The 113,281-nt window shown below is 67.0% G+C and carries 112 protein-coding genes, 1 tRNA gene and 1 pseudogene (2 of these 114 cut by a window edge); 42 read left to right on the top strand and 72 right to left on the bottom strand.

From position 1 onward, the window contains the following. Window positions 1-1,561 carry the 5' portion of an amidohydrolase family protein gene (locus ACFWUP_RS17280; RefSeq protein ID WP_379235312.1) on the bottom strand. The gene continues 53 nt to the left of window position 1, outside the view, so only the first 1,561 of its 1,614 coding nucleotides appear in the window; its start codon is at window positions 1,559-1,561; its stop codon lies off the left edge, out of view. Between the two features lie 9 nt (window positions 1,562-1,570). Beyond that, window positions 1,571-2,854: an amino acid deaminase gene (locus ACFWUP_RS17275; RefSeq protein ID WP_379235310.1), complete on the bottom strand. Its 1,284-nt coding sequence runs from the start codon at window positions 2,852-2,854 to the stop codon at window positions 1,571-1,573. 150 nt (window positions 2,855-3,004) lie between these two features. Here ACFWUP_RS17275 and ACFWUP_RS17270 point away from each other — a divergent pair, with 150 nt between their 5' ends. The 4 genes from ACFWUP_RS17270 to ACFWUP_RS17255 all read left to right on the top strand — a co-directional run bounded on the left by ACFWUP_RS17270 (window position 3,005) and on the right by ACFWUP_RS17255 (window position 5,494). Then, on the top strand, window positions 3,005-4,039 hold the full coding sequence (locus tag ACFWUP_RS17270; RefSeq protein ID WP_379235308.1) for a sugar kinase: 1,035 nt from the start codon (window positions 3,005-3,007) through the stop codon (window positions 4,037-4,039). Continuing rightward, a complete protein-coding gene (locus ACFWUP_RS17265; RefSeq protein ID WP_379235306.1) occupies window positions 4,036-4,806 on the top strand; it encodes an IclR family transcriptional regulator in 771 nt (256 codons plus the stop codon). Before ACFWUP_RS17270 ends, ACFWUP_RS17265 begins: the two co-directional genes overlap by 4 nt. A gap of 5 nt (window positions 4,807-4,811) precedes the next feature. Continuing rightward, window positions 4,812-5,219, top strand: coding sequence for a RidA family protein (locus ACFWUP_RS17260; RefSeq protein ID WP_379235304.1), 408 nt, complete (start codon window positions 4,812-4,814; stop codon window positions 5,217-5,219). A 107-nt stretch (window positions 5,220-5,326) separates the two neighbouring features. Beyond that, window positions 5,327-5,494 carry a hypothetical protein gene (locus ACFWUP_RS17255; protein WP_379235302.1) on the top strand — a complete coding sequence of 56 codons (168 nt, stop codon included), beginning with the start codon at window positions 5,327-5,329 and terminating at the stop codon, window positions 5,492-5,494. Between the two features lie 22 nt (window positions 5,495-5,516). Here ACFWUP_RS17255 and ppc read toward each other — a convergent pair whose 3' ends face one another. Beyond that, window positions 5,517-8,279: a phosphoenolpyruvate carboxylase gene (gene ppc, locus ACFWUP_RS17250; protein WP_379235300.1), complete on the bottom strand. Its 2,763-nt coding sequence runs from the start codon at window positions 8,277-8,279 to the stop codon at window positions 5,517-5,519. A gap of 122 nt (window positions 8,280-8,401) precedes the next feature. On the opposite strand from ppc, the gene ACFWUP_RS17245 reads away from it, so the two are divergent. Next, a complete protein-coding gene (locus tag ACFWUP_RS17245) occupies window positions 8,402-8,902 on the top strand; it encodes a nitroreductase/quinone reductase family protein (protein WP_379235298.1) in 501 nt (166 codons plus the stop codon). On the opposite strand, the gene ACFWUP_RS17240 is transcribed toward ACFWUP_RS17245, so the two are convergent. The 4 genes from ACFWUP_RS17240 to ACFWUP_RS17225 form a co-directional block, all read right to left on the bottom strand. Further along, window positions 8,880-9,302, bottom strand: coding sequence for a VOC family protein (locus tag ACFWUP_RS17240; protein ID WP_379235296.1), 423 nt, complete (start codon window positions 9,300-9,302; stop codon window positions 8,880-8,882). The two genes, ACFWUP_RS17245 and ACFWUP_RS17240, sit on opposite strands and share 23 nt — an antisense overlap. 60 nt (window positions 9,303-9,362) lie before the next feature. Continuing rightward, the gene (locus ACFWUP_RS17235) at window positions 9,363-9,920 is read right to left on the bottom strand and encodes a sugar O-acetyltransferase (protein WP_379235294.1); all 558 of its coding nucleotides are present in this window, start codon (window positions 9,918-9,920) and stop codon (window positions 9,363-9,365) included. Window positions 9,921-9,943: 23 nt separating this feature from the next. After that, window positions 9,944-10,537 (bottom strand): hypothetical protein, encoded by a 594-nt coding sequence (locus tag ACFWUP_RS17230; protein WP_379235292.1) that lies wholly within the window; start codon window positions 10,535-10,537, stop codon window positions 9,944-9,946. An 88-nt stretch (window positions 10,538-10,625) separates the two neighbouring features. Further along, window positions 10,626-11,693 (bottom strand): ABC transporter substrate-binding protein, encoded by a 1,068-nt coding sequence (locus ACFWUP_RS17225; RefSeq protein WP_379235290.1) that lies wholly within the window; start codon window positions 11,691-11,693, stop codon window positions 10,626-10,628. A 108-nt stretch (window positions 11,694-11,801) separates the two neighbouring features. Between ACFWUP_RS17225 and ACFWUP_RS17220 the strand changes: the two genes are divergently transcribed. The 5 genes from ACFWUP_RS17220 to ACFWUP_RS17200 all read left to right on the top strand — a co-directional run bounded on the left by ACFWUP_RS17220 (window position 11,802) and on the right by ACFWUP_RS17200 (window position 16,434). Continuing rightward, a complete protein-coding gene (locus tag ACFWUP_RS17220; RefSeq protein WP_379235288.1) occupies window positions 11,802-12,809 on the top strand; it encodes a FecCD family ABC transporter permease in 1,008 nt (335 codons plus the stop codon). Further along, window positions 12,806-13,888 (top strand): FecCD family ABC transporter permease, encoded by a 1,083-nt coding sequence (locus ACFWUP_RS17215; RefSeq protein ID WP_379235286.1) that lies wholly within the window; start codon window positions 12,806-12,808, stop codon window positions 13,886-13,888. Before ACFWUP_RS17220 ends, ACFWUP_RS17215 begins: the two co-directional genes overlap by 4 nt. Continuing rightward, window positions 13,888-14,685, top strand: a complete 798-nt coding sequence (locus tag ACFWUP_RS17210; protein ID WP_379235285.1) for an ABC transporter ATP-binding protein — start codon at window positions 13,888-13,890, stop codon at window positions 14,683-14,685. The genes ACFWUP_RS17215 and ACFWUP_RS17210 overlap by 1 nt, the downstream gene beginning before the upstream one ends. Before the next feature lie 9 nt (window positions 14,686-14,694). Further along, on the top strand, window positions 14,695-15,336 hold the full coding sequence (locus ACFWUP_RS17205; RefSeq protein WP_379235283.1) for a TetR/AcrR family transcriptional regulator: 642 nt from the start codon (window positions 14,695-14,697) through the stop codon (window positions 15,334-15,336). A 696-nt stretch (window positions 15,337-16,032) separates the two neighbouring features. After that, window positions 16,033-16,434: a hypothetical protein gene (locus ACFWUP_RS17200; RefSeq protein ID WP_379235281.1), complete on the top strand. Its 402-nt coding sequence runs from the start codon at window positions 16,033-16,035 to the stop codon at window positions 16,432-16,434. Between the two features lie 6 nt (window positions 16,435-16,440). Here the strand turns inward: ACFWUP_RS17200 and ACFWUP_RS17195 are convergent, their stop codons facing one another. The 13 genes from ACFWUP_RS17195 to ACFWUP_RS17135 form a co-directional block, all read right to left on the bottom strand. Then, a complete protein-coding gene (locus tag ACFWUP_RS17195) occupies window positions 16,441-16,986 on the bottom strand; it encodes an ATP/GTP-binding protein (RefSeq protein ID WP_379235429.1) in 546 nt (181 codons plus the stop codon). A 31-nt stretch (window positions 16,987-17,017) separates the two neighbouring features. Then, window positions 17,018-17,458 carry a DUF742 domain-containing protein gene (locus ACFWUP_RS17190; RefSeq protein WP_379235279.1) on the bottom strand — a complete coding sequence of 147 codons (441 nt, stop codon included), beginning with the start codon at window positions 17,456-17,458 and terminating at the stop codon, window positions 17,018-17,020. Continuing rightward, window positions 17,455-17,883 (bottom strand): roadblock/LC7 domain-containing protein, encoded by a 429-nt coding sequence (locus ACFWUP_RS17185; protein WP_379235277.1) that lies wholly within the window; start codon window positions 17,881-17,883, stop codon window positions 17,455-17,457. Before ACFWUP_RS17185 ends, ACFWUP_RS17190 begins: the two co-directional genes overlap by 4 nt. Further along, window positions 17,880-20,678 carry a nitrate- and nitrite sensing domain-containing protein gene (locus ACFWUP_RS17180; protein ID WP_379235275.1) on the bottom strand — a complete coding sequence of 933 codons (2,799 nt, stop codon included), beginning with the start codon at window positions 20,676-20,678 and terminating at the stop codon, window positions 17,880-17,882. The genes ACFWUP_RS17185 and ACFWUP_RS17180 overlap by 4 nt, the downstream gene beginning before the upstream one ends. 370 nt (window positions 20,679-21,048) lie before the next feature. Then, the gene (locus ACFWUP_RS17175; protein ID WP_379235274.1) at window positions 21,049-22,074 is read right to left on the bottom strand and encodes a hypothetical protein; all 1,026 of its coding nucleotides are present in this window, start codon (window positions 22,072-22,074) and stop codon (window positions 21,049-21,051) included. 48 nt (window positions 22,075-22,122) lie between these two features. Next, on the bottom strand, window positions 22,123-22,623 hold the full coding sequence (locus ACFWUP_RS17170) for a PspA/IM30 family protein (protein ID WP_379235272.1): 501 nt from the start codon (window positions 22,621-22,623) through the stop codon (window positions 22,123-22,125). Between the two features lie 23 nt (window positions 22,624-22,646). Further along, the gene (locus ACFWUP_RS17165; protein WP_379235270.1) at window positions 22,647-23,405 is read right to left on the bottom strand and encodes an alpha/beta hydrolase; all 759 of its coding nucleotides are present in this window, start codon (window positions 23,403-23,405) and stop codon (window positions 22,647-22,649) included. Further along, complete coding sequence (locus tag ACFWUP_RS17160) at window positions 23,402-24,772, bottom strand: TerD family protein (RefSeq protein WP_379235427.1); 1,371 nt, start codon at window positions 24,770-24,772, stop codon at window positions 23,402-23,404. The genes ACFWUP_RS17165 and ACFWUP_RS17160 overlap by 4 nt, the downstream gene beginning before the upstream one ends. Window positions 24,773-24,857: 85 nt before the next feature. Continuing rightward, complete coding sequence (locus tag ACFWUP_RS17155) at window positions 24,858-25,202, bottom strand: hypothetical protein (protein WP_379235268.1); 345 nt, start codon at window positions 25,200-25,202, stop codon at window positions 24,858-24,860. A gap of 269 nt (window positions 25,203-25,471) precedes the next feature. Further along, a complete protein-coding gene (gene pheT / locus ACFWUP_RS17150; protein WP_379235266.1) occupies window positions 25,472-27,973 on the bottom strand; it encodes a phenylalanine--tRNA ligase subunit beta in 2,502 nt (833 codons plus the stop codon). A gap of 18 nt (window positions 27,974-27,991) precedes the next feature. Continuing rightward, window positions 27,992-29,074 (bottom strand): phenylalanine--tRNA ligase subunit alpha, encoded by a 1,083-nt coding sequence (gene pheS, locus ACFWUP_RS17145; protein WP_379235264.1) that lies wholly within the window; start codon window positions 29,072-29,074, stop codon window positions 27,992-27,994. A gap of 209 nt (window positions 29,075-29,283) precedes the next feature. Further along, window positions 29,284-29,856: a Uma2 family endonuclease gene (locus tag ACFWUP_RS17140; protein WP_379235262.1), complete on the bottom strand. Its 573-nt coding sequence runs from the start codon at window positions 29,854-29,856 to the stop codon at window positions 29,284-29,286. Window positions 29,857-30,785: 929 nt separating this feature from the next. Continuing rightward, window positions 30,786-32,204, bottom strand: a complete 1,419-nt coding sequence (locus ACFWUP_RS17135; RefSeq protein ID WP_379235260.1) for a DHA2 family efflux MFS transporter permease subunit — start codon at window positions 32,202-32,204, stop codon at window positions 30,786-30,788. A gap of 117 nt (window positions 32,205-32,321) precedes the next feature. On the opposite strand from ACFWUP_RS17135, the gene ACFWUP_RS17130 reads away from it, so the two are divergent. Continuing rightward, window positions 32,322-32,879 (top strand): TetR/AcrR family transcriptional regulator, encoded by a 558-nt coding sequence (locus ACFWUP_RS17130; RefSeq protein ID WP_379235258.1) that lies wholly within the window; start codon window positions 32,322-32,324, stop codon window positions 32,877-32,879. Window positions 32,880-32,889: 10 nt separating this feature from the next. On the opposite strand, the gene ACFWUP_RS17125 is transcribed toward ACFWUP_RS17130, so the two are convergent. The 4 genes from ACFWUP_RS17125 to infC form a co-directional block, all read right to left on the bottom strand. Continuing rightward, the gene (locus ACFWUP_RS17125) at window positions 32,890-33,687 is read right to left on the bottom strand and encodes a TrmH family RNA methyltransferase (RefSeq protein WP_379235256.1); all 798 of its coding nucleotides are present in this window, start codon (window positions 33,685-33,687) and stop codon (window positions 32,890-32,892) included. A 35-nt stretch (window positions 33,688-33,722) separates the two neighbouring features. After that, entirely contained in the window at window positions 33,723-34,109 is a 387-nt protein-coding gene (gene rplT / locus ACFWUP_RS17120; protein WP_019046423.1) for a 50S ribosomal protein L20, read from the bottom strand. A 113-nt stretch (window positions 34,110-34,222) separates the two neighbouring features. Continuing rightward, a complete protein-coding gene (gene rpmI, locus ACFWUP_RS17115) occupies window positions 34,223-34,420 on the bottom strand; it encodes a 50S ribosomal protein L35 (protein WP_056824456.1) in 198 nt (65 codons plus the stop codon). Between the two features lie 30 nt (window positions 34,421-34,450). Further along, entirely contained in the window at window positions 34,451-35,182 is a 732-nt protein-coding gene (infC, locus tag ACFWUP_RS17110; protein ID WP_379235425.1) for a translation initiation factor IF-3, read from the bottom strand. Window positions 35,183-35,516: 334 nt separating this feature from the next. Here infC and ACFWUP_RS17105 point away from each other — a divergent pair, with 334 nt between their 5' ends. Next, entirely contained in the window at window positions 35,517-35,858 is a 342-nt protein-coding gene (locus ACFWUP_RS17105) for a DUF1844 domain-containing protein (protein ID WP_379235254.1), read from the top strand. Between the two features lie 468 nt (window positions 35,859-36,326). Here ACFWUP_RS17105 and uvrA read toward each other — a convergent pair whose 3' ends face one another. Further along, window positions 36,327-39,302 carry an excinuclease ABC subunit UvrA gene (gene uvrA, locus ACFWUP_RS17100; RefSeq protein WP_379235252.1) on the bottom strand — a complete coding sequence of 992 codons (2,976 nt, stop codon included), beginning with the start codon at window positions 39,300-39,302 and terminating at the stop codon, window positions 36,327-36,329. Between the two features lie 329 nt (window positions 39,303-39,631). Here uvrA and ACFWUP_RS17095 point away from each other — a divergent pair, with 329 nt between their 5' ends. Beyond that, on the top strand, window positions 39,632-40,264 hold the full coding sequence (locus ACFWUP_RS17095; RefSeq protein WP_056824462.1) for a response regulator transcription factor: 633 nt from the start codon (window positions 39,632-39,634) through the stop codon (window positions 40,262-40,264). Window positions 40,265-40,268: 4 nt separating this feature from the next. Here ACFWUP_RS17095 and ACFWUP_RS17090 read toward each other — a convergent pair whose 3' ends face one another. Next, window positions 40,269-41,051 (bottom strand): hypothetical protein, encoded by a 783-nt coding sequence (locus ACFWUP_RS17090; RefSeq protein ID WP_379235250.1) that lies wholly within the window; start codon window positions 41,049-41,051, stop codon window positions 40,269-40,271. 139 nt (window positions 41,052-41,190) lie between these two features. Between ACFWUP_RS17090 and ACFWUP_RS17085 the strand changes: the two genes are divergently transcribed. After that, entirely contained in the window at window positions 41,191-43,014 is a 1,824-nt protein-coding gene (locus ACFWUP_RS17085) for a GAF domain-containing sensor histidine kinase (protein ID WP_379235248.1), read from the top strand. 74 nt (window positions 43,015-43,088) lie between these two features. On the opposite strand, the gene ACFWUP_RS17080 is transcribed toward ACFWUP_RS17085, so the two are convergent. Continuing rightward, complete coding sequence (locus ACFWUP_RS17080) at window positions 43,089-44,234, bottom strand: beta-ketoacyl synthase N-terminal-like domain-containing protein (RefSeq protein WP_379235423.1); 1,146 nt, start codon at window positions 44,232-44,234, stop codon at window positions 43,089-43,091. A gap of 134 nt (window positions 44,235-44,368) precedes the next feature. Here ACFWUP_RS17080 and ACFWUP_RS17075 point away from each other — a divergent pair, with 134 nt between their 5' ends. The 3 genes from ACFWUP_RS17075 to ACFWUP_RS17065 are packed head-to-tail and all read left to right on the top strand — an operon-like array spanning window position 44,369 to window position 48,385. Then, complete coding sequence (locus ACFWUP_RS17075) at window positions 44,369-45,706, top strand: diguanylate cyclase domain-containing protein (RefSeq protein WP_379235246.1); 1,338 nt, start codon at window positions 44,369-44,371, stop codon at window positions 45,704-45,706. 13 nt (window positions 45,707-45,719) lie between these two features. Continuing rightward, entirely contained in the window at window positions 45,720-46,055 is a 336-nt protein-coding gene (locus ACFWUP_RS17070; RefSeq protein ID WP_379235244.1) for an antibiotic biosynthesis monooxygenase family protein, read from the top strand. Window positions 46,056-46,099: 44 nt separating this feature from the next. After that, a complete protein-coding gene (locus ACFWUP_RS17065; protein ID WP_379235242.1) occupies window positions 46,100-48,385 on the top strand; it encodes a HelD family protein in 2,286 nt (761 codons plus the stop codon). Window positions 48,386-48,439: 54 nt separating this feature from the next. Here ACFWUP_RS17065 and ACFWUP_RS17060 read toward each other — a convergent pair whose 3' ends face one another. Further along, the gene (locus ACFWUP_RS17060) at window positions 48,440-48,892 is read right to left on the bottom strand and encodes a universal stress protein (protein WP_379235240.1); all 453 of its coding nucleotides are present in this window, start codon (window positions 48,890-48,892) and stop codon (window positions 48,440-48,442) included. A gap of 312 nt (window positions 48,893-49,204) precedes the next feature. Continuing rightward, window positions 49,205-50,035 (bottom strand): helix-turn-helix domain-containing protein, encoded by an 831-nt coding sequence (locus tag ACFWUP_RS17055; protein WP_379235238.1) that lies wholly within the window; start codon window positions 50,033-50,035, stop codon window positions 49,205-49,207. 62 nt (window positions 50,036-50,097) lie between these two features. Between ACFWUP_RS17055 and ACFWUP_RS17050 the strand changes: the two genes are divergently transcribed. Continuing rightward, on the top strand, window positions 50,098-50,565 hold the full coding sequence (locus ACFWUP_RS17050; protein WP_379235236.1) for a VOC family protein: 468 nt from the start codon (window positions 50,098-50,100) through the stop codon (window positions 50,563-50,565). 113 nt (window positions 50,566-50,678) lie between these two features. Here the strand turns inward: ACFWUP_RS17050 and uvrB are convergent, their stop codons facing one another. After that, window positions 50,679-52,856, bottom strand: a complete 2,178-nt coding sequence (gene uvrB, locus ACFWUP_RS17045; protein ID WP_379235234.1) for an excinuclease ABC subunit UvrB — start codon at window positions 52,854-52,856, stop codon at window positions 50,679-50,681. 91 nt (window positions 52,857-52,947) lie between these two features. Here uvrB and ACFWUP_RS17040 point away from each other — a divergent pair, with 91 nt between their 5' ends. Next, the gene (locus tag ACFWUP_RS17040; protein WP_379235232.1) at window positions 52,948-53,472 is read left to right on the top strand and encodes a DUF402 domain-containing protein; all 525 of its coding nucleotides are present in this window, start codon (window positions 52,948-52,950) and stop codon (window positions 53,470-53,472) included. 52 nt (window positions 53,473-53,524) lie between these two features. On the opposite strand, the gene ACFWUP_RS17035 is transcribed toward ACFWUP_RS17040, so the two are convergent. Both ACFWUP_RS17035 and coaE read right to left on the bottom strand, forming a co-directional pair. After that, window positions 53,525-53,956: a hypothetical protein gene (locus tag ACFWUP_RS17035; protein ID WP_379235230.1), complete on the bottom strand. Its 432-nt coding sequence runs from the start codon at window positions 53,954-53,956 to the stop codon at window positions 53,525-53,527. Window positions 53,957-54,076: 120 nt separating this feature from the next. Further along, complete coding sequence (gene coaE, locus ACFWUP_RS17030; RefSeq protein WP_379235228.1) at window positions 54,077-55,279, bottom strand: dephospho-CoA kinase; 1,203 nt, start codon at window positions 55,277-55,279, stop codon at window positions 54,077-54,079. A 148-nt stretch (window positions 55,280-55,427) separates the two neighbouring features. Between coaE and ACFWUP_RS17025 the strand changes: the two genes are divergently transcribed. Beyond that, a complete protein-coding gene (locus tag ACFWUP_RS17025) occupies window positions 55,428-55,646 on the top strand; it encodes a hypothetical protein (RefSeq protein ID WP_379235226.1) in 219 nt (72 codons plus the stop codon). Between the two features lie 332 nt (window positions 55,647-55,978). Here the strand turns inward: ACFWUP_RS17025 and rpsA are convergent, their stop codons facing one another. After that, entirely contained in the window at window positions 55,979-57,457 is a 1,479-nt protein-coding gene (gene rpsA / locus ACFWUP_RS17020) for a 30S ribosomal protein S1 (RefSeq protein WP_379235224.1), read from the bottom strand. Between the two features lie 227 nt (window positions 57,458-57,684). On the opposite strand from rpsA, the gene ACFWUP_RS17015 reads away from it, so the two are divergent. Continuing rightward, the gene (locus ACFWUP_RS17015; RefSeq protein ID WP_379235222.1) at window positions 57,685-58,533 is read left to right on the top strand and encodes a class I SAM-dependent methyltransferase; all 849 of its coding nucleotides are present in this window, start codon (window positions 57,685-57,687) and stop codon (window positions 58,531-58,533) included. Window positions 58,534-58,545: 12 nt separating this feature from the next. Here ACFWUP_RS17015 and ACFWUP_RS17010 read toward each other — a convergent pair whose 3' ends face one another. After that, window positions 58,546-59,127 carry a hypothetical protein gene (locus tag ACFWUP_RS17010; protein ID WP_379235220.1) on the bottom strand — a complete coding sequence of 194 codons (582 nt, stop codon included), beginning with the start codon at window positions 59,125-59,127 and terminating at the stop codon, window positions 58,546-58,548. A 60-nt stretch (window positions 59,128-59,187) separates the two neighbouring features. Beyond that, on the bottom strand, window positions 59,188-59,481 hold the full coding sequence (locus ACFWUP_RS17005) for a hypothetical protein (protein WP_379235218.1): 294 nt from the start codon (window positions 59,479-59,481) through the stop codon (window positions 59,188-59,190). Between the two features lie 102 nt (window positions 59,482-59,583). On the opposite strand from ACFWUP_RS17005, the gene ACFWUP_RS17000 reads away from it, so the two are divergent. After that, complete coding sequence (locus ACFWUP_RS17000; protein ID WP_379235216.1) at window positions 59,584-60,615, top strand: response regulator transcription factor; 1,032 nt, start codon at window positions 59,584-59,586, stop codon at window positions 60,613-60,615. Here ACFWUP_RS17000 and ACFWUP_RS16995 read toward each other — a convergent pair. The 3 genes from ACFWUP_RS16995 to ACFWUP_RS16985 all read right to left on the bottom strand — a co-directional run bounded on the left by ACFWUP_RS16995 (window position 60,612) and on the right by ACFWUP_RS16985 (window position 63,074). After that, complete coding sequence (locus ACFWUP_RS16995) at window positions 60,612-60,782, bottom strand: toxin-antitoxin system HicB family antitoxin (protein ID WP_379235214.1); 171 nt, start codon at window positions 60,780-60,782, stop codon at window positions 60,612-60,614. The genes ACFWUP_RS17000 and ACFWUP_RS16995 overlap by 4 nt on opposite strands. A gap of 6 nt (window positions 60,783-60,788) precedes the next feature. Beyond that, window positions 60,789-61,676: an SPFH domain-containing protein gene (locus tag ACFWUP_RS16990; protein WP_379235212.1), complete on the bottom strand. Its 888-nt coding sequence runs from the start codon at window positions 61,674-61,676 to the stop codon at window positions 60,789-60,791. A 66-nt stretch (window positions 61,677-61,742) separates the two neighbouring features. Next, entirely contained in the window at window positions 61,743-63,074 is a 1,332-nt protein-coding gene (locus ACFWUP_RS16985) for an FAD-binding oxidoreductase (protein WP_379235210.1), read from the bottom strand. A 70-nt stretch (window positions 63,075-63,144) separates the two neighbouring features. Here ACFWUP_RS16985 and ACFWUP_RS16980 point away from each other — a divergent pair, with 70 nt between their 5' ends. Beyond that, window positions 63,145-64,053, top strand: a complete 909-nt coding sequence (locus tag ACFWUP_RS16980; protein ID WP_379235208.1) for a LysR family transcriptional regulator — start codon at window positions 63,145-63,147, stop codon at window positions 64,051-64,053. A 116-nt stretch (window positions 64,054-64,169) separates the two neighbouring features. Next, a complete protein-coding gene (locus ACFWUP_RS16975) occupies window positions 64,170-65,717 on the top strand; it encodes an acyl-CoA carboxylase subunit beta (protein ID WP_379235421.1) in 1,548 nt (515 codons plus the stop codon). Here ACFWUP_RS16975 and ACFWUP_RS16970 read toward each other — a convergent pair. Then, window positions 65,704-66,609, bottom strand: a complete 906-nt coding sequence (locus tag ACFWUP_RS16970; protein WP_379235206.1) for a LysR family transcriptional regulator — start codon at window positions 66,607-66,609, stop codon at window positions 65,704-65,706. The genes ACFWUP_RS16975 and ACFWUP_RS16970 overlap by 14 nt on opposite strands. A 91-nt stretch (window positions 66,610-66,700) precedes the next feature. Between ACFWUP_RS16970 and ACFWUP_RS16965 the strand changes: the two genes are divergently transcribed. After that, window positions 66,701-67,543, top strand: a complete 843-nt coding sequence (locus ACFWUP_RS16965) for an oxidoreductase (protein ID WP_379235204.1) — start codon at window positions 66,701-66,703, stop codon at window positions 67,541-67,543. A 35-nt stretch (window positions 67,544-67,578) separates the two neighbouring features. Here ACFWUP_RS16965 and ACFWUP_RS16960 read toward each other — a convergent pair whose 3' ends face one another. Both ACFWUP_RS16960 and ACFWUP_RS16955 read right to left on the bottom strand, forming a co-directional pair. Then, on the bottom strand, window positions 67,579-68,040 hold the full coding sequence (locus tag ACFWUP_RS16960; protein WP_379235202.1) for an ABA4-like family protein: 462 nt from the start codon (window positions 68,038-68,040) through the stop codon (window positions 67,579-67,581). Further along, window positions 68,037-68,984, bottom strand: coding sequence for a hypothetical protein (locus ACFWUP_RS16955; protein WP_379235201.1), 948 nt, complete (start codon window positions 68,982-68,984; stop codon window positions 68,037-68,039). Before ACFWUP_RS16955 ends, ACFWUP_RS16960 begins: the two co-directional genes overlap by 4 nt. 103 nt (window positions 68,985-69,087) lie before the next feature. Here ACFWUP_RS16955 and ACFWUP_RS16950 point away from each other — a divergent pair, with 103 nt between their 5' ends. Beyond that, window positions 69,088-69,723, top strand: a complete 636-nt coding sequence (locus tag ACFWUP_RS16950) for a MerR family transcriptional regulator (RefSeq protein ID WP_379235199.1) — start codon at window positions 69,088-69,090, stop codon at window positions 69,721-69,723. Window positions 69,724-69,774: 51 nt separating this feature from the next. Here the strand turns inward: ACFWUP_RS16950 and ACFWUP_RS16945 are convergent, their stop codons facing one another. The 4 genes from ACFWUP_RS16945 to ACFWUP_RS16930 form a co-directional block, all read right to left on the bottom strand. Next, window positions 69,775-70,527, bottom strand: a complete 753-nt coding sequence (locus ACFWUP_RS16945) for an amino acid ABC transporter ATP-binding protein (RefSeq protein WP_379235419.1) — start codon at window positions 70,525-70,527, stop codon at window positions 69,775-69,777. 26 nt (window positions 70,528-70,553) lie between these two features. Continuing rightward, window positions 70,554-71,492, bottom strand: a complete 939-nt coding sequence (locus tag ACFWUP_RS16940; RefSeq protein ID WP_379235197.1) for an ABC transporter permease subunit — start codon at window positions 71,490-71,492, stop codon at window positions 70,554-70,556. A 1-nt stretch (window position 71,493) separates the two neighbouring features. Continuing rightward, on the bottom strand, window positions 71,494-72,339 hold the full coding sequence (locus ACFWUP_RS16935) for an ABC transporter substrate-binding protein (RefSeq protein WP_379235417.1): 846 nt from the start codon (window positions 72,337-72,339) through the stop codon (window positions 71,494-71,496). A 192-nt stretch (window positions 72,340-72,531) separates the two neighbouring features. Beyond that, window positions 72,532-73,611 carry an isocitrate/isopropylmalate dehydrogenase family protein gene (locus ACFWUP_RS16930; RefSeq protein WP_379235195.1) on the bottom strand — a complete coding sequence of 360 codons (1,080 nt, stop codon included), beginning with the start codon at window positions 73,609-73,611 and terminating at the stop codon, window positions 72,532-72,534. A gap of 197 nt (window positions 73,612-73,808) precedes the next feature. Between ACFWUP_RS16930 and trxA the strand changes: the two genes are divergently transcribed. Continuing rightward, window positions 73,809-74,183, top strand: a complete 375-nt coding sequence (gene trxA, locus ACFWUP_RS16925; RefSeq protein WP_379235193.1) for a thioredoxin — start codon at window positions 73,809-73,811, stop codon at window positions 74,181-74,183. A 73-nt stretch (window positions 74,184-74,256) separates the two neighbouring features. On the opposite strand, the gene ACFWUP_RS16920 is transcribed toward trxA, so the two are convergent. Then, a complete protein-coding gene (locus tag ACFWUP_RS16920; RefSeq protein ID WP_379235191.1) occupies window positions 74,257-74,676 on the bottom strand; it encodes a 2-keto-3-deoxygluconate kinase in 420 nt (139 codons plus the stop codon). 364 nt (window positions 74,677-75,040) lie between these two features. Then, complete coding sequence (locus ACFWUP_RS16915) at window positions 75,041-75,805, bottom strand: acyl-[acyl-carrier-protein] thioesterase (RefSeq protein ID WP_379235189.1); 765 nt, start codon at window positions 75,803-75,805, stop codon at window positions 75,041-75,043. Window positions 75,806-76,086: 281 nt separating this feature from the next. Between ACFWUP_RS16915 and ACFWUP_RS16910 the strand changes: the two genes are divergently transcribed. Then, on the top strand, window positions 76,087-76,452 hold the full coding sequence (locus tag ACFWUP_RS16910) for a group 1 truncated hemoglobin (protein ID WP_379235187.1): 366 nt from the start codon (window positions 76,087-76,089) through the stop codon (window positions 76,450-76,452). Window positions 76,453-76,643: 191 nt separating this feature from the next. After that, window positions 76,644-76,988, top strand: a complete 345-nt coding sequence (locus ACFWUP_RS16905) for an LGFP repeat-containing protein (RefSeq protein WP_379235185.1) — start codon at window positions 76,644-76,646, stop codon at window positions 76,986-76,988. A 102-nt stretch (window positions 76,989-77,090) separates the two neighbouring features. Here ACFWUP_RS16905 and polA read toward each other — a convergent pair whose 3' ends face one another. From polA to ACFWUP_RS16865, 8 genes and pseudogenes are all read right to left on the bottom strand, one after another. Continuing rightward, window positions 77,091-79,823 carry a DNA polymerase I gene (polA, locus tag ACFWUP_RS16900; RefSeq protein WP_379235183.1) on the bottom strand — a complete coding sequence of 911 codons (2,733 nt, stop codon included), beginning with the start codon at window positions 79,821-79,823 and terminating at the stop codon, window positions 77,091-77,093. 353 nt (window positions 79,824-80,176) lie between these two features. Continuing rightward, a complete protein-coding gene (locus ACFWUP_RS16895) occupies window positions 80,177-80,872 on the bottom strand; it encodes an ABC transporter ATP-binding protein (protein ID WP_379235415.1) in 696 nt (231 codons plus the stop codon). Between the two features lie 162 nt (window positions 80,873-81,034). Next, a pseudogene (locus ACFWUP_RS16890) lies at window positions 81,035-81,751 on the bottom strand (ABC transporter ATP-binding protein); the annotation flags it as partial. Between the two features lie 212 nt (window positions 81,752-81,963). Then, entirely contained in the window at window positions 81,964-83,391 is a 1,428-nt protein-coding gene (locus ACFWUP_RS16885; protein WP_379235182.1) for a branched-chain amino acid ABC transporter permease, read from the bottom strand. Continuing rightward, a complete protein-coding gene (locus ACFWUP_RS16880) occupies window positions 83,388-84,425 on the bottom strand; it encodes a branched-chain amino acid ABC transporter permease (RefSeq protein ID WP_379235180.1) in 1,038 nt (345 codons plus the stop codon). Before ACFWUP_RS16880 ends, ACFWUP_RS16885 begins: the two co-directional genes overlap by 4 nt. Window positions 84,426-84,495: 70 nt before the next feature. Continuing rightward, complete coding sequence (locus tag ACFWUP_RS16875) at window positions 84,496-85,653, bottom strand: branched-chain amino acid ABC transporter substrate-binding protein (protein WP_379235413.1); 1,158 nt, start codon at window positions 85,651-85,653, stop codon at window positions 84,496-84,498. A 272-nt stretch (window positions 85,654-85,925) separates the two neighbouring features. After that, entirely contained in the window at window positions 85,926-86,534 is a 609-nt protein-coding gene (locus ACFWUP_RS16870) for an ANTAR domain-containing response regulator (protein WP_379235178.1), read from the bottom strand. A 168-nt stretch (window positions 86,535-86,702) separates the two neighbouring features. Further along, window positions 86,703-86,786: transfer RNA gene (locus ACFWUP_RS16865), tRNA-Leu, on the bottom strand. Between the two features lie 408 nt (window positions 86,787-87,194). Here ACFWUP_RS16865 and ACFWUP_RS16860 point away from each other — a divergent pair. Then, entirely contained in the window at window positions 87,195-87,818 is a 624-nt protein-coding gene (locus ACFWUP_RS16860; RefSeq protein ID WP_379235176.1) for a low molecular weight phosphatase family protein, read from the top strand. Between the two features lie 192 nt (window positions 87,819-88,010). Then, entirely contained in the window at window positions 88,011-88,394 is a 384-nt protein-coding gene (locus ACFWUP_RS16855; protein WP_379235174.1) for a hypothetical protein, read from the top strand. Window positions 88,395-88,403: 9 nt separating this feature from the next. Here the strand turns inward: ACFWUP_RS16855 and ACFWUP_RS16850 are convergent, their stop codons facing one another. The 15 genes from ACFWUP_RS16850 to ACFWUP_RS16780 form a co-directional block, all read right to left on the bottom strand. Next, window positions 88,404-89,300: an acyl-CoA thioesterase gene (locus ACFWUP_RS16850; protein WP_379235172.1), complete on the bottom strand. Its 897-nt coding sequence runs from the start codon at window positions 89,298-89,300 to the stop codon at window positions 88,404-88,406. A 2-nt stretch (window positions 89,301-89,302) separates the two neighbouring features. Then, on the bottom strand, window positions 89,303-90,721 hold the full coding sequence (gene pyk / locus ACFWUP_RS16845; protein WP_379235170.1) for a pyruvate kinase: 1,419 nt from the start codon (window positions 90,719-90,721) through the stop codon (window positions 89,303-89,305). Between the two features lie 144 nt (window positions 90,722-90,865). Then, on the bottom strand, window positions 90,866-91,537 hold the full coding sequence (locus tag ACFWUP_RS16840; RefSeq protein WP_379235169.1) for an amino acid ABC transporter permease: 672 nt from the start codon (window positions 91,535-91,537) through the stop codon (window positions 90,866-90,868). A gap of 3 nt (window positions 91,538-91,540) precedes the next feature. Continuing rightward, window positions 91,541-92,293, bottom strand: a complete 753-nt coding sequence (locus tag ACFWUP_RS16835) for an amino acid ABC transporter substrate-binding protein (protein ID WP_379235411.1) — start codon at window positions 92,291-92,293, stop codon at window positions 91,541-91,543. 172 nt (window positions 92,294-92,465) lie between these two features. Beyond that, window positions 92,466-92,993: an NINE protein gene (locus ACFWUP_RS16830; protein WP_379235167.1), complete on the bottom strand. Its 528-nt coding sequence runs from the start codon at window positions 92,991-92,993 to the stop codon at window positions 92,466-92,468. Window positions 92,994-93,207: 214 nt separating this feature from the next. Beyond that, entirely contained in the window at window positions 93,208-94,308 is a 1,101-nt protein-coding gene (gene lgt / locus ACFWUP_RS16825) for a prolipoprotein diacylglyceryl transferase (protein WP_379235409.1), read from the bottom strand. Window positions 94,309-94,452: 144 nt separating this feature from the next. Continuing rightward, on the bottom strand, window positions 94,453-94,803 hold the full coding sequence (locus ACFWUP_RS16820) for a hypothetical protein (protein ID WP_379235165.1): 351 nt from the start codon (window positions 94,801-94,803) through the stop codon (window positions 94,453-94,455). Between the two features lie 10 nt (window positions 94,804-94,813). Next, window positions 94,814-96,232, bottom strand: a complete 1,419-nt coding sequence (locus ACFWUP_RS16815; protein WP_379235163.1) for a hypothetical protein — start codon at window positions 96,230-96,232, stop codon at window positions 94,814-94,816. 4 nt (window positions 96,233-96,236) lie between these two features. Beyond that, the gene (locus tag ACFWUP_RS16810) at window positions 96,237-96,539 is read right to left on the bottom strand and encodes a WXG100 family type VII secretion target (protein WP_379235161.1); all 303 of its coding nucleotides are present in this window, start codon (window positions 96,537-96,539) and stop codon (window positions 96,237-96,239) included. Beyond that, the gene (locus ACFWUP_RS16805) at window positions 96,539-96,877 is read right to left on the bottom strand and encodes a WXG100 family type VII secretion target (RefSeq protein ID WP_379235159.1); all 339 of its coding nucleotides are present in this window, start codon (window positions 96,875-96,877) and stop codon (window positions 96,539-96,541) included. Before ACFWUP_RS16805 ends, ACFWUP_RS16810 begins: the two co-directional genes overlap by 1 nt. A 519-nt stretch (window positions 96,878-97,396) precedes the next feature. Beyond that, a complete protein-coding gene (trpA, locus tag ACFWUP_RS16800; RefSeq protein WP_379235157.1) occupies window positions 97,397-98,197 on the bottom strand; it encodes a tryptophan synthase subunit alpha in 801 nt (266 codons plus the stop codon). Then, window positions 98,194-99,459 carry a tryptophan synthase subunit beta gene (gene trpB, locus ACFWUP_RS16795; RefSeq protein ID WP_379235155.1) on the bottom strand — a complete coding sequence of 422 codons (1,266 nt, stop codon included), beginning with the start codon at window positions 99,457-99,459 and terminating at the stop codon, window positions 98,194-98,196. The genes trpA and trpB overlap by 4 nt, the downstream gene beginning before the upstream one ends. Continuing rightward, window positions 99,456-100,277, bottom strand: a complete 822-nt coding sequence (gene trpC / locus ACFWUP_RS16790; protein WP_379235154.1) for an indole-3-glycerol phosphate synthase TrpC — start codon at window positions 100,275-100,277, stop codon at window positions 99,456-99,458. Before trpC ends, trpB begins: the two co-directional genes overlap by 4 nt. 124 nt (window positions 100,278-100,401) lie before the next feature. Continuing rightward, window positions 100,402-101,223 (bottom strand): TIGR02234 family membrane protein, encoded by an 822-nt coding sequence (locus ACFWUP_RS16785; protein WP_379235152.1) that lies wholly within the window; start codon window positions 101,221-101,223, stop codon window positions 100,402-100,404. Further along, window positions 101,220-102,758, bottom strand: coding sequence for an anthranilate synthase component I (locus ACFWUP_RS16780; RefSeq protein ID WP_379235150.1), 1,539 nt, complete (start codon window positions 102,756-102,758; stop codon window positions 101,220-101,222). Before ACFWUP_RS16780 ends, ACFWUP_RS16785 begins: the two co-directional genes overlap by 4 nt. A gap of 133 nt (window positions 102,759-102,891) precedes the next feature. Between ACFWUP_RS16780 and ACFWUP_RS16775 the strand changes: the two genes are divergently transcribed. The 4 genes from ACFWUP_RS16775 to ACFWUP_RS16760 all read left to right on the top strand — a co-directional run bounded on the left by ACFWUP_RS16775 (window position 102,892) and on the right by ACFWUP_RS16760 (window position 104,963). Further along, on the top strand, window positions 102,892-103,167 hold the full coding sequence (locus tag ACFWUP_RS16775) for a hypothetical protein (protein ID WP_379235148.1): 276 nt from the start codon (window positions 102,892-102,894) through the stop codon (window positions 103,165-103,167). Window positions 103,168-103,240: 73 nt separating this feature from the next. Beyond that, complete coding sequence (locus ACFWUP_RS16770) at window positions 103,241-103,711, top strand: peroxiredoxin (protein WP_379235146.1); 471 nt, start codon at window positions 103,241-103,243, stop codon at window positions 103,709-103,711. 67 nt (window positions 103,712-103,778) lie between these two features. Then, complete coding sequence (locus ACFWUP_RS16765; RefSeq protein ID WP_379235144.1) at window positions 103,779-104,351, top strand: permease; 573 nt, start codon at window positions 103,779-103,781, stop codon at window positions 104,349-104,351. 144 nt (window positions 104,352-104,495) lie between these two features. Next, the gene (locus ACFWUP_RS16760; RefSeq protein ID WP_379235142.1) at window positions 104,496-104,963 is read left to right on the top strand and encodes a MarR family winged helix-turn-helix transcriptional regulator; all 468 of its coding nucleotides are present in this window, start codon (window positions 104,496-104,498) and stop codon (window positions 104,961-104,963) included. On the opposite strand, the gene hisI is transcribed toward ACFWUP_RS16760, so the two are convergent. Beyond that, window positions 104,960-105,304, bottom strand: coding sequence for a phosphoribosyl-AMP cyclohydrolase (gene hisI / locus ACFWUP_RS16755; protein WP_379235140.1), 345 nt, complete (start codon window positions 105,302-105,304; stop codon window positions 104,960-104,962). The two genes, ACFWUP_RS16760 and hisI, sit on opposite strands and share 4 nt — an antisense overlap. Further along, complete coding sequence (locus tag ACFWUP_RS16750; RefSeq protein ID WP_379235138.1) at window positions 105,301-106,545, bottom strand: PucR family transcriptional regulator; 1,245 nt, start codon at window positions 106,543-106,545, stop codon at window positions 105,301-105,303. The genes hisI and ACFWUP_RS16750 overlap by 4 nt, the downstream gene beginning before the upstream one ends. 177 nt (window positions 106,546-106,722) lie before the next feature. Between ACFWUP_RS16750 and ACFWUP_RS16745 the strand changes: the two genes are divergently transcribed. The 7 genes from ACFWUP_RS16745 to ACFWUP_RS16715 form a co-directional block, all read left to right on the top strand. Then, window positions 106,723-107,481 carry an ABC transporter ATP-binding protein gene (locus ACFWUP_RS16745; protein WP_379235136.1) on the top strand — a complete coding sequence of 253 codons (759 nt, stop codon included), beginning with the start codon at window positions 106,723-106,725 and terminating at the stop codon, window positions 107,479-107,481. Next, window positions 107,478-108,203 (top strand): ABC transporter ATP-binding protein, encoded by a 726-nt coding sequence (locus ACFWUP_RS16740; RefSeq protein WP_379235134.1) that lies wholly within the window; start codon window positions 107,478-107,480, stop codon window positions 108,201-108,203. Before ACFWUP_RS16745 ends, ACFWUP_RS16740 begins: the two co-directional genes overlap by 4 nt. Next, entirely contained in the window at window positions 108,200-109,078 is an 879-nt protein-coding gene (locus tag ACFWUP_RS16735) for a branched-chain amino acid ABC transporter permease (RefSeq protein WP_379235132.1), read from the top strand. Before ACFWUP_RS16740 ends, ACFWUP_RS16735 begins: the two co-directional genes overlap by 4 nt. Continuing rightward, a complete protein-coding gene (locus tag ACFWUP_RS16730) occupies window positions 109,075-110,121 on the top strand; it encodes a branched-chain amino acid ABC transporter permease (RefSeq protein ID WP_379235130.1) in 1,047 nt (348 codons plus the stop codon). Before ACFWUP_RS16735 ends, ACFWUP_RS16730 begins: the two co-directional genes overlap by 4 nt. Continuing rightward, a complete protein-coding gene (locus tag ACFWUP_RS16725) occupies window positions 110,111-111,367 on the top strand; it encodes an ABC transporter substrate-binding protein (protein ID WP_379235128.1) in 1,257 nt (418 codons plus the stop codon). Before ACFWUP_RS16730 ends, ACFWUP_RS16725 begins: the two co-directional genes overlap by 11 nt. Before the next feature lie 44 nt (window positions 111,368-111,411). Next, window positions 111,412-112,161 carry a hypothetical protein gene (locus tag ACFWUP_RS16720; protein ID WP_379235127.1) on the top strand — a complete coding sequence of 250 codons (750 nt, stop codon included), beginning with the start codon at window positions 111,412-111,414 and terminating at the stop codon, window positions 112,159-112,161. A gap of 87 nt (window positions 112,162-112,248) precedes the next feature. Beyond that, window positions 112,249-113,281, top strand: partial view of an acyl-CoA dehydrogenase family protein gene (locus ACFWUP_RS16715; protein WP_379235125.1) — the 5' portion only. It continues 119 nt past the right edge of the window; only the first 1,033 of its 1,152 coding nucleotides appear in the window; the start codon lies at window positions 112,249-112,251; its stop codon lies beyond the right edge, outside the window.

Here is a 113,281-nt window from a genome sequence, read left to right as displayed (position 1 = left end):
CTCCGGTCGCGGTGCCGTTCTCCAGCGCGAACTCGCCGTTGACCAGCACGTGCTGGATACCACGGGCCTGCTGTTGCGGGTGCTCGAATGTTGCCGTGTCGTGGATCGTTGCCGGATCGAACACGACGAGGTCTGCGGCGAAACCGGGCCGGATCAGCCCGCGTTCAGCCAGCCGCAGCCGGGCCGCCGGTCGCCCGGTGAGGTGGTGCACGCAGTCCTCGAGGCCGAGGACGCCCAGTTCACGGACATAGCGCGACAGGTAGCGCGGGAAGGTGCCCCACGCACGCGGGTGCGGTCGGGCGCCGACGAGCAAGCCGTCGCTGCCGCCCATGTGGCCGGGGTCGACCATGATGGCGCGCACGTTCTCCTCGTGGCCGACGTGCTGCAGGATCGTGGTGGCGAGCTGGTCGCGGCACAGCAGGTCGAAGAACACTTCGACGGGAGCGACACCGTGCTCGGCCGCGATCTCGGCGACTGTCCGGCCAACTACCTCCGACAGTGCGTCGTCGCCGACGCCGCTGATCTGGATGGTTTCCCATTCGACGGTGACGCCGTGGCAGCCGTCGGACCCGTTGACGTCGACATCTTCGGTGATCCTGGCGCGCTCGGCCGGATCGTCCAGGCGGGCGAGCGCGGCGTCGGGCCCACCCGACATCGCCCAGCTGGGCAGCAGCGCGGACAGGGTGGTCGAGCCGGGCAGATACGGGTAGGTGTCGAGGGTGATGTCGCAGCCGTCGGTGCGGGCTTGCGCGATCATCGCGAGGAATTCCGGTGCGCGGCCACGGTTCACCCCGAAGTTCATCGTGGCGTGGGTCAGGTGCAGCGCGCAGCCGGTGGCCTTCGCCAGGCCGATCATCTCCGCGTAGGCCTCGAGCGCGCCCGCGCCGTAAGAGCGTGTGTGCGGTGCGTAGAAGCCACCGTAGGAAGCGACCACCGCGCACAGTGCGGCGAGTTCGCTTGTGTCGGCATACATTCCGGGCGTATACGTGAGCCCGCTGGACATGCCGACCGCACCCTGTTCGAAGCCCTCGGCCAGCAGCGCGCACATCCGGTCGATCTCTGCGGCGGTGGCCACGCGCTGGTCGTTGCCGACGACGAGCATGCGCAGCGTGCCCTGCGGAACGAGGTAGGCGGCATTGGGCGTGATGCCTTCGTCGAGTCGGTCAAGGTACTGCGCGACGGTGCGCCAGGAGAAGTCGAAGTCGGCCGGATTGCCGTTCCAGCCCGCGATCTGCCTGCGCACCACCGCGAGGGCGGCCTCGTCGATGGGCGCGTAGGACAGCCCGTCCTGGCCGATCACCTCGGTGGTGACGCCCTGGGTGATCTTCGGGAAGTGGTCGGGGTGGGTGAGCAGGTACAGGTCGGAGTGCGCGTGCATGTCGATGAACCCGGGCGTGAGAACCGAACCCGGCTGTACCGGAACGACTCTCGCGTCGGAGTCGATGGTGCCGGGTGGCGCGATCTCGGTGATGCGGCCGTCGCGAACCACGACGTCGCCGCGGGTGCGTGGGGCGCCGGTGCCGTCGATGATATCGATGTCACGAAAGAGCAGGTGCGTCATGGTCATCCGTCAGAAGTAGGTGCGGATCAGGTCGACCACGCGCGGGTCGGTCGTGTCGGCGTCGTCGATCACCGGGATGCGGCGCCACTTGTCGAAGGCGGTGCACGGGTGCGAGAGGCCCAGGCGCACAACGGAACCGACCGGAAGGTCGGCAGCGTCGGCACCGGGCATCCGCAGGAAGGTGTGCTGATCGTTCAGTGCGGTGACCACGGCATTCGAGGGGAGGGTGCCGCCGATGACCAACTGGGGCACCGGCAGGCCCTCGTCGAAGGGGAAGTCGCGTTTGCCGCCGTCGAGCAGAGCCAGTTCCGGTTCGGGTCGCGAGACCACCCGAGCCCAACCGTGCATGGCCGAGCGAAGGCCGGGTTCCCTCGCGGGCGCGGCGAGCGGGGAAATTCCCGCGTAGAAGCCGTCGTCATGGACGAGGTAGGCGCCGCTGCGCAGGATCACGGTGGTAGACGCGTCGGCGAGCCCGGCGAGTTCGTCGACGACGAGTTCGGGATAGGCACTGCCGCCTGCGGTGACAACCGCCGGACCCGAATAGGCGCCCGCCGCAACGAGTTCGGTGTGCAGTGCGCCGAGCTCGCGCAGATAGCCGCGCACTGCCGCGACACCCTCGGTGCTGCGATCGTGAGCCAACGCGCCCTCGTACCCCGCGACACCGGCCAGACTCAACCGCTCACTCGCGCCGACGGCGGCGGCCACCGCATGCGCTTCGGCACGAGTGCGCGCCCCGGTGCGACCGTGTGGCCCACCCAGCTCGACCAGCACCCGCACGCGCGGCCCCGCGGCGGTCTCGCGCAGGATCTTGTCCATCAGTTCGACGGTGGCCACACCATCGGCCCAGCAGTACAACTCGAAGTCGGGGTGGCGCGCGGATTCCGCTGCGGCCCAGGCCAATCCGACCGGGTCGATCAGCGTATTGGCGAGCATGATCCGGCCGACACCGAACGACCGCGCGAGTTGCGCCTGCCACGCGGTGGCCAGGGTGATCCCCCACGACCCGGCCACGAGCTGTTCGCGCCACAGCTGCGGCGCCATCGTCGTCTTGCCGTGCGGGGCGAGCGCGACGCCCGCCGCATCAGTCCAGTCGGCCATGAGGTCGCGGTTCGCGTCGAGCCTGCCGCGATCGAGGGTGAGCAACGGCGTCTGCCACTGATCCAGACCCGGTGCGCCGGCGAGATATTCGCGCACGGTGTGCCCCCACGCCGCGGGCGGCGCGCTCTTGTCGTGGGGTCCGAGCAACTCGTCGGCGAGGGCATCTACGACGTCGTTGTCGATGATCACAGCCATCCCTTCCTTCTCGACCGAACCCGGGGTAACGGTCCGATCAGCCATATCCGATAAACATTGCACAGGCTGCAACGGTGGTTGCACTGAATGTTTCTGCTCGTTATTGTGCATGCAGAGGGCAGTGACCGCAAGCACGAAAGGGCAAATGAGGTGATCTACGTAACAAACGACCAGCCCAGGGCGGTCACTGTCGGCGAGGGTCTGGCCGTGCTGATCGCGGGCGCGGGGCCCCTGGAACAGTCCGCGCAGTTCGATCGCGGGGCGGGCGGCGCGGAGGCCAATGTGGCCGTGGTGCTGGCCCAGCTCGACGTGTCGGCGGCGTGGCTGTCGCGGGTCGGCGACGACGGATTCGGTCGGTACCTGACGACCGAGCTCGGTGCGCAGGGGGTCGATGTCTCGGCGGTCGCGGTCGATCCGACGCGGCCTACGGGCCTCTACGTCAAGGAGCGGGGCGCGGGTTCCGGTGCCGCCAACGATCTCGGCGCCGATGCCAGCCGCATGCACTACTACCGCACGGGTTCGGCGGCCAGTGCGCTGTCCCCCGCCGACCTCACGGAGCGAGCCGCCCTGCTCGACGGCGCCGATCTCGTGCACTTCACCGGCATCACCCCGGCGCTCTCGGAGTCGGCGACCGAACTCACCCGCGCACTGCTGGCGCGACCCCGACAGTGCCTCGTCAGCTTCGACCTGAATTACCGTCCGGCAGTGTGGGGTTCACGCATCGACGAAGCCTCCGAAGAACTCGACGCGCACATTCGCGGCGCCGACGTGGTGTTCCTCGGTGCCGACGAGGCCGAGGAGATCTTCGGCACCGGCGACCCGGCCGCCCTGCGCGCACTGTTCCCCGAACCCGCCCAGCTGATCGTCAAGAACGACAAGCACAGCGTCACCGGCTTCGACGGTGCGTCCTGGATCGAGGTACCCGCGCTGACCCTCGAGATCACCGAACGCATCGGCGCCGGTGACGCTTTCGCCGGTGGCTACCTCGCCGCGCTGCTACACGGCGCCGACCTGCGCACGCGCCTGCGATACGGCCACCTGTGCGCCGCGGCGGCCCTCACCGCCGCCGGTGATTCGGCGAAACTGCCACCGTCACAAGATCTTCGGCGCCTGGCCGGGCTTCCCGACGACAGCTGGGCCGGGCTGCACTACCCCGCCGCGCTCAATGAAACGATCAGCACATGAGTCAAAGCGTGTCGCGAGCCCTGTCCATTCTCATTGCCCTCGGCGAGAATTCGCAGTCGCTCGACGAGTTGGCGGTCCGGCTCGGCGTGCACAAGTCGACAGTGTTGCGATTGCTACAGACCATGCAGGCCGATCGGTTCGTCGTGCACGACAGCGCGCACCGCTATTCGCTCGGCACCAGGATGTTCGAATTGGCAAGTCGCGCACTGGAGAACCGTGATGTGCGCACCGTCGCCCGCCCGTATCTGAGGAAACTGGGCGCGGCTACCGGGCAAACCGTGCACCTGGCCGCCTACGAATCCGGCGACGCCGTCTACATCGACAAGGTCGACGCCGAACAGGCGGTGCGGATGTATTCGCGCATCGGCAGGCCGGCGCCCCTTCACTGCACCGCGGTCGGCAAGGTGCTCGTCGCCGCACTGCCTCGCAGCGAATGGCCCGCTGTGGCAGCACGATTGGACTACCACCCCTTCACCACCCGCACCCTGCGCACCCCCGAGCAGTATCTGGCCGAATTGGATCTCGTCGCCGCGCAGGGGTTCGCCGAGGATCACGAGGAACACGAGAGCTTCGTCAACTGCATCGGTGTCGGCGTGCGCGACGGGATCGGTTCCGTGGTCGCCGCCGTGTCGGTCTCGGTACCCGACGTGCTGCTCGACCATGATCAGGTGCTGGCATTGTTGCCGCAGGTCAGGGCGACTGCCGACGCCATCTCCACCGAGCTCGGCTGGGACCCCCGCCGAGACGTCACCGCGAGGAAAGGCTGAACCACATGTCCGACAAGACCGCCGTGCGCACCTCCGACGCCCCGGCACCCGCCCACACCTTCTCCCAGGGCGTGCGCAAGGGCCCGTTCGTGCAGGTGTCCGGTCAGGGCCCGGTGGATCCCGAGACCAACGAGTACCTGCACCCCGGCGATGTGGCCGCCCAGACCACCCGCACCCTGATGAACGTCAAGGCGATCATCGACGCCTCCGGTGCCACCTTCGACGATGTGATGATGCTGCGCGTCTACCTCACCAAGCGCGAGGATTTCGCGATCATGAACGAGGCCTACGGTGAGTTCGTGACCGAGCACACCAGCAACGGCGTGCTCCCCTCGCGCACCACCGTTTTCACCGGTCTGCCGCGCGCGGAGATGCTGGTCGAGATCGACGCGATCGCGGTCGTAACCGACTGAGCCACCGCGATTCCCACGATGTCGTGGACGTCGTCGGCGCGTGCGTGTTGAGATGGGGACGCCCCCGCACGGGGGTGTTCGCCCCGCTCTACCCGAGGATTGCGCCTATGTTCGCCAAGTTCGCCCGCCCGCTCGCTGTCGCCGCCCTGGCGCTGTCCGTCACCGCGATCGGTGCGGGAACCGCGTCGGCCGCCCCCGCGCAGCCGGTCGTCGGCTCGGTGTCGATCTGCACCGGCATCCCGGTCGGACCGATCACCATCAGCGTCTGCCTGTAGGTGGTTAACCCGAGTCGCGCTGCTAGCCCGAGTTGCGGAGCGCGGTGGCGAGGCCGTTCATGGTGAGCAGGATGCCTCGCTTCACCAGTTCGGAATCGTCGCCGCCGCGCAGCCGGGCCAGCAGGTCGACCTGGAGCTGGTTCAGTGGCTCCAGGTAGGGGAAGCGGTTGTGGATCGATTCGGCCAGTGACGGGTTGTCACTGAGGAGTTCAGTGTGGCCGGTGACCGCCTTGTACATGCGGATGGTGCGGGCGTGCTCGTCGGTGATCATGGCGAAGATCTTCGCTCGCAGGGTTTCGTCGGTGACGAGTTCGGCGTAGTTGGCGGCGATGTCGAGGTCGCTCTTGGCCATCACCTGGGCCAGGTTCGACAGGACGGTGTTGAAGAACGGCCAGCGCTGGTAGAGATCGGTGAGGCGGGCGAGGCGGGCCGGATCGTCGCCGACCCAGTCCTCGAGGGCGGTGCCGGTGCCGTACCAGCCGGGCAGCATGACCCTGGCCTGGCTCCACGCCATCACCCAGGGGATGGCGCGCAGGTCCGACACCGAATTGGTGGGTTTGCGGGAGGCGGGGCGGCTGCCGATATTGAGGTCGCCGACCTCGGCGACCGGAGTGGATTCGCGGAAGTATTCGACGAAGCCGGGGGTGTCGTGCACGAGGTTCGCGTAGGCGGCGCGGGCGCGGGCGGCGAGGTCGTCGAGCAGTTCATAGGCGGGTTCGGCGTCGTCGCCGAGGCCCTCCACATCCAAGAGTGTCGACTCCAGGGTGCCCGCGATCAGTGATTCCAGATTACGGTGTGCCGCACCGGATTCGGAGTACTTCGCGGCGATCACCTCGCCCTGTTCGGTGAGGCGCAGCGAGCCCTGCACCGCACCGGCGGGCTGGGCCAGAATGGCGTCGTAGCTGCGACCACCACCGCGACCGACGGTGCCGCCGCGACCGTGGAACAGCCGCAACCGGATGCCCGACTTCCTGGCCACCTCCACCAGGTCGAGTTCGGCGCGGTAGAGCGCCCAGTTCGCGGCGAGGTAGCCGCCGTCCTTGTTGGAATCGGAGTAGCCGAGCATCACTTCCTGGCGCATGCCCGCCGCCTCGACCAGCTCGCGATACACCGGAACCTCCAGTACCGCAGCGAGAGTCGACGCACCGGCGCTCAGGTCCTCGATGGTCTCGAACAGCGGGACGATACCGACGGGGCAGCTCGGCGCGACGTCGGCGGTGCCGGGATCGAGGATGCCCGCTTCCTTCAGCAGCAGGGCCGCTTCGAGCATGTCGCTGACCGAGGTGCACATGCTGATGATGTAGTTGGGGATGGCGGCCGCGCCGAAGGTGTCGATGACCTCCTTGGCAGCGCCGAGCACGCCGAGCTCTTTGGTGGCGAGCTCGCTCAACTGCGCGGTGGGGCCCAGCAGTGGTCGGCGCGTGCGCAATTCGGTAGCCAGCAGCTCGACACGCTCGTCTTCGGACAGGCTCGGGTAATCGGCGTGCACGCCCGACCACGCCAGCAGTTCGGTGACGACCTGTTCGTGCACCTCGGAGTTCTGGCGCATGTCCAGGCCCTGCAGGTGGAAGCCGAAGGTTTCGATGGCGTGGCGCAGGGCGGCGAGGCGGTCGTCGGCGAGCAGGCCGTCGCCGCTGGCGCGCATGGATTCGTCGATCGCGTCGAGGTCGTCGAGGACGGCCTGCGGGGTCGGGTACGGGGCGGCATCGGAAGCGAATCCGTGTTCGGGCAGTTCGCCGAGTGCCAGCTCCGCGGTGGCGCTGAGGCGGGCCCGAATCGCGTGCAGCGCACGACGATACGGTTCGTCGGCGAACAGGCCGGGGTCGGGATAGCCCGCGGCCGCGAGCTCGGCGACCGGGGGTGTCACCTGCACCAGGCGGGCCGATTGCGACAGGGTCTTCTCGAGTTCGACCAGCTCGTCGAGGTACCGGCCGAAGGCATAGGCGGCGGCCTGTTCGGCGGCGGTGTGCACGACTTCGGCTGTGACGAAGGGATTTCCGTCGCGGTCGCCGCCGATCCAGGAGCCGGGGCGCAGGATCGGGCGCGGCAGCAGGTCTTCCGCGGGCCAGCGTTCCCGCAGCGCGGCTCGCACCTGGGCGTTGATCGCGGGGATTACGTCGTAGAGGGTCAGGTCGTAGTAGCGCAGACCGACCGAGATCTCGTCCTGAATCCGCAAGCGCGCCAACCGGATCAGCGCCGTGCGCCACAGGGTCAGTACCTCGCGACGAATCCGCAGTTCCGAGTCCGCCAGCCCGGGATCGCCGGGTTCGAGCCGACGACGCAGTCGCATGAGTTCGGTGATCTTGGACTGCACGTCGAAGACTGTGCGCCTGCGGGTTTCGGTCGGGTGCGCGGTGATCACCGGGGAGACGAGCGCGTCGGTGAGCAGGTCGGCCACCGTCGAGCCGTCGAGTCCGGCCGCGTCGAGCTTGTCGTAGGTCGCGGCCAGGGAGGAATCCTGCGGCGGCTCCCCCGCGGCCACGTGCACGGCGCGGCGGCGATCACGCTGGATGTCCTCGGCCAGATTGGCCAGCAGCACGAAATAGCTGAACGCGCGGATCAGCGGGATGGCGACCTCGGTGGGGGTGCCGTCGAGCATATCGGCGACAGCGCTGCGCTCGACCTCCTCGCGGCGCACCCGGAATGCCTCGGTGCGCACGCGCTCGATCAGGTCGAACACCTCGGGACCTTCGTGGTCGCGGATGGTGTCGCCCAGGATGCCGCCGAGGAAACGGATGTCCTCGCGCAGCGGCCGGGTTGCTTCCTGCTCCATCGGTTCACCCATGGAAATACAGTATTGCGGTAATCGCCGCTCCGCGACCCGGCGACGCGCTCCTACCGTGGGCGGATGTGGTTGTCGGCACACACCGATACGGTCGATTCACCATCGTTGAAGGGGGATTACCGATGTCAGGTACACGACCAGCGCTCAGCACGACCGGATGCGCCGCCAACCTGATCAGCGCCCGATTACCGGCCATGGCACGCGGTGCCGGACGACTGCACGAACGGATGTACCGGCGTTTCGGCGGCGGTCCCGCGGGAAAATGGCTGGGCAGGCCGATTTTCCGGCTCACGGTCGTCGGGCGCACATCAGGACAGCCACGATCGGTTGTCCTGATGCTTGTCCGCGACGGCGATGACCTGGTGGTGTGCGGATCCAACGGCGGCAATCCGAGCGCGCCGAACTGGTGGCGGAACCTGGTCGCCGCCGAATCCGGTGAGGTGCAACTCGGGCGCGACACCTGGCCGGTGGCCGTGCGCGAGATCACCGACGACGCCGAATACGAGCGGCTGTGGGCGGTGCTCGTCGCGGGCTATCCCGACTTCGCCACCTACCGTGAGCTGACCGAGCGCCGCCTGCCGATCGCGGTGTTGCGCCGGGTCAGCCCTTCTGGCGGGCGTTGAAGCGGATCTGATTGCCCCAGGGGTCGCGGAACGCGCAGTCGCGGCCGTATTGCTGGTTCACGATCTCTTGGGCGACGGTGGCGCCCGCGTCGCGGATGCGGGTGAAGGTGCCGTCCAGGTCGTCGGTCGCGAAGATGATCGTGGACTGGGCGCCGCTGTCGATGCGGGCCTGCGCCGCTGCCCGGTACGCGGGGTCGGGGGACATTTCCGGGGTTTCCAGCACGAATTCCAGGTGCTTCTGGTCGACCGGGCCGACGGTGAGCCAGCGCAGATTGCCTTCGAACGGGATATCGGTGCGGACTTGCAGACCGATCAGGTCGCGATAGAAGGTCAGAGCCTCGTCCTGGTCGCCCACGAGCAGCATGACGTGGGTGAGGGACAGATCTTCGCCGTGGCGCATGCGGTCTCCTCTGGTCGTGGTGCGCCGGTCGGCGCCTGCCGACCAGCGTAACCAGCAAACCTAGAGTTGCCTGATCACCCGCGCCGGGTTGCCCGCCGCGAACACCCGGTCGGGCAGATCACGCGTCACCACACTGCCCGCCCCGACCACCACATCGTCACCGATCGTCACGCCGGGGCACACGATCACCCCGCCACCGAACCAGGCATTGTTCCCGATCCGGATCGGCGCCGCGGATTCCCAACGCTGCCTGCGCTTTTCGTGATCCTCCATCGGATGCAGCGCGGTGAGCAACTGCACGCGGGGCCCGATCGAACAGTCGTCGCCGATGGTGATCGGCGCGCAATCCAGCAGAATCGCGTCGTAATTGAGGAAGCTGTTCGCCCCGATCTCGATCAGATACCCGTAATCACACTGGAACCGCGGCATGATCCACGACCCCTCCCCCACCTTGCCCAGCAGATCCCCCAGCAACTCGGTCCGCCGCCCGGTCTCATCCGGCCCGGTCCGATTGAACTCATCACACAACCGTTGCGCCCGTTGCCGTTCGGCCACGAGTTCCGGATCGTTGTCCTTGTACAGTTCCCCCGCCAACATCCGCTGCTTCTGCTCACCCACCCCGCCGAGTGTAGGGCGTTCGCCTACCGAGTGGCCGCGAGCGTCGCCGCGGCCACTTCGCGCACTGTGCGCCGGGTGTCCGAGGCCGACGCGGGGTGCCGATAGTGGTCGACCCAGATCAGGTCAGCGCCTCGGCGCACCACGACGGAGCTCGCGGCGGTCTCGCCGTCGTCACCGTCGGCGTTACAGGACTCGTCTCCCAAGCCGGCACCGGGAACGAATCTGCCCATCATCGCCGAACCGTCGCACCATGAGGCGAGTGCCTTCGATGCTTGGTCCGCTCCCGAGATCCACCAGATCCGTCCGTAGCGCAACAGCCGCACCTTCAGGTTCCCGTATTCGTCGACGCCGATCGGATGGTTGTCCGCGGTGTGAAATTCACACGCCGCGTCGCTGTCACCCGAATAGCTCGCTGCGGGCATCCGCTCCCCGAACGGGACCGCACGTTCGAAGAGTGCCGGCCCGATCACCGCGCACAGGTCCGGCGGGACCGCGGCCGCCGGTTCCGACCTCTCCCACCGCTCCAAGAGATGCAAGCCCACACCGAAGACCACGAAGATGAGAACCACCGAACCCAGTCCGACCAGACATCCGCGCGGCCCCACCTGCTTGCTCATTCAGTCATGATCGACGCCCGCTGCGCTCGAAGCAAACAGCGTTCTCGCTTCTCGCGCAGGCGAATCCGGGCGCGGTGTCCGTCGGCGGCTACTTCGCCGGGTCGACCTGGAAGGTCTCGGCGATGTCGTCGAGGACGGAGTGTGCACCGGTGAGGCCGACCGAGGTGAGCCAGACCAGGTCGTCGACCGGGGTGATCTTGCCGTGCAGCTGGTTCCACAGTGGGTTGGCCTCCGCGGCTGCCTTGCGCTGGGTGGCGGCGTCTTCGCCGTTGCTGGTGAGGAAGATGTAGTCGGCGTCGGCGTCGAGGAGGCGCTCGGGGCTCAGGGTGATCGAGAAGTCGTTTTTCGGGTCGGTGGACTTGTCGGGCTGGTTCAGGCCGGTGTCGGCGAAGATGTCGCCGACGAAGCTGACCCGCTGCATCAGCCGGTCCTCCTTGGGCATGAAGCGCAGCAGCGACACGGTCGGGGCGTTGCCGCCGTTCTTTTCCTTGATCGCGGCGCCGATCTTGGCGGCGCGGTCCTGGTACGCCGCGAGTTTCGCCTTGGCCAGGTTCTCCTTGTCGACCGCTTTGGCGAGCAGCAGGAGGTTTTCCTTCCAGGTGGCGCCGGTGGTCTGGCTGAACACGACCGGGACCGTGCCCGAACCGAGTTTGATGCCCTTGAACTGCTCGTACTGCTTCTCGTGGCGGACCTTTGCCGACACGATCAGGTCGGGTCGGGCACCGGCCAGTTTCTCGATATCGGGGGTCTGCAGGTTGCCGATGTTGACCGCGCGCCCGCCACAGGTCTGGGCGGCCGAGCCGAGGAAGGCGGGTAGTTTCTCGCCCATGGACTGGTAGGTCGTGTACGCGACCAGTTCGGTGTTCAGCACGAGGGCGGCGTCGACGAAGGTCTGATCGAGGGCCGCGACGCGGACCGGCCGGGTGGTGATGGTCGCCGGGTCGACCGTGGTGCCGACGTCGACGCCCGCCTTGTCCTTGACCGCGCCCTTGTCGATGGTGCGCGGGTAGGCACCGCCGTCGAGATTGCTCGCGGTGTCGCAAGCGCTGCTCGCGGCACTGCCGGGAGTCCGATCCTGGCCACACGCGGACAGACTCGAGACGGCGGCGGCGACTACCGCGGCAGCGGCGAGTCGGCGGATCAGTGGGGTGTTCATCGAATGCTCCCGGGTGGTTCGGATGATCTCAGGGTTGATAACGTAGCGAAGCCTTACCTAATTACCAACTATGAAGTAGGAACAGTGCCCGCATCACCGCCCGGAGTCGTGTTCGCCAACACACGTGCTCGCCGGTTGCTTCTCGTCGCCGGACTCGCGGTCGCGGTGCTCGCCGCCGTCGTGCTCAGTCTTGCCGTCGGCTCCAAATTCATTGCTCCCCTTGATGTTCTGCATGCCCTCGGTGGCACGACCGATACCGAGACCGGTGCGATCGTCAACGGTCTCCGCCTGCCGCGCACGCTGCTGGGGGTCCTCGCCGGCCTCGCGCTCGGCGTCGCGGGCGCCGTGATCCAGGGCCACACCAGGAACCCACTGGCCGACCCCGCGCTGCTCGGCATCACCCAGGGTGCGGCGCTCGGGATCGTGCTGGCGGTGATGGTCGGCGGCATCCCGAGCCTGTTCGGTTACGTGTGGTTCGGTTTCGCCGGGGCACTGATCGCCACCGTCACCGTGTTCGTCATCGGCGCAACGGGCCGCGGCGGACCCACCCCGGTGACGCTCGCCCTGGCGGGCGCCGCCGTCAGCTACCTGTTGCAAGGGTTGATCTCGGCGGTGGTGCTGTTCGACACCGATGTCACTGACATCTACCGCTTCTGGAAGGCCGGCTCGCTCGTCGGGTCCAACCTCGACTTACTCGGCAAGGCAACACCTTTCGTCATCGTCGGGATCGTGCTCGCCCTGGCGAATACCTCCGCGCTCAACGCGCTCGGCCTCGGCGAGGACACCGCGAAAGCACTGGGCCATCGCGTTTTCCTCGCTCGCACCGTCGGCATCGGGTCGATCGTGCTGCTCACCGGTGCGGTCGTGGCGATTGCCGGACCCCTCGGCTTCGTCGGTCTCGTCGTTCCGCATCTGGCACGTGGCATCACCGGCCCCGACTATCGCTGGCTCGTCCCTGTGGCCGGGCTACTCGGCGTCGTCATGGTGTTGGCCGCCGATATCGCGGGACGGCTGGTGCTGGACAAGGGCGAACTGCCGGCGGGCATCATGCTCGCCTTCGTCGGTGTTCCGTTCTTCATCGTGCTGGTCCGGCGCCGCAAGCTGGTGACCATATGAGTACTGTCCGCGCGGTCCGGCTTGGCCCGGTGTCCTGGCAACTGCGACTGCGCACGACCGGTGTGCTGCTGGTCGGCCTCGCGATCCTCGTCGCCGCGAGCTGCGTCGCCCTCGCGATCGGCACCTACACGATGCCCGATGGCGGTCCAGTCACCCCGTGGGACGTGGTGGCGGTGCTCACCGGTGGTGGCGACGACGGCCTCGCCTACGTGGTGTGGGATCTGCGGCTGCCCCGGATTCTCACCGGTGCGCTGGTCGGCGCGGCGTTGGCGTTGTCGGGTGCGATCACCCAGGGGATCGCGCGAAACCCGTTGTCCAGCCCCGATATTCTCGGCGTCACCGCGGGCTCGAGCGTCGCCGCTGTCGCGGTGATCGCGCTGACCGGAAGCCGCGGTCAGCTCAGCGGTGTCGCTGCCGAGATCGGGGTGCCCGTCGCGTCCATGTTCGGCGGATTGCTCGCCGCTTTCGGTGTTTTCCTGCTGGCCTGGCGCGGCGGCATCGAAGGGTATCGACTCGTCCTCGTCGGTCTCGGCGCCGGTTCGCTGCTGTCCAGCGTGACGTTCTGGCTGCTCAGTGTCGGCGAAGTCGATGTCGCGGCGCGGGCGGTGACCTGGCTGACCGGCAGCCTCAACGGCAGCAGCTGGATTCAGGTGACCCCGGTGGCGATCGCCCTGGTGATCCTGGTGCCGGTGGTTCTGGCGAGCACCCACCTGCTCGGTGCCCTGCACTTCGGCGACGACACCGCCCGCTCACTCGGCGTGCGGCTCAACGTCGCCCGCCTGTTCCTGCTGGTCCTGGCCGTGCTGCTCGCCGGGGTCGCCACGGCGTCGGCGGGCGCCATCATCTTCATCGCGCTCGCGGTGCCGCAGGTGGCGCTGCGACTCACCGGCTCGGCACAGCCGCCGCTGCTCACCTCGGCACTGCTCGGCGCGGCCTTCACCGTCACCGCAGACCTCGTCGCCCGGACCCTCCTGCCCGCCGGTGAGCTCCCCGTCGGCGTGATCACCGCGGTACTCGGCGCGCCCTATCTGATCTATCTGTTGATGCGGCGCAATCGCGCCGGGAAAGCGGGCGTGTGATGACCGTTCGGTTGCGAGCCAGCGAACTGACCCTCGGCTACGGGCCGACCACCGTCGTCGACAACCTGAACCTGGACATCATCGGCGGCACCATCACCGCGGTGATCGGCCCCAACGGGTGCGGCAAATCCACGCTCCTGCGCGCGATGGCCCGGTTGCTGCGCCCCGCCGGTGGGCACGTGCACTTGGACGGCAAACGCATCGACCGCATGTCGACCAAGGAAGTAGCGCGGGTACTCGGCATCCTGCCCCAATCACCGCTCGCCCCTGAGGGTCTCACCGTCGCCGACCTGGTCGCTCGCGGCAGACACCCACACCAGCGCTGGTACCGCCAGTGGTCCCAGGACGACGAGTCCGCTATCACCGCGGCCCTGATGTGGACCGACATGGTCGAATTCGCCGACCGCTCGCTCGACGAACTGTCCGGCGGACAACGCCAGCGCGCCTGGATCTCGATGGCACTGGCCCAGAACACCGACCTGCTCCTACTCGACGAACCCACCACCTTCCTCGACCTCGCCCACCAGATCGAAGTGCTCGACCTGGTCCGGCGCCTGCACACCGAAGCGGGCCGCACGGTGGTGATGGTGTTGCACGACCTGAATCTCGCCGCGCGCTATGCCCACCGCCTGGTCGCGATGCGGGCGGGCCGCGTGGTCGCCGCCGGAACGCCCGCCGAAGTCCTCACCGAGGAGACGGTGGCGGAAGTGTTCGGGCTGCGCGCGAAGGTGATCGAGGACCCGGTGACCGCGACACCGCTGGTGGTCCCGATCGGGCCGGTCGCGGCGACCTCGTAGGGTTGCGGGGTGGCACCTGGGCGGACTCGACACAACTACACCGGCACCTCGGTCGCCGAACGGCAGGTCGAGCGCCGGGCGCTGTTCATCGACGCGGGGCTGACCGTTTTCGCGGAGAAGTCGTACGCCAACAGTTCGTTGAGCGATGTGTGCGCGGTCGCGGGGTTGTCGCGTCGGCAGTTCTACGAGCAGTTCGCCGGGCGCGAGGAGTTGCTCGTCGCGGTGTACGACTTCGTGCAGGACAAGGCAGGGGCGGCGGTCGCCGAGGCGCTGGCGGCGGTGGAATCCGACGATCTGCGCGCGCTCGTCGACGCGACGGTGCGCTCGTACACGACCGCGATCACCGACGACATCCGGTGTGCCAAAGTCGCTTTCGTCGATATAGTCGGCGTGAGCCCCGAGATCGAGGCGTACCGGGCGCAGGTCAGGGCCCGGTGGGGCGAGGTGGTCTCGGCGATCGCGGAGGGACGCGACGGGGCGCGGATACCGCCCGGCGGGTGGCGGGTGCCGATGGCGGCGTTCATCGGGGCCGTGAACGGCGCGGTGCACCAGTGGAGCCTGGACGACCCGCGACCGCCCGTCGACGAGCTGATCGATGTCTTCACCACCATCCTGAACAGCCTGATGTCGGCGGCATCTCCCGGCATTTGAGTGCGACTCGCACCGTGTCATGGTTGCCGCGCTGCAGCCGCCGATAACCATTGGAGGACAGGCGATGTCCCACGTAAGCTGACCGCATGGGGGCAGTCTGTTCGAATCATCACGTGTGCTTACCGTGCCGAGTTTCGTTCAAACTCCCGCGGAGTGAGCAGGACCGACCGTGCCCACTGTGCCGCGCACCGATGATCGATGCCGGTCGCTATCTCGAGGTGCCCGCGCGGCGGAACAAGAGTGCGTGGACAGCGTTGGCCGCAGTCCTGGAATCCGGCCTGCTTTTCCATCCCAGTTGCTGCCAGGGCTGCGGCCCCGGTTTCCGCCCACGGACCGCGGCCCAGATCAGGGAACGGCGACGCCTGGCCCGTCGCCTCGGAGTGCCCGTCAGCACACTACTGAGCACCGCCGACCCCTTCAGCATCGTTGCGGCGCGGGCGGGTTCCGGGTTGCCTTGCCCCGCAACCTGATCGGGCGGCGCGACAGGCGGCCCGTTACGGTGAGCGCGTGAGTTATCCAGTGGGACCGTCTCATCCGCACGCACCTCGGCCACAATACGGGCCCGTCGGGTACCAAGGCAACGGTGCGCCCGGCTATCCGATGAACAGGCCGTTTCCGCCCCAGGCGCCCAGACCGCCTCGACGGAACAAGGGGCTCATCGTCGCCGCGGTGCTGGTCGGCGTTCCCTTGGCGGTAATGGCGATCGGCGCGTTCGTCTATCGCGGGATCACCGATCCCCATGGCAGGAGCGACATCGAGGACCTGACTGCCGGTCGCTGCGTCGATCGCCCGTCCTCGACATCGAGCACGGTGATCAGCTTGCCGACACGATCCTGCAGCCAACCACACGATGGCGAAGTGGTTTATGTCGGCGTGCTCGCCGAGTGGGAGAACGAGACCGCGGCCCGTGAAGCCGCAAGCACGCTGTGCATCACCAACGCCACGCCGGTGATCGAGGCCAGTAGCGCGTCCGCGACCGTCGACCTCGCGTTCTACGCACCGGCGGACGCCGCGTCGTGGCGCAAGTCGCGCACCGTGCAGTGCGTGGCCTGGGCGACGGGTGGCGCGAAGCTGACCGAACAGATCACCGGGCGCTGAGGGCGCTCAGCTCACCTCCCGGTGGCGGGGTTGAACGCGGTGTAGCAGGACCTGTTCGAGCAGGGCTACGAGGACGTCGCGGACGGAGTCTCGGGAGCGGGCGTCGCAGTCGAGGACGGGGATCCAGTCGTCGATGCCGAGGGCTTCGCGGACTTCGTTGAGGTCGAACTGCTGGGTGTCGTCGAAGCGGTTGACCACGACGACGAAGGGGGTGTTGTGCTCCTCGAAGTAGTCCAGGACGGGGTAGCAATCTTCGACGCGGCCGGTGTCGACGACGATCACCGCGCCCAGCGCGCCGTCGACCAGGTCGTCCCAGAGGAACACGAAGCGGTCCTGGCCGGGGGTGCCGAAGAGGTAGAGGATCAGGGACTGGTCGAGGGTGATCCGGCCGAAGTCCAAAGCCACTGTGGTGGCGGTCTTCTCGGCGCGGCGGCCGGGGTCGTCGATGCCGATGGAGACCTCGGTCATGGAGGCCTCGGTGACCAGCGGTTCGATTTCGGAGATGGCCCCGATGAAGGTGGTCTTCCCGACGCCGAAGCCGCCGCTGACCACGATCTTCACCGAGGACGGCATAGCTGGTGCGTTAAAGAGCGCGGACAAGGTCGCGGATCCTCTCGATGGCGGCGGTCGACAGTTCCGGCGCGTCACGGACGGTCACATGCCCCGCCGCCGCCAGATCGCTGACGATCACCTTGGCGATGCCGACCGGAACCCGCAGCGCGGCACCGATTTCGGCGATGGAATGCGGTGTCAGGCACAGCTGGACCACGGTGCGCTCCTCGAACCGCAGCGGCGCCGACAACGCGGACGGCGGGGCTTGGACGAGGGTTTCGATGCGCAGCCCGTCCAGCACTGGGACGGTACGGCCCCCGGTGACCACGAACGGGCGGACGAAACGGTCGTCGACGTCGTCGTGATCGGTGGGGGTGACCGGCACCGACGGGACCGGACCACGCCAGCCCGCGGGCTGGTTCATCGGGATCATGCGCGGGTCGGGCAACCGCGGGAGATCTGGATCTCTCATCTGCGCAACGATTCTCGCAGTTCGCTGATCAGCAGCGGGTCGAGCAGTGCACCGGCGCGTTCGGCGAGAATCGCCATCTCGTAGCCGACCAGGCCGACATCGCAGCCGCCGTCGGCGATCACCCCGAGGCAGCTACCGTCGCCCAGTGCCGACACCAGCAGGAAGCCGCGCTTCATCTCGATCATGATCAGTTTCAGACCGTCGAAATCGTAACTGCGCGACGCACTTCGGGCGAGGCTGGACAGGCCCGACACCATCGCGCCGAGCCGGTCGGCGCCGGTGCGGTCGAGGCCGTCCGACATGGCTATCAGTAGGCCGTCGGAGGACACGGCGACTGTGTCGCGCACGCCGTCGGTATTGCGGACGAAGTTGCCGAGCAGCCAGTTGAAGGTGTGCGGATCGGCGGTCGGTAGGTGGGTGGTCACCGGGGCTCCTGTGGTCGGGTCCGATCGGAGGATTCGTTGTCGCCACCGCGTTCGTGGCCGGTGCGGAACGAGGACAGCATGCTGCGGGTCTGGTCGGGGGTGCGTTCGACGACCGGTGGTCGGTCCTGGTGGGGATCACGGCGTGGGCGTTCCGGTGCGCCGGTGATCTTGGCGCGTTTACTGCGTTTGACCAGACCGTTGCGGGTGCGTTCGACGGCGGGGATGCCGATGGATTCGACGGTGGGTAGGTCGCGGGGGTGCGGTGCTGATGCGCCGTTGCGGACGCCGGTCAGCTCTGTGGGGCTCGGGATGACGTAGCGATCGCCTGTCGGTGCGCCGTTGTGAGACACGGCGGGCGGCAACTTCGCGGAATCTGCTGTGCTACTGAGGAACTGGGCATAGGCGGAATCGCCGGATCGAAGGTTGTCCGGCGCGTGGGCGTTGACGTCGGCGCTACCACCGCCGTGGCCATTGGCGCTGCCGTTCCCGTGGCCATTGGCACCGCCGCTGCCGTTCACATTGCCGCCATCGCTACCGTTCGCGTGGCCATTGGCATTGGCGAACCTGCCCGCATCGGATTCCGTGGGTCGGCTGTGCCGGGATCGACCGTTGGTGTCGGTCGGCCAGGGCGTTCCCGCGCCGGGGAGGGAATGGGACAGACCCCCGGCAGCTCGACCGCCCCGCTCCGAATTCGCCGCGACGTTGTTGCCGGGCATCGCGTTGCCGTTCGGACTGAGCACTGCCGAGTGGGTGTCGGCAGCGTTCGACCCCGTCGCGTCCACCTCGGCACCAGCGCCATTTCCGGATCGAACAGCTCCACCGCCCCTGGAATCAGCTGTCTGCGAGGACTTCTCATCGGCAAGCAGAGCAGGCGGCAGCAGCAGACGAGCGACGATCCCGCTGACCGGCGATGTGTTGAGCTCCACGTCGATCCCGAGCCGACCGGCCAGCCGACCGACCACATAGTGCCCCAGGTACCGGGTGGAAGCGACGATGAAGTCCTGCTCACCACGCAGCCGAGCATTGGCTTCGGCGAGCTGCTCGGCGGGCATCCCGACCCCGTGGTCGACAACGGCGAGCAGATACCCGCTCGCGACCTTGCGCCCGTAGACCTCCACTTCGAGATCGGGCGGCGAGAAGGCCAACCCGTTCTCGATGAGTTCGGCCAGGATGTGCGCCAGTTCGCTGACAACAGCACCGGTCACCGCGATGTCGTCGACCCGGCGCAGCACGACCCGCCGGTAGTCGTCGACCTCGGACAACCCGGCCCTGATCACGTCGGTGAGTGCGATCGGTTCGGCCCATCGGCGCGGACTGGCCTCGCCGACCAGCACCAGCAGGCTCTCGGCATTACGCCGCATGCGGGTGGCCAGATGGTCGAGTTCGAACAGGTTCGACAGCGCCTTCGGGTCGAGTTCCTCGCGTTCGAACTCGCTGATCAAGCCCAGCTGGCGCCGCACCAGGTTCTGATTGCGCCGCGCGAGATTCGCCATCGACTCCGTGGTGTTGCGCCGCACCAGCGCCTGCTCGGACGCGAGGTCGAACGCGGTGGTCTGCACCCGGTCCAAAGCGCCTGCGACAGCGGCGATCTCGATGCTCGCGCCAGGTGGCGTGCGAACCGGAGCGGGCGGATCGGGCTTGGCGTCGGCGGCGCTGTGCCAGGCCGCGATCACCTCGGGCAGTCGCGTGGAGGCGACGTCGTCGGCCTCGGTGGCGAGCCGGGCCAGCGGCCGCACGATGGCCCTGATGCTGGCGAAGACGAGCGCGACCTCGGCGGCGATCGCCAGCAGCGCGGCCAGCGCGAAGCCGGCCAGGATCAGCGCGGCATCGCGACGCAGTTTCTCGGCACGCGCACCGACGTCATCGCCGATCACCTGCTGGACGGTGCGTTGTTCGTCGATCACCGCGGTCATCTGCGCCCACCACACGGCCGGGTCGACCGGCTCCACCAGCGGTCCCAGCGTCGAGGCGATCGCGATGTTCTCCGATTCGGTTGCCCGCGTGGCGTTCTCACTCGCGAGCACCGCGTCGAGACGGGCCTGCTGGGCGGGGGTCGCGTCGTGGCCGAACGCGGTGAGCGCGGCATTGCGGGCGGCGCGGATGTCGAGGAACTGCACGTACTCCCCCGGCGCGAACTCCCCGGACGCGAAGACACCATTGAGGAAGCCGCGCTCGCGGGCGGCGAACTCCTTGGCGTCACCGAGGGCGTAGAGGGCTTGCAGGCCGTGCCGGACGGCCGGGTCGCGCGCCTGGTCGAGGCCGAGCGAGAGGCGGTTCAGTGCGTCGATGCCGTCGGTGTAGAACTGGAACGCCGCCTGCCGGGTGACATTGCGATTGTCGACCTGCGAGCGGATCGCGGGCAGCCCCGACAGGTGACCGAGCGCCGAGCGCACCTCCCCCGCGCCGGGCGGATCTTCCGCGACGGTGTCGACCAGGGCGCGCAACGCCGAGTCGGTGCCCGCATGCTGGTCGGTGACGGGTTGACGCAGACGCTGATCACCGCCGAGCAGCCCGTTGCTCAGACCGCGCTCACGCTGCACCTGCTGCACGAGGTCCTGCGCCGCCAGCGCGACCGCCACGGCGTCCACCGTCTCACCACTGCGCCGGTAGGCACTGACCTGGGTCGACATGGTCAGCCCGAGCAGCGCGAGCACCAGCACCAGTGAGACCGCCAAGATCCGGGCGAGCTGACCGGAAATGGTGCGCGGCCGGATCAGCCCGGCGCCGGCCAGCTGCCCTCGAGCGCCCTCGTCCGATCGGGTTCCGGTCGGGTTCGGCCGGGAACGTGCACGCACACCTGCTCCTTTGCAATGCCACCGCAACAACGTCGACGGTGGCTCACGGAAAGTCAGGTGCAAACTTGCACTCCGCGCAGTGCGCGGTCAATTCGGAACGGCGTAAAACAGCAATTCGTACACTGATGTAAACATGCCGGAAATGCAGCGGGCTGTGTGTAGCCGAATGCTCACAGCCGCATCAGTGACGAGTTATGTACCCGGTTCACTGCCGGATACATTCACGCCACCAGAAGGCGTGACGCGCAACACATTTGACGCAGATGATCTGCGTGAATGGTTGACATCACTACCGGCGTGGATTCCGCCGCGCAAATTGAGAAACAAAGGTATGTCAATCAATTCGCGCCACCGAATGTTATTTACCCGTTTACTCGCCGCCGAGAATTCCCAGCACCTGATCCGAGTAGAAGAACGGCTCGAGACGTTCCCGGATCAGCCCGGCCAGCACACCGTTGCGTTTGGCCGACTCGATCACGGCCGGGCCGTAGCGCAGGATCTCGGTGCTGATGTCGTCGGCGTCGAGACCGAGTTCGGGCAGCATCGCCGAGAGCGTGTGGTTGCTGTATCGGGCGTAGAACACCTCGACGCACTCGCGCACGAGCAGGCCGAAGTACTCCTTCTCCCTGGTGGTCACGGCGATCTCGTAGCAGATCTGGACCAGTTCGTTGAGGTCCTTCTGGGTGAGGTATTCGCGCAGGCCCGCGACGGGTTCGTCGGCGTGCAGGTCCCAGAATTCCATCGCCGCGGAGTGCACGGGGGCGTCGCGCAGCATGTCGCGGATCGCGTTGTTGGTGCGCTTGAGCGCGAACAGCGCGCCCTTGCCCGCGAGGTCACCGACGAAGGTGCTGTCGGCGGCGACCTTCTTGGCCTTGTTCGCGGCGGACTGGCCCAGCGACATCAGCGAGGAAACACCCGGAATCTTTTCCGCGCGTTCACGATTGGCCTGAACGAAGTCACCGATCAGCTTGTCGACGAACCGCGAGGCGACCGTGGCGACCAGCGGGCTCTCGGTGAGCCGGTCCAGGATTCGCTCCTGCGCCTGGTGCATGCCGAAGATCTTCTCCAGCAGCGCTTCCACCGGTTCGCGGTCGACGACGTCACCGAGGGTGTACTCGGTGTTGGACGCGATGTGGTCGTAGATGGCGTCGGAGAAGACGCCGACGGTGTCGGCGATCACGGGGCTGCCGCCGATGCGGTCGAGCACCGTCGCCACCGTCTGCTCGCCCTGCTCGAGCGACACCACGTCACCGAATCGGATCGTTTCGCCGACGGCAAGGACGGCGGCCACGTCGCGGGCGATCACCTCGGCGAACCGTTCACCGGTCACCTCGGCGAGCAGGAATTCCACCTGCGCGTCGAGCAGTCGGTCGGCGATCTGGCGCGCCTGCGTCATTTGTGTGTCCACCCATCACGGTCGTTGCTCGTAAGGGAGGACGCGTGGCTAGGAGTCGCCGGAATCGTTGCCCTGCATCGATTTCCGGATCCGATCCAGACGCTCGCGCGCGGCCGTTTCCCGCGCCTCCCATTGTTCGTCGACGCTGCGACCCGCGGGAGTCTGCCGGTCTAGCTCGTCCATACCCCGCGCGGTGCCGAAACGCTGCTCGACCTTATCCCGAACCGCGTCGAATGTCGGCACTCCAGATGTGGAATACCCGCCGGTCGGAGTGGGTGCGGCGGTCCCCGGTAGCCCCGACGGTACCGGCGGTACCGGGATCGAGCCTCCGACCTGCTCGGATGCGACGGGCACCACATCGGCCTCGATGACGTTCGTGTCCAGAGTCACAGGGCCGCCCGTCTCGGCATGACCGAATTCGGCCTGGGCCAGTGCGGCGGCGACCGCGCCGAGCCCGGGGCGCGCGGCGACGGCGGCACGCAGCACCGCGACCAGCTCGTCGTCGGGCAGCGCGGCCAGGCGGCCGAGGAGTTCGCTCGTTTCGCTCATACCGCCAGGCTACGCAAGAATCGTTACCGGCCTGCCCAGTCGGCGATCGTCTTCCCCCACTCCGCACCGAGGGTGTCGATCACGTCGTTATGGCCCGCGCCGGGGACCACGATGAGCCGCTTCGGCTCCTGCGCAGCCGCGTAGAGGCGCTCGGCGTGGCGCAGTGGGAGGAGTTCGTCGCGGTCACCGTGCATCATCAGGACCGGGACGTGCAGGTTCTTGATGTGGCGCAGGCTCGGATAGGCGTTCGGGATCAGCGGGGCGGGCAGGAACGGGTAGACCGAGCGGGCGGCGGCGCGCATGCCGCTGAACGTCGACATGAGGATCATGCCTTGGGGCGGATACTGCGCGGCCAGTTCGAGCAGCACCCCACCGCCGAGGGATTTGCCCAGGTAGTAGACCCGATCGGGGTCGACTTCGGGTTGCTCGAGGAGGGCTTGGCGGGCGGCTCTGGCGTCGAGGTAGGTGCCCTGTTCGCTCGGGGTGCCCGCGCTGTGGCCGAAGCCGCGATAGTCGAAGGCGAGCACGTCGAAACCGGCGTCGACCAGCAGGGCGATGATCGCGACGCGGTCGCCGATGGTGCCCGCGTTGCCGTGCGCGTAGAGGATGTGGCCGATCGGGCGCTCGGCGCGCACGAACCAGCCGTGCACGTCGACGCCGTCGGCGGTGCGCATCGTCAGATCGCGGTAGTCCAGACCCAGCGCCGCCGGGGTTTGCGCGAGGTGCTTTTCGGGGTGGTAGACCAGCGCGTTGAGCACGCGCGTGGCGGGGTGGCGGATCACTTGCCGCGGCCCGCCTGGAAACCGAAGTCCCAGTTGTAGAGGCGGGCGATCTCGACCACGCCACCACCCGGTTGTCCGGCGGGCGGACGGACGAAGGTGCCCTCGCGACGCACCACCAACTCCCCGTTGACGTTCTCCAGCGCGAACAGCACCGCGTCACGGGAGTTGTCGGTGCAGCCGTCGAGGGTCATCTCGATCGGCGCGGCGTTGGCCGTTTGCAGAGTGACGGTGGCGTGGACATTGCGGAAATCACTGGCACCGTCGTAGATCGAGGCGAAAACCAGGATGCGGCGGAAGAACTGGGTGCAGTCGAGATTGACCGACAGGTTCTCGCCGGTGATGCTGGCGCCGGTGCGGTCGTCCTGGTCGAGATGAATGAACGGCGGTTCGTAGAGGGCGCCGAAACGGCGATCCAGGGCCCGCACGGAACCGATTGCGCCATTGACCAATTCGAAGAAGCAGCACAGGTCGAGGTCGATGTTCTTGCCGCGGAGTTTGCCGAAGAGGCGGCCGGTGGCGGCCATCGAGGTCCAGTTGAGGTTCACCCGCATGACGCCACCGGTAGCGCCGTGTTTCGTCAGGGAGACGGACGGGGATTCCTTGGTGAGCGACACCTTGGCGAGATTGACCGGCGGGGCCTGGTTCGCGTGGGGTTGGTTCGGCTGCGCGTACGGCTGGGGCTGCTGGGCCGCGGGGTTGAACGGTTGGGGTGGTTGAGGTGTGGGCTGCTGCGGACGATTCGGCGGGGGCGCGGGGATGAACGGCTGGGTCGGCGGAGTCGGGAACGACTGCTGCTGATTCGGCTGGGCGAGCGGCTGGCCCGGCGGCGGCGGGGCAGGCTGCTGCGGGGCCGCATCGTCAACGGAAATACCGAAATCGGTAGCGAGCCCGGCCAACCCGCTGTCATACCCCTGTCCGACCGCACGGAACTTCCACGCCCCCTGACGGCGATACAGCTCACCGAGCACGAACGCGGTCTCGGTCGTCGCCCCACTGCTGTCGAACCGCGCGACCTCGGCACCGTTCGCCGCATCGATCACCCGAATATAGAGCCCACGAAACTGCCCGAACGTCCCACCGTCCGCCGACGCCGCCAGCACAATCGTCTCGATCTGCGCCTCGACCTGCCCGAGATTCACCGACAGCGCGTCGACAACGACCTGCCCCTGCTGCTTACCCTCGTACCGAACCGCCCCCGACGGATGCACGGCCTGGTTGTAGAACACGAAGTCGTCATCAGACCGCACCTTCGCCCCCGCTAGCAACAATGCGGAAGCATCAGCATCAGGCACCCCGGGCCCAGCCTGCCAACCCAATTCGACCCGGACAGCGGCAGCAGGCACGGCAACATTGGCGCCTTTACTCATCGACACGTCGTCCAACCTATCCCGAGCCCCCGCCGAGCCCAACCTCTCGCCCCCACTCCCCTCGCATCACGGCCGAATTCGGGAACTAATAGTTCATCGCCTGGCGTACGAACCTGCGCGCGGTTCGGTCATAGACCAGCACGCCGAGCAGGAAGCCGCCGAATGCGATGCCGCCGACCGGTGCCCAGCCATCGAGGTAGACGTGCGCGGTGTATCCGAACAACGCGGCGTATCCAGCAGCGCAGGCCAGCGCGGCACCCGGGCTGGGATACCCGTCGGGCGGCCCGGATATGAAGTGTTCGGCAACGAAGAAGGAGATGAACCTATTTCGGAGAAACCTCAGGACCAGGTAGACACCGAGCCCGATCAGGATGGTGACCCAACCATCGCCGCGCCAAGCGAACGCCAGTAAGAACACACAAAAGAACACGCGCGCCTACCTCCGCGTCAGCGATCCGAGCATCGTCATGGTCGCACATCGCCCACGCTTGCGTCGGACAACGATCCCGGCCATCTCGTGCTCATCGAACGCCCATCGGGCGGGTGATGAATTCCCCTGTCCGCATGGCGAACTCACGTCACGAATGTTCGATTGGGCAAGGAACAGGCTCGGCCGACGCGAAATCGACTGCGGGCCTGCCGCTCACGACAAAGGCCGCCCGGTGGGAACCGGGCGGCCTTCGGGTGTCGCGGTGCCGATCAGCCGCGCAGTTCGGCGCCGACCGCGGTGGTGGCCGAGGCTACAGCGGCGTCGCGGGCGGCGCTGGCTTCGTCTTCGGTGAGGGTGCGGTCGGGGGCGCGGAAGCGCAGGGCGTAGGTGAGGGATTTGCGGCCCTCGCCTGCTTGGGCGCCTTCGTAGACGTCGAACAGGGTGATGCTTTCGAGGAGGTCGCCGCCGCCGGTGCGCAGGGCGGTTTCGACCTGGGCGGCGGGAACGGTCTTCTCGACACTGATCGACACGTCCTGCAGGACTGCCGGGAACGCCGAAATCGTTGGCGCGGGCAGGGATTCGTTCAGCGGGAGGGCGTCGAGGTCGACTTCGAGTGCGCAGGTGCGCGGGGGCAGGCCCGCGCGCTCGAGGACTGCGGGGTGCAGTTCGCCCGCGTGGCCGACGACCACACCGTCGACGAGCAGTTCCGCGCAACGGCCGGGGTGCCACGGGAGGTAGGCGGCGGCACGGCGTTCGATGGTGACACCGGCCGCGTCGGCGATGTCGTCGACCAGCGCGAAGGCGTCGGCGGCCTCGGCCGGACGGCCGGGACCCCACGGCCCGCGCGGGTCGTGCTTGCCGCTGAGCACCGCGGCCACATTCACCGGCTGGGCGGGCAGCGACGCGTTCAGTTCGGCGATCTGCTCGTCGGTGGGACGACGATCCACCGGCAGCGCCTCGACCGCGTGGGTCTCGGTGCCGGGCTGCACCACCTGGGCGATGCCGTAGATGGTGAGGTCGCGCGCGCCGCGAGAGATGTTGCGGGCGGCCACTTCCAGCAGACCCGGCAGCAGGGTGGTCGCCAGTTCGGGGCGGTCGCTGTCGAGGGGGTTCAGCACACGGGTGGTGTTGCGACGCGGGTCGTCCGCGTCCAGACCCCACACCTCGAACACACCGCCGGGCAGGAACGCGGGCGGCGGCACCTCGACGGCACCGGCGAAGGCCAGCGCCCGGCTCACCGCACGACGACGCAGCTGCTGCGCGGTCAGGCCACGGCCACCCGGCGCGGTCGGCAGGATGGACGGGATCTGCTCGAGACCTTCCAGCCGCAGCACCTCTTCGACCAGGTCAGCGGGCTGCGCGAGGTCGGGACGCCAGCTCGGCGGGGTGACGAGCAGCTGGGTCTTGCCCGCGTCGTTGACCTCGATCTCGACACCGGCACCGATCTGGGCGAGCCTGCGCACCGAGGTCCCGGCGGGGTAGGTGACGCCGGCGACGCGGTCGGGCAGGTCGATGTCCATCGCGATCGGCGCGACCGGCGCCAGTGGCACCCGGATGTCGGTGAGCGCGGATTCGATGGTGCCGCCGGTGATATCGGCGAGCAGGGTGGCGGCGCGGTCGAGCGCGGCGATGTTGATCTCGGGATCGACGACGCGTTCGTAGCGCTTGCCCGCCTCCGAGGAGAGCTTGTGGCGGCGCGAGGTCCGGTAGACCCGCAGCGGGTTCCAGACGGCGGCTTCCAGGACCACATCGGTGGTCTCGGCGCCGACCTCGGTGCTCGCCCCACCCATCACACCGGCGAGGGAGATGACGCCGGAGTTGTCGGCGATCACCACGTCCTCGGCGTCGAGGGTGCGCTCGGTGTCGTCGAGGGTGCGCAGGGTCTCGCCCTTGTGCGCCGAGCGAACCACCAAGCCGCCGTTGAGCTTTGCCGCGTCGAAGGCGTGCAGCGGCTGACCGAGTTCGAGCATCACGTAGTTGGTGACGTCGACGGCCGGGGAGATCGGGCGCATGCCCGACAGCATCAGCCTGCGCTGCAACCACAGCGGGCTCACCGCGTTCGGGTTCATCCCGGTGACGCGGCGCGCGCCGAAGCGGGTGCAGTCCGAATCCTCTTCCAGGCGAACAGACCACGCCTCGGCTTCGGCCTCGGGCAGGGTGCGCACGGCCGGATCGGCGTATTCGAGGTCGAACCCGCAGGCCAGTTCGCGGGCCAGGCCACGCACCGAGAAGCAGTAGCCGCGATCGGGAGTGATGTTGAGTTCGATGATCGTGTCATCGGTGCCCAGCAGCACATTCGCGTCGTCGCCGGGCTGCGCGGAACCGGGCTCGAGCACCAGGATGCCGTCGTGATCCTTGCCGATGCCGAGTTCGGCGACCGAGCAGATCATGCCGTTGGAGGTGTGGCCGTAGGTCTTACGCGACGAGATCTTGAAACCGCCGGGCAATTCACCGCCGGGCAGCACGACAACCACGAGGTCACCGACCGCGAAATTGCGTGCGCCGCAGACGATTTCCTGCAACTCGGGGTTGCCGACGTCGACCTTGCAGAAGCGGATCGGCTTCTTGAACTCGGTCAGTTCGGTGATCTCGGCGACGCGGCCGACGACCAGCGGCTTGTCGATATCGCCGCCGATCGGCTCGAGCTTGTCGACCTCTTCGACTTCCAGACCCACCCGGACGAAGCCCGCGTCGAGCTCTTCGGCCGACACCGACCACTCGGGAGTGGTGCGCTGCAGGATCTCGGTCAGCCAGGACTGCGCTACTCGCACTTGACGTTTCGCTCTCTCTTAAGACCGGATACCGAAGGGCAGGGTGAACCGCACGTCACCCTCGACGATGTCGCGCATGTCGGCGATGGTGGTCTGGAACTGCAGGGTGCGCTCCATGCCCATGCCGAACGCGAACCCGGAATACACCTCGGGGTCGATGCCGCTGGCGATGAGGACCTTCGGGTTGACCATGCCGCAGCCACCCCACTCGATCCAGCCCGCGCCGCCCTTCTTGTTCGGGAACCACACGTCGACCTCGGCCGACGGTTCGGTGAAGGGGAAGTAGTTGGGGCGCATACGAGTTCGGGTCTCGGGTCCGAACATGGCGCGCGCGAACGCGTCCAGGGTGCCGCGCAGGTGCGCCATGGTGAGACCCTTGTCGATCGCCAGACCCTCGACCTGGGAGAACACCGGGGTGTGGGTGGCATCGAGCTCGTCGGTGCGGAAGGTGCGCCCGGGGCACGCGATGTAGATCGGCACCTCGCGCGAGAGCATGGAGCGCACCTGCACCGGGGAGGTGTGGGTGCGCAGCACCTGGCGCGAACCCTCCGGGGCGATGTGGAAGGTGTCCTGCATGGTGCGTGCGGGGTGGTCGGGCAGGAAGTTCAGCGCGTCGAAGTTGAAGTGCTCGGTCTCCACCTCGGGACCCTCGGCGACCTCCCAGCCCATGCCGACGAAGAAGTCGGCGATCTGCTCGGAGATGACGGTGATGGGGTGGCGAGCGCCGACGGGCTGACGACGCGCGGGCAGCGTGACGTCGATCTTCTCGGAGATCAGCACTGCCTGGTCGCGCTCTTCCAGCAGCGCGGCACGGCGTGCCTCGAACGCGTCGGAGACCCGCTTGCGCGCGAGGTTGACCCGCTTACCGGCCTCGGCCTTCTCTTCCTTGGGCACACTGCCCAGCCCACGCTGCGCGAGCGCGATCGGCGACTTGCCGCCGATGTAGTCGGTCTTGGCAACCGCCAGCGCATCCAAGTCGCCCGCCGCCGCGAACGCCTTCTCGGCCTCGGCCGCCGCTGCTGCCAGCGCCTCCTCGGTCAACGAGGCGCTCGGTTCGACTCGGCTGGCGCCCTGCTCGACTCCACTGTTGTCGTCGGCCACGATTGTTCGACTCTCCCCTGGGGATCGGTTCGCGGGCGCGTCATTGCCATCCCGCATCGGTGCTGCGTAAATCCTATGGGATGGGGTTGGCGCGATTCATCCGGATTACTCGCGAGGGGATCAGCGCTGGTGGGCGAGGTCTTGATATGGACTGACCGGTCCAGGTCAGCGTGGTGATCGAAGGAGATCGGCGATCACGCCAGGAGCGACTATTGGTCGTACAGGGGCAGGCAGGCCGTGTCCAGCGACACCATCAGGGGCGCGAGCAGGCCGATCCGGTCGCCGTAGAGACCTTCGACCAGCTCGGCGTAACCACCAGCGACGGGACCGGCGAACAACGCCCACCGTCCGACCCGCGGATCTATGACGAGAAGAGCGCGCACGCCCGCTGCGGCGTACCAGCCGTTCTTGCCATTGATCTGGGCCGCCCGCTCAGACTTCGAGATCACTTCGACGGCGAGCTCGACGTCGCGCGGGTCGGCGAGCCAATCGTCGTCGGTGTCCCAAGTGTCCGGGAGGATGACCAGGTCGGGGGTGCAGTAGTCATCGGGATCATCGGGCATCGCGATCGAGGTGACCTCGTACGCGGCCAGCCCGTCGGGCATCGACGCCTCCAACTGCTGACGCAGTCGACGAATGGAACCCGCGTGCTTCCCACGCGGGGTCGGTGACATCACGAGCGCCCCTCCCAGAATCTCGACCCGCAGACCGGTCGCGCGCTCGATCTCCTCGGCGACCTCACGGAGGTTGCCGGGTCGAGGATGCATCGCGGGAAGGGTCATGCGGTCGCTCCATTCGTGCGGACTGCCGTGGTCAACGATACCGCGACCTGGCCGAGCCAGAGATCGACTGACTCAGCCCATCGACCTGGCGCCGCGACGTCACTCCGACAACGAACTCCCCCATCGGCCCCACGGACTGCACCCTACCGCGACGCTCCCGGCCGGGTGTTGTGTCCGAAATCGCCTGGTTCTCAGGGGAATCGGAAAAGTTTTTGGAATCGAGGGAACCGAATGGGGTCGGTGCGCGTCCAAATGAGCAAATACACCGGCGTGTTCGACTCGGGAACAGGATGACTCGATGGCTGAACAGACTTGCGATCCGGCGTCGCCGCAGGGGCGGCGTGGTCGGGTTACCGCTGCGGGGAGCGGACTTGCGTTGTGTGGGTTCGGGATTCGGCCGGTGGGTCGACGGCCGTTCGGGCGGGCGGTGGGGTTGTGCGCGCAGCGGCCTGAGCAGCAGGCGACTCCCGAGCCGGGGCAGCATCCGGACAGTGTCGGATGACGGGGGTCGGCGGTACCGACCGGATGTTTGTTCGGTTCCAGGCGGGGCTGCCCAATCGGAACGGTCGATTTCCCGGTGTGTTCGGATTGGTGAACGGGTTGTGGGCGGCGGGGTGTTTGAGTGCCGAGGAGGTGCGGTTTCGGCGGATCGGAAATGATTGGTTCAGTGAGCATTTGACGAATCCGAGCGATGTGGATCCGCGGGTGTACGACCGCGATCTACATCCGTACGCCGCGTCGTGGTTCAAGGAAAGCGCCGTGACGATGATCGAGCGGGTTGCGGGATATCTCGCGATTCTCGATGCGCACGGGGTCGCGTGGGAGCGGTTGGAATCGGCGGCGCCGGGGGAAATCATTTATGACGATGCCGAGCAGGTGGTTGTCGTGCCGTTCAGCGACAACCACCTGCTCCGAGAACCGGGCAGTGACTATTCCGCGGGCCGGGTGTGCCGGGGAAGGAATGCTGCCACCACTGCGGCGCAGGCGACCAACGCGGCGCCCACCCACACTGCGGGAACCAGTCCGTCCACGTAAGCCTGGGGATCGGTGTAGGAACCGTGCGAGGCGAAGACCGAGGCCAGGACGGCGATGCCCATGGCGACGCCCACCTCGCGGACGGTGCTGCTGATGCCCGAGGCCATGCCCTGGTCGGCGGGGGAAGCGCTGGCCATGACGATCGTGGATGACGGAGCGAAGGTGAGGCCCATGCCGATGCCGCCGAGGATGAACGGGGCGACGAACGCGAGGTAGGGAACGTCGGCGGTGGTGATCATCGCCATCCAAGCCAGGGAGATCGCCAGGCAGAGCTGGCCGAGGGCGATCAGGGTTCGGGCGCCGACGCGGTCGACGATCAGACCGGCCAGAGGGGCGGCGATCATCGGGACCAGTGTCCACGGCAAGGTGCGGATGCCGGATTCCAGCGGCGTGTATCCCTGGACGACCTGGAAGAACTGGGCGAGCAGGAAGATCGAGCCGAAGACGCCGGACGAGAAGCCGAAGGACACGATGAAGCTCAGGCTCAGCCCGCGAGAGCGGAACAGGCGCAGCGGGAGCATCGGGTCGACGACGCGGTTTTCCCAGGCGACGAACGCGACGAGCAGCGCCGCGCCACCGATCAGCGCAGTGAGCACCTGCGGGGCGGTCCATCCGTCTTCGGCGCCGTGAATGACACCCCACACCAAGGCGAGCACCCCGCCGGCCGAGAGCAGCACCCCGAGGTAGTCGAGTTTCCTTGCGACGCCGCGTGATTCGGTCAGCATGCGGGCGGCGAAGGGCAGCGCAAGCAGGCCGATGGGGACATTGAGCCAGAAGATCCACTGCCAGTTCAGACCGTCGACGACCGCGCCGCCCACCACCGGACCGAGCGCGACACCCAGGCCGGCGATGCCACCCCAGATGCCGATCGCGGCGCTGCGCATCTTCGCGGGAACCGCGGCGGCGAGCAGGGTGAGCGACAGCGGCATCACCGCCGCACCACCGGCGCCCTGCACAGCACGGGCCGCGATCAGCTGCCACGGTTCGGTAGCCAGCGCGCAGGCCGCGGAGGCGATGACGAACAGGCCGATCCCGGCCAGGAACACGCGGCGACGCCCGATCCGGTCACCCAGCGCTGATGCCGACAGCAGCAGCGCGGCGAAGGACAGCGTGTAAGCGTTGATGAACCATTGCAGGTCCGAAAGTGACGCTCCCAGTTCAGCTTTGATCACCGGCAGCGCGTTGGTGACCACGAGATTGTCCAGCGTCACCATGAACATCGGAATGCCGACGGCGGCGATCACAGCACCCAGCGGCTTGCTCTTCACGCCGTGGATCGGCGGTGTTTCGGCGGATTCGAGTGTTTGCGTCATGCCCAGCCCTAAGTTGTTATTGACTGATAACTACACCGCCCATCGTTATGCATCGACTGATAACATGTCAAGAGGAAAACGGAGCGAAAGGCAGCGACGCCCATGACGAGAACCCGGATGACCGCGTCAGAGCGCAGCGCACAGGTACTCGAAGCCGCGATCAGCGCATTCGCCGAAACCGGTTATGCCGCAACGAAAACCGACGAAATCGCCAGGCGTGCGGGGGTTTCGCAGCCCTATGTGATCCGGCTGTTCGGCACCAAACAGCAACTGTTCCTTGCCTGCCTGCTCGAGGTGTGCGCGCGCATCGAGCAGGTGTTCCGAGACGCGGAGATCGCCCCCGGCGCCGACCCCGCGGAAGCATTACGCGCTCTCGGCCGGGGCTACGACGTCTTCCTGGCCGAGCGTGAACTCCCCCTCGTCCTGTTGCACGGTGCCGCCGCCAGCGCGGATCCGGTCATCGGCGACCACATGCGGGAGCGGTTCGGGCGGATGTACCGTCTGATCGGCGAGCTCACCGGCGCCGACACCCTCGAATCACGCCGCTTCGTCGCCACCGGCATGCTGCTCACCATCATGACCGCGATGCAGGTCGCGGGCAGCGATGCGATCGAACTCCCCTGGGCCACCGAAATCCTCACCGATCTGCGCAGCGCCACCACAGGTGCGTGCTGAGCCCGCTGACCTACTTCGCGTGCTGGACGCGGGCGCTCGCGTAGAGGCAGATCGCCGCTGCAGCAGCGAGATTCAAGCTTTCGGCGCGGCCGTGGATGGGGATGCGGATGCGGTGATCGGCGCGGGCGGCGACGGCGGGGTCGAGGCCGTGAGCCTCGTTGCCGAAGAGCCAGGCGACGGGACCGCGCAGGATGTCGTCGGCCTCGTCGAGGTCGACTTCGCCGGTGGCGGCGGTCGCGAGGATCGTCACACCGGCGGCGGAGATCGCGTCGAGGGTCGCGGAGATGTCTCGACTGCGCGCGACCGGGACGTGGAACAGCGAGCCCGCACTGGCGCGCACGCATTTGCCGTTGTGCGGGTCGACGGTGTCGCCGGCAAGGACCACGCCGTCGGCGCCGACCGCGTCGGCCACCCGGATCAGTGTGCCCGCGTTGCCCGGTTCGGCGATTTCGACGGGGACGGCGAGCATGCGCGGACCGCGGTCGAGGATTTCGCCGAGGGGGACGTCGAGGGTCTCGCACACGGCGACCAGACCCGGTGCCGTCACGGTTTCGCCGAGGTGTTCGGCGGCGCGATCGGTGACCAGGGTGGTGCGGATGCCGTCGGCGGTCGCGCCGGCGATCAGCGCGTTATCCCGGCCCGCGGCGGCGAGCGAATAGAAGATCTCGCGCACGCGGCCGGTCTCCAGCGCGGCGGACACGGCGTTGGCGCCCTCGGCGAGGAAAAGGCCGGACTTGCGGCGCTGGGCCGCGCGCTGGAGCTTGACAGCGGAAACGACCCGCGGATTGCGCTCGGAGAGCGCGTCCACGGGTCGTTCCGACAGATCGCTGTGTGTTGTCAAGCTCAGGCAGCGGTGGCCGGGGCGTTGACGTCGGCAGGCAGCGCGGCCTTGGCGACAGCCACCAGGCCGGCGAAGGCCTCGGCGTCGGAGACTGCGAGCTCGGCGAGGATCTTGCGGTCCACCTCGACACCAGCGGCCTTGAGGCCCTGGATGAAGCGGTTGTAGGTGATGTCGTTCAGACGCGCGGCGGCGTTGATACGAGCAATCCACAGCTTGCGGAAGTCACCCTTGCGCGCCTTGCGGTCACGGTAGGCGTAGGTCAGCGAGTGGAGCTGCTGTTCCTTGGCCTTGCGGTACAGGCGCGAACGCTGGCCCCGGTAGCCCTTGGAGGCCTCGAGGATGGAACGGCGCTTCTTCTGAGCGTTGACGGCTCTTTTGACGCGTGCCACTTTGGTAGTCCTTGATCATCTGGGGGCGCGGCGGCGCCCGAATTCGGTAGTTGTCGGCGTCCGGTTATCCCGGCCGCGTAGTCGTCGGGTTGCGACGGTCTACATGCCTGAGATCAGGCGAGACCGAGCAGCCGCTTCACGCGGGGGACGTCGACGGAAGCGACGGACTCCGTGCCTTCCAGACGACGAGTCCGGCGAGAGGACTTGTGCTCCAGGAGGTGGCGACGGTTCGCCTGCTCGCGAAGCAGCTTGCCCCGGCCGGTCACCTTGAATCGCTTCTTGGCGCCGCTGTGGGTCTTGTTCTTCGGCATGGATTCCTCTATCTAGTCGTTGAAATCGTTTTACTGCGGGTCGGCCGGCGCAGCCTGCTCGGCAGGCGCGGCCTGCTCGACCGGTGCTGCCGTCTCGACCAGCGCGGCCGGTTCGGCACTCGCGGGACCGGTCGGCAGCGGCGCACGTGTCGCCGCGGGAGCCGAGGAGTCCTGCTGGGCCTTCACCCGCGTCTTCGCACCCTTGTGGGGAGCGAGGACCATGGTCATGTTGCGGCCGTCCTGCTTGGCCGAGGTCTCGACGAAGCCGAGTTCGGCCACGTCGGAGCCCAGACGCTGGAGCAACCGGAAGCCGAGTTCGGGACGCGACTGCTCACGACCGCGGAACATGATCGTGACCTTGACCTTGGACCCGGCTTCGAGGAAGCGAACAACGTTGCGCTTCTTGGTCTCGTAGTCGTGGTCGTCGATCTTCGGACGGAGCTTCTGCTCCTTGATCACGGTCTGGACCTGGTTCTTGCGGGACTCGCGCGCCTTCTGCGCGGTCTCGTACTTGAACTTGCCGTAGTCCATGATCTTGCAGACCGGCGGACGGGCATCGGGTGCTACCTCGACGAGGTCGAGGTCGGCTTCGAGCGCGACGCGTAGTGCATCTTCAACACGCACGATCCCAACCTGTTCGCCGCCGGGTCCGATGAGTCGAACCTCGGGAACACGGATGCGATCGTTGATGCGGGTCTCAGTGCTGATGGGGCCTCCTAGGTCAAGCGGTGTCGTCTTAACGACCGCACGCAATAACTGCAACCCCTGTTTCAACACGAAAGCCCCGCCGCGGATTTCTCCACTACGGGGCCCGATGTCGACCGATCGCCTACAACCGATGCCCTCACGAGCACGGTTGTCGACCCCCGCATGCCGAGGCGCACGGGAAACCCATCACAATGAACGGGTGACCGGGACCGTTTATCCGAACGATTGCTCGCCGGTAACGGTGGGAGTCGGGCTCCACTTATCTGCCCCACGGATGCATGACACATCCAGGGGCGGTCGTCAGCGAAAAGTCTAGCATGGCGTTGGGCTATCACCGAATCGGCCGGGTGCGAGCATCCGGAATCCGGCTCGCTATAGCCTGATCAGCATGACTGACGAGCTCGATCCTCCTGTGCGCGACCTGGCCGACATCCCCGCTGTCGAGGTGATCAGCCGGGCCGCGGTGATGCTGATGAGTTCGGCCGCGGAGAAGCTGGGCCTGGCCGAGGAGACCCCGAATTCGGGTGCGGGCGTCGATCTCGACGAGGCGCGCCGGGTGATCACCGCGCTGGCCGGACTGGTCACCGCATCGGTGGAGTACCTCGGGCCGCACGCCGGACCGATTCGCGAGGGACTGCAGGCGCTGCAGCGCGCGTTCCGCGAGGCGTCCTCGACCCCCGATGCGCCGGGCATGGGTCCGGGCGAGAAGTACACCGGCCCCGTGCACTGACCCCGTTCAGCGAAAAGATCCGCCGGCGCGTGTGCGTCGGCGGATCTTTTTGTGTGCTGCGAATGAACGTCGCGACTACCGACTACGGGGTCGGAGTCGGTCCGCCGGGGGTGACCGAGACGGCCGAGCCGGAGGAGATCATGTTGGCGAGTGCGGTGAACAGAGCCGCGCTTCCGGTATCCATTACAGGCGTTCCTTTCGAAGTTTCCGAGTCAGACGGTCGGCTTGGTCGGCTCGTAAGCCAACGACGACCCACCTGCGAGGAAACCGAGAATCTGGGCGATGAGCGCCGTGGTGGCTTCATCCATGAGGACGTTCCTTTCGAACTACACGACGATCGAGCCGTCGACAAACCGCTACTACCCGGTGGTCCGGGGACGGTGAGGCGAATGTTACCTACGGCTGTTTCACTTCGTGGAGGATTCGGGAAGTCCCTACCGCGATATCTGGAACGAAAGGTAGCCGGATTCAGCGCAGCGCGGCCGCCTTTCGGGACAACCGCTTGGCCGCCGCGGTGTCGGCCGGTGCCTTCTTCGTCGCGGGGGCGGCTTTCTTGGCTGCTTTCTTCGCGGCGGGCTTCTTCGGCGCGGGCGCGGCCAGGACTTCTTTGAGGAACTGGCCGGTGTAGCTGTCCGACACCGCGGCGATGTCCTCGGGGGTACCGGTGGCGACCACGGTGCCGCCGCCGGAGCCGCCCTCGGGGCCCATGTCGATGACCCAGTCGGCGGTCTTGATGACATCGAGGTTGTGCTCGATGACGATCACCGTGTTGCCCTTGTCGACCAGGCCGTTGATCACCTTGAGCAGCTTGCGAATGTCCTCGAAATGCAGGCCCGTGGTCGGCTCGTCGAGGATGTAGACCGTACGGCCCATGGAGCGTTTCTGCAGCTCGGCGGCCAGTTTCACACGCTGGGCCTCACCGCCGGACAGCGTCGGGGCGCTCTGCCCGAGCCGCACATAGCCGAGACCGACCTCGACGAGGGTCTTGAGGTAGCGGTGGATCGAGGTGACCGGCTCGAAGAAATCGGCGGCCTCGTCGATCGGCATGTCGAGGACTTCGGCGATGGTCTTGCCCTTGTAGTGCACCTCGAGGGTTTCCCGGTTGTAGCGGGCGCCGTGGCAGACCTCGCAGGGGACGTAGACGTCAGGGAGGAAGTTCATCTCGATCTTGAGCGTGCCGTCACCCGAGCAGGCCTCGCAGCGGCCGCCCTTGACGTTGAACGAGAACCGGCCCGGCTGATAGCCACGCACCTTGGCCTCGGTGGTCGAGGCGAACAGGGTGCGGATCTTGTCGAAGACGCCGGTGTAGGTGGCCGGGTTCGAGCGCGGGGTGCGACCGATCGGCGACTGGTCGACCTGGACCAGCTTGTCGAGGTTGTCGAGGCCGTTGATCCTGGTGTGCCGACCGGGCACCTGGCGGGCGCCGTTGAGCTTGTTCGCCAGGACGGTGGCCAGGATGTCGTTGACCAGGGTCGACTTGCCCGAACCCGAGACACCGGTGACCGCGGTGAGCACACCCAGCGGGAACGCCACGTCGACGTTCTGCAGATTGTGTTCGGTGGCACCGACGACGGTGAGCTTGCGCTTCTTGTCGATCGCGCGGCGCACCAGCGGCAGTTCGATCTGCTCGCGGCCGGAAAGGTAAGCGCCGGTGAGGGATTCGGGTTCTTTCAGCAGGTCGGCGTAGGTACCGCTGTGCACAACGCGACCACCGTGCTCGCCGGCGAGGGGGCCGATGTCGACCACCCAGTCCGAGGCGCGGATGGTGTCCTCGTCGTGTTCGACGACGATCAGGGTGTTGCCCAGCTTCTTCAAGCGCAGCAGCGTCTCGATGAGCCTGCGGTTGTCGCGCTGGTGCAGGCCGATCGACGGCTCGTCGAGAACATAGAGGACACCGACCAGACCCGAACCGATCTGGGTGGCCAGCCGGATGCGCTGGGCCTCACCACCGGACAGGGTCGCGGCAGCGCGCGAGAGCGTCAGGTATTCCAGGCCGACGTCGAGCAGGAAGCCGAGGCGTGCCTGGATCTCCTTGAGTACCTGCCCGGCGATCGCGGTCTCGCGCTCCCCCAGCGTGAGCGAGTTCAGGAAGTGCGCGCAGTCGCCGATGGACAGCTCGCTGACCTCGGCGATCGACTTGTCGGTGCCGTCCGAGGCCAGGGTGACGGCCAGGATTTCCGGGCGCAGGCGGGAGCCGTTGCAGACCGGGCACGCCACATCGCGCATGTACCCGTCGTAGTGCTCTTTCATCTGCTCGGACTCGGTGTTGTCCATGCGCCGCTGCAGGAACGGCATCACGCCTTCGAAATCGGCGTAATAGGAGCGCTTGCGGCCGTAGCGGTTGGTGTAGGACACGTGGACCTGGTCGGAGCTGCCTTCCAGCACCGCCTTGCGGGCCTTCGCGGGCAGCTCGCGCCACGGGGTGTCCATGGAGAAGCCGACCGCCGCGGCCAAGCCGGACAGCAACCGGTTGAAGTATTCCGCGGTCTGCCCGCGCGACCACGGGGCGATGGCGCCGTCGGCCAGGCTCAGGTCCGGGTCGGGTACCACCAGTTCCGGGTCGACTTCCTTGCGGATGCCGAGGCCCGTGCAGTCGGGGCAGGCGCCGTAGGGCGAGTTGAAGGAGAACGAGCGGGGCTCGAGGTCCTCGATGTCCAGGGGGTGGCCGTTGGGGCAGGCCAGGCGCTCGGAGAAGCGGCGCTCGCGGTCGTGGGCGTGTTCGTCGCGGTCGACGAAATCGAGCACGACGATGCCGTCGGCCAGGCGCAGCGCCGTTTCGATCGAGTCGGTGAGGCGCTGTTTGGAGGCAGCCTTGACCGAGAGCCGGTCTACGACCACCTCGACGTCGTGCTTCTCCTGCTTCTTCAGCTTCGGCGGATCGGTGAGCGGATACACCACGCCGTCGACCCGCACGCGCGAGTAACCCTGGGTCTTGAGCTGGTCGAACAGGTCGACGAACTCGCCCTTGCGGGTGCGCACCACCGGCGCGAGCACCTGGAACTTGAGACCGTCGTCCATGGCGAGCACCTGGTCGACGATCTGCTGCGGGCTCTGCTTCTCGATCAGCTCGTGACACACCGGGCAGTGCGGCGTACCCGCGCGGGCGTAGAGCAGGCGCAGGTAGTCGTAGACCTCGGTGATGGTGCCGACCGTGGACCGCGGGTTGCGGTTGGTCGACTTCTGGTCGATCGACACCGCGGGCGAAAGGCCCTCGATGAAGTCGACATCGGGCTTGTCCATCTGTCCGAGGAACTGTCGCGCGTAGGCCGACAGCGATTCGACGTAGCGGCGCTGCCCCTCGGCGAAGATCGTGTCGAACGCCAAGCTCGACTTCCCGGAACCGGACAGACCGGTGAACACGATCAGGCTGTCGCGCGGCAAATCCAGGTCTACACCTTTCAGGTTGTGTTCCCGAGCTCCGCGCACAGTGAGGCGTTCCGCCACCTGGTGAATCCCTTCTCCATCGTCATCCGCCGACCGGACATATTCCCCCGCTGACAATGCTAGGCGTGGGGTCCGACAGAAATCTTGGAGCGCTGGCGCGCTCGAGTTCGCGGCCCCTTGTGTCCCGCTGTTGCGGCACCGTTGCTTGCTCCTTCGTCGCCTCGCAACGGCGCCGCAACAGCGGGACGGCCGCGAACCGCCGCTGCGCGGCGGACCCTCCTCGAGGTCGGGTCGTTGTAGTCGAGTTTTCGTTCTACGCCCGCGATTTCACGTATGCGGATTATGTTTGACGGCAGGTGGGAATCGTTCGACATGATGAAGGAGCCGACGTGCTCGAGGTGTTCCTGGTCGATGACCACGAAATCGTCCGGCGCGGGCTGATCGACCTCCTGGAAGGTGATCCAGAACTCACTGTGATCGGTCAGGCAGGCGGTGTCGCCGAGGCGATGGTGCGCATTCGCGAGGCCCGCCCGGACGTCGCGGTCCTGGACGTGCGGTTACCCGACGGCAACGGCATCGAACTGTGCCGCAACCTCCTGGCCGAGTTCGACGACCTGCACTGCCTGATCCTGACCTCGTTCTCCGACGAGCACGCCATGCTCGACGCCATCCTGGCCGGTGCCAGCGGATATGTCGTGAAGAACATCGACGGAATGAAACTGGCCGACGCGATCAAACAGGTCGGCGCGGGCCATTCGCTGCTCGACACCCGCGCCGCCGACGCCCTGCGCGCCCGGCTGCGCCGCAGCGCCGAACCCTCCGGGCCGCTGGCCGGGCTCACCGACCAGGAACGTCGGCTGCTCGAACTGCTCGGCGAGGGCCTGACCAACCGGCAGATCGCCGCGCGCATGTTCCTCGCGGAAAAGACGGTCAAGAACTATGTGTCGCGCCTGCTGGCGAAACTGGGTGTCGAGCGTCGCACCCAGGCCGCCGTCCTGGCGACGAAACTGCGGGAGCCGTGAGGGCTCAGGAGGGAACGACGATGGTGAGGTCCCCGTCATAGCGGCGGTAGAGCAGGTTCCCTCGGCCGGTGTGGCTGTCGGTGAAGAACAGGTAGGGCAGCCCGGCGGTGCACAACGCATCGGAGGCCTCGTCCTCGGCGAAGACGGGAGCCGCGTCCTGCACCACCCGCACCGGCATCGCGCTCGCGGTCAGCGGCAGCTCGGCCGACGCACCCGGCGCGGTGGTGAGCCGCTGCCTGGCCAGGGCGACACCGTGCGGGTCGGCCCAGGTGACGATGGCGTCCTCGCCGCTGTCGGCGTCGGTGAACAGGTAGGCGTCGTAGTCCATCGCGTCAAGGACGGTGCTGGCTTCCAGCGGGGTGCCGGTCATCAGGGCACAGTCCTTGCGGCGGATGATCGGACGCGTCTCGGTGATCTGGGCCAGCGGACGACGGGCCGGATCCGGCCACGCGCCGCGCGCTTCCTTGCCTGCGCGACGGGCGAGCTGACGGTCGAGCCGCTCGGCGGCGAATGTCACCGCGAAACCGCCGGGGCCGGTGACCTGTACTCGGGTGAGGGTGTCGTTGGTACGAATGTTGGCCTGCACCAGGGTCGGTTCGTCGTAACCCTGCGGCGCGGTGACGCGCACCCTGGCCGGACTGTCGAGGTGATGCCTGCGCATGACGCGGGTGATAGCGCGAACAGCGCGGGTGACGTCCTGAGCCGGCACTTCGCCGCACGTGGTCACGGCGAGCTCGGGGTCCGCTGCGGTCGTCCAGTGCTGGGTGCTCGACAACGAATTCATCATGTGCCCCACTTCTCGATCCCATTTCCCGGTGCCCTATGCCACCACTACCGTCGGTGCGAGTGAAGGGCCGAAAGTCCCCTCATTGCGGACTAGACTCGGTTTCGACTCACACAGGGAGCTGCGACGACGGGATACTGCGATGGCGAATGACGGTCGGACCGACCGCAATTCGGCGGGTCGGACGGTCTCGGAGCAGCGGCTACGGACACTGCTGGGCGAAGTGGCGGATCGGGTCGAGGTCATGATCGGCTCGCACGATCGGATGGACGGCCTCGTCGAGGCCATGCTCACGGTGACCGCGGGCCTCGATCTCGACGAGACCCTGCACGCGATCGTGCGCACCGCGATGAATCTGGTCGACGCGCGCTACGGCGGCCTCGCCGTGCGCGGCCACGATCAGCAGGTCGCGCAGTTCATCGACGAGGGCATTCCCGAACACCTGCGGGAACGGATCAAGGAAGTACCGATCGGCCTCGGCGTGCTCGACCCGGTCTACGCGGAGAACGCGCCGCTGCGCCTGGACGACGTCACCGCCCATCCCGCCGCGGTCGGATTCCCCAAGGGCCATCCGCTGATGCGCACGTTTCTCGGTGTGCCGGTACGCATTCGGGACAAGGTCTTCGGCAGTCTCTATCTCACCGAGAAATCCAACGGCCAGCCCTTCACCGAAGAGGACGAGGTGCTGGTGCTGGCGCTGGCGGCCGCGGCGGGCATCGCGGTCGACAACGCCCAACTCTACGAACAGGCGCGCACCAGGCAGGCCTGGATCGAGGCGACCCGCGATATCGCGACGGAGTTCCTGGCGGGCACCGAATCCGATCGGGTCCTCGCCCATGTGGTCGATCACGCGCGCAAGTTGACCGGTTCGCATCAAGCGTTCCTGGCGTCGGTGCCCGTTCCCGACGAATTACCCGGCGAGATCGCCGAACTGGTGATCACGCAGTGGACCGGACCCGACGCCGGGCAGGATTGGCAGACGGTGCCGATCGCGGGCACCGCGATGGGCGAGGCGTTCACCAGACGGACGCCGCTGCGCTACGACGACGCCGCGAAGATCACCCTCGGCGTGGACTTCCCCGGCGCCGAATTACCCGGCGCCGGACCGGTTCTGGTGCTGCCGCTGTGTACTTCGGACGCGACGCTGGGCGTGCTGGTGACCGTGCGTCCACCGGGATTCGCCCCGTACACCGACGAAATGCTGGAACTGACAGCGGCGTTCTGCGACCAGGCCGCGCTGGCGGTGCGCTTGGCCGACGCGCAGCGGCGCATGCGCGAACTCGACCTCGTCGCCGACCGCGACCGGATCGCCCGCGACCTGCACGATCACGTGATCCAGCGCCTGTTCGCGATCGGCCTCACCGTGCAGGCGACCATGCCCAAAGCGGTGGTTCCCGAAGTGCGGCAACGGCTTTCGACGGTGATCATGGACCTACAGGAAGTGGTGCAGGAGATCCGCACCTCCATCTTCGATCTGCACGCCAGCGGCTCCGGGCACAGCGAAGGGCTGCAGCAGCGCCTCGAGGTGGCGATCCGGCGCCAGACCGCCGACATCGCCCTGCGCGCGACGATCCAGGTGTCGGGCCCGCTGTCGGTGCTCGATCCGCAACTGGCCGACCACGCCGAGGCGGTGGTGCGCGAAGCGGTGAGCAACGCGGTGCGCCACTCCGGGGCCGACACCGTCGCGATCGTGATCGAGGTGGCCGACGATCTGGTGATCACGGTGTCCGACAACGGGTGGGGCATCCCGAACCACGTCATCCGCAGCGGGCTGCGCAATCTCGAACAGCGCGCGCAGGAGGCGGGTGGACGCTTCGAGATCGGTCCGGCCAAGCGTCCCGATGCCGACGGCAACCATCCCGAGATGTCGGGCACGCAGCTGCGCTGGGCGGTGCCGCTCCCCCAGGACGCGCCGACGACCGGTGGGTTCGCCCTCGCAGGCGGACCCGAATCCGGCGAGGACTGACCTCAGGCCGTCCCGGCTGTCAGGCCTTGGCCAGGATCAGCGCGGCGTTATTGCCTCCCATGCAAGAAACAGGGTCAGGCCTTGGCCAGGATCAGCGCGGCGTTGTTGCCTCCCATGCCCATGGACAACTTCAGGGTCGGGCCGTCGAGCATCGGGGTAGGACCGTCGAGCAGGCGCGGATGCGCGGGGGCCACGATCGGCGCCGAGGCTGCGATGCCGTGCTCGTATGACAGCGCGATCGCGGCGACTTCGACTGCGGCACAGGCACCTTGACAGTGACCGGTGAGCGGTTTGAGCGCGGTGACAGCGGGGCGGTCGTCGAAGACGGTGCTGATCACATCACGTTCGGCGGCGTCACACTGTCGAGTGCCGGTCCCGTGCGCGTTGAAATACGCCACGTCGCCTGCTTCGAACCCGGCATTGGTCAGCGCCCGCTCCACGCAGGCGATGATCTGGGCGTGGGTGGGATCCATCGAGACGACATGGAAAGCGTCGTTGGTCATCGCGCCGCCGAGGACCCGCGCGTACGGCAGTTCGGCGGCATCGGTCAGCAGCATCGCGACCGACGCCTCGGCCATGGTGAAGCCGAGCGTGTCCGCCTGGAAGGGCCGACAGGCGGTGAACGGGTCGGCGTCGGCGACCGCGGCACCGAGGCCGACGAAGTGTTCGAGCATCTCCGGGGTGGCCGAGAGGTCGGTCGTGACGCACAACACATCATCGACCAGACCCGCGTCACGCCACATTTTCGCGGTCAGCAGGCCGACATTGCCCGAACTGCAGGCCGCCGACACGTTCATCGCGGGCCCGTGGAAATCGAACTCCTGCATCACCACCGAGATGGGCGTCGACGGCAGCATCCGCAGATAGTCGCGCGAGCGCCGATGGCCGTCGTCGCGAACGTAGAAATCTCGCCAATCGGCCACATCCCCCAAGGTGAACGCGTGGACGAGCCCGACGGTGCGACCCGCTCGCCGCCACCCCCGTGCCTGCGCGTCGGCGATCGCCTCGGTGGCCGCGGCATGCACGGCACGCCCGAACAGACCGGTTCCGTACGCCGGGTCACCGCCGTCCGGGATCCGCCCGACCCAGGCGTGTTCATCGCGTCCCGGCCCGTAACCGGGGTACAAACGGGCCGCCGGTTTGCCCCCCATCAGTCCCTGCCACAAAGATTCGCGGCCCCACCCGTAACCGGAGACGACACCTATCCCGGCGATCGACATAGAATCGAGGGGGTGGGCCATGCCGCCCGTGAGCACATCCGATGTCACATCGCTCCTTGCGGATATTCATGAAGGATCACCAGACTAGTCCGGTATGCCGATCGCAGACCAGGCCCAGATCGGGGGTTTTCGCAGTGGGAGAAGGACAGACCGACGCGGCGAGCGCCGAGCAGCTCGCGCAGCGCTACCGGTCGCTGGTCGAACACACTCCCGATGCCATCTGCGTGCACGAGTCCGGGACCATCGTCTACGTCAATCCGGCCATGGTGCGCCTGCTCGGCGCGCGTTCGGCCGAGGAACTGCTGGGCTTGTCGATCACCACCTTCGTGCACCCCGACTCCGTGGCGCCGATGCTCGAACGGATCGACCAGCTCATCGAGGAGGGCTCGGCCTCGCCGCCCACCGAGATGGATCTGGTCCGGGTCGACGGGCGCACGGTGCCGGTGCAGACCGTCTCGGTGCTGACGGTGTGGCAGGAGAAACTCGCGTTCCAGGTGGTGGTGCACGATCTCACCGCCCAGCGCGCCGCCGAGGCGTCCGCGCGCCAGGCCGAGGCGTATTTCACGACCGTGGTGTCACAGCTGGAAGAGGGGGTGCTCGTCGTCGATCGGCGTGGTCGCCTGGAATCGATCAACCCGGCGGGCAAACGGATCCTCGGCCTCGACGACACCGAGCAGGTGCTCGGGCGTCTCATCGACGATCTGCCGATGGCGATGGTCGACCGCGACGGGCAGCCGCTGCCACCCGGCGAGCATCCGATGGCGCACACGCTCGCGACCGGCAAAGCGATCACCCAGTTCGTGTTCGGTGTCGACCGCGCCGACGGGCAGCAGGTGTGGCTGTCCTGCAATTGCCGGCTGCTCAACCCCGGCAGCCCGGATTCGGCCGGAGTGTCGTCCTTCGCCGATATCACCGCGTTCCGGGCCAGCAAGCGCCAGCTCGAATACCAGGCCACCCACGACGCGCTGACCGGGCTGGCGAATCGCTCGCTGATCCTGTCGCAACTGTCCGCAGCGCTGGCCGACGAGGGCGGCACCCTGGTCACCACGGTGCTGTTCATCGACCTCGACGGGTTCAAGGCGATCAACGACACCCTCGGACACGCCATCGGCGACACCGTGCTGCAGATCGTCGCCCAGCGTTTGCAGCAGGCGCTGCGCAGCGAAGACCTGGTGGGGCGACTCGGTGGCGACGAGTTCCTGGTGCTGCTGGCCGGGCATCCGCAGCGCGCGGACTTGCCCGCGCTGGTGGAGCGGCTGCGGGTCACGATGTCGGAACCGATCATCGCCAGCGGTCACCGCCTGGAAGTGAGCGCCTCGGTGGGCATCACCGAACTCGGCCCGCACGAACATCGCACGCCCGAGGCCGTGCTGCACGACGCCGACCTGGCGATGTACCGCGACAAGCCGTCGAAGCATCGTGACCTCGGTCTCGGTCAGAATCGACGCTCGAACAACACCCACGCCTCCTGACAGACTGGTCGGCGTGATAGTCGAGCACGCGCTGTTGCCCGTACGCCCCGGTGCCGCAACAGCTTTCGAAGCAGCCTTCGCGCAGGCGTATCCGATCATCGCGGGAATGCCCGGCTTCGGCGGGTTGTCGTTGTCGCGGTGCGTCGAGCGGCCCGATGAGTATCTGCTGCTGGTGCGCTGGGAGCAGTTGGCCGACCACACGGTGGGATTCCGCGAGTCGCCGGAATATCAGCGCTGGCGTGCGCTGTTACACCACTTCTATGAGCCTTTCCCGGTGGTCGAACACTTCACCCCGGTTCTCGGCGACGAAGTCTTCCCGCTCGCGGCGACCCGGCCCGCGGCCACGTAGACTCGACAACCTTGTTCTCAACGCGGTGACAAAGGAGTCCTGTTTTGCCCGACCGCCCTGCCGACGCCTCCCCGGCCGCGCACAACCGCGAGATCGAACAGGAACAGAAGTACCTCTCGGTGCTCTACGACCGGCTCGACGGTATGCGCGACTACGCGCAGAACCGGCTCAAGACCGTGCTGCTCGAAGCCGACGGCACACCGCAGGCGCGCAGTGAGCGCGAGTCGTTCACCCAGCTCTACAGCGAGGACCTGTCCAAATACGACGCCGCTGAGCACGGCCTGTGCTTCGGCCGGATCGACCTCGACGGCACCGACGAACAGCCGCGCTACATCGGCAGGCTCGGCATCCTCGACGAGGACAACGACTACGAGCCGCTGCTGCTCGACTGGCGCGCACCGATGGCCCGGCCCTTCTACCTGGCCACCACCGCCAACCCCGAGGACGTCACCCGCCGCAGGCACATCCGCTCGCGCAACCGCGCGGTGACCGCGATCAACGACGAGTACCTCGACCTCGACACCGCCCGCCGCGACGGTGCGGTCGGCACCGACGACGGCGTCGGCGGCGAGAGCGCGCTGCTGGCGGCGCTCAATGCCGCCCGCACCGGGCACATGAACGACATCGTCGAGACGATCCAGAGCGAGCAGGACGCGATCATCCGCTCCGAGCACAAGAGCGTGCTCGTGGTGCAGGGCGGGCCGGGCACCGGCAAGACCGCGGTCGCGCTGCACCGCGCGGCGTTCCTGCTCTACACCTACCGTCAGCAGCTGGCCAAGGCCGGTGTGCTGATCATCGGACCGAACGCCACCTTCCTCGACTACATCGGTCAGGTGCTGCCCTCGCTCGGTGAGACCGGCGTGCTGCTGTCGACCATCGGCGACCTGTACCCGGGCGTGAAGGCGGTGCGCGAGGACTCGCTGCGCGCCGGCGAGATCAAGGGCTCCCTGGACATGCTCGAGGTGCTCAAGCAGGCGGTGCGCGACCGCCAGGTTGTGCCGTCCGAGCCGGTTCGGCTGGCTTTCGACGGCTATCCGGTGACCCTGGACCGCAAGATCGCCACCCGGGCGCGCGGCCGGGCCCGCTCCTCGCGACGCCCGCACAACCTGGCAAGGCCGATCTTCGCGTCGTCGGTGATCGACGCGCTGACCGATCAGCTCGCCGCGACCATGGGCTCGGACCTGTCCGGCGGCACGAGCCTGCTCAGCTCCGCCGACCTCACCGAGATCGGCGACGAGATGCGCGCCGACCCGCAGGTGCAGGCGGCGATCAGCGCGCTGTGGCCGGTGCTCTCGCCCCAGGACGTGCTCGCCGACCTGCTCGCCGACCCCGCCCGCCTCGACCGCGCCGGCAAGACCCTGAGCCCCGAGGACCGGGCCGAACTGGTGCGTTCCGATGACGGCACCTTCGGCGCGGCCGACGCCCCGCTGCTCGACGAGCTGGCCGAACTGCTCGGTGTCGACGACAGCGAGGAACGCGAACGCTCACGCCGCCGCTGGCGGGCCCAGATCGAGGAGGCCCAGGACGCCCTCGACATCCTCACCGGTTCCGCGCCGCAGGACATCGAGGACGAACTCGACCCCGAGATCCTGATGGCCTACGACCTGATCGACGCCTCCCAGCTGGCCCAGCGTCAGCAGTTCACCAACCGCCAGACCACCGCCGAACGCGCCGCGGGCGACCGCACCTGGACCTACGGGCACGTGATCGTCGATGAGGCACAGGAACTTTCGGAGATGGCCTGGCGAATGGTGATGCGGCGCATCCCTAATCGCTGGATCACCGTCGTCGGCGATGTGGCCCAGACCGGTGATCCGGCGGGCGCGTCGTCGTGGCAGCGGGTGCTGGAACCCTACGTGGCCAAACGCTGGAAGCTCACCGAGCTCACGGTGAACTACCGCACCCCCGCCGAGATCATGGCGGTCGCGGCCGACGTACTCGCCGCGATCGATCCCGAGACGTCGGTGCCGCGTTCGGTGCGCGAGACCGGCAATCCCCCACGCGCCTACCGCGTGTCGCCCGCCGCCGTTCTCGGCGAGGTCGCGCGGTTGCTCGAAGCCGAGAACGGTCCCGGCACCTCAGCGGTTCTCGCGCCCGCGGCCCTGGTACCCGAATTGTCCTCGCTGGCAGGCGAATCCGTGCAGGTGCTCACCGTCCACGACGCCAAGGGCCTCGAGTTCGACCGCGTGTACCTGGTGGAACCGCAGGCGATCCTGGACGAGTCCCCCCGCGGCCTCAACGACCTCTACGTCGCCCTGACCCGCGCGACCCAGCGCCTGTCGGTGGTGCACACCGAGGAGCTCCCCGAGGTGCTGTCCTCGCTGTCCTGAGACGCGAAGAAGGCCCCTGATCGGTGGTGATCAGGGGCCTTCGTCGATCTCGAACTAGCGCACCGTGTGCACGATCAGGACATCGGAACGGGACTTGCGGGCCACGTCCGAGGGGACGGAGCCGAGCAGGCGGCCGGTGAGGGTGTTGAGGCCTCGGTTACCGACGACGAGCAGGTCGGCGTCCACTTCCTTGACGAGGTCGAGCAGCGAATCGACCGGCTCGCCGACGATCGCGCGGTCGACGATGTTCTTCGCGCCGGCGGCGATGGCCTTCTCCCGGGCGACGAGCAGGATTTCGTTGGTCGGGGCCGAGCCACGGACCTGGTAGGCCTCGTCCTTGAGTACATCGGCGGCGGCGGCGACATCGCGGTCGTCGGTCGGGAAGTAGGCGCAGGCAAGCACGAGGGTTGCCTCCGCGGCCCCGGCGAGCGCCGCGGCCTTTTCCACTGCCACGTACGACGAATCCGAGCCATCAGTACCGACGACAATGGTCCGGTAGGCGGTCATCTCTCCTCCAACTTGGTCGGTGCCAGCACCGAACCACTCGGGAATCGAGCGTCAGCGCGGCAATTGGCTCGACCTTAACGCCAAATCCGGCCGATTTATCGAAAAATCGCAATAGATCACACCGGGAGTGTTGGCGCCCGCACTCGCTATCACGGTGGTCTTCGCGACAATCGAGAACATCTACCTGCGGCGACAAGATCGCAGGTCAAGGAAACTGTGGCCTATCACAACACAATCAACAATGCAGTGCGACTGGGACTTTGGTCACATCCGCCGCAGAATTCACCCCGCCCGCAGAATCCGTCCGCGCGATCACCGTGCGGTGGGGACCGCCTGCGCGGTGCGGGCATATTCCGTCGGTGACATCCCGATCTCGGCGGTGAATTCGCGGCTGAAATGCGCCTGGTCGAAATAACCGAGATCGGCGGCCAGTACCGCGAGATCGGGGCGACCGTGGGCGAGCAGGTCGGCCGCGTCCTGCAGCCGGAACCGGCACAGCACCCATTTCGGGCCTGCACCGACGTAGCGGCGGAACAGGCGTTGCAAGGTGCGGATCGGGATCGCGAAACGATCGGTCACCTGGTCCACCCTGGTCAGCTCCGGATCGTCGGCCATCGCGGTGACGATGCGCGTCACCAGTGCGTACTGCGGGTCGTCGGCGCGACCCCGGCCTGCGAAGAACTCTTCGACGACGTCGCGCCTTCGCTCGTCGGAAGGTTCGGCCAGCACCCGTTCGGCCAGTCCCTGCGCCTCGGGCAGCACCGCCGTCAGCGGGGCCGAGTCATCGCGCAGCGCACCGACATCCATACCGGTGAAGGCACCGAAACCGCCTGGAGTGAACCGGATTCCGAAGGTCTCGCCCTCTTGGGCGAGCTCGCGCACATATTTCGTCGTGCACACACCGTTGACGAACCCGCCGGTGCGGGTGGTGCTGCGTTCGAAGGTGACATTCACGCACGGAAACGACAGCACCTGCGCCGAATAGCTGGGCCGACCGCGCAGATCCCACCGCACCACCCAGTACCGGTCCGCGAACTCGGCCAGCGCGGGCCCGACCCCGAGCCTGGTCAGCGACCGGTGCCTGGCCTGCTCGCCCGGGTGCAGAATGCCTTTCACATCATCGAGTTCCGGCGCCGCCGTCATCGCCGGCCGATCTGTCGCGTTCTTACAAGACCGACCGTCCACGACCGCGCAGGATCGTAGTCATGACCAATACCGTTGCGCCCGTTCCGGAGGGCTACCACTCCATCACCTGTTTCCTGGCCGTGCCGGACGCCAACGCGGCCATCGACTTCTACACCGCGGTCTTCGACGCGAAGCTGCTCAGCCGAGCCGACCTGCCCGACGGTCAGACCGCGCACGCCGAACTGCTCATCGGCGATTCCACCCTGCAGCTCGGAATGCCCATCCCCGAAAACAACGTTCGCGCACCGCAGGACTGGGTGCACACCTCGGTGGTGCACTACTGCCCCGATGTGGACGCGGTGATCGCCCGCGCGCTCGAACTCGGTGCCCGCAGCGCCGAGGAGCCGCAGACCTTCGTCACCGGCGACCGCTTCGGCGTGGTGATCGACCCGTTCGGCCACCGCTGGGCGGTGATCACCCGCGTCGAGGACGTCTCCAGAGAGGAAGCCGACCGCCGCGTCGCCGTCTGGATGGCCGAGCAGGCTTAGCCACGCACGAGATTCGCTCACCGACCGCGCGACCCTCGCATCCGAGCAGCATGTCCGTGATCCGGCAGGTAGCTCGGGTGCGAGGCGGCTCAACTCCCATGACGAGGGCATGGTCAGGACAGCCCCGCGGCGTCCATGCCGCGCAGCTCCTTCTTCAGGTCGGCGATCTCGTCGCGTAATCGGCCCGCCAGCTCGAACTGCAGTTCGCGGGCCGCGTTCATCATCTGCGCGGTGAGTTCGGTGACCAGGGCCGCCAATTCGGCCCGTGGCATCGACTTCACGTCACGTTCGGCGTAGATGCCCGCGCTGGCCCGCCCCGGCTCACCTTGGGCGCGTCTGCCACGGCTGGCATTGCGGCCCGAACCGCCGACGGCCACCTCGTCCTCGGCCTCCGTGTACACCTGATCGAGGATGTCGGCGATCTTCTTGCGCAGTGGCTGCGGGTCGAGGCCGTGTTCGGTGTTGTAGGCGATCTGCTTGGCCCGGCGACGGTCGGTCTCCTCGATCGCGTGCTTCATCGAGTCGGTGATCTTGTCCGCGTACATGTGCACTTCACCGGACACGTTGCGCGCGGCGCGGCCGATGGTCTGGATGAGGCTGGTGCTCGATCGCAGGAAACCTTCCTTGTCGGCGTCGAGAATCGCGACCAGGGAGACCTCGGGCAGGTCGAGGCCCTCGCGCAGCAGGTTGATGCCGACCAGCACGTCGTATTCGCCCAGGCGCAACTGCCGGAGCAGTTCGACGCGGCGCAGCGTGTCGATCTCGGAGTGCAGGTACCGGACCTTCACGCCGAGGCCGAGCAGGTAGTCGGTGAGGTCCTCGGACATCTTCTTGGTGAGCGTGGTGACCAAGACCCGCTCGTTGCGCTCGGAGCGCTCCCGAATCTCGTGCACGAGGTCGTCGATCTGGCCCTTGGTGGGCTTGACCACGACTTTCGGATCGACCAGGCCGGTCGGGCGAATGACCTGCTCGACCACCTCACCGCCGACCTGACCCAGCTCGTAGTTGCCGGGCGTCGCCGACAGATACACCGCCTGACCGATCCGCCCGGCGAACTCTTCCCAGGTCAGTGGGCGGTTGTCGACGGCAGAGGGCAGCCGGAAGCCGAAATCGACAAGGTTGCGCTTGCGCGACATGTCACCTTCGAACATGCCGCCGATCTGCGGCACCGTGACGTGCGATTCGTCGATCACCAGCAGGAAATCGTCGGGGAAGTAGTCGAGCAGCGTGGCAGGCGCCGAACCGGCCGGACGCCCGTCGATGTGACGCGAATAGTTCTCGATGCCCGAGCAGAACCCGACCTGACGGATCATCTCCAGGTCGTATTCGGTGCGCATGCGCAACCGCTGCGCTTCCAGCAGCTTGCCCTGGCGCTCGAATTCCTCCAGCCGCGCGGCCAGCTCGGCTTCGATATCGGCGACCGCCCGCTCCATCCGCTCCGGCCCCGCCACATAGTGGGTGGCCGGGAAGATGCGGGCCGAATCGACCTGTCGCACAACATCACCGGTGAGTGGGTGCAGGTAGTACAGCGCCTCGATCTCGTCACCGAAGAACTCGATGCGGATCGCCAGCTCCTCGTAGGACGGGATGATCTCTACGGTGTCGCCGCGCACCCGGAACGAGCCACGGGTGAACGCCATGTCGTTGCGGGTGTACTGCACGTCGACGAGCAGCCGCAGCAACGCGTCGCGGTCGATCTCGCCGCCGACCTCGAGCTGCACCGACCGATCCAGGTACGACTGCGGAGTGCCGAGACCGTAGATGCACGACACCGACGCGACCACCACGACATCGCGACGCGAGAGCAGACTCGAGGTCGCCGAGTGCCGCAACCGCTCGACGTCGTCGTTGATCGAGCTGTCCTTCTCGATGTAGGTATCGGTCTGAGCGATGTAGGCCTCGGGTTGGTAGTAGTCGTAGTACGAGACGAAGTACTCGACCGCGTTGTTGGGCAACATCTCGCGCAGTTCGTTGGCCAACTGCGCGGCGAGGGTCTTGTTCGGGGCCATCACCAGCGTGGGCCGCTGCAGCTTCTCGATCAGCCACGCGGTGGTCGCGGACTTACCGGTACCGGTGGCGCCGAGCAGGACGACGTCCTTCTCCCCCGCGTTCACCCGGCGTTCGAGCTCGGCGATGGCCGCGGGCTGGTCGCCTGCGGGCGAATACTCGCTGACCACCTCGAATCGGGCGCCCGTACGCTCGATCGTGCCGACGGGCCGGTGTTCGGAATGGGCGAGCGGGTGCCCCCGGTCTTCGTACCCTTCCGTCGGGATCTCGGTCGCAAATGCCATGGATCCAGCTTAGGCGCGACCACTGACACATTCGGGTCCGGCGAAAGTCCTCGGGCGCGGACCCGGCCCACAGCCGGTAGATTCTGCCCTCATGACGCAGGCATCCACCGTGCACGTGCATCCACCCAAGGTCGAGTACTTCGACGTCGCGGCTCAGACGAACACCGACCCCAAGGGTTTCGTGCGGCCGGTGGAGATCTACCGCGAACAGCCGTGGGGGGTGTACATGGGGCGCCACTCCGATCACGTGAGCTTCCACTACCTGGAGTCGTGGATTCTGCCCGAGCTGTCCTTGCGGGCCTCGAAACTGCACTACAACCCCGGCATCGAGAAGTGGCAGGACGTCTATGTCGACGTCGGCGCGTTCACCTGGGAGTCGCCGACGCTGATCAAAGGGGTCGACCACTACCTGGACCTGCTCGTGCGCACCGGACGCGATGTCCGCCTCGTGGACGTCGACGAACTGATGGCCGCCCACTCGGCGGGCCTGCTCGATTCCGCGCACTGTCAGACCGCGATCGAGAACGCGACCGTCGCGGTCGACGGCATCGCCGCCAACGGCTACAACTTCGAGGACTGGCTGGCCACCCTCGGCATGACGCTGACCTGGCGCTGAAACGACGAACCGCCCGCACCCACGCGGGTACGGGCGGTTCGAACAGCTCGGATCAGCCGGCCGACAGGCTCGGGAACAGATCCGCGAGCCCGCCGCCGCACGACGCGCTGCCGGTGTTGCCCGCCTCGCCGACGGTGACCGTGATCGAGTCGCTGATCAGCAGCTGACGCGCCTCGAGCTTGTGCTGGCCCGCTGTGGTCGGCTTCCACGTGATGCTCACCGTGCCCGACAGCAGCGACGGCGACACCGGGCTGCCCGGGATGTCCTGGCCGTTGTCGGTGAACTTCACCGAGGTCAGTCGGTCGACCTCGACGCTCGCGGTCAGCTTGTAGCTACAACCGACCTTGTGGTCGGTTCCGGCCACGCCGAGATTGCCGACCCAGGCCGAGGCCTGCGGAGCGGCGAGCACGATGGTGGCGGCGACGGCGCCGAGTGCGGTGATGCCGAAGCCCGCACGGCCGAACTGACGGTGATGTGTTGTCATACGCGCTACAACTTCCCTGTGAATCGAGTCACCGTGTAGTGACTTCGCACAACTTACACAGGGCAGCACGGCGCGCGGACAGTTTCCGAAACATCAATGTTTAACAGATTGGTATCCGGTTCACGCGCGGGCGCGGGCCCACTCGGTGACCACGGGATAGACCGCGTCGAACCACGGTTCCTTCACCCCGTAGTAGGCCTCACCGGCCGCGTCGACGGCCAGATCCGCCGCGGCGATCTCGGCCCCACGCTTGACGGCCAGGTACTCCGCCCGGGCGCTGTCGGTGGCTCGCAACCAGTCCCGCAGGTCGAGCGCGAACCGCTGTCCCGGCGAATCCTGCACGCGCAGATGGATATTGGCCGGTCGGCCGGGATCGGCGTTGCCGTGCAGGCGTTTTCCCCACAGCGCGAGGTCGGTGCCGTCGGGGTCGCCCGGGGTCGGCTTCGGATTGTCGTGCGTCACTTGCTCAGCCAGGGGGAATCCGGCCGCCGTCAGCGCGTCGGCCAGCGATTCGGCGGTCGTCAGGTCGGCGACCGTCACCTGGATATCGATGATGTCCTTGGCGGGCAGGCCATGCACCGCGGTCGACCCGACGTGGTCGATGCGCACCGCCGACGCACCGCAGGCGAGATGCAGTCGCGCGATGATCCTGCGCGCCTGCACATCCCACTCCGGATCGGTGACGAGGCGGTACTCGGCGCGCGCGCGAATGCCCTCGCGCTGATTGCGTTCGAACGGCACCAGCCGCTGCTCCCACAGCCGACGAACCTGCTCCTGCACCTTTTCTGGCGCACCGTTGTTGTCCAGCCACACATCGGCGACCGCGCGACGCTGCTCGTCGGTGGCCTGCGCGGCGATCCGCACCCGTGCATCGGCCTCGGCCACCCCTCGGTGTTCGACGAGCCTGCGCAGCCGGGTCTCCTCTTCGGCGCCGACCACCACTACGAGCTGCATCAGCGGCGCCAGCCCGTTCTCCACCAGCAACGGAACATCCTGCACCACAACGGCATCCGCGGCGGCATCCCCGATCAACTCCGCGGTGCGGGCACCGACCAGCGGGTGGGTGATCGCGTTGAGCTTGCCCCGCGAGACATCGTCGGCGAAGGCGATCGCGGCCAGCGCGGGCCGGTCCAGGCTCCCGTCGGGGCTCAGGATTGCCTCGCCGAACTCCTCGACCAACGCGGCCAGCCCCGGCGTACCCGGCGCGACGACCTCGCGGGCGATCGCGTCGGAGTCGACGAGTACCGCTCCGAGCTCGACCAGTGTCCGCGCCACTGTGGACTTACCCGCTCCCATGCCTCCGGTGAGGCCGATCCGCAACATGGGCCCAGTCTCGCATCCCGGCCGCCGGGTCGGGGCACCTACCGCGACACGCCCACGCAGGCAAGGGCGGAAGGTCCCGAACCGGGCGCGTCGCGTGGACTAATCTTCGCCGAGGCGAGAGAGACCGCACGACCACCGGAGGATGATCATGGGTACCAGGAACCACCGCGCGGCTCGCCACCGCCTCGGCATGCCCGGCGGTGTGCACTGCATCGAATTCCCCGCTGTAGCAGCGACTTTGGCCGAATACCAGCGCTCCTGGTTCGCCACCCTGCTCTCCCCCGCCAGACACAGCTTCGCCGCGATGCGCAAACGGCCGAGCATGGCCGCCGCTTACTGGTCGCCCACCGCCGCTGCCGCGAACTGATCGGTTCGCCCGGCACCGTCGCGAGCTCATTGCGCACTCACTCTCGACCGGACGTTCGGCGCGCCGAGTCCAGGTCATGAACTGGTCAGCGCCCGGCGTCGCCCTGAGGTTCGCTACGTCGACGTGACTCAACGCGGCGGGCCCATCGCTGGCGCCCGACGTAGCCACCGCTATCGACATTCACCCGTCGTCGAACCCACCCTTTGTCCGAAAGCCGACGAAGGGCGGTCGTGTCCGCGAAAAGGTCGACGGCCCGAAAAGGCCGAAGGCCCCGGTCCGTGTGGACCAGGGCCTTCGGTACTGCAGTTGTCGATTCAGGCGTCAGCGCTGAATCAGGCGTTGCCGGAGAGCTTCTCCCGCAGAGCCGCGAGCTGGGCATCGCTGGCCAGCGAGCCGCCCGTGGTCTCGGCCGGACCGGAGGTGGACGCAGGAGCGGCGCCACCGGTCTCGGAGGAGTAGTTGCCCGCGACGGGACCACCAGCGGCGGCCTCGGCGGCAGCGTCGGCTGCCATCTTCTCCATCTGAGCAGTGTGCATCTTGTGGCGACGCTCGGCCTCGGCGTAACGGCCTTCCCACTCTTCACGCTGCTTGTCGAACCCGTCGAGCCACTCGTTGGTGTCGGGGTCGAAGCCTTCGGGGAAGATGTAGTTGCCCGCATCGTCGTAGCTGTCGGCCATGCCGTACTTCGACGGGTCGAACTCGGCGTTGTAGTCCTCGTTCGCCTGCTTCAGCGACAGCGAGATACGACGACGCTCGAGGTCGATGTCGATGACCTTGACCATGGCGTCGTCGCCGACGGCCACAACCTGGTCCGGGACCTCGACGTGGCGCTCGGCCAGCTCGGAGATGTGGACCAGGCCCTCGATGCCCTCTTCGACGCGCACGAAGGCACCGAAGGGAACCAGCTTGGTGACCTTGCCGGGCACGATCTGGCCGATGGCGTGAGTCCGGGCGAACTGACGCCACGGGTCTTCCTGGGTCGCCTTGAGCGACAGGGAGACGCGCTCGCGGTCCAGATCGACGTCGAGAACCTCGACGGTGACCTCGTTGCCGACCTCGACAACCTCGGACGGGTGGTCGATGTGCTTCCAGGACAGCTCGGAGACGTGCACCAGGCCGTCGACGCCGCCCAGGTCCACGAAGGCACCGAAGTTGACGATGGAGGACACGACGCCCTTGCGGACCTGGCCCTTCTGGAGCTGGTGCAGGAATTCGCTGCGGACCTCGGACTGGGTCTGCTCGAGCCAGGCGCGACGCGACAGGACCACGTTGTTGCGGTTCTTGTCGAGCTCGATGATCTTGGCCTCGATCTCCTTGCCGACGTACGGCTGGAGGTCGCGGACACGACGCATCTCGACGAGCGAGGCGGGCAGGAAGCCACGGAGGCCGATGTCGAGGATCAGGCCGCCCTTGACGACCTCGATGACGGTGCCCTTGACGGCCTCGTCCTTCTCCTTGAGCTCCTCGATCGTGCCCCACGCGCGCTCGTACTGCGCCCGCTTCTTGGACAGGATCAGGCGGCCTTCTTTGTCCTCCTTGGTGAGGACAAGAGCCTCGACCGCGTCGCCCACGGAAACGACCTCGTTGGGGTCGACGTCGTGCTTGATGGAGAGCTCGCGGGAGGGGATGACGCCTTCGGTCTTGTAACCGATGTCCAGCAGGACCTCGTCACGATCGACCTTGACGATGGTGCCTTCGACGATGTCGCCATCGTTGAAGTACTTGATCGTTGCGTCGATGGCGGCCAGGAAGTCCTCGGCGGAGCCAATATCGTTAATGGCTACCTGCGGCGAGGTGACGGTGGTGGGCATATGTGGGTTTGCTCCGGACGGATTGTGGTCGGTTGCGGACATTGGATCTTTCGGTACGCTGCGAATCACCGCGACGACGCGACGAAGGGATACCGGTAAAGTATCGCACGGACCGTCGCACTTGCCGCTGATCGAATTCAGCGTCCCTCTACAGCGTGCATCAGCGTACGCGACCGGCGCGGAGCCGGGCAAACCACCCCCCACCCCACGCCGATACCCTGTTGGCCGTGTCCGACGACGAACGCCACGCGCAGGCCAACGCGCTGCTGGGTACCTCAGCGACCACCCGAACCAAGATCGACTCGCGCGACAGCGAGCGGGCGAATCGGCGCTGGTGGGACGCCGACGCCGAGCAGTACCACCAGACCCATGCGGACTTCCTGGGTGTGGACTCCCCCGGTGGCGAGTTCGTGTGGTGCCCGGAGGGGCTGCACGAGGGTGACATGGGCTTCCTCGGCAACATCGTCGGCAAGAGCATTCTGGAAATCGGGTGCGGTTCGGCGCCGTGTTCGCGGTGGCTGGCCGGACACGGCGCGTTCCCGGTGGGGCTCGATGTGTCGATGGGGATGCTCGAGCGTGGGGTGGCCGCGATGGATCAGGGTGGACCGCGGGTCCCCTTGGTTCAGGCGGGGGCCGAGGCGTTGCCGTTCGCGGACGCGTCGTTCGACCTGGCCTGCTCGGCGTTCGGTGGGGTGCCGTTCGTCGCCGACTCGGCGTTGGTGATGCGCGAGGTGGCGCGAGTTCTGCGGCCCGGTGGGCGCTGGGTGTTCTCGGTGAACCATCCGATGCGCTGGATCTTCCCCGACGATCCGGGCGAGGCGGGCCTGACCGCCACGATCCCCTATTTCGACCGCACTCCTTATGTAGAGGTCGACGCCGACGGTGTGCCGACCTACGCCGAGCACCATCGCACGATCGGTGACCGGGTCCGCGAGATCGTCGGCGCAGGCCTGCACCTGGTCGACATCGTCGAACCGGATTGGCCCGAATGGCTCGACCGCGAATGGGGTCAGTGGTCGCCGCTGCGCGGGCGGATCTTCCCCGGCACCGCCATCTTCATCGCCGAGAAGCCGTAGAAGTCCGGCGCCTCAGAAGTCGGGCAGCGCCGCGAAGGACGGGTCGACGCGCACGTTCGGCACCGTGTCGGCGACCCAGCGGCGCGCTCTGGTCAGGGCGTGGTGCGGAAACGCGTCGTCGAAGCGGACGTCGTCGGACAGGAGAAAGGGCAATCGGCCGCGCAGTCCGGGAGCATAGGGATGCGGCGGGCACATCTCGTCGCGACGGAACCGCCGACCGATCGTGGTCTCCCGCGCGCCGGGCACCCCGGTTTCCGGGCAGATGATCTGGAACACCGCCGAACACCGGTCCTTGGGCACCACGATCGACGCCGCGAAAACGAGTTCGCCCCGCGGCCCCGGCAGTTGCGTCTTCTCCACCCGCAGCAACGCGGGCAACTGGTCGACCCACACCACGAATGCCTCGATCAGGCACCCGGTTCGCGCATGGTGCTCGGCCAGCCGCCTGCGCAGCCGTTTCAGGTCGTCCAGCCGCGCGGGCAGGTCGGGCCTGCCGCTGACATAGTTCAGCGCGACGACGTCACGAGTGGCCGGATTCCCCCAGGTCGTGTCGTCCAACTGTTGCATTCCAGGAATGTCGAACGAGATGGGCACCGGATCAATTTACCGGCGGTGTCGAGTTCGGTTGTCCCGCTGGGTGGTCCGGCGCGTCGGTCAGGCGGATACGCGCTCCTCGACCAGGTCGACGATCCACGATTGGTGACTCGTCACCATTGCGCGGCTGCGCGGGGTCGCCAGCACGGTGGCCAAGGCGGCGCGGAACGCCTCAGCGGTGGGGCGGTCGTCGAAATCGAGGTCGACGAGGACTCGTTCCGGTGCGCCGTCGACGCGACCGACACGGTAGGTGCGCACGCCGTTGTCGGCGCGGAACCGCTCGTACTGGTCGAAGGCGGACTTCCATTCGTCGTAGTCGCGAACGGTGTTGTCGATGTGCAGGGTTGTGGTCATGGTGGCCTCCGACGTCGTGCGATTGGGTACCTCGATCATCGGCCGGTCACGGGCATCACCGACATCCCTGATCCTGGGGGTTTTCCGCCGTAGGCTGGAGGCGTGCCGAGTACTGTGGCCGACCGGATCGGCCGTGTGTGCCAGACCGCGCACTCCGCCAAACGACTGCGCGAACTCGTCCTGGCCGAGATCCGGGCGACGATCCCGTTCACCGGTCACGTCTTCGCGCTCACCGACCCCGTCACCGCGGTCGCGACGGCCCCGCTCGCCGATGTGCCCGGCCTCGATTTCGGCCTCCTGCCGGACCTGATCCGCGCCCGCTACCTCACCCCACTGAATCGCTGGGACACGGTGCGCGGCACCGGCGCCCACTCCTTGCTGGTCGCCACCGAGGGCACACCGGACCGATCCCTGCTGTGGCGCACCGCGCAGCGCGATCTCGGCATCACCGACTCCGCCATCGTCACCTTCGCCGACCGCTACGGGTCCTGGGGATTTCTCGAACTGCTCCGCTATACCGAGTCCCCTTTCACCACAGGAGAACTCGATGCGCTCGGCACGCTGACGACCACCGTCACCGCGGGCCTGCGCCGTGCCGTCGGCGCCACCTTCGTCGAATCCGACGCGCAACTCCCCGCATTGGGCCCCGCAGTCGTCCTGCTCGACAACACCTTGCGTGTGCGGTCCCAGACCGCGGCCGCCGCGGACTCCCTACTGCGTCTCCTCCCCCCGGAGGAACCGATTCCCCCCGTCCCCGCCTCGGTCTACAACGTGGCCGCGACCCTCCTCGCCGCCGAGGCAGGTACCCCGCTCGGCCCCGCCACCTCCCGCATCCACCTGGGCGGCAACCGCTGGCTCACCGTGAAAGCCGACCGCCTCGGCCCTGACATCGCCGTAGCCCTCGAGCCGAGCACCGCCATCGAACGCCTCGATCTGTTCGCCCGAGCCCACGCCCTGTCCACCCGAGAATCCCAGGTCCTGACCCTGCTGGCGACCGGCCTCGACTCCCACGAACTGGCAGCCGAACTCTTCCTCTCCGAACACACGATCAACGACCACGTCAAAGCCATCCTCGCCAAGTCCGGCACCCGAACCCGCCAGCGCCTGCTGTCACGCGTCCTCGGGGTCGGCTAGTCCCGCTTGGGTTTTCGGCCCGCCTGTTCCAGAGCAAGGCGTAAGGCGTATTCGATTTGGGAGTTGACGCTGCGCAGGTCGTCGGCCGCCCACTTGGCGATTGCCTCGTGGACGGCCGGGTCGAGCCGCAGCAGGATCTTTTTGGGGTCCTTCTTCGGCTGGGTCATGGGGGCTCAGGAGTAGAGGGATCCGGTGTTGACGACCGGTTGGGTGGCGCGGTCGCCGCAGAGGACGACGAGGAGGTTGGAGACCATGTTGGCCTTGCGTTCCTCGTCGAGTTCGACGGTGCCCTGTTCGGCGAGGCGGTCGAGCGCCAGCGCGACCATGCCGACGGCGCCTTCGACGATCTGGGTGCGGGCGGCGACGACCTGGGCGGCCTGCTGGCGTACGAGCATGGCCTGGGCGATCTCGGGGGCGTAGGCGAGGTGGGTGATGCGGGCTTCGACGACCTCGATACCGGCGGTGAGGGTGCGTTCGCGCAGCTCGACGGTGAGTTCCTCGGCTACTTCGGCGCCGTCGCGCAGGCTGGTGCGCGAGTCGTCGTGGGCGTCGTAGGGGTGGGTGGTGGCGAGGTGGCGGACGGCGGCCTCGGACTGGGTGGCGACGTATTCCTCGTAGTCGTCGACGGCGAAGGCGGCTTTGAAGCTGTCGACGACCTTGTAGACGACGACGGCCGCGATCTCGACGGGGTTGCCGTCGGCGTCGTTGACCTTGAGCTTCTGGGTTTCGAAGTTGCGCACCCGCAGGGAGATGGACTTGCGATCGGCCAGGGGGACCACCGAGAAGAATCCGGGGTCGCTGACCGAGCCGATGTAGCGGCCGAAGAAGGTGACGACCTTGGCCTCGTTGGGGTTGACGATGGTCAACCCGGTGGCGAGCAAGAAGACGACCATGACCGCCACGAAGGCAGTGACCGCGCCGATCCAGGCCAGTGCGCCCCCGTCGTTCTTGGTGGCGGAAATGAATGCGAGGACGGCAGCGGCCCCCAACAGCAGGGTGGCCACCAGCCACCCCAGCAAGACGACGAATCCGTTGACGCGGAATGCGGACCGGAGCTCCATGACATCCTCCCGATATCTGAGTGATATCACCAAGATAGTAGATATCGGGAGGACGAGCAAGGGGCGTCAGGCGATGTTGCGGTTGGCCCGGAACATGTTGTGCGGGTCGTACTTCGCTTTCGCCGCCGCCAGCCAGCGGTAGGTGTCCGCGGAGTATCCGGCCGCGGTCTGGGCCGAGTCCGCCGCGCCGCCCGCGCCGTAGAGGAACGCGAGACTGTGCCCGATCATCCATGGGGACAGGGCTTCTCGCACCGCCGCCAGCCCCTCGGGCGCGGAGTCCCCCTCGCCGGGGCCGGTGATGACCCGCACGATGTAGTCGGCATCGCGATGGTCGATCGACGCCGGACCACCGTGCCGGAGGGCGCCGCCGAGGTGACGGATATCGACGACGGCGTCGACCTGGCCGCCCGGCGCCGTCAACGCGCGCAGCGCGGACAGACCCTCCGGCGTCAACTCCGAAAGTAGCGCGTTCGTCGCGGCATAGGCGTGCGGGAAGGGCGGATCACTGTGGATGGTGTGCGATTCGACGTAGGGCATCATGCGCAGGTCGTCGCGCAGCCGGGGCCCGATCTGCCGCAGCGGCGCGGCCCACCGCTCGCCTTCCTCCTGCGGCCCGTCGAAGGCGATCCGGATCGAGGCGACGTGGCGGCCACGCAAGGATTCCGGCATGGCATCGACGTCGGGGTAGGTCACCATCGCGATCGTGGAGGTCAGTTCGGTCGGCACGGTCGCGGTCCAGGCGCGCCACGTTTCGAGTGCCGCGTCGACCAGTGACGCATCGAAAACTAGCTGACCACCGTAGATTTCGGCGACCGGCACGAGATCGAGTTCGAGCCCGGTCACCACCCCGAAGTTGCCGCCGGAGCCCAGTACCGCCCCGAACAGTTCGTCCGCGGGGGTGAGGGTGCGCATTCTGCCGTCGGCGGTCACCAGGTCCAGCGACCGCACATGATCTGCGGCATAACCGAATTCACGCGCCAACAGCCCCAGCCCACCGCCGAGTACGTACCCGACCATCCCCACCGACGGCGACGACCCGTTCAACGGTGCCAGCCCGTACCGAGCGGCCGCCTCGACCAGCGCGCCGGCGCGAACCCCGGCACCGCTGCGGGCGGTGCGTGCCCGCGGGTCGATGGTGATGACATCCATCCGCTTGGTCGTGATGAGTACCCCACCGTCAGAAGCCACCGACAGACCGTGGCCCGTCGCCTGCACGGCCACCGGAAGGCCTTGTCGCGCTGCGTATTCCACCGCAGCACGCACGTCCTCGGCGTGCACAGCGCCGACCACCAGCGCGGGGGCGTGCGAATAGGCGGTCTGGAAGCCGGCGATCTCCTCGGCATAACCAGCGTCGTCAGGGCGGAACACGGGACCAGTGAAGGTTGCGGTATCGGTCATGCTTCGACTGTGCTCCGCGCCCTGAAATAAGTACAACAGATAGTTGTTCTAGTACCTATAATCAGTAGTTATGGAACTGCGGCAGCTGCGGTACTTCGTGACAGTGGTCGACGAAGGCGGCTTCACTCGCGCCGCCGAGCGCTTGCACCTCACCCAGCCGGGACTCAGCACCCAGATTCGACAGCTCGAACGCGAACTCGGACAACCCCTCCTCGACCGGGGAGCGCGGAGCGTGACACTCACGGAGATCGGCGCCGCCGTACTCACCCACGCGCGTGCCGCACTGGCCGCCACCGACCGGATCGGCCAGACGGTGCAGGAGTTCACGGGGTTGCTGCGCGGACAGGTTCGACTGGGCATGATCTCCGGGGCGGCGTCCGAGATCTTCGATGTCGCGGGGGTTCTCGCCGATTTCCACCACGATCATCCGCATGTCGGCATCAGCCTCACCGAGGACACCGCCGAACGCATGATCGCCGCACTCGAACACGACGAACTCGACATCGCACTGACCGGATTGACCGGCGCGCCACTGGGTTCCGGCATCGACCTACAGGTGATCCTGGAGACGCGGCTCGTCGCCGCTGTCGCGCGCCAGGCCCCGATCGACCCCGCGGGCACGATCACCTTGGCGGCACTGGCCGACCACCGCCTCATCTGCCTCACCCGAGGCACCGGCCTGCGCGGAATCTTCGAACGATCCTGCACCGCAGCGGGTTTCACACCGAACATCGCCTTCGAAGCCGCCGCTCCCCCACTGCTGCTCCAACTGGCAGCACGCGGTCTGGGAACCGCGATCGTGCCCGCCCTCACCCCCGCCGAAGCCGACGCCTTCGCCGTGCGAACCCTCGACATCGTCGACCCCACCATCCACGGCCGCCTTGCTCTCGCCTGGCGCACCGACCCCGCACCCAGCCCGGCCGCGAAGGTGCTGCTCGGCCAATTGCGCATCGCCTTCGGTAGTGGCGCGCACGGATGACCCGTGACTCGTCAGCGGTCTTGTCGCCGTGCCGCTGACGTCGACGCAGGCGTCAGCGCTACGCTTCGGTTAACCGATGAAGGAGAGCTCGACCAGGACGAGGAAGGGCGTGCGTGGTGGAGTCGACTACTGCTGCGAAACTGCAAGAGCTGCGGGCAAACCTGGCGGCGGCGCGGGAACCGGCGGGGGGTGCGGGGATCGCCAAGCGGGCGGCGAAAGGAATTCCCAGCCCGCGCGAACGCATCGAAATACTTCTCGACCACGGCAGTTTCACCGAGATCGGCGCGCTGGTGAAGCAACCGGGCGCGGCCGACGGACTCTACGGTGACGGCGTGGTCACCGGGCACGGCCGGATCGACGGGCGCCCGGTGGTGGTGATCGCCCACGACCAGACCGTGTTCGGCGGGTCGGTGGGTGAGATGTTCGGGCGCAAGGTCGCCATGGCGATGGATCTGGCGGCCGATATCGCGTGCCCGTTCGTGGCGATCAACGACTCCGGCGGCGCCAGGGTGCAGGACGCGGTCACCTCGCTGGCCTGGTACGCGGAGATGAGCAGGCGCCAGACCCGGCTGTCCGGGGTGGTGCCGCAGGTATCGATCATGTTGGGCAAATGCGCTGCGGGCGCGGTGTATTCGCCGATCAACACCGATGTGCTGATCGCGACCGAGTCGGCGTACATGTTCGTCACCGGTCCCGAGATCATCCGCGAGACCACCGGTGAGGAAGTGACCCTCGACGAGCTCGGCGGCGCGTTCAACCAGGCCCACAACGGCAACATCCACCACGTGGCGACCGACGAGAAGGCTGCGTTCGAGTGGGCGCGAACGTATTTGAGCTTCATGCCGTCGAACTGCTACGAGCGGGCACCGATGGTCAACCCCGGTCTGGAACCGGAGCTCACCGACTCCGATCGCGAACTCGATTCGCTCATCCCGGATTCCGACCGCATGGGTTACGACATGTACGAAGTCCTGATGCGGATCTTCGACGACGGCGAGTTCCACGAGATCGGCGACGGTGCCGCCCGCAATCTGATCACCGGTTTCGCGCGGGTCGACGGGCGCACTGTCGGGGTGGTCGCCAATCAGCCGCTGGTGGCCAGCGGTGCGATCGACGCGCGTGGGTCGGACAAGGCCGCCCATTTCATCCGGCTCTGCGACGCGTTCGACATTCCGCTGGTGTTCGTCGTCGACACCCCGGGCGTGCTGCCGGGGGTCGAGGAGGAGAAGATCGGCGTGATCAAGCGCGGTGGGCGGTTCTTCTACGCGGTGGTCGAGGCGACCGTGCCGATCGTCACCGTCGTGGTGCGCAAGGCCTACGGCGGCGGGTACGCGGTGATGGGGTGCAAGCAGCTCGGCGGCGATATCAACCTCGCCTGGCCCACCGCGCGGATCGCCGTGATGGGCGCCGAAGCCGCGATCGGCCTGACCCAGCGCAAGCAGCTCGCCGCCGTCCCCGAAGCCGAGCGGCCCGTGGTGCGGCAGCAGATGGTCGACTTCTACAACGCCGCCGTGGCCACCCCGTGGATCGCCGCCGAACGCGGCTACATCGACGCGGTGATCGAGCCGTCGACCACCCGCCTGGAAATCCGCAAAGCCCTGCGCCTGCTCGGCGGCAAACAGGTCGAGCAAGCCCCGCGCAAACACCGGCTCATGCCGTTGTAGGCCGCTCCCCGACGACAAGCGCGCACGCTTGCGCGTAACCACGGACCAGTGGGCGCTTGTCGTCGCGGCGCCAGGCCAGCGCGAGTTCACAGGGGCTGATGCCGGTCACCGGCCTGGTCACCACACTGTCGCGTGCTACCAGCGGCGCGTTGCCGGTGGCGAGCAGGACTACGCCGTCGCCGTTGACCAGCGCCTCGTAGGTTTCCTCGGTGCTCGACACTTCGGCGCCGATGATCGGTGGATGCCCGGCGCGCGCGTCGAGCGCGAGCCAGTAGTCACGTAACACTCCCGCCGACTTCGGCAGCGCGAGAAAGGGTTCGGCGAGCAGGTCGGCGAAGTCGATGCTCTCGCGCGCGGCGAGGCTGTGCGACTGCGGCAGCGCGACGAGCCGGGGTTCGCTCGCGACCACCAGCCAGTGGTAGCGGTCGCTGTCGATCAACGGCAGCCACACGTAGGCGACGTCGGTGGATCCCTCGGCCAGGCCCGCCGTCGGGTCGTCCCAACCGACCAGCCGCAGCACCGGTTTCGCGTGCGGAAACGCGGTGGTGAACCGGGAGCGCACGGCGGGCAGGATGCCACGGCCCGGGCTGGTGCTGATCCCGATCGCCAGGGCGGCTCCCTGGGTGGCCTTCGCCGACTCCACCGCCGCCTCGCCCATTTCCCAGGTCGCGAGCAGGCGCAGCGCGTGCGGCAGCAGGGCCGCACCGACCGGAGTGAGCGCGACGGAGCGGGAATCGCGAACGAAAAGCTCCGCGCCGAGCTGTGTTTCGAGTTTGCGGATCTGTTTGCTGAGGGCGGGCTGCGAGACGTACAGCGCATCGGCGGCGGCGGTGAAGCTCAGGTGGTCGGCCACCGCGACGAAGTACCGCAGGTCGCGTCCGTGCACATCCATAACCATTGGTTATCACAGCGGGTCTTGGACTTCCATCTGGACGCGACGGCAGGATCGAGGACGAAACATCAACGGACACAAGGAGAACCTGATGAGCGTCCCGCAGATCTGGCTGGTCACCGGTGCGAGCAGCGGCTTCGGCCGGGCCATCGCGCAGGCGGCGATCGACGCGGGCGACATCGTCGTCGCTGTCGCCCGCCGCACCGCCGCCCTCGACGATCTGGTCGCCGCGCACCCCGATCAGCTCGAGGCGATCGCCCTCGATGTCACCGACATCGCCCGCATCGACGAGGTCGTCGCCGATGTCGTGGCCCGCCACGGCCGCATCGACGTGCTGGTCAACAACGCGGGCCGCACCCATGTCGGCGCTGTCGAGGAGACCACCGAGGACGAACTGCGCGCACTGTTCGACCTGCACCTGTTCGGCCCCGCCGCGCTCACCCGCGCCGTGCTGCCACACATGCGCGAGCAGCGCGGCGGTGCGATCGTGCAGATGAGCAGCGTCGGCGGCCAACTGTCCTTCGCCGGATTCTCCGCCTACAGCGCGACGAAATTCGCGCTGGAAGGGTTGTCGGAGGCGCTGGCCGCCGAGGTGGCGCCGTTCGGGATCAAGGTGCTGATCGTCGAACCCGGCGCCTTCCGCACGGGCCTGTTCGGGCCAGGCGCGGCCGCGTTCAGCCCCGAATCCGATGTCTACGCCGACACCTCCGGCGCCACCCGCCGCATGGTCGAGGGCGGCGACGGCACCCAGCCCGGTGACCCGGCCAAGGCTGCCACCGCGATTCGCGCCGCCCTCGCCGCGGACAAGACGCCGCTGCGCCTGCCGCTCGGCTCCGACGCGGTCGATGCCGTTCTCGATCACCTCGACGCCGTTCGCGAGGACGTACTCACCTGGGAAAAGGTCTCGCGCGACACCACTTTCGACGAGAGCTGAGGCACCGATAGACGTGGGCCGGGTGCCGGCTCACGTCATCGGGTATCGGCCGGAACACCTTGTGTCACAGAAGCACTCGCCGTCGATCGCCGAGCGAATTCACGGACCAGCAGGTAGACCGGAAAGACGATGGGCGACAACAGAATCGTGCCGACCAGCACCGGCCCCATCAGCAACGGATGAATACCCCGCTCCCGGCTGTCGAGATAGATCCACCGCCCCAGGAACAGATCCCAGGCGATGATCTGCGCCCACAGCGCGGTCAGCACGGCGGGATCAGCGGCGGCATCGGTGATCGCGTCCAGCGACGGCGAGGTCACCAGGGACCAGATCGGTCCGAGAACCGGGATCGCCACGATGGCCCAGATCACCAAGGGCACCAACACAATCCACGGCGACGAAATGATGGTGCGGGTCCAGCGCCAGGTCGGCGCGAAGATCATCAACGCCCAGAACGGCACCGTGACAAAGAAGACCAGATCGAACAGCGTGCTCATGCGGTCACTACCTTTCGGGCACCGGTCGCGCTCGCAACCGAGATCAACACTCCGACAACAACTCCGGTGACGATCACCGCCGCGGCGGTCAGCGTCGCCTGATCGGGGTGGATCAACGGTTGACCTCGCAATGCCTGCCAGGTGACCAGCGCGAGGACTGCCGCGTAACCCGCCGACGCGGTGATGATCAACCCCAGCCGAACCCGCACCGACCGCAGCAGCGGAATCCGCGGTGCCAGCAAGACCAGCAGAGCGGCGAGCAACGGCAACAACTGCAGCGCGTGCATGCCGACGAAGTGCGGAATCCGCAGGTCACCGTCGGTGGTGCTCCACCCGGTCAGCGGCATACCGGGCGTGCCGTCGGATGCTCCGACAGTGTGGGCGCCGACGATCCCCTCGACGCCGGATTCCTGCTGTGGCATCAGATTTCCCAGTGCCAAGCCGACCAGCGTGATCGCGATGCCGAGACGGATCGACCACGTGATCGATGCGTCGCCGAGACGTGCGCGCATCAGGCCGATGCCGATCACCAGGGTTGCCAGGAACAGGATGACGATGCTGGATCCCATGATCACCCAGAGCACCCCGTCGAAGGTGGTGGTCGTGTTGTAGTGACTGCGCGTCCCGCGGATCACCTGCCCGAAGATGATCACCTGCTCGATCACCCCGGTCACCACGATCACCGTGGCCATCCGCGAAGCGAGCCGAGAGAGTTTGGGCCGCAACGACATCAACCAGGCCAGTGCCACGCTGTAGAGCACGAACGAGATCGCGAACTTGGTCGGCTTGAACCAGGCGGTCGACCCGGCGATCACCCGGTCGTCGACCAGCATCCCGATCACGCCGACCACCACGAGCACGGCGTTGACGGCGGCGAAATACATCAGCGGTCGATGGAGCGGGGCGTTGGGGCGGGGCAGCGAGGGGGCGGTCAGGACTGACATGAGAATCTCCCAGAGATAGATAGTTATACTATCCGTTATGGATAGCTAGACTATCCGCTATGGGAGGCGTAGGCAAGGGGTACGAACGAAATCGGAGGTAACAGTGCGGATCTCGGAGTTGAGCGAACGCAGCGGCATCGCGGTGGCGACCATCAAGTACTACCTGCGCGAGGGCCTGCTCCCCGCGGGCGTTCGCACCAGCCCCAACCAGGCCAGCTACGGCGAAGACCACCTGCGCCGATTGCGCCTGATCCGCGCGTTGATCGAGGTGGGCGGAATTCCGGTTGCCACCGTCTCCGATGTGCTCGACGCGATCGACTCCCCCGAGACCCCGCTGTTCCGCGTGCTCGGAGTGGCGCAGGACAGCGTGTCGCCCCCCGTGCCCGCCGTGCACGACGCCGAATGGGATCGCGCGCTCCAGGCCGTGCGCGCGGAGATGGACCGGCGCGGCTGGAGCCAGCACCACAGCCTCGAGGCCGTCGACAATCTCGCCAGTGTGGTCGCTCGGCTGGCACAACTGGGGTACGGGGACTGGGCCACCACCGCGATGCCGAGCTATTTCGACGGCGCGCGAGTGGTCGCGGAAAGCGACGTGTCGGCCGCGCTGTCGGCCGGTGACCGCGACGATATCGTCGACGCGGTCGTCGTGCTCACGGTCCTCGGCGACACCGCGCTGGCCATCATCCGCCGCATCGCCCAGGCGCAGGTTTCGATGGAACGGCTGAAACCCACCTCGTGAACGCGAAGACGGCCCCGCGATTCGCGAGGCCGTCTTGTCGTTGCCGAGATCTCAGAGCAGGCGCGAGAGGAAGGCCTGCGTCCGCTCGTGCTGTGGGTTCGCCAGCAGCTCACGCGGCGGACCCGACTCCACCACCACACCGGCGTCCATGAACACCAGCTCGTCGGCGACCTCGCGGGCGAAGCCCATCTCGTGCGTCACCACCAGCATCGTCATGCCCGAATCGGCCAGCTCCCGCATGACCGCGAGAACTTCACCGACCAGCTCGGGGTCCAGTGCCGAGGTCGGCTCGTCGAACAGCATCAGCTTGGGATCCATCGCCAGTGCTCGCGCGATGGCCACCCGCTGCTGCTGACCACCCGACAGTTGCGCCGGGTAGGCATTGCGCTTGGCCGACAGACCGACCCGCTCGAGGAGTTCCTCTGCCCGCGCGATCGCCTCGGACTTCGAGATCCCGCGCACCTGGATCGGCGCCTCGATCACGTTCTCCAGCGCCGTGCGGTGCGGGAACAGGTTGAAGTGCTGGAACACCATGCCGATATCGCGACGCTGCAGCGCGGCGTCGCGTTCGTGCATCTCGTAGAGCTTGCCGTTCTTCTCCCGGTAGCCGACGAGATCGCCGTCGACGTAGAGCCGACCGGCATTGACCTGCTCGAGGTGGTTGATGCAGCGCAGGAACGTCGACTTGCCCGAGCCCGACGGCCCGACCAGCGTGAGCACCTTGCCGCGGTTCACTTCCAGGGAGATGCCCTTGAGAACCTGCAGCGCCCCGAAGTTCTTGCACACCCGATCCGCCAGCACCATCGGCGGAACTGCGACTTCTGGTTCGGTCATTTCGCCTTCACCGCCGCCTGCGCCGTGGCCAGTTCCTGCAGCTGCTTGGCCGTCAGCTGCCGGGTGGCACCGCGCGAGTAATAGCGTTCCAAGTAGTACTGGCCGACCATGAGGATGCTGGTGATCGCCAGGTACCAGGTGGCACAGACGAGCAGCAGCGGGATCGGCTGGAAGTTCACGCCGTAGATGTCGCGCGCCCGGCCGAACAGGTCGGTGCTCAACGGAATCGCGGTGACCAGCGAGGTCGTCTTCAGCATGCCGATCAGCTCGTTGCCGGTGGGCGGGATGATCACCCGCATAGCCTGCGGCAACACGGTGCGACGCATGGTTTGCGTCCACGACATGCCCAGCGCCACCGACGCCTCACGCTGACCCTCACCGACGGAGTTGATGCCCGCGCGCACGATCTCGGCCATGTACGCGGCCTCGTTGAGACCCAGGCCGATCACCGCGAACAGGAACGCGGCCTGCATGTTCTGCACATCGAAGTGGAAGAACTGCGGACCGAACGGCACGCCGAGATCGATCTGCTTGTACAGCGATGGCACCAGGCCCCAGAAGACCAACTGCACATATACCGGGGTGCCGCGGAAGATCCACAGGTAGATCCACGCGGCTGTGCGCAACACCGGATTCGGCGACAGGCGCATCACGGCGAGCACCGTGCCGAGACCCACGGCGATCGCCATCGCGAGCACGGTGAGTTCCAGGGTGACGATCGCGCCCTGGGTGATGCGCTTGTCGAACAGGTACTTGCCGTAGGTGTCCCACTTGTAGGCGGGATTAGTGGCAGCGCCGTAGACGAACAATCCCACCAGGATCAGGATGATTGCCGCCGCGATCCAGCGGCCCGGCCTGCGCAGCGGGACCGCTTTGATCGGTTCGGGTTCGATGCCCGGTCCGGGCACCTCCACCGTGTCTTTGTTCTCTGTCACGTCAGCTCACTGCGCCGTTGATCACCGATGTCTTGATCTCGCCGTCCTGCACGCCCCACTTGGTGGTGATCTCGGTGTACTTACCGTTGCCGATCAGCTGCTGCAGGGAGTCGCGCAGCGCCGCCGCCATCGTCGAGTCCTTCTGCACGGCCCAGCCGTACGGTGCCGATTCGAACAGCGGACCGGCCGATTCGATCTTGCCTTCGCTCTGCTTGATCGCGTACGCGGTCACCGGCGAATCCGCCGACATGGCATCGACCTGACCGAGCACCAGCGCATTGGTCGCGGCGCTCTGCTCATCGAAGGCCTTCATATCGATGGCGGGCTTGCCGTCGGCCACACATTTGGCGCTCTTGGCGGGAATCTCTTCGGTGTGCTCGACCGTAGTGGCCTGTACGGCGACCTTCTTGCCGCACGCGTCATTAGGATCGATGGGTTTACCGGTTTGCTGGGCCCACTGGATACCCGCGCTGAAATAGGTCGTGAAATCGACCTGCTGTTCACGTTCGCACGAATCGGTGATCGACGACATACCGACGTCGTAGGTGCCCGCCTCGATGGCGGGAATGATCTTCTCGAACGAGGATTCGACGTACTCGGTCTTCAGTCCGAGGTTGGCCGCCACAGCGTCGAGCAGGTCTACATCGAAGCCGACGATCTTGCCGCTGGGGTCCTTGTACTCGTTCGGCTGGTACGGCACGTTCACGCCGACGACCAGCTTGCCCGCCTGCTTGACCTTGTCGGGGACGGTCGCGGGGCGCGTGTCGGTGCTCCCCGGCGATACATCGCACGAGCCCGAGGACGCGGACCCACCCTCGGTGTTCTCGGCACAGCCGGTCAGTACCATCGCACCGCCGGCAACGGTACAGAGAAACAGCGCAGCACTGCGACCGAGCACAGTTCGAACAGACAAAGGAGCCTCCACATTTCACGTCGACGCCGGCCACGTGTCAGCGCCTGTTTGGCAATGTATGCGAACCGGACACAGCGTGGTGCGACAGTAACCGAAGATTAATCAGCCGATGTGAAAGGGGTCTGTTCACCTACGGTGCACGCGCGCCCGCACCTGCTCGGTGAATTCACTGGTCGAAGCCAGACCACCCAGATCGGCGGTAGCGATTCCGGCCGCCAGCGTGGCCGCCACCGCACGGGTAATACGGTCGGCGGCGTCGTGGAGGGAACGGTCGTTGTCGCGAACTGCCAACCAGCGCAACAACATTGCTGATGACAATTGCAGGGCGGCGGGATTGGCTCGATTGTGGCCTGCCAGGGTGGGCGCCGCGCCGTGTACGGCTTGGGCCATCGCGCGCGTGTCGGAGCAGTTGAGGGAGGCGGCCATGCCGAGGGAGCCGCTGAGTTCACCGGCCAGATCGGAGAGGATGTCGCCGAAGAGATTCTCGGTGACGATCACATCGAAGCCGCTCGCGTCGCGGACCAGGTGGGCGGCCATCGCGTCGACGTGTTCGTCGTCGACGGTCACGTCCGGATACTGCGCGGCCACTTCGTAACAGACATCACGGAACAGCCCGGTCGTCATGGGCAGAACGTTGGCCTTGTGCACGACGGTGACCCGCTTGCGCCGACCCTGCGCGAGCCGCAGCGCCTGGTGCGCGATCCGCTCGCAGGCCTTGCGGGTGATCACCGCGACCGCCATCGCCACGTCCTCGGTCGGGCGGAACTCCCCCGAACCGGCGAACATATTGCGGTCGGCGTAGAACCCCTCGCTGTTCTCCCGCACGATCACCAGGTCGATATCGGGCGCCATCGCGCGCACACCGGTGAACGCGGCCGCGGGACGGATGTTGGCGTAGAGCTCGAGGCGTTTGCGGATGACCCCACCCGGAGCCACCCGCATGTCCGACGGGTAGGAGGCGTTGTCGTGCGGGCCGAGGATCCAGGCGTCGAGGTCTTCGAGGGCGACCAGGGTCTGTTCCGGCAACGGGTTGCCGTAGGCGGCGATGGCGTCGTGGCCGATCAGCAGCGGTACCCAGTCCACCGGGTCGAGCCCGGCCGCGCCGATCGCCTCGTCGACCACCGCGCGGGTCGCGGCCACCACCTCGGGGCCGATGCCGTCGCCGTCGATCACTCCGAGCCGCAGACCCGCCGTCGTCGCATTCACCTCGCCATCTTCGCGCCTGCCCGGCCGAGGGTGGTCCAGCGGGCCGTTCTGACACGCGGCAGAGGCCGAATTTCACGTGGTTGTAGTGCGGATTCACGGCCTGGGCGGATACGGACAGTTTGTGTTTCCCGCGATCGGGGGAAGATAGGAGGATGCCGCGGCGTTACAGCCGAGGACACCGACAAGGAGAGGACGTCATGGCCACCCAGACGCTGACCCAGCAGAACTTCGACGAAGTCATCACCGGAAACGACGTGGTCCTCGTCGATTTCTGGGCTTCCTGGTGCGGACCGTGCAAGAGTTTCGCACCGACCTACGAGACCTCGTCGGACAAGCACCCCGACATCGTCTACGGCAAGGTCGACACCGAGGCCGAGCAGGGACTCGCCGCTGCCGCCAACATCCAGTCGATCCCGACCATCATGGCCTTCCGCGAGGGCGTGCTCGTGTTCGCCCAGCCGGGCGCGCTGCCGCCTGCCGCGCTCGAGGATCTGGTGACCCAGATCAAGGATCTCGACATGGACGAGGTGCGCAAGCAGATCGCCGAGCAGGCGTCTACGCCCGCCGAGTAGTTCTCACAGCTGTGAATGCAAAAGGGCCCGTTCACCTTTCGAGGTGAACGGGCCCACTGTGTTTCTGGCGGTGTCAGCCCGCGAGCAGGTTGACGCCGGCGATCATGGCGCGCACGGTCGATTCCGCGCTGCCCGCGGCGGTGGCCACGGCCCAGCCGCGCCTGCCGTTGAACTCGCACTGCACAAAAGTGGCGGTGCCGTCGGCGGTCGGGCGCTGGTGGAAGTGCAGGATCTCGAGGGGGTAGCCCTCGTCGTAGAGCGCCGAGGTCATCGCGGCGACCGGGCTGCCGGTGGCGATGACGGTGCGCAGGTGGTCGGCGAATTCCAGGGTGGCGGTGAAATCCGTTCCGGAACAGGACCATTCACGCAGGGTGATGGGTCCGTCGGCGCGGGTGTACCGGTCGAGGAACGCGGCGGGGTCGAGGTCGGTGAGCTCGGCACGCAGGCCCTTGGGGGCAGCGGCGAACAGGGCATGGTCCAGTGTCAGCGTCATTGCAGGTGAGGTCTTCCCGAAGAGGGTCTTCGTTGGCAGGGTGGGACCAGCAGAAAAAAGAATCAAGCAGCCCGCAGCGTAGGGGCTGGTCCGAATCAGACCCCGCTACGGCGGGTTACTACGAGAAGAATTCGCCGTGAAGCTACCTGCGCGGTCTGCGCAGCAGCGACCGCGAGGTCGCGGTCAGCGACGAGCAGCGCGGCACAGCGGGCGGGATTCGGCACGTGATCGAGGATAGGTCGATCGTCGCGAAACCGCAACCTCGTTCACCGCGCGGAGTGTCTACCCATGAGTATCATCCCCGCAGCTCAGGATCGGTAACGCGGGGCGCGGCCACGGCGATGGGGCATCCGTTAGTGACGGGTCATACTCTCGGCAGCGGCACGACCGAGGCGAGGGCGCGAGCCGATCCGTCGACGTCGAGTTGGACGCGCAGGCTGTCGGGTTGCGAACTCGTGCGCAGGACCACCTTGTCGCGCATCATCACCGGACCGACGTGTTCGACGATCGCCCGGTACGGCAGTCGGTGGCGATCCGGGTGCGCGGCGAGCGCTTCCTCGACGGCCTCCCAGTACACGGCGTTGTTGACGTGGCCGAGCCGGTCGACGTCGGTGACGCGCAGCGGGAACGGCACCGCTTCCACATCCGGGTCGTCGAGTTCGGTGAGCGCGGCCTTCCAGCGCAGCCGGTGTTCGGTGGTGCTGGCCAGCATCGGCGCCATGAACGCGTCACTCATCCGCGCCGGGCGGCCCGCGACCGGGTCGATATGGATCAGGAAGGTCGCCGCCTCGATATGGCCACCATTCTCCCCGCGCAACTGAATTCGCATGTCGCACCAGCGATTCGAGAGCGCGTCGGCCCAGCGACGTAACTGCACCCGGTCGCCGAACATGATCGGCTCGTACACATCGATCACCGTGCGTCGCACGATCCACGCCTGATGCTTGTCGCCGTCTTCGACGGCATCGAGATGATCGAACCCGATGTCCTGCAGATACCGCGCCACCGCGTCCAGGCGCAACCGATCGTCGCCGTCGGTGTCGCCGAGGCGCACCGGCCACGACTTCGCGAAGGCCTGCTCGATATCGAGGCAGTCGGGCAGCGGGGTCGCGATGACGGGTTCGGTCATTCGCCCGATGCTGCCACAGTTCGCCGTATCGGCCGGGATATCCCCGCGACCCCTGTCCCGGTCACAGACCGCGGCCCCGCCGATCCGGACGAGGGGCGAAGCCACCAGATCGGATGTCCGTGGCGAATCCCTTCGACCCGGCGCACCGCTGTGCGTGGACCAGCGTCTTTCGGATCACCACCCGGACTCGTTCCGGTCTCCGAGCCGCACACGAGTCCCCTTGCGCCCTAGCGTGAATGGCCTGGGGCCGAGTGGGATCGGTCCTGCGGGAGGAGATTTCGATGACCAGTATCTACGAGCAGATCGGTGGCGAAGCGGCCCTGGTGGCCGTTGTCGACGATCTGTACGAACGAATCATGGCCGACGAGGTGCTGCGGGGGTACTTCGCCGAGGTGGACAGCGACCGAATCATCAAGCAGCAGGTGGCGTTCTTCGCTGAGGCACTCGGGGGGCCTGCGGGGTATACGGGCAAGGCGATGCGGGCTGCGCATGCGGGGCTGGGGATTTCGCAGGACGACTTCGATCGGGTGGCGGGGCATCTGGTCGCGGCGTTGACGGCCGCCGGCGTGCCGGACGAGGTGGTCTGCGAGATCATCGGTGCGGTGGCGGCGTTGGCTGGCGAGATCGTGAGCGTGCGAAATGCCTGAGCGGCACGGGAATACAGCTGGTAGATAGCTGAGTGGTGCGGTAGTCCCACTTTTGACTACGAGCTATCTCTTGGCTAACATTGTGTGACCAAATCGTGAATCTCCCGCGAGTCGCCGCCCAGAACGGGCGAAGACACGGTAGCGTCGCGGCCGCTAGGCCAATTGTTACTGCGTGAAAGGAATTGTTCGACATGGCATTTGAAGTCACGGGGACCATCGGCGATCACTACAACGAAGCCGGTGGCGCGTCCAGCCCGCTGGGTGAGCCGACCTCCCCGGAGCAGGACGCCCCCAACGGCGGCAAGTTCCAGGAGTTCACCGGCGGCGTCATCTACTTCTCGCTCCCGACCGGCACCTGGACCGTCTACGGCGCCATCCGTCAGGCATGGGAAGCCGAGGGCGGCGCGGGTGGCCGTCTGGGCTACCCCACCTCCGACGAGCAGGACATCGAAGGCGGCAAGATCAGCCACTTCGAGAACGGCTCGATCAGCTACTCGATCGCCGACGATGCCGTCGCAGTGACGGTCAACGCGTAATCAGCGTTACCTGACACACGATGGGCACCAACCCTTCTCGGGATGGTGCCCATCGTGCTGTGTGGGTCGGCCGGAGTTAATCGAGCTCGATTGTTGCCAGGCTCAGTGGGCGGCGGCGTCCCAGCTGCGGCCGGTGCCGACGGAGACGGTGAGTGGGACCGAGAGTTCGATGGCGGCTGACATCTGTTCTCGGGCTAGGGCTTCGAGGGCTTCGCGTTCGCCGTCGACGACTTCGAAGACGAGTTCGTCGTGGATCTGCAGGAGCATGCGAGATTTCAGGCCCGCTTCGCGAATCGCGTTCTGCACGTTGATCATCGCGACCTTGATGATGTCGGCGGCGGTGCCCTGGATGGGGGCGTTGAGTGCCATGCGTTCAGCGGATTCGCGGCGCTGGCGGTTGCTGGAATCCAGGTCGGGCAGGTAGCGGCGGCGGCCGAACAGGGTTTGGGTGTAGCCGACCTTGCGGGCCTGGTCGACGACATCGGACAGGTAGTCGCGGATGCCGCCGAAGCGGTCGAAGTACACGTCCATCTGCTCTTTGGCCTCGGTGGTGCTGATCTTGAGCTGCGCGCTCAGGCCGTAGGAGCTCAGACCGTAGGCGAGGCCGTAGGACATGGCCTTGATGCGGCGGCGCAGCTCAGGGCTCACTTCCGCGATCGGAATGTCGAAGGCCTTGGACGCGACGAAGGTGTGCAGGTCCTCGCCGGAGTTGAACGCCTCGATCAGGCCCGCGTCGCCGGACAGGTGCGCCATGATGCGCATCTCGATCTGGCTGTAGTCGGCGGTCATGAGTTCGGCGAAGCCGGGGCCGACGACGAAGGTGTCGCGGATCTGGCGGCCGGTGTCGGTGCGGATCGGAATGTTCTGCAGGTTCGGCTCGGTCGAGGACAGGCGGCCGGTGGCGGCGATGGTCTGGTTGAACGTGGTGTGCACGCGGCCGTCGTCGGAGACCGACTTGAGCAGGCCGTCGACGGTCACCTTGAGCCGGGTCGCGTCGCGGTGGGCCAGGAGATGTTCCAGGAAGGCGTGGCCGGTCTTCTCGAACAGCGATTCCAGCGCGTCGGCGTCGGTGGTGTAGCCGGTCTTGGTGCGCTTGGTCTTCGGCATGTCGAGCTCGTCGAACAGCACCACCTGCAGCTGCTTGGGCGAGCCGAGATTGATCTGCTTGCCGATGACTTCGTAGGCGGAGTTCGCGGCCTCGGCGACGCGGTCGGCGAACTGCTGCTGCAGGTTTTCGAGCTGGGCGACGTCGACCGCGATGCCTGCTTCTTCGAGCTGACCGAGCACGCCGAGCAGCGGCAGCTCCATCTCGGTGAGCAGTGGGGTGGATTCGATGGCTTCGAGTTCGGTGTCGAGGGCGACGGCCAGGTCGGCGACCGCGCGGGCGCGCAGCATTTCCTCGCGGGCGATGTCGGCGGCGACAGTGTCCTCGTCGTCGAGCAGGGAGAGCTGGCCGGTGTCGCCGGTTTCGACGCGCAGTTCGCGCTTGAGGTAGCGCAGGGACAGGTCGTCGAGGTTGAAGCTGCGCTGGCCGGGGCGGACCAGGTAGGCCGACAGGGCGGTGTCGGTGGTGAGGCCGCCGAGGGTGAAGCCGCGCCCGCGCAGTGCGTGGGCGGCGGACTTGGCCTCGTGCAGGGCCTTGAGGACTTCGGGATCGGCCAGCCAGGCGGCCAGTGCTGTCTCGTCCTCGGGGGTGAGTGCGGTCAGGTCGATGTAGCCGCCCTCACCGTCAGCGGCGGCGATGGCGAGGGCGCGCGCGTCACCGTGCACCGGGGTGCCGGTTCCGACGATCGAAAGACCGTGGCGCTCACCGGCTTTGGCGTGCTCGGCCAGCCAGTCGGCGACCGCGCCCTGGTCGAGGGCGGCACCGCTGATCTCGAAACCCGATTCGGCTTCCGGTTCGGGTGAGCCGAGAGTGTCGAAGAGACGGTCGCGCAGCACCCGGAACTCGAGGTCGTCGAAGATCTGGTGGATCTTGTCGCGATCCCACGGCGCCTTGATCAGCTGATCGGGGGTGTAGGGCAGCGGCACCTCGCGCACCATCTCGGTGAGCTGACGATTCAGTACGACGCTGGACAGATTCGCCCGCAGCGAGTCGCCGACCTTGCCCTTCACCTGATCGACCCGGTCGACCAGGGTGGCGAGGTCACCGTATTCGCGGATCCACTTCGCGGCGGTCTTCTCCCCCACGCCGGGGATGCCGGGGAGATTGTCGCTCGGGTCGCCGCGCAAGGCCGCGTAGTCGGGATACTGCGCGGGGGTGAGGCCGTATTTGGTCTCCACCTCGGCGGGGGTGAAGCGGGTCAGATCCGAGACGCCCTTTTTGGGGTAGAGGACGGTGACGTCGTCGTTGACCAGCTGGATCGCGTCGCGGTCGCCGGTGACGATGAGGACCCGGTAGCCCTGGGCCATCGCCTGGGTGGTGAGGGTGGCGATCACATCGTCGGCCTCGTAGTTGTCGATGGCCATCACCGGGATGCCCATCGCGCCGAGCACGTCCTTGGTGAGTTCGACCTGCCCACGGAATTCGTCGGGGGTGGCGCTGCGGTTGGCCTTGTACTCCGGGTAGGCCTCGGTGCGGAAGGTCTTGCGCGAGACGTCGAACGCCGCGGCCACGTGGCTGGGCTTCTCGTCGCGCAGCAGGTTGATCAGCATCGAGGTGAACCCGTACACCGCGTTGGTGGTCTGACCCGTGACGGTCTTGAAGTTCTCCGCCGGTAGCGCGAAGAACGCGCGATAGGCGATCGAATGCCCGTCCAGGAGCAGCAGCGTAGGCCGCTCGCCGTCGGGAGCAGTGGTCGTTGTCGATGCCTGCGCAGTCGTCGGTGAACTCACCCGAATGAGTGTAGGGACACCCACCGACAGAGACGAACACCGCCATCACCGCACTCCACCCCAGCCTGTCCCGTCTTCCACAACTCCCAAAACCCAGCCACCCACCCGCGACCCATAGGGAGCGGCGGCCACGAAGTGGCCGGTCGCGGCCGGGTCGCCGGTTAGCCGCCGTTGCGATGCGGCGCAGCCGCCAGCAACGGTGGCTAACCGGCGGTGGCCCCTGGGGCCGCGACTCGAGCGCGCCAGCGCTCCAATAAACACAGCGTCAAACCTGCCTGGGACTACCGAACGCAGGTCACCCTCGCACCAGCGACTGCCAGCCGCATCGTCGAGGGGCCCACGCCGTCGGCATTTCAGTCGACGCCGAGATAAGCGGCCATCACCGCGGGATCGGTCAACAACGAAGCACCCGGACCGGACTTGGTGACCTCACCGGTTTCCAGGATGTAGGCACGATCGCTGCGGGTCAGCGCCTGCTGGGCGTTCTGCTCCACGAGCAGCACAGTCGTGCCCTGGCGGTTGATCTCGCTGATGATCCGGAAGATCTGCTGGATCACCATGGGCGCCAGGCCCATCGAGGGTTCGTCGAGCAGCAGCAGCTTCGGGCGGGCCATCAGGGCCCGGCCGATGGCGAGCATCTGCTGTTCGCCACCCGACATCGTGCCGCCGACCTGCTTGCGACGTTCGGCCAGTCGCGGGAACAGTTCGAAGACCCAGTCCAGGGTCTGCTGGTACTCGGACTTCTTCTCGAAAGGCCTGCCGTAGCAACCCATGTCGAGATTCTCCGCGACCGTCATACCGGGGAAGACACCGCGACCTTCTGGCGCCTGGATCAGACCCTCGACCACGCGGTCGTGCGCCTTCATCGAGCTGATGTCTTTGCCCTGGAACAGGATTCGGCCGGAGGTGAGCGGCAGCAGGCCCGACAGCGCCCGCATGGTGGTGGTCTTGCCCGCGCCGTTGGCACCGAGCAGGGTCACCAGTTCGCCCTGATCGACCGAGAGCGAAATGCCGTGCAGCGCTTCGATCCGGCCGTAGTTCACGACCATGTCCTGTACCTCGAGCAGCGGCGCCGCCTTCTCGACGACCACCTCACCCTTCGGCTTCTCGACCACGACGGTGGCGGGAATCGGCGGCGGGGTCGCCCCCTCTTCCGCAGCGGCCACCGATTCCTCGCGGACCTCTTCGATGGTGTCCGCGTCGGGCACACCGAGGTAGGCCGCGATCACGGCCGGGTCTTCGCGCACCTCGGCGGGCAGGCCGTCGGCGATCTTGCGCCCGAACTCGAGCACGACGATCCGGTCGGTCACGCCCATGACCAGGCGCATGTCGTGCTCGATGAGCAGCACGGTGTAGCCGTCGTCGCGGATCTTGCGGATCAGATCCATCAGCGCCGACTTCTCGCTGGGATTGAAACCAGCGGCCGGCTCATCGAGGCACAGCAGCTTGGGCTCGGTGGCCAGCGCACGCGCGATCTCGAGCCTGCGCTGATCGCCGTAGGACAGGTTGCGGGCCTTCTCCACCGCGCGCGGTGCGATGCCGACGAACTCGAGCAGCGCCATGCCGCGTTCGATGGCGTCCTTTTCCTCACGCTTGAACTTCGGCGTGCGGAAGATCGCGCCGGGCACCGAGGTGGTGTGGCGAGCGTCGGTGCCCACGACCACGTTCTCGAGCGCCGTCATCTCGCCGAACAGCCGCACGTTCTGGAACGTGCGCGCGATTCCCATCCGGGTGATCTCGTTGCGCTTGGTCTTGGCGAGGGGCTTGCCATCGAAGTGCACGCTGCCCGAGGTGGGCTTGTACACGCCGGTGATGGCGTTGAAGCAGGTGGTCTTGCCCGCGCCGTTGGGGCCGATCAGACCGAGGATCTCGCCGCGGCGGATCTCGAAACTGACCCCGTCGAGCGCGGTCAGACCACCGAACTTCATCGTCAGACCGTCGGTGCGCAGCAGTGGTTCGCCCACCGCGGTCTCGATCGCGCGATGCGGCGCGACCACCTCGGCGACCGTCTCGGCATCGGCGAGTTCGGGCATCACCGCGGTGACGTCGACCTCGCCCGTTGGCTCGACCTCCGGCGGCGGCTGGTAGCCGGCCTTCATGTCTTCGTTGTCGTACAGCGCGTCTCCCGCGCCCGGCCCCGTCATCGCCCTGCTCCGATCGATTCGGCCGCCGGCTTGCGCACGACCGCCTGGTACACCTGTCTGCCGTAGGCGAGCAGCTTCTGCCGCACCGGGAACAGACCCTGTGGCCGCAGAATCATCATCACCACGAGCGCGATGCCGAAGTAGAGGTACTTCAGGTCACCGAGGTTCTGCGCGCCGCCGGGACGGAACAGCAACACACTGCCGAACAGCAGCAGCCCGAAGATCACCGCGAGGATCGCCAACCCGACCACCGCCCGCCGGACCCACTCGCCCAACACGTCCTTCTTGAACCGCCACAGCAGCCACAGCCCGATCAGCAGCGCGATATCGAGCCCGAGCAGCAGATAGCCGGTCGACTCGCTCGACACCAACTGCACCGACTGCAACCGCATCGGCAGGTAGGCGATGAGGAACGCGCCAACGATCACGCCGAGCTTGTTGCCCGAACCACCGAGCACGACCGCGCACAGGAACAGCATCGACAAGATGATGTCGAACTGCTTGGGGTTCACATAGGTGACCTGACCGGCGTACATCGCACCCGAAAGACCACCCACCGAGGCGCCGATCACGAACGCCCACAGCTTGAACTTGAAGGTCGGCACGCCCATGATCTCGGCGGCGTCCTCGTCTTCGCGGATGGCGACCCAGGAGCGGCCGACCCGGCTGCGCTCCAGGTTGCCGATGATCAGCAGCACCACGATCACGAAGACCATGCCGAGCCAGAACCACCAGGTGCCGTTGCTCGCCCGCTCGAAGGGGTTCCAGCTGCTGTTGTCGCCGAGGTTGCCCGGGGAGAAGTACCCGCCGGGGTGCGCCTCGGACTCACCGACCTCGGGGTAGGCGATCTTGGACAGCCCAAGGCTGCCGTTGGTGAGATCGCCGAGGTTGTCGGCCATCAGGCGCACGATCTCGCCGAAGCCCAGCGTCACGATCGCCAGGTAGTCACCGCGCAGCCGCAGGGTCGGCGCGCCGAGGATCAAACCGGCCAGCGCCGTGAGCGCGACGGCGATCGGCAGGCAGGCCAGCCAGGCCCAGCCGGAGGTGAGCCACCCGTCGGCGTCGGTCTGGTTCCACGGACTGTTCGGGCTGGTCAGCAGGCCGACCGTGTAGGCGCCGACGGCGTAGAAGCCGACGTAACCGAGGTCGAGCAGACCGGCCTGGCCGACCACGACATTGAGGCCGATGGCGATCAGCGCGTACATCGCGAACTGCGCCATCACACCGCCGAAGCTCACCCCGGGGGTGTCGAGCAGCGGCGGCGGGAACAGCGGCAGCAGCGCCAGCACGGCGATGATCGGCACGCCGACCGCCCACTGGGCCGGACGCGAGAGCCCGTCCCACCAGACCCGGATCGCATCGCCCACACCACGCCGATCCTTCGGCGCGACCGGGGCTTTCGGAGTTTTCGTCATGTCTGTCATGCGCGTGCCCTCCCCAGGCTCTCGCCGAGGATGCCGGTCGGCCGGAACATCAGCACGGTCACCAGCAGCACGAACGCGACCACGTCACGCCATTCGGTGCCGAACAGGATCGACCCGTACTGCTCGGCCACACCGAGGATCAACCCGCCGAGCAGCGCGCCGCGCAGGTTGCCGATACCGCCGAGCACCGCGGCGCTGAACGCCTTGATGCCGAGGATGAAACCGCCGGAGAAGATGATGCCGGTGGGAATGTAGAGCGTGTACAGCATCGCGGCCGCACCGGCGAGCAGACCGCCGATGAGGAAGGTCAGCACGATGACCTTCTCCCGCGAGACACCCATCAGGGTGGCGGTGTCGGGGTCCTGGGCCACCGCGCGGATGGCACGCCCGAATTTGGTTCTGTTGATGACGATTTCGGTGGTCACCGCGAGCACGACGGCCGACGCGAAGATCACCAGCGCCACATTGGTCACCGAGGCGCCGAGGAAGGTGAACTGCACCTTCGGCTCCACGAGCCGGATGCCGGTCTGGGCGTTGGAGCCGCCGAGGCCGGGCTTGATCTTGGGCAGGATGTAGTGGACGAACTCCTGGATCACGAACGACATACCGATCGCGGTGATCAGGAAGGCCAGCGGCTTCGCACCGCGCCTGCGCAACGGCCGATAGGCGATCCGTTCCAGCCCCACCGCGGCGATGCCGGAGACCAGCATGCCGAACAGCATCGCCACGCCCAGATAGAGCACGGTCAGCAGGACACCCTGGGAATACACATTGCCGCTGGGCGCGAAGCCGAGCAGTTCCAGACCCACATAGGTGCCGAACATGCCGAGCATGAAGATTTCGGAGTGGGCGAAGTTGATCAGTCGCAGCACGCCGTAGACGAGCGTGTAGCCGACCGCCACCAAGGCGTAGATCGAGCCGTAGGTCAGACCGTCCACGGTCAATCGCCAGAACTGGTCGATCACCCCGGACACGTTGAAATCGATGGACCCCTCGGCCAACAGGGTCACACCGAGCGAAGCCGCTGATGTCATGGTTACTCTCGCGTCAGGAGCGACGGTGCACGTGGGATCACCACGCGCACCGTCGCACACGTCATCGGAACTACTTGACCTGGTACATCCAGATCTGGATGTTGGCCAACTCGCCGGTCTCGCCCCACTTGTACTGGCGGGCGACACCGGTTCCGCTGTAGTTGCGGACGTAGTCGACGAGATCGGCGCGGGTGACCTTACCCGAGTCGATTCCCTTCAGCAGGATGGTGGTCAGGTCGTAGCCCTCGACGGAGTAGACGCCGGGCGCCTGACCGTTGAGCGCCTTGTACTCGGCGGCGAACTTCTCCGGCGCCGGGCTGCACGGGCACGACAGCAGCGCGTCCTTGGACGACGAGCCTGCCTGGCGGACGAACTCGGGGTCGTTGCTGCCGTCGGCGGAAACGAAGGTGGCGGTCACGCCACCGGAACGCAGCTGCTGCACGAACGGTGCGGCCTCGGCGTAGTAACCGGCGTAGAAGATGGCGTCGGGCTTGGCCGCGTTCAGCGACGACACGGCGGCCGAGAAGTCCTTGTCACCTTCCTTGACGTTGGTCGCGCAGGAGGGATCGGCCGCGGCACCCGCGGCGGTGGTGAAGGCCTTCGCCAGGCCGGCACCGTAGTCGGTGTTGTCCTGCACGACGCAGAGCTTCTTGAAGCCCTTCTCGCCGGTCAGGTAGTTGGCGATGGCCGGGCCCTGCGAGTCGTCGTTGCCGAGCCCGCGGAAGAAGGTCTTCCAGCCGTTGGTCGTCAGCGTCGGGTTGGTGGCCGACGCGGTGAGCGTCGGCATGCCCGCCTCGGCGAGGATCTGGCCGGTCGCCTTGGTCTCACCCGAGAAGGTCGGGCCGATCAGGCCGACGATGTTGGGATCGGCGACGATCGAGGGCACCACCTGGCTGGCGATCTGCGGCTTGCCCTCGGTGTCGAACTGCTTGACCGACACCTGACAATCCGGGTTGGCCTTGTTGTGCTTGTCGAGCGCCAGCTTCACGCCCATGATGATGTTGATGCCGAGGGCGGCGTTACCGCCGGTCAGCGGGCCCGCCATGCCGAGGGTCACCGGCGCGCACTTGGCCTTACCGTCGCCTGCGGGGTCCGCGGCCGCACCGGCGTCGGTCGTCGCGACCGCCTTGCCCTGGGTATCGAGCTGAACCACCGGCTGGATGGAGAGATCGGTGCTGCCGCCACCGCCACCATCGGATGACTTGTCACTGCATCCGGACAACACCAACGACGCGGCAGCTCCGATTACCAGAACTCCTCGCGTCGACCGACTGCGCCATGTCGAACTGAGCACGTCTCACCTCTATGTCCTGTGCTCCCCGGGTTCACCGAGGGGGCCGACCACGTTCAGCCCGCAGAGAACATATCGCCGCTTTGTTAGATCCGCATCACATTCGGATCATGTCGGACGCTTCTTGTCCAGCAATAGTTAACGTTATTGTTTCGCTTACGTAAATATTTTCTGCTTCCGGCCCACCTGACAGTAAGAGCCGAAGCGCGTCACTGCGGGGTGAGGTTGTCCAGCACGACCTCGGCGACCGCCTTCATGGTCGTGCGGCGATCCATCGCGGTGCGCTGAATCCATTTGAACGCCTGCGGTTCCGAGAGTCCCTGGGTCTCCATGAGCACGCCCTTGGCCCGCTCGACCAGTTTGCGCGTCTCCAAACGATCCGACAGATTCGCGACTTCTGTTTCCAGCGCGGTGATTTCGTGAAAACGACTCGCCGCGAGCTCGATCGCGGGCACCAGATCGGACTTGGTGAACGGCTTCACCAGATAGGCCATCGCCCCCGCGTCGCGCGCTCGCTCGACGAGGTCGCGCTGACTGAACGCGGTCAGGATCACCACGGGCGCAACACGTTTCGACGCGATCTCGGCGGCGGCGTCGATGCCGTCGCGGCGCGGCATCTTCACGTCCATGATCACCAGATCGGGGCGAAGCTCCTCGGCGAGCTCGACGGCCTGCTGCCCGTCGCCCGCTTCACCGACGACGTCGTAGCCCTCTTCCTTGAGCATCTCGACCAGGTCCATGCGGATCAGGGCCTCGTCCTCGGCGACGACGACCCGCTTGGCCGCGGGCTGCGTGGCGCCGGCTGCATTCGTGCTCATAGGTTCGACCCCTCAGGATTGGAGATGCCTGTCGATCACACCACGACCGGCGTTGTAAAGAGTACCTTTCGCCTCCGCGCCGAGAATGCGCCTGCGATGAGATCGCGCACACCCTGCGCCGGATACTCCCCCGCGGAGCGCGGCCGGTGCCGCGCTCCGCCGTTGCGGTGCCGAGTGTGGGACTCGAACCCACACGTCCTTTCGGACAACGGTTTTTGAGACCGTCGCGTCTGCCAGTTCCGCCAACCCGGCGCACCGCGGTCACTATAGCGTCTCGGCGCGCCAGGAAGCGAACTGCCGGTCGAACCGGGTGCCCACCTGCTTCGTTGCACCCCGACATGGCGTCGCGACGGGCTGCGATCATGCGCGTGTCGCACGCCCGCCGACCGGCCCGACGGGACCCGAGGACATCGCGTGGTCGATGCCGCCGCCAGCAGTTATTACCGAATTGAATTATCACACCCGGAAAGAGTGATGACCGACACATATCACCACGAGGTTTCCAACCCTTATCTCGCGGGTATCACGGTCACACACAACAGATTTGAGCATCGTGATTGATGTACAGCATTCAACCGATAGGTGAATAAGTAGTACCGCGCTTGTGATGGTTACAATTCCGACCTACTCCGTGACAATCGACCCGATTACGGTGTCGGTATGCACGTGCTCTTCGTCTGCAACTCCAATGTCTGCCGCTCGGTGATCGCCGAACGGCTCACCCTGGCGTTCGCTGCGGAGAACGGTTTACCCGGCCTCACCGCGGAGAGCGCGGGTACAAGGGCCCTCGTCGGCTTTCCGCCCGAGCCACTGGCCGTGGAGACGATCAACGGCCTCGGCGGCGACACCACCGGTTTCAAGGCCCGAAAACTCAAGCCCGAGATGATCGATCGCGCCGACCTGGTGCTGACGATGACCGATTCCTTACGCGACCAAGTCGGCGAAATGGCCTTCGGCACCGCCCCGCGCACTTTCACCCTCGCCGAGGCGCATCGCATCGCCAAGGTCACCGGTGCGAAATCCATTGCCGCACTGCACCACGCGCGCAACAATCTGGCCTATGTCGGCCGGGAGAACATCGCCGACCCGATCGGCCTTTCGCCCGCCGCATTTCTCGAGGTCGGCGACCGCATCGCCGAATTGCTGTTTCCCGTGCTGGGCGCGCTGGCACCGCACGAGCAGACGAAACGCTCCGGCGACGGTGATCGCCCCGGACTGGTGATCGCGCCCGGCGGCGGTGCCCGTCCCCTGTCGGCCTTCCTCGCCGCCCAGCGCGGACGCTGAGCCGACGAGGCGCGGACGCCGAGCCGACGACGCGCGGACGCCGAGCCGACAGAGGTCAACGAAGGGCTGTTCGCCACGGCGCGTAGGGATTACACTTCGGCGCGGACGTGGGTGTTACCCCTGACAGGTTCGACACACGACGGGACTACAGACTTGCCGAAACGCATTTCGGATGTTTCGCTCCATGTGTACGTGACACCGGAGATCCTCGACCGCATCGTCGCCAGTGTCCGGACGGTCCTCGACGACCATGTCCACGACCGCGACGTCTACGCCTGGCGGTTCACCCTGCCGGTGGACGCGAGCGATCCGGTCCACCACGACCTCGAATCACAGTGGCGCAGTAGCTATCCCGGCATCGACCCGGACACCGAGAGCACCTACGAGATCGCGCTGAGTCTGGTCGGTGAGCCCGCCGATCTCACCGACGCCGACATCGCCGATCTCGAACACGGTCTCGCACTGGCCGTCTACGGCGCCGCCGGGCCGCAGCCGACCCACAGCGTGCCGTTCACGTTGCGCGCGCATCAGCGCACCGACGTCGTGGCACCGGAACTCAACCGCGGATTACGCTGACCGGCGAGCTCAGCGGGACGGGAAGTGCCGGATGACGCCTTCCTGCACGGTGGTGGCGATCAATTCGCCTGTGCGCGAATAGAACCGGCCCGTCGCCAGCCCCCGCGAGCCCGCCGCGACCGGTGACTCGGTGGCGTAGAGCACCCACTCGTCGAACCGGAACGGGCGATGGAACCAGATCGAGTGATTCACCGTCGCCGCGAGAATTCGGTCCAGCCCCCACGACAAACCGTGCGTGGTGATGATCGAATCGAGCACGGTCGTGTCGGAGGAGTAGCCCAGCGCGGCGGTGTGCAACAGCGGATCGTCGGACAGCGCGCCGTCGGTGCGCATCCAGACCCGGTTGTGGTTGAGCTTCTCGCCGGTGCCCTTGAGGATCCAGGACGGATCGTTGGTGTAGCGCATGTCGATCGGGTGCGGGGCCTTGATGAACATCTCCAGCTTGTCCTCGAAGCCGGCGAAGCTCTCCTCCACCCGGGGCAGGGTTTCGGGATCGGGCACGTCCGGGCCGTCGTGGGCGTGTTCGAGGCCCTTGCCGAAGTCCTGGAACGCGGCCAGCATGACGAACAGTTCCTGGCCGTCCTGGCTGGCCGTCACCGTTCGGTTGGCCAGCGAGCGACCGTCACGGTGGCGCTGCACGTGGTACTCGATCGGCTTCTTCACATCGCCGCCGCGCACGAAATGGGCGTTGACCGCGTGCAGCGGCCGCTCCCCCGCCGTGCGGCCGGCGGCGACGATCGCCTGTGAGACCAGCTGCCCGCCGAAGGTGCGGCTCCACACCTTCTCCGGGTGCTTGCCGAGGAAGGTGTCCTCGCCGATCGACTCGAGGTCGAGCAGGTCGAGCAACACCCGCAGATCGGGTGTCGGCTCGCCCTGGGTGGTTTCGAGTTCGATCGAGCTGTTCACTGCTAGTGGTCCTCTTCGCCGATGCGGTGCACGTGGATCAGGTTGGTGGAACCGACGGTACCCGGAGGGGAACCGGCGACGATGACCACCAGGTCACCCTTGCGATAACGCTCGAGCGAGAGCAGCGCCTGATCCACCTGGTGGATCATCGCGTCGGTGGTGTCCACCATCGGCACGATGAACGTCTCGGTGCCCCAGCTCAGCGTGAGCTGGCTGCGCACCTCCGGCATCGGGGTGAACGCCAGCAGCGGCAGCGGGGTGTGCAGACGCGCGAGGCGGCGCACGGTGTCACCGGACTGGGTGAACGCTACGAGGGCCTTGGCGTTGAGCCGCTCGCCGATGTCGCGGGCGGCGTAGGAGATCACGCCACGCTTGGTGCGCGGCACGTGGGTCAGGGGTGGCACCCGCGACGTTTCGGTCTCGACCGCGGTGACGATGCGGGCCATGGTGCGCACCGCGTCGATCGGCCAGGCACCGACCGAGGTCTCACCCGAGAGCATCACCGCGTCGGCGCCGTCGAGCACCGCGTTGGCGACGTCGGAGGCTTCGGCGCGGGTGGGCCGGGAGTTCTCGATCATCGACTCGAGCATCTGGGTGGCGACGATGACCGGCTTGGCGTTCTCGCGCGCCATCTGGATCGCGCGCTTCTGCACCAGCGGCACCTGTTCCAGGGGCAGCTCGACGCCGAGGTCACCACGCGCGACCATCACCGCGTCGAAAGCGAGCACGATCGCCTCGAGGTTGTCGATCGCCTCGGGCTTCTCGAGCTTGGCGATCACCGGAACGCGGCGGCCGACACGGTCCATGATGTCGTGCACGAGTTCGATGTCGGACGGCGAACGCACGAACGACAGCGCGATGAAGTCGACACCCAGTTCCAGGGCGAACTCCAGGTCGGCGATGTCCTTCTCGGACAGCGCGGGCACCGACACGTTCATGCCGGGCAGCGACAGGCCCTTGTTGTTGCTGACGGGGCCGCCCTCGGTGACCCGGCAGACCACGTCGTTGCCTTCGACGGCTTCGACCGTGAGGCCGACCTTGCCGTCGTCGACGAGCAGCCGGTCACCGGCCTTGGCGTCCTTGGCGAGCTCTTTGTAGGTGGTCGAGACGCGGTCGTGGGTGCCGTCGACCTCGTCGACAGTGATCCGCACCTGCTCGCCGTTGGCCCACACGGTCTTGCCGTCGGCGAAGCGGCCGAGGCGGATCTTGGGGCCCTGCAGGTCGGCGAGGATGCCGACCGCGCGGCCGGTCTCGTCGGAGGCCGCGCGGACCATCTTGTAGTTGTCGGCGTGGTCGGCGTGGTCGCCGTGGCTGAAGTTCAGCCGGGCCACATCCATGCCGCTTTCGACGAGCTCCCGAATACGATCCTGGGTGGCAGTGGCCGGCCCCAGGGTGCACACAATCTTCGTCCGTCGCATCACGCCCCCAGCCTAGTACTGGTCCGCCGCGCCGCGAATTTTACGGTCGACGGGCGAGGCGGCGTCGACCTGGCGGACCCGCGGATTTCGTGGTGATCGGGGCCGAGCGTTCCCGACGAGTTCCCCCGGCGTTCACGAAATCGGGTGTCACCGAACGGCTACGTGCCGGGAAAGTCTCGTTTCCAGACGAGTTTGGCCGAAGCCCAGGATCAGGCAGATCACCCAGTAATAGATCGCCGCGACGCCGTAGAGGGCGAAGAAGTCGAAGGTGGGTGCGGCCGCGAGCTGGGCGGTGCGCAGAAGCTCGGTGACCAGGATCGTCGAGGCCAGTGAAGTGTCCTTGACCAGCGAGATCAGCGTGTTCGACAGCGGCGGCACCGCGATCCGCGCGGCCTGCGGGAACACGATGTACCAGAGCGTCTGGACGTAGGTCATGCCCAGCGATTCCGCGGCCTCCCACTGCCCGTGCGCCACGCTCAGGATCGACGAACGCACCACCTCCGCGGCGTACCCACCGACATTGAGGCTGAACGCGATCACCGCCGCCGGAAACGGATCGATGACGATCCCGAACTGCGGCAGCGCGTAGAACACGATGAACAGCTGCACCAGCAGCGGGGTGCCGCGGATGATCGAGATGTAGAAGCGGGCGGGCACCGACAGCACCCGCCGCGACGACATCCTGGCCAGCGCGACACCCACCGCGATGGCGAGACCGATGACGAAGCTGACTGCCGTGAGCGGCAACGTCATCGTCACCGTGGCCTTCAGCATCGGCACCAGGTTGTGCCGGATCAGCTCCCAGGTAGCCGGATCCATCCGCTATTTGCTGACGTCGGTGCCGAAGTACTTCTCCGACAGCCGGGCCAGGGTGCCGTCGGCCTGCAGCTCGGCAAGTGCCTTGTCGACATCGGTGATGAGCGCGGTGTCGCCGGAACGCGCGGCGAAGGCCTGCTTGCTGGTCTCGCCGGTCTGCGCCGCGATCTTGATGCCGGTGTCACCGGTCTTCTTGGTGTACTCGCCGACCGCGAGGGTGTCGTTGACGGTGGCGTCGACCCGACCGGCCTTCAGCAGCTGCACCGCCTGCACGAACCCTTCCACCGCTTCGACTTTCGCGCCCGCGCCCGCGGCGACCTTGCTCCAGTTGCTGGTGGCCGACTGGGCGGTCGTCTTGCCCGCCAGGCTCGCCAGCGAGGTGATGGTGGTGTTGTCGGCCTTGGTGACGATCACACCCTCCGACGTCGTGTACGGCTGCGACAGCGCGTACTTGGCGGTGCGCTCGGGGTTCACGGTGACCTGGTTGGCGACCAGGTCGAAACGCTTGGACTCGAGACCGGCGAAGATCGAGTCCCACGGGGTCTGCACGAATTCGACCCGCTTGCCGAGCTTCTCGCCGACCGCCTGCGCGACCTCGACGTCGTAGCCGGTGAGCGTGCCGCCCTCCTGGTAGCTGAACGGCGCGTAGGTGCCCTCGGTGCCGACCTTCAACACGTTCGGGTCCGACGCCGACGAGCAGGCCGACAGACCCGTCGCGGCGACAACAGCGAGTACGGCGGCGGCAATGAATTTGCGCACGAACATCCCTTTCTCCGCTGCGCGTAGAGGGCACGCGCAGGCCCAGCGACGCTACGGCGCCGCGACAGACCGACACAGAGTATCGCTCACCGTGATCGCAATTGCCCCGGGGAAACGCGAAACGGGCACCCCGCGTGAGCAGAGCACCCGTTCATCGGCGGTGTAGCGGACCTCAGTCGCGCAGCGGGCGACCCTGCGCGTCGGGCACCTTGCCGGTGAGCATCATGATGCCGTCGATCAGCGGCCAGATGGCGCCGAGACCACAGGTCAGCCAGGTGACCGCGATCTGGGCGATGCCGAGACCGGTGTAGCCGAGGTAGAAACGGCCCACGCCGAAGCTGCCGAGGAAGATCTGCAGCAGACCGGCCATCAGCTTCTGCTTGTCCGAGAACGGCACGCCGTACATGTCCCGGCCGTAGGGCGCTTCCGGGTCGTTCGGGTTGTAGCCCTGCGGCATGGCACCGTACGGCGCGGCGCCGTAACCGGGCTGGGGCTGCTGGGCGTACGGGTCGGCGGGCTGGCCGTACTGCGGCTGCGGCGCACCGTACTGCGGCTGGCCGTAACCCGGCTGCGGCTGCTGGGCGTACGGGTCGGAGGGCTGACCGTAGGCAGGCTGGCCGTACTGCGGCTGCGCGCCACCGTCCTGGGGCTTGCTCAGGTCGGGCCCGTACTGGGGATTGGGGTTATAGGGGTCGGTCACTAAATGTCCTCCATCATTCGTGCGGGTACCCGTCGTGGCCCCCGGCCAGTGGTGATCGGCCGAACGGCGGTGCGCGCGCGACGATCACGCGCCATTGTTGCCGGTATCACCCGTCGCTGTCCTGTCGGGTACCACCGGCCATCTGTCAGGAATATCGCGACGGGCGCCCGCGGTGTTGCCGAGCGCCCGCCGATTCGTGCGAAAACGTCGTGGATCAGGACTTCTTCGCGCCCGATTTCGTCGGTTCCGCGGTGGAGTCGGCGTCGTCGGTGGAGTCCTCGCTGGTCACGGTCGTGGCATCGCTCGCGTCCTTGACATCGGCGTCGACGTTCGTCGAATCACCCTCGGCGACAACAGAATCCGATTTCTTCGTCACGTCGACGGCGTTGTCGGCCGCACCGGCGGCCCGCAGCTTCGCGAACTGCCACGGCCACGGACGCGGTTCGCCGTCGGGTTGCAGCTGGGCCGGTGTCTCGCGGCCCTTGGTCGCCAGTGCGAAGTAGGCCATGGCGCCGAGGAAGACGAGCGCGGCGGTGAACGAGTTGATCCTGATGCCGAGAATGTGGGTGGCTTCGTCGCTGCGCAGCAGTTCGACGAAGAACCGGCCGAAGCTGTAGCCGGCGACGTAGAGGGCGAACAGGCGCCCGTGGCCGATCTTGTAGCGCTTGTCGACCAGCACCAGCGCGATCACGATCAGGACGTTCCAGACGAGCTCGTAGAGGAACGTCGGCTGCACGACCTCGAGCACTCGCCCGGTCGACACCCCGTTCATCATGTCGCGCGCGCCGGTCTCCGTGTCGAACCGCTCGTAGATCTCCAGACCCCACGGCAGGTCGGTGGCGCGCCCGTAGAGCTCCTGATTGAAGTAGTTGCCGAGCCGGCCGATGGCCTGGGCCAGCAGCACCGCCGGGGCGACGGCGTCACCGAGCGCGGGCAGCGGGATCTTGTACATCCGGCAGCCGATCCAGGCACCGATGGCACCGAAGAACACCGCACCCCAGATGCCGAGGCCGCCCTGCCAGATGTAGAGGGCCTCGACGGGATGCATGCCCGGCCCGAAGTACTTCTGCCAGTCGGTGGCGACGTGATAGATCCGCCCGCCCACCAGACCGAACGGCACCGCGAACATCGCGACATCGAGCACCGCCCCCGGCTGCCCACCGCGCTCGCGCCACCGCCGTTCACCCCACCAGATGGCGACGACGATGCCGAGAATGATGAACAACGCGTACGCCCGCAGCGGGAAGGGTCCGAGTTGCCAGACCCCCTGGGGCGGACTCGGAATATAGGCCAGGACTGAGTTCACGGCCACCAGGCTAGTGGAGAGTTCGACAGACCGGCGACCGTGACCCGGGATGGTCGTGGTCGCCGCTGCATGGTCGTCGGCTACCACGTGACGGCGGGATCGGCCCGCACCTGAACTCGGCCAGTGAGACTTGTTGCAGCTGCTGCCCCGAATTCAGCTTTGCATAAGATTCCTTTGCAGATCGAATACAAGCATCACATGGTAGCCCGGGAGTGTCGCAAGCTTGGCGAATATACCGCGAGACAGCGCTTCTTCCCTCTTCTGGTTGTTGTCGATATCCCGCACCGTCAAGATGGTCGAATACTCCTCGAACGGCAGTCCGGGCTCACTGTCGTAGTCATGAGTGGGCTCAATATCTATGAACGCCGAGTCCAGCGTTGCAGCATAAGGGAATTCCGGCTTGCCAGTACTCGTAAGGGAACTCCCCGTGGCCTTGTTTATATCGCTGACGATGTCCGACAGTGACCGGTTCGCTCGTATGAATATCTGATGAGATGCACTCACAAGCATCCTCCTACGGCCATAGAATCTCCCAGCCATCGCCAACTATTCGAATGTTCGTCATCTTATCAGGGTACGCGCCCAAGAATCGCGCGAGTCCTCGTTGCGCCTCATCCTGCGTTAAGCCCGAACCGCGGCCGTCGATAATTGCATTGTCCGCCTGCCCGCGTGCCGACTTCAGTGCGTTCTTAACCGTCACGTTCGACGCCCCCGGTTCCAAGCTCTTGAACTCCGTTGGTACGCCGTTGACCAGGGCATCGGGCGTTCTCTCCGCGCCCCTCGGTATCGCGGTAACGTTCTTACCCTCGCTCGCAAGGAGCTCCGCTATTCTCCGCTCGGCCGCATTAAAGGCACTCGCGCTTTCGTCGATTGTTCCCTGAACTACGGCAGTATCGCGATCCTTACTAGAGTCGAAGTCATCGAGCAGGATCGGCAGATCGACAATTTTGGAGATACCAGTGGTATTCAATTCCGCAGCAGCAAAGGTTATACCACTCAAGACCGTGAGGAAAATATTAATGGGAGGAGCTATGTATAATGTCGCGAGCTTGAGGAACTCGTCTTCGTCAGCGCTATTGGAGTTGGGAGATTTCCCGTCCGATTTCTCGGGCTTTTCGAATGGCCCACTCTTCTTCTCGAGTTTTACGCGATTTACGGCGATCCAGATAGCGTACCCAACCATCGCTCCCGCGAAGTTTGTTTCAATGTCCTTCCGCATTTTTGCCAAGGCAATGCTATGGGCATCCACAGCGGCAGCGATATCGCGTGCAGCGGCCTCGATTTCTCGCGCACAGACGGTGAGCGAGCCTAAATGCTCGACATGATTCGGGATGTCTCTCGCAGTTGAGCCATAGGCGCGCTGAAGGCCTGCGGCAGTCATCTTGAGCCGGAAGCTCGCGTCGGTGACCGGGGTCGATGCGGCGAATGTCTTCCATTTAGACGAGGCGGTTGCCAACTTATCTGTGTCACCGTCGGGGATTTGTCCGCCGGTGACATTCGCGGTAACCCTTTCATACAGCCCAGGTATGTCGCATTCGAGCCCGCTACTGTTGGCCTTCGACGCGGCGATACCAAGGACGACGAAGCTGCCGTACGCGCGTTCCGTAGGCAGAGTTGGACGCGCGGGTGGGTCGCCCTTTTTCGGGTCACGGTTGGCTTTGTATTCACTAAGCGCCCAATTGTATCCGGAGGCTGTTAATATGTCGCCCATATGCTGAAGGGATCGCACGAAATAAGGGGCCACTACAGTCATGGCTCCACCGCGACCGTCATACGACTTCGACCACGCGTTCACCGCATCGTACGCACCGGCCATTCCACCGGTCTGTATCAGTATCGATTGTAAAACGTTGTAGACGGTCTTGAATTCGTTAGCAAGGGCGTAGCATTCCTTTGCGGCATCCGTGTAGCTCTTCGGAGCGATTGATGCCAACTTATTAGCCGCCGCTCATTCGTAGATTCATTTCTTCTGCGGCCCTGTACGCGTCGCGGGCCGTGACCGCAGCGGTATGCATTTCTCTGATCCCCTCAACCACCGTGGTCGCGCCGGCTAACCATTCGCGGAAAGCTTGTTCCTGGGAGTCTGCTGCCGCGCCATGCCAGCTCTGTTGGATGGTGGCGATACGTTGGGTGAGACCGTCAAGGCTGTCGGTCAGGAAACCGATAAATCCGTTGGCCCGGCTGACGAGCTGGTCCAGCGTATCCAGGTCGAAGCTGAATTCGCGAGAGTCCTCGGCCATCAGAGGTCCAATTTCGGTAGGTCGAGCGAACTTAGATTGTCGGCATTCAAGGTGTCTTGACTAGCTACAGCTTTGCTGGCCACGCCCAACAGTTCGCCCATGGCGTTGAGGGCGGCCAACACGTTGGCGGCACCGTCCTTCGTTGTGGTCCAGCCGGCGCCGAAGGAGTCCGCTGCCGCTCCGGTCCATGTACCAAGGGCGCCCGATATTTCGCGGTCGAGCGACGCGAGTCCCGTGAGCAGAGACGCGGCGACTTGTTCGATATATACGCCAGCATCGGTGACTTCGGCTGGCACCATTGCGAAATCTGTTTCCGCTGCCGAAGATTCACCTGACACGAGCCCCCCCTGGATCTATATAACGGGACTGAGTCTAGTTGTCGTCGCTGAGGGTCGCAACCAGCGCGACTTGCGTCTTGGACGTCGATGAAGGCCGCAGGTACGCCAACGTCACCCGTCATCGAGGAGTCACCGAGGCCACGCTGTATCGGTGAAAAATGTCGGGCCCTGATCGGTCTAGGCGAGGGAAATTCGGCTCGACACGGGTGGTATGTCCTCATTCGCACCGCACGTCTTACCCACATGGGGAGATCCATCGGGGAGGAACTCGGATTCAAGCCGATGGGTTTCGGTCTTTTTCGGATTGAGCCAGACCGAAAGCCTCGATGCTCAAGCCACCGACATACTGTTCATCGCGACCGTACTGCTTGCTGCTACGTCATGTGGACACCTGAACGCATCAAAATGATGTCCAAATCGTGTATCCATATGGCCTACTCCATGAACAGTGAGGGATCGAACCCGCACGTCGCCTAGCCCGACCGACTCCGGCGAGCTGGCCGTGTCCCGAACCGGGGGCTACGAGCGCACCGTGGTGGCGCGGACGCCTTCGGCCAGCTCCGAGGTGAGGGCACGCACCGCATCCAAGCCTTCGGCTGCGGCCGATACCAGCGCCGAGCCGACGATGACGCCGTCGGCGTAGGCGGCGATCTCGGCGGCCTGAGCACCCGAGCGCACACCGAGGCCGACGCCGATCGGGATGTCGGAGTGGGCGCGGATGCGCGAGCACAGAGCGGGGGCGGCCGAGGAGACCGCGTCGCGGGCACCGGTCACGCCCATGGTCGAGGCCGCGTAGATGAAGCCGCTCGAGGCTTCGAGGGTCTTGACCAGTCGCTCTTCGGTCGAGGACGGCGCGACCAGGAAGATACGGTCCAGGTTGTGGGTGGACGAGGCGATGAACCAGTCGTCGGCCTCGTCGGGGATCAGGTTCGGGGTGATCATGCCTGCGCCACCGGCCGCGGCCAGGTCGCGGGCGAAGGTGTCGACGCCGTACTTGAGCACCGGGTTCCAGTAGCTCATCACCACGGCCTGACCGCCCGCGTCGGCGATCGCCTCGACGACGGAGAACACGTCGCGCACACGCACGCCACTGCGCAGCGCCTGCTCGGCGGCGGCCTGGATGACCGGGCCGTCCATCACGGGATCGGAGTAGGCGACGCCGACTTCGACGATGTCGCAACCGGATTCGACGAGCGCACGGCAGGCGGCGATGGACCCGGCGAGATCCGGGTAACCGGCGGGCAGGTAGCCGATCAGGGCCGCCCGGCCTTCGCTACGAGTGGCGGCGAAGGTGTTCGCGAGACGCGACTGCTGACTCACTGCTTGTGCTCCTCAGCATCGTCATCGAACAACCCGAACCAGCGCCCGGCGGTGTCCATGTCCTTGTCACCACGACCGGACAGATTGACCAGGATGACAGCGCCTTCGCCCAGTTCCTGACCCAGCTTCAGCGCGCCCGCCACCGCGTGCGCGGACTCGATCGCCGGGATGATGCCCTCCGAGCGCGAGAGCAGCAGCAGCGCGTCCATCGCCTCGGTGTCGGTGATCGGCCGGTACTCGGCGCGACCGATGTCCTTGAGGTGGGCGTGCTCGGGACCGACGCCCGGGTAATCGAGACCGGCCGAGATCGAATGCGATTCGATGGTCTGGCCGTCCTCGTCCTGCAGCAGGTACGAGTAGGCGCCCTGGAACGCGCCGGGCGTGCCACCGGTGAAAGTGGCTGCGTGCCTACCGGTTTCGACGCCGTCACCGGCCGCTTCGAAACCGACCAGCCGCACACCCGTGTCCGGGATGAAGGCGTGGAAGATGCCGATGGCGTTGGAGCCACCGCCCACACAGGCCACGACGGCGTCGGGCAGCCTGCCCGCCTGAGTCGGGAGCTGGATCTGCTCGCGCGCCTCGAGACCGATCACGCGCTGGAAATCACGCACCAGCAGCGGGAACGGGTGCGGGCCCGCGGCGGTGCCGAAGCAGTAGAACGTGTCGTCGGCGTTGCTGACCCAGTCGCGCAGGGCCTCGTTGATCGCGTCCTTGAGGGTCTGCGAACCGGAGGTCACCGGGATGACCTCGGCGCCGAGCAGCCGCATGCGGGCCACGTTGAGCGCCTGGCGGGCGGTGTCGACCGCGCCCATGTAGATCACGCAGTCCAGGCCGAGCAGCGCGCAGGCGGTCGCGGTGGCGACGCCGTGCTGACCTGCACCGGTTTCGGCGATGACGCGCGTCTTGCCCATCCGCTTGGCGAGCAACGCCTGGCCGAGCACATTGTTGATCTTGTGCGAGCCGGTGTGGTTGAGGTCCTCGCGCTTGAGGAAAATCCTTGCGCCACCGGCATGTTCGGCCAGCTTGGTGCATTCGAACACCGGCGACGGACGGCCGCTGTAGTCACGCTGCAGCCGGTCGAGTTCGTCGAGGAAGCCGCGGTCGGTGCGGATCTTGTCGTACTCGGCGGTGACCTCTTCGATCACGGCCATCAGCGCCTCGGGGACGTGGCGTCCGCCGTAGACGCCGAAGTGCCCGCCCGCGTCGGGCTCGTAGTCGGAATGCTGCGCGACGCCGGCGCTCGCCGGTGGGAGCACCGTCACCGAATGCTCCGGCGAGCCGGCTTCGGGCAGGACGGGTGCGTGCCGGCGGTCACCAGTTCGGACACCGCCGAACGCGGGTTACCGCTGGTCACGAGGCCTTCACCGACGAGCACGGCGTCGGCGCCCGCACCGGCGTAGGCCAGCAGGTCGGCGGTGCCGCGGATGCCGGACTCGGCCACCCGGATGACCTCAGAGGGCAGGCCGGGCGCGATCCGCGCGAACACATCGCGATCGACCTCGAGGGTCTTGAGGTTGCGTGCGTTGATGCCGATCACCGTCGCGCCGGCTTCGAGGGCGCGGTCGGCTTCTTCCTCGGTGTGCACTTCCACCAGGGCGGTCATGCCGAGGGATTCGGTGCGGTCGATCAGCGAGGCGAGCACGTCCTGTTCGAGGGCGGCCACGATCAGCAGGATCACGTCGGCGCCGTGGGCACGGGCCTCGTGGATCTGGTACGGACCGACGACGAAGTCCTTGCGCAGCACCGGAATGTTCACGGCGGCGCGCACGGCGTCGAGGTCGTCGAGCGAGCCACCGAAGCGGCGACCCTCGGTGAGCACGCTGATGATGCGCGCGCCCCCCTCTTCGTAGGCCTTGGCCAGCACGGCGGGATCGGGGATGTCAGCGAGCGCGCCCTTGGAGGGACTGGCCCGCTTCACCTCCGCGATGACACCGATTCCGTCCTCGTGCAGCGCGGCGTGCGCGTCCAGCGGCGCCTTGACCGCGGTGGCAGCAGCTTTGATCGCTTGAAAATCGAGGAGGGCTTCGCGAGCGGCAACATCCGCCCGGACCCCGTCGAGAATCGAGTCGAGTACCGTCATCTGGCTCGAATCCTTTCTGGGGAGACGCACTTCTCGCCCGAGAGTCCCCTCGGGCGCTGTCTCACCGATGCTGGTAAAGAATAAATGGCCGCCGCGCGTGTCACTGCGGCGGGGGTGCTGCCGGTCACTTGTTGTCCTCGGCCGGACCGTGCCCGGCGCCGGGGGTGTCGGTGGTGTCGGTCGGGTCGGTGCCCGCGTCGAGGGCGTCCCACAGCACCCGGTCCGAGAGGGGCGCGGCGGTGTTCTGTTTGCTCACGGCGGCACTGGCGTCGGCCTTACGGAACACCGGGTTGTCGTACTTGTCGGAGGCCTCGGCGGTGTCGTCGGTGCGCCTGGTGAGCAGGATGCCCGCGGCCAGCGCCAGGCCGGCGGCGACGATCGACAGGATCGCCGGGAACAGGTGCGTGTCGGCGCCGCTGACGACCGCGCGCACCGGCAGTTCGGCCAGGGTGCCCGCCCGTTCGGCGGTCCGCCCCGCCCCGACGGCCAACGCGAAGCCCGGCACCGCGACGACCGCGGCGATCACCGAGATCGCCACCCCGAGCAGCTGCCGCAGCACCCCCTTGACCGCGAACACCGCCGCGATCGAGGCGACCAGCACCAGGGCCAGGGGCGTGAGCGCCCCGAACCACACGCCACCATTGAGATCGTCGGTCCGCGGTTCGGTGAGCCCGTCGGCCGAGTACACGGTCACCCACGTCATCCGCGAGGCCGCCCACAGCCCCGCTGCCGCCAGCGCGAGCAAGACAACCGGAACGATGGGCTTTGCGGCCGGAGCAGGCGTCACACCTGTGGCCCCGACGGAGTCCGTGCCCGATGCGGTCGCGACATCGCCGCTCGTGGCCGCTGCCGAGTCGACAGTCGGATTCGAACCCTCGGAGTGGACGTGATCCGGCACGTCGGCGCCCGACGAGCCGGCGTGGCCTTCGCCCGGTGTCGCCGTCATAGGTCCCCGCCGTCGTAGGTGCGCAGTGTTTGCGCCGCCGCGATCGCCTTGAGCACCGCCATGGCCTTGTTACGGGCCTCGGTGTCCTCGGCGATCGGGTCGGAGTCGGCGACCACGCCAGCGCCCGCTTGCACGTAGGCGGTGCCGTCCTTGAGCAGGGCGGTGCGGATGGCGATGGCGGTGTCGGCGTCGCCTGCGAAGTCGAGGTAGCCGACCACGCCGCCGTAGATGCCGCGCCGGGTCGGTTCGAGTTCCTCGATCAGTTCCATCGCCCGCACCTTCGGCGCACCCGACAGCGTGCCCGCCGGGAAACAGGCCCGCACCGCGTCGAGCGCGACCTTGCCCTCGGCGAGCAGCCCGGACACCGTCGAGACCAGGTGCATCACGTGGCTGTACCGCTCGACGTGGCGGTACTGGGTGACCTTCACGGTGCCGGGGCGGCAGACCCGACCCAGGTCGTTGCGGCCGAGGTCGACCAGCATCAGGTGCTCGGCGTTCTCCTTCTCGTCGGCGAGGAGGTCCTTCTCGAGCAGCATGTCGTCCTCGGCGCTCTCGCCCCGCCACCGGGTGCCCGCGATCGGATGTGTCGTCGCCACACCATCTTTCACGGTCACCAACGATTCAGGACTCGAGCCCACGATGGAGAACGCGGTGCCACCCTCGCCGTCCGGGATGTGCATCAGATACATGTACGGACTCGGGTTCGAGGCCCGCAGCATCCGGTACACCGCCAGCGGCGACCCGCTGTAATCCATTTCGAAGCGCTGCGACAGCACCACCTGGAACGCCTCGCCCGCCTCGATCTCCTTGATCAGGCGGCGCACGCCCGCACCGAATTCCTCGGTGGTTCGCCTGCGCAGGAACTGCGGTTCGGGCTGGTCGAAGACCGAGACCGTCGAGGGCGCGGGGGTGGCCAGCGCGGCGGTCATCTTGTCGAGCCGGGCGACGGCGTCGTCGTAGGCCTCGTCGACCCCGGCGTCGGTGCCGTCCCAGTTCACCGCGTTGGCGATGAGAGTGATCGCGCCTTCGTGGTGGTCGAACGCGGCCAGATCGGTGGCCAGCATCAGCACCAGCTCGGGCAGGCGCAGATCGTCGGTGGCCAGTTCGGGCAGTCGTTCGATCCGGCGCACCGCGTCGTAGCCGAGGTAGCCGACCATGCCGCCGGTGAGCGGCGGCAGGCCGGGCAGCCGTTCGGTGCGCAGCAGTTCGAGGGTGTCGTGCAGCACGCGCAGCGGGTCGCCGCCGGTGGGTGCGTCGGCGGGCACGGTGCCGAGCCAGGCGGCCTCACCGTCGACGACGGTCAGCGCCGACGGGCTGCCCGCGCCGATGAACGACCAGCGTGACCACGATCGCCCGTTCTCCGCGGATTCGAACAGGAAGGTGCCCGGCCGGTCGCCCGCCAGCTTGGAATAGGCCGAAAGCGGAGTTTCGGAGTCCGCCAGCACCTTTCGGGTCACCGGGACGACCCGGTGCTCGGCGGCGAGCAGCCGGAACTGTTCGCGGGTCGTGGTGGTCGGTGTAGACGCGCCCTGCATGGGCCCATCATCCCAGGCGTGCCGCCGCCGACGCGCGCGGACCCGACCCCGCGCCGAATCGGGCGGTGACCGGCATCACTACACTCGCGCGCGTTCCATGTCGCATGCGGTAATCCCTTTTCCGAGAGGAGCAATGTTGTACCCCTCGCACCAGGGCGCACAGGACGGCCGGCTGGCCGTTCCGTCGCAGCAGCACTACGGTCCCGGTCAGCTCTCCGCGACCAGCGCGCTCAATTCGTTCGTCACCTACGCCAAGGCCATCCAGGACCTCGACAAGAAGACCTTCCCCGACGAGTACGCCGGTCACAGCGACCGCATCCGCGAGCTGGAGCCGTTGCTGCGCGCGCACGGCATCCTCGACGTGATGCAGATCCGCAATCCCGACGTCGCGGCGCTGCTCGGTCAGTAAGCCGTGAAGATCCCCGTTCGCACCCGCGAGCGGGGATCTTCCGCACCAGCCGCCGGGTCGTTACTGTCTGGGCATGCAGCCAGGCAAGCCCGCTCCGCAGTTCGAGCTCCCCGATCAGTCCGCCCAGCTCCGCTCGCTCGACGGCTTGCTCGCCGACGGCCCGCTGGTGCTGTTCTTCTTTCCCGCCGCCAATACCCCTGTATGCACCGCCGAGGCCTGCCACTTCCGCGATCTGAGCGGCGAATTCGCCGCACTGGGCGCTACCTGCGTCGGCATCAGCACCGACAGCACCGAGGTGCAGGCCGGTTTCGCCACCAAGCAGCGCCTCGACTACCCGGTGCTGTCGGATCGCGACGGCGCGGTGGCCGCCGCCTTCGGCGTGAAGCGTGGCCTGCTCGGCAAACTCGCCCCGGTCAAGCGGCACACCTTCGTCATCGATACCGACCGCACGATCTTGAAGATCGTCACCGGCGAACTGCGCGCGGCTGTACACGCCGACGAAGCACTGGCGTTCCTGCGCAAGCGCAGCACCACGCCCGAATAGCCCCGATCGGCGAATCGCCGGGCGGTGGATCGCCGCCCGGCGGCCCGAACGCCTTTACGCTGGACAGATGACAACCGGCGAGGTGCAGTCGAGCGGTCAGAAGTCCAAGGCCGTCATCTGGCGTAACCGGGCGATCATGGTGGTCGCCACGGTGGCGGTACTCGTGATCGCCTATTTCATCCTGGCCTCGTTCATCCCACGCTGGTGGGCGCAGCGGCTGGCCAACACCGTGCACGGCAGTTTCAGCTCCGGCATCTGGTGGGGTCTGGTGTACGGCATCGTGTTCACCCTGGTCCCGCTGCTGCTGGTGATATTCGCGGTGCGGGTGTGGAAGCGCAAGGGCGGCAAGTTCCTCGCGGGCGCGGCGGCGATCGTCGCCCTGGTCTGCGCGCTGCCCAACCTGATGACGTTGACGATCGTGCTCGGTGGCAACAATGCCGCACACGCCGGTGAACGCATTCTCGACGTCGACGCGCCCGCGTTCCGCGGTGCCTGCCTGGTCGGCGCCATCATCGCGGCGGTGCTGTTCGTGCTGGCGCTCGCGCTGATGGGCAAGCGCGGACTCAACCGTCACAAGGCCGCCAAGGCCGCGGAACGTCCGGCCGAGCCCACCGCACCGCCGATGACCGGCGATCGGTAGTACTCGCCCGACCCTTCGCGGTGATGTGAGTGACCTCACGCCCGCCGCCAACTCGCGGACGCCACAGCGACGTCGTGGCAAACTCTTTCTCGTGCGCGTCCCCCTCCACCATGTCCGCCGTCCGGCCGCGAGGCAGTTCCGGCGATGACCCAGTGGCTCGACCCTGTCGAACAGCGGGCATGGCAGGCGATCGTCGCGCTCATGACCCGGATCCCCGGCGCGTTGGACACCCGCCTACAGCGCGAGTCGGGGCTCACCCATTTCGAGTTCCGGGTGCTCAGCCTGCTCTCGGAAGAAGCGGGCCATCGGCTTCAACTGAGTGATCTCGCCCACAAGGCAAACGCTTCGCTATCGCGGCTGTCGCATGTGGTGTCCAAGCTCGAACGCCTCGGCTGGGTGCGACGCGACACCACCGCGGGCAAGCGCGGGGTCTACGCCGTGCTCACCGACGCGGGATTCGAGAAGGTGATCGAGGCGTCCCCCGGCTACGTGGAGGCCGTGCGCGGCCTGGTCCTCGACGGTCTCACCGATCGACAGACCGCGCAACTGGCGGTGCTCGGGGAAGCGCTGTCGGAGCGGCTGAACCGCATCCTCACCGACGACAGCGATTAATCGGCGGCGAGCAGGATGTCGGTGTCGAAGCAGGTGTGGGTGCCGGTGTGGCACGCCGCGCCTTCCTGATCGACGATCAGCAGCAGCGTGTCGCCGTCGCAGTCCAGGCGCACCTCGTGCACGTACTGGGTGTGTCCGGACGTCTCGCCCTTGACCCAGTACTGCTGACGCGACCGCGAATAGTAGGTCGCCTTGCGGGTTTCCAGTGTGCGGGCCAGCGCCTCGTCGTCCATCCACGCCATCATCAGCACGTCACCGGTCGCCTTCTCCTGCGCGATCGCGGCGATCAGTCCGTCCTCGGTGCGCTTGAGGCGGGCGGCGATGGCGGGGTCGAGGCTCATGCCTCGTTTATAACAGCAGCCAGTTCGATGGCCACCAGCAGTTCGACCAGGTCGTTCACGCTGCGCACATTGCGGCCGGTGAGCTCCTGGATCCGGCCGAGCCGGTACTTGGCGGTATTGAGGTGGATGTGCAGAGTGTCGGCGGCTTCGCGCAGGTTCATGTCGGCGGCGGCGAACGCGCGGATCGTCTCGGCCAGGGTCCCGCCGCGAACACGGTCTTCGGCCAGTGCGCTGCCGATGCGCGGGTCGACCAGCTGACGGGTGGTGTCGTCGGCGCGCAGGAGCAGGTATTTGAACGGCGTGAGCTGCGGCAACGCGAGCACCCCTCCCCCTTCGGGCAGGAGCTCGAGTGCGGCCTGCGCCTGTCGGTAGGCGCGCGGAATCTGGGCGACCTCGGTGACCGCGGTGCTCACGCCGACGGCGAGAGTGATGCCCTCGGCGCCCAATTCGTCCTGCAGCACGCGTAGCCGCTCACAGAGTCCGTCGGCCGTGCCACCGGTGCGCAGCGCGGGCACGGCGACGATCTGCGATCCCCGCACCACCGACAGTGTCCGCAGGCCGTTCACCGTGCATCGCGCCAGGGCCGCCGACACCAATTGCCGTGCCTCACCGAGCCTTTCGGACGACTCCTCGCTGCGATCGAGGACCACCGCGGTGACCACCACCACCGGCGTGGCACGTTCGGCCCCGATCCCGTGCGCGGTGGCCACCGACAGATGCGGACCGCTCGCGGGCAGCGCGCCGTCGAGCAGCGAGTCCATCAACGCTTGCGAATCGCGCCCGGATTCGGCGGCCACGTACTGCTGGAATTCCAGGTACGCGTCGGTCGCCTGGGCGCTGATCAGGTCGGTGTAGCGGGCCAACGGCGCCGCCAGCGACAGCACCGCCGCCTGTCCGGCCTCCGAATCGCCCGCGTGCGCGAGCAGCGTCTTCCAGATGGCGCGCTGGCCGAGACGGAAGGCGGCGATGTAGTCGACCAGCGGCAGCCCGGTGCGGGCCCGTCGCGCCGCCGCCTGCCGGGCATAGGCGACGTCGGCCGGACAGACGCGCTTGCGCTCGAGCAGCGCGCCGAGCCCCGTGCGACTGAGCCGGGCGAGCTGATCGTGCACATCGTCGAGCACGCCGGGGCCCGCAGTGGCGTATCCGGGCAGCTGGTCGCGGATCTTGGCCATCACGTCGTCGGCGATCGCGTCCGCGTGCTCGTAGGCGCAGCCCGCTATCCGCCGACGCTCGGCCTGCACCTGCTCAGACTCGGTCGAAACGGATAAACGTGATCCAGCTGACATAGCCCGGGAGTGTGCATGGGTGTGCTCACAGTGTCAACCAGCTCACACTGTCCGCAGCGGACGATCTCGGTCGAAAAACTTGGTCCACAGCGTCCGATGTGACTTCTGACCAGCCAATTCAATATTGACGCCATGCTCGAGATAACCAACCTGACGGTGCGCTTCGGCGGCATCACCGCGTTGCAGGACGTCGGGTTCACGGTCGCTCCCGGCGAGATGGTCGGCCTGATCGGACCCAACGGCGCGGGAAAGACCACGCTGTTCAACTGCATGACCCGGCGCAATCGCCCGACCTCGGGCACCATGCGCTACCTCGATACCGACCTGGGCAGCGTGCGCCCCGACGCCCTCGCCGGCCTCGGCATCGCGCGCACATTCCAGAACCTGGGCCTGTTCCAGCGGCTGTCGGTGCGCGACAACGTCCTCATCGGCGCCCACCACCGGGCCTGCGCGGGATTCGTGTCCGCGGGACTGCGGCTGCCGAAGGTCCGCCGGGAGGAAAAGCTGCTGCGCGCCGAAGCCGACGAACTGCTCGAACGTCTCGACCTGACCGCGGTCGCCGACCACCCCGCCGCGGGCCTGCCGTTCGGCACCCTCAAGCGCATCGAACTGGCGCGGGCGCTGGCGGTGCGGCCGAAACTGCTGCTGCTCGACGAGCCGGTCAACGGCTTGAGCCACGGTGAGGTCGACGAGTTCGCGCAGCGGCTGCGCGCCTTGCAGGCCGACCTGCAACTGACCGTGATCGTGGTCGAACACCACATGGGTTTCGTGATGGGCACCTGCGATCGGGTGATCTGCCTCGAGTTCGGTCAGGTCATCGCCGAGGGCAAACCTGAAGCGGTGCAGCAGAATCCGGCCGTCATCCGTGCGTATCTAGGAGCTTCGGTATGAGCGAGTTCTTGAAGATCACCGACCTGCACGCGGGTTACGGTGCGGCGAAAGTCCTGCACGGCGTGAACTTTTCGGTCGAGCAGGGCACGGTGTGCGCGATCCTCGGCCCCAACGGCGCGGGCAAGACCACCCTGCTGCGCGCCCTGTGCGGAATGATCAAAGTCCGCGGCAGCCTCACGCTGGACGGCGACGAAGTTTCCGGTCGCGCACCGGAATCCATGGCGCGCTTGGGAATTGCCCACGTCCCCGAGGGACGCGGCACCTTCGCCCCGCTCACCGTCGAAGAGAACCTGCGCCTCGGCGCCTACACCCGACGTGACCGCGCAGCTGTCGAATCCGACCTGAATCGCGTCTACGACTACTTCCCGATCCTGCGTGACAAACAGCGCGACGCCGCAGGCGGCCTGTCCGGCGGTCAGCAGCAGATGGTGGCCATCGGCCGGGCGCTGATGCTGCGCCCCCGCCTGTTGCTGCTCGACGAGCCCTCGCTGGGTTTGTCGCCGCTGGTCACCCAGGAGCTGTTCGGGATCGTTCGCACCATCAACGAAGAGGAACGCACCACGGTGATCGTCGTCGAACAGAACGCCCACCTGGCCCTGAGTGTGGCCCAGCAGGCGCATGTCCTGGAAACCGGGCGCATCGTCTTGTCGGGCACCGCCGAGCAGATCCGCGCCGATGAGCAGGTCACCCGCTCCTACCTGGGAATTCAGGTGAAGCCGTGATCGAATTCCTGCAGCAACTCGTCGAAGGCCTTTCGGCGGGCGCCATCTACGCCGGCCTCGCGCTGGCCCTCGTCCTGATCTACCGGTTCACCGGGATCGTCAACTTCGCCCAGGGCGAGCTGGCCATGTTCTCGGCGTTCCTGGCCTGGCAGCTGAGCCAGTTCATGCCGTTCTGGGCGGCACTGCCGCTGACGCTGGTCATCTCCTTCGTCGGCGGCATGTTGATCGAACGGGTGGTCATCCGCCCGGTCGAGGGCGCACCCGAGATCACCCTGGTGATCGTCACCATCGGCCTGTTCTTCACCATCAACGCCATCGCGGGCTGGATCTGGTCCTACCAGACCAAGTCGTTCCCGAATCCCTTCCCCGAGGGCGCACTACGCGGCGGCGGTCTGAGCGTCGGCTACGGCAGCCTCGGCATCCTGCTGGTGGTGGCCCTGGTGATGGCGCTGCTGTATCTGCTGTTCCGGTTCACCAGGATCGGTTTGGCGATGCGCGCGGTGGCGTGTAATCCACAGTCGGCCAAGCTCGTCGGCATCCGGGTCGGCACCGTGCTCGCACTCGGGTGGGGCCTGGCCTCGCTGGTCGGAGCCGTCTCGGGCGTGCTGTCGGCGCCGCTGCTGTTCCTCGAACCCAACATGATGGGCGGGGTCATGATCTACGCCTTCGCCGCGGCGACCCTCGGCGGATTCGACTCCCCCGGCGGCGCGGTGGCGGGCGGGCTGATCGTCGGCGTCGCCGAAACCCTCACCGGCGCCTACGTCGACGCGATCGGCACCGAACTCAAGATCGGTGTGCCGCTGGTGATCATCCTGGGCGTGCTGTTGCTGCGCCCGCAAGGTCTCTTCGGACACGCGGCGGTGGAACGAGTATGAGCGAGTTGAACATTGCGACACCGGTAGCGACTTCCGCTGTCCCCCAGGCGAAATCGACCGCCGATCGACTACGCACCCTGCGCTGGCCGGTGATCGCGACGAGCGTGCTGCTGCTGGTGGCCTGCGTCGCCCCGTTCCAGCTGGTGCCCTTCCATACCTTCCAGCTGGCGATGGCCATGATCTACGCGGTCGCGCTGCTGGGTTTGAACCTCCTCGTCGGCCACACCGGCCAGATCTCACTGGGCCACGGCGCCTTCTTCGCGATCGGCGCCTACACCGCCGCGATCGCGATAGAACAGTGGGACCTGCCGTATTTCGCGACGATCCCGATCGCCGCGGCCGTCACCTTCGTGCTGGGCTATGCCCTCGGTGTACCCGCTCTGCGCTTGCGCGGGCTGTACCTGGCGCTGGTCACCCTGTCCATCGCGATCTTCCTGGTCCCCCTGCTCAAGCACTTCGACGGCCTCACCGGCGGTTCGATGGGCCTCACGGTCGACAAGCCGCAACCGCCCGCGTGGACCGGCCTTGCCGAAGACCAGTGGCTGTACTTCCTCGCCCTGGTCACCGCCGTGCTCAGCTTCGTACTCGTGGTAGGGATGCTGCGCTCCCGGGTCGGGCGCGCCCTGCACGCGGTGCGCGACAACGAGACCGCCGCGGAAGTGCTCGGGGTGAACCTGGCCCACTACAAGACCCTCGCTTTCGCCTGGGGCGCGCTGCTGGCCGGGATCGCGGGCTGCGTCTACACCTGGGTGATCGCCTACGTCTCGCCGGATTCCTTCGCGGTGGCGCTGTCGATCACGCTGCTGGCCGCCCTGGTCGTCGGCGGACTCGGGACCACCTGGGGGCCGGTGATCGGCGGACTGTTCGTGATGTTCGTGCCGAGCTTCGCCCAGGACGTCAACCAGGCCGCCCCCGGCGTCATTTTCGGACTGCTGATCATCGCGGTCATGTACCTCGCGCCCAAGGGACTGGCCGGCCTGGCCACCCAGTGGACGCAGTGGCTCGGACAACGTGTCCGGAAAGGGAAATCTCATGCGCAGTAAGGCAATTCGCACCATCGGGATGACGGCGGCAATGCTCGCGACGCTCACCGCCTGTGGTGGTCGTGGCGAGGAAGCAGGCTCCGTCGGTCAGGGTGACTGCAAGGGTCAGCAGACCACCGGCATCACCGACACCTCCATCAAACTCGGTGGGGCCTACCCACTCTCGGGTCCGGCCTCGGCGTACGCGGAGATCCCCAAGGGGGCCAAGGCCTACTTCGACTACCTCAATGCCGAGAAGGGTGGCATCGACGGCCGCAAGGTCGAGTACCTGGTGCGCGACGACGGCTACCAGCCGCCCAAGACCATCGAGGAGACGCGCCGACTCGTCGAACAGGATCAGGTGTTCGCCGTCTTCCAAACCCTCGGCACGGCAACGTCATCGGCGGTGTGGGACTACCTCGGCCAGCGCAAGGTCCCGCAGATCTTCGTCGCCACCGGCGCCAACAAGTTCGGCGCCGACCCCGAGAAGAACCCGTGGACCATCGGCTGGCAGCCCAGCTACCACACCGAGGCCACCGCGTACGCGCAGTATGTGAAGAAGTTCAAGTCCGACGCGACCGTGTCGGTGCTCTACCAGAACGACGACTTCGGCAAGGACCTGCTCACCGCGTTCACCGCGGGCATCGCAGGCAGCGGCGTGAAGGTGATCGCCGAGCAGAGCTACGAGGTCACCGACCCCACCGTCGACGCGCAGGTCCGCAACCTGGCCAACTCCAAAGCCGATGTGTTCCTGAACTTCTCGACCCCGAAGTTCGCCCTGCAGGCGCTGGCCGCCGACGTGCGCAACATCGACTGGAACCCCAAGCACGTGCTGGCCCAGGTGTCCAACACCACGACCAACATGAAGCCGATCGGCTTCCCGAACGTGCAGGGCGTGGTGAGCGCGTCCTTCCTGAAGGATCCGGGCGACAGCCGCTGGACCGCCGACGCCGGCATGCAGACCTACAAGAGCAAGGTCACCCAGTACGCGCCGGGTGCCGACACCGGCAACAACCATCTCATGACCGGTTGGGCGATGGCCGAGAGCTTCGCCGAGACCATGGACGCGGCGAAGTGCCCGACCCGCGAAGGTCTGCGCGACGCGATGCGCTCGCTCGACAACGTGGCCGTCGACCTGATGCTGCCCGGCATCTCGATGAAAACCGATGCCACCGACGGTTTCCCGCTCGAAGCGGTCGCCATGATGACCTTCGCCGGTGAGCACTGGTCGGTCAGCGACGAGGTCATTTCCACTCCGGGCAAGTAGCCCACGCCCCCAGATGTAGTACCCCCGATCGATGAGGATCACAGATGAGAATGACCACCACGCTCACCACTGCCGCGTTGACGGCGCTGGCACTGTGCGCGAGCACCGGCACCAGCACCGCCGATCCGGCGCCCGCGCAGACCGAGGTCCGTTACGAGGTCAGCAGGCAGGGTGACTCGGCGGTGCTGACCACCGACGGCAAGCTGACCGTCGTCGACGGCCAGCTCGTGCTCACCACCGGCGCCGACACCCCGGTGGCGGCACTGCCGCTGACCTACCGCATGGACGACAAGGTGTTCCCGATCGCCGCCAGCATCGACGGCGGCAAGGCGACCCTGACCCCGTCCAAGGAGGGTGGCGCACCGGTCGCTCCGGCGACCGACGTGATCACCCAGGACGCGGCCGCCCAGCAGATCGCGGAGTCGTTCACGCCGCGTGACCAGACCGCGCTAGGTGTGCTCAGCCAGCGGCTCGGCATCGGTGGCGCCGTGGCCGCGATCGTGGGCGCGGTGGTCGGTGGCGGTATCGGCTGTCTGGTCGGCGGTGCCGCTGGTGCGGCGATCGCCAGCCCGGTGATCGTGCTGCTGGTGCCATGGGTGGGTGCGACCGTGGCCGGTTGCGTGCTCGGCGCGGCCACCCTCGGTGCGGTGGGCACGATGATCGGTCTGGTCACCGTCGGCGGCCCTCTCGCCTTGTTCTCGGCCTACCAGTACTTCTCCACCATCACGGCCCCGTGCCCGGCCGAGCTCGGCGCCTACTGCAAGGACCCGGCGGTTCCCACTCCGCCGAAGTAGTCTCCACCGCCGTCTCCGCCGGCCCGCCCGATCACCTTCTTCGGGCGGGCCGGCTCGTGGCCGTTTCCGGCCGGTAAGGAATCTCCCATGCGCAGAACCGTTTTCGACGGCGAACACCGCACGTTCCGGGCGACGATGCGCGCGTTCATCGACGCCGAAGTCGTGCCGAGCTTCAGCAGGTGGAACGACGACGGACTGGTGCCGCGCGAATTCTATTACCGGCTCGGCGAACTCGGCATCCTCGGCTTGGAAGTGCCCGTCGAACACGGCGGTCGCGGTCTCGATTCGTTCCGGCATCAGGCGGTGGTCGCCGAGGAGATCGCCCGCGCCGCAGTCTCTTTCGGCAGTGCGAGCACCCATGTGTCCCGCTGCCTGCCGCTGATCGACGACCTGGCGACCACCGAACAGCGGCGGCGCTGGCTGCCCGGATCCGTCACCGGCGAAACGATGTTCGCGCTCGCGGTCGCCGAACCGGGCACCGGCGCCGAACCGTCGGACATGCGGACCACCGCGCCACTGTCGCTCGACGGCACCGAATACCTGCTCAACGGTTCGAAGACCTTCGTCACCGGCGGCGTGCACGCCGACCGCGTGATCGTGTGCGCGCGCACCGCTGCCCCGAACACCGAAGACCCGACCTACGGCCTGTCCCTGCTGGTCGTCGACGCCACCGCGCCCGGCTACCGGGTCGGCCGCGCCCTCGACACCCTCGGTCGAAAGCTTTCCGGCACAGCCGAACTCACCTTCACCGACGTCCGAGTGCCGGTCACCGACCGTCTCGGCGACGCGCATCGCGCCGACACCCATCTCGCCGCACAACTGCCCCGCGAACGCCTGTCCATCGCCGTCGGCGCCCACGCCCAGGCCAGAGCCGCGGTCCGCTTCGCTCACCGCTTCACCACCGAACGCACGGCATCGACGGTGGCAAGCTTCCAGAACACGAAGTTCGAATTGGCCGCCTGCCGAACCGAAGTCGACGCCATCGAAGCAGTAGTCGACCGAGCCCTCACCGCCCACGACTACGGCGACCTCACCCCCGCCGACGCCGCATCGGCCAAACTCTTCTGCACCGAATCAGCAGGCCGAGTCATCGACCGCTGCCTCCAATTACACGGCGGCA

Origin of the sequence: Nocardia sp. NPDC058658 (assembly GCF_042716665.1) — a bacterium.
Taxonomy (GTDB): Bacteria; Actinomycetota; Actinomycetes; order Mycobacteriales; family Mycobacteriaceae; genus Nocardia.
The sequence above is the reverse complement of the archived record's forward strand: the minus strand, read 5'-3'. Positions and strand labels throughout refer to the sequence as shown.

Excerpts from the sequence above, each read along its gene's own strand:
- ACFWUP_RS17275 (WP_379235310.1), bottom strand. The coding sequence starts at position 2,854 with ATGGCTGTGATCATCGACAACGACGTCGTAGATGCCCTCGCCGACGAG.
- ACFWUP_RS17265 (WP_379235306.1), top strand. The coding sequence starts at position 4,036 with ATGAGTCAAAGCGTGTCGCGAGCCCTGTCCATTCTCATTGCCCTCGGC.
- ACFWUP_RS17260 (WP_379235304.1), top strand. The coding sequence starts at position 4,812 with ATGTCCGACAAGACCGCCGTGCGCACCTCCGACGCCCCGGCACCCGCC.
- ACFWUP_RS17255 (WP_379235302.1), top strand. The coding sequence starts at position 5,327 with ATGTTCGCCAAGTTCGCCCGCCCGCTCGCTGTCGCCGCCCTGGCGCTG.
- ppc (WP_379235300.1), bottom strand. The coding sequence starts at position 8,279 with ATGGGTGAACCGATGGAGCAGGAAGCAACCCGGCCGCTGCGCGAGGAC.
- ACFWUP_RS17245 (WP_379235298.1), top strand. The coding sequence starts at position 8,402 with ATGTCAGGTACACGACCAGCGCTCAGCACGACCGGATGCGCCGCCAAC.
- ACFWUP_RS17240 (WP_379235296.1), bottom strand. The coding sequence starts at position 9,302 with ATGCGCCACGGCGAAGATCTGTCCCTCACCCACGTCATGCTGCTCGTG.
- ACFWUP_RS17230 (WP_379235292.1), bottom strand. The coding sequence starts at position 10,537 with ATGAGCAAGCAGGTGGGGCCGCGCGGATGTCTGGTCGGACTGGGTTCG.
- ACFWUP_RS17225 (WP_379235290.1), bottom strand. The coding sequence starts at position 11,693 with ATGAACACCCCACTGATCCGCCGACTCGCCGCTGCCGCGGTAGTCGCC.
- ACFWUP_RS17215 (WP_379235286.1), top strand. The coding sequence starts at position 12,806 with ATGAGTACTGTCCGCGCGGTCCGGCTTGGCCCGGTGTCCTGGCAACTG.
- ACFWUP_RS17210 (WP_379235285.1), top strand. The coding sequence starts at position 13,888 with ATGACCGTTCGGTTGCGAGCCAGCGAACTGACCCTCGGCTACGGGCCG.
- ACFWUP_RS17200 (WP_379235281.1), top strand. The coding sequence starts at position 16,033 with ATGGCGATCGGCGCGTTCGTCTATCGCGGGATCACCGATCCCCATGGC.
- ACFWUP_RS17190 (WP_379235279.1), bottom strand. The coding sequence starts at position 17,458 with ATGAGAGATCCAGATCTCCCGCGGTTGCCCGACCCGCGCATGATCCCG.
- ACFWUP_RS17175 (WP_379235274.1), bottom strand. The coding sequence starts at position 22,074 with ATGACGCAGGCGCGCCAGATCGCCGACCGACTGCTCGACGCGCAGGTG.
- ACFWUP_RS17170 (WP_379235272.1), bottom strand. The coding sequence starts at position 22,623 with ATGAGCGAAACGAGCGAACTCCTCGGCCGCCTGGCCGCGCTGCCCGAC.
- ACFWUP_RS17160 (WP_379235427.1), bottom strand. The coding sequence starts at position 24,772 with ATGAGTAAAGGCGCCAATGTTGCCGTGCCTGCTGCCGCTGTCCGGGTC.
- ACFWUP_RS17140 (WP_379235262.1), bottom strand. The coding sequence starts at position 29,856 with ATGACCCTTCCCGCGATGCATCCTCGACCCGGCAACCTCCGTGAGGTC.
- ACFWUP_RS17135 (WP_379235260.1), bottom strand. The coding sequence starts at position 32,204 with ATGACGCAAACACTCGAATCCGCCGAAACACCGCCGATCCACGGCGTG.
- ACFWUP_RS17130 (WP_379235258.1), top strand. The coding sequence starts at position 32,322 with ATGACCGCGTCAGAGCGCAGCGCACAGGTACTCGAAGCCGCGATCAGC.
- rpmI (WP_056824456.1), bottom strand. The coding sequence starts at position 34,420 with ATGCCGAAGAACAAGACCCACAGCGGCGCCAAGAAGCGATTCAAGGTG.
- ACFWUP_RS17105 (WP_379235254.1), top strand. The coding sequence starts at position 35,517 with ATGACTGACGAGCTCGATCCTCCTGTGCGCGACCTGGCCGACATCCCC.
- ACFWUP_RS17090 (WP_379235250.1), bottom strand. The coding sequence starts at position 41,051 with ATGATGAATTCGTTGTCGAGCACCCAGCACTGGACGACCGCAGCGGAC.
- ACFWUP_RS17085 (WP_379235248.1), top strand. The coding sequence starts at position 41,191 with ATGGCGAATGACGGTCGGACCGACCGCAATTCGGCGGGTCGGACGGTC.
- ACFWUP_RS17080 (WP_379235423.1), bottom strand. The coding sequence starts at position 44,234 with ATGTCGATCGCCGGGATAGGTGTCGTCTCCGGTTACGGGTGGGGCCGC.
- ACFWUP_RS17060 (WP_379235240.1), bottom strand. The coding sequence starts at position 48,892 with ATGACCGCCTACCGGACCATTGTCGTCGGTACTGATGGCTCGGATTCG.
- ACFWUP_RS17055 (WP_379235238.1), bottom strand. The coding sequence starts at position 50,035 with ATGACGGCGGCGCCGGAACTCGATGATGTGAAAGGCATTCTGCACCCG.
- ACFWUP_RS17050 (WP_379235236.1), top strand. The coding sequence starts at position 50,098 with ATGACCAATACCGTTGCGCCCGTTCCGGAGGGCTACCACTCCATCACC.
- uvrB (WP_379235234.1), bottom strand. The coding sequence starts at position 52,856 with ATGGCATTTGCGACCGAGATCCCGACGGAAGGGTACGAAGACCGGGGG.
- ACFWUP_RS17040 (WP_379235232.1), top strand. The coding sequence starts at position 52,948 with ATGACGCAGGCATCCACCGTGCACGTGCATCCACCCAAGGTCGAGTAC.
- ACFWUP_RS17035 (WP_379235230.1), bottom strand. The coding sequence starts at position 53,956 with ATGACAACACATCACCGTCAGTTCGGCCGTGCGGGCTTCGGCATCACC.
- coaE (WP_379235228.1), bottom strand. The coding sequence starts at position 55,279 with ATGTTGCGGATCGGCCTCACCGGAGGCATGGGAGCGGGTAAGTCCACA.
- ACFWUP_RS17025 (WP_379235226.1), top strand. The coding sequence starts at position 55,428 with ATGGGTACCAGGAACCACCGCGCGGCTCGCCACCGCCTCGGCATGCCC.
- rpsA (WP_379235224.1), bottom strand. The coding sequence starts at position 57,457 with ATGCCCACCACCGTCACCTCGCCGCAGGTAGCCATTAACGATATTGGC.
- ACFWUP_RS17005 (WP_379235218.1), bottom strand. The coding sequence starts at position 59,481 with ATGACCACAACCCTGCACATCGACAACACCGTTCGCGACTACGACGAA.
- ACFWUP_RS16995 (WP_379235214.1), bottom strand. The coding sequence starts at position 60,782 with ATGACCCAGCCGAAGAAGGACCCCAAAAAGATCCTGCTGCGGCTCGAC.
- ACFWUP_RS16990 (WP_379235212.1), bottom strand. The coding sequence starts at position 61,676 with ATGGAGCTCCGGTCCGCATTCCGCGTCAACGGATTCGTCGTCTTGCTG.
- ACFWUP_RS16985 (WP_379235210.1), bottom strand. The coding sequence starts at position 63,074 with ATGACCGATACCGCAACCTTCACTGGTCCCGTGTTCCGCCCTGACGAC.
- ACFWUP_RS16980 (WP_379235208.1), top strand. The coding sequence starts at position 63,145 with ATGGAACTGCGGCAGCTGCGGTACTTCGTGACAGTGGTCGACGAAGGC.
- ACFWUP_RS16970 (WP_379235206.1), bottom strand. The coding sequence starts at position 66,609 with ATGGATGTGCACGGACGCGACCTGCGGTACTTCGTCGCGGTGGCCGAC.
- ACFWUP_RS16965 (WP_379235204.1), top strand. The coding sequence starts at position 66,701 with ATGAGCGTCCCGCAGATCTGGCTGGTCACCGGTGCGAGCAGCGGCTTC.
- ACFWUP_RS16960 (WP_379235202.1), bottom strand. The coding sequence starts at position 68,040 with ATGAGCACGCTGTTCGATCTGGTCTTCTTTGTCACGGTGCCGTTCTGG.
- ACFWUP_RS16955 (WP_379235201.1), bottom strand. The coding sequence starts at position 68,984 with ATGTCAGTCCTGACCGCCCCCTCGCTGCCCCGCCCCAACGCCCCGCTC.
- ACFWUP_RS16945 (WP_379235419.1), bottom strand. The coding sequence starts at position 70,527 with ATGGTGCTGGCGGATCGGGTGTGCAAGAACTTCGGGGCGCTGCAGGTT.
- ACFWUP_RS16935 (WP_379235417.1), bottom strand. The coding sequence starts at position 72,339 with ATGGTACTGACCGGCTGTGCCGAGAACACCGAGGGTGGGTCCGCGTCC.
- trxA (WP_379235193.1), top strand. The coding sequence starts at position 73,809 with ATGGCCACCCAGACGCTGACCCAGCAGAACTTCGACGAAGTCATCACC.
- ACFWUP_RS16920 (WP_379235191.1), bottom strand. The coding sequence starts at position 74,676 with ATGACGCTGACACTGGACCATGCCCTGTTCGCCGCTGCCCCCAAGGGC.
- ACFWUP_RS16915 (WP_379235189.1), bottom strand. The coding sequence starts at position 75,805 with ATGACCGAACCCGTCATCGCGACCCCGCTGCCCGACTGCCTCGATATC.
- ACFWUP_RS16910 (WP_379235187.1), top strand. The coding sequence starts at position 76,087 with ATGACCAGTATCTACGAGCAGATCGGTGGCGAAGCGGCCCTGGTGGCC.
- ACFWUP_RS16905 (WP_379235185.1), top strand. The coding sequence starts at position 76,644 with ATGGCATTTGAAGTCACGGGGACCATCGGCGATCACTACAACGAAGCC.
- ACFWUP_RS16895 (WP_379235415.1), bottom strand. The coding sequence starts at position 80,872 with ATGGTCGTGAACTACGGCCGGATCGAAGCGCTGCACGGCATTTCGCTC.
- ACFWUP_RS16885 (WP_379235182.1), bottom strand. The coding sequence starts at position 83,391 with ATGACAGACATGACGAAAACTCCGAAAGCCCCGGTCGCGCCGAAGGAT.
- ACFWUP_RS16880 (WP_379235180.1), bottom strand. The coding sequence starts at position 84,425 with ATGACATCAGCGGCTTCGCTCGGTGTGACCCTGTTGGCCGAGGGGTCC.
- ACFWUP_RS16870 (WP_379235178.1), bottom strand. The coding sequence starts at position 86,534 with ATGAGCACGAATGCAGCCGGCGCCACGCAGCCCGCGGCCAAGCGGGTC.
- ACFWUP_RS16860 (WP_379235176.1), top strand. The coding sequence starts at position 87,195 with ATGCACGTGCTCTTCGTCTGCAACTCCAATGTCTGCCGCTCGGTGATC.
- ACFWUP_RS16840 (WP_379235169.1), bottom strand. The coding sequence starts at position 91,537 with ATGGATCCGGCTACCTGGGAGCTGATCCGGCACAACCTGGTGCCGATG.
- ACFWUP_RS16810 (WP_379235161.1), bottom strand. The coding sequence starts at position 96,539 with ATGGCCGAGGACTCTCGCGAATTCAGCTTCGACCTGGATACGCTGGAC.
- trpC (WP_379235154.1), bottom strand. The coding sequence starts at position 100,277 with ATGACGGTACTCGACTCGATTCTCGACGGGGTCCGGGCGGATGTTGCC.
- ACFWUP_RS16785 (WP_379235152.1), bottom strand. The coding sequence starts at position 101,223 with ATGACGGCGACACCGGGCGAAGGCCACGCCGGCTCGTCGGGCGCCGAC.
- ACFWUP_RS16780 (WP_379235150.1), bottom strand. The coding sequence starts at position 102,758 with ATGCAGGGCGCGTCTACACCGACCACCACGACCCGCGAACAGTTCCGG.
- ACFWUP_RS16775 (WP_379235148.1), top strand. The coding sequence starts at position 102,892 with ATGTTGTACCCCTCGCACCAGGGCGCACAGGACGGCCGGCTGGCCGTT.
- ACFWUP_RS16770 (WP_379235146.1), top strand. The coding sequence starts at position 103,241 with ATGCAGCCAGGCAAGCCCGCTCCGCAGTTCGAGCTCCCCGATCAGTCC.
- ACFWUP_RS16765 (WP_379235144.1), top strand. The coding sequence starts at position 103,779 with ATGACAACCGGCGAGGTGCAGTCGAGCGGTCAGAAGTCCAAGGCCGTC.
- ACFWUP_RS16760 (WP_379235142.1), top strand. The coding sequence starts at position 104,496 with ATGACCCAGTGGCTCGACCCTGTCGAACAGCGGGCATGGCAGGCGATC.
- hisI (WP_379235140.1), bottom strand. The coding sequence starts at position 105,304 with ATGAGCCTCGACCCCGCCATCGCCGCCCGCCTCAAGCGCACCGAGGAC.
- ACFWUP_RS16745 (WP_379235136.1), top strand. The coding sequence starts at position 106,723 with ATGCTCGAGATAACCAACCTGACGGTGCGCTTCGGCGGCATCACCGCG.
- ACFWUP_RS16740 (WP_379235134.1), top strand. The coding sequence starts at position 107,478 with ATGAGCGAGTTCTTGAAGATCACCGACCTGCACGCGGGTTACGGTGCG.
- ACFWUP_RS16730 (WP_379235130.1), top strand. The coding sequence starts at position 109,075 with ATGAGCGAGTTGAACATTGCGACACCGGTAGCGACTTCCGCTGTCCCC.
- ACFWUP_RS16725 (WP_379235128.1), top strand. The coding sequence starts at position 110,111 with ATGCGCAGTAAGGCAATTCGCACCATCGGGATGACGGCGGCAATGCTC.
- ACFWUP_RS16720 (WP_379235127.1), top strand. The coding sequence starts at position 111,412 with ATGAGAATGACCACCACGCTCACCACTGCCGCGTTGACGGCGCTGGCA.